Below are 115343 nucleotides of genomic sequence, written 5' to 3'. Positions count from 1 at the left end.
GCCTGGATGATGGGGTAGCGGATCCCAAGCAATTCGGTGATTCGCGTCTTGATGCTCATCTGTTGATTCCTCTGCAAAAGCGGTTACTCCGCGGTGATGCCTGCTGCCTTGATCACCGGCCCCCATCGCCCCTGCTCGGACTTGATCAGCGCGCGGTAGGCGTCGGGGGTGCTGGACTGTGCGATACCGCCCTGCTCGGCAAACTTCTCGATGAGGTCGGGGGTACGCAATGCGGCGGTGACGGCATCGACGATCTTGCGGGACACATCGTCGGGCAGGCCACGTGGCGCGACGATGCCGTACGCCCCTGCGGCAAGCACCTTCGGCAAGCCGGCTTCGGCCGCCGTGGGCACATCGGGAAGCGCCGCGAGCCGCTTGGTGTCCGTCACCATCAGCGCGCGAAGCTTGCCGCCCTTGATCAGGTGCGCGACCGCCGGGACTTCGGCGATGAACATGTCCACCTGTCCGCCCATCAGGTCCTGCACGGCGGGCGCGCCGCCCTTGTATGGCACGTGGCGCAGGCGGATGCCCGCTTCGCGCTGGAATAGCGCGCCAACCACGTGCGTGCTGCTACCCACGCCCGCAGACGCAACGGTGAACTTCTCCGGCTCGCGCTTGGCCGCTGCCTGCAGATCCGCGACCGATTTGAAGGGAGAGCTGGCATTGACCACCAGCAGGTTCGGGGTGGAGACCATCGTGCTCAGGTAGGCCACGTCCTTGAGCGGGTCGAATGGCATCTTGGGAGAAATGAACGGTGCGTAGACCATCGCGCCCGTACCGGCCATGCCCAGCGTATAGCCGTCTGCCGTGGCACGCGTCACGCCCGAGATACCCACGAGCCCCCCGGCGCCGGGCCGGTTCTCCACGACGATCGTCTGCCCGATCCGCGTGGTCATGGACTTGGCGAGCGTGCGCGCCATCACGTCAGCCGGCCCGCCGGCCGCGAACGGCACCACCAGAACGATCGGCCGGTCCGGATAGGCCGCCTGCGCAGGGCTGACCGTCAACAGGGCAGCCGTCCACAGCGAGTACATCAGGCGCAACATCATGTCTCCTTTATTAGAACTGCCTGGATATTTGTGGACATAGTATTTTATATCGTTGCGTTTGTCCACTATATGGTTGTACGCATCTCGCTCTATACTTCATCCGTCGTTTCACTCCGCACTGAACTATGGAATACGCTCCTGGCATCAGCCAGCTTGCTGGGCTGCTGGCCGACCCCGGCCGTGCGGCCATGTTGTGGGCGTTGATGGATGGCAGCGCGCGGCCGGCCGGCGAACTGGCGATGATTGCCGGGCTGTCGGCCTCGTCCACCAGCGGCCATCTCGCCCGCATGTCCGAAGGCGGCCTGCTCGCCGTGGAGACGCGTGGGCGCAATCGCTATTACCGGCTGGCCACGCCGGAAATTGGTGTGGCCATCGAGGCGCTTGCGTCGGCGTCGCTGGCCAGCCAGCCGCCGCGCGTGCGTGCCGTGCCGGTCTCCCGCACGGCGCCGCCGGCGCTGCGACAGGCTCGCACCTGTTATGACCATCTGGCTGGGGAACTTGCGGTGGGTCTTTTCGAACGAATGTCCGAAGCGGGCTGGCTGATCGTGTCGGGCAGCGCCGTCGACCTCAGCGCCCCCGGCGCGGAGGCGATGGGGCAGCTTGGCATCGACCTGGGCGCCACCCGCCGCAAGCGCCGGCAGTTCGCCTGCACCTGCCCGGACTGGAGCGAACGCAAGCCCCATCTGGGCGGGGCGCTCGGCGCGGCGCTGCTCGACAGCCTGCTGGCACGCGGATGGATCGAGCGTACGGACACGTCGCGCGCCCTGCGCGTGACGCCTCGCGGCCAGCGCGAAATCGTGAACGTGGCAGCCTGACGGATATGAATACCGAAGCCAGAGGAGGAGCAGATGGCAATTGAACTGGACGACGACGCGCAAGACGCCATCAGCCGGCTATTCGCGCTGATTAACCTCGGCGACAGCGCCCAGACCAGCCGGCAGTTTTCGCTGTTCGAGGAAGCGCTGGAAGACGCCGAGGAAGACGAGATCGATGCCGCCGGCCTGCTGTGGCAGGTCAAGGACATCATCGATTGGGAATCCGGCTTTTATGTCGACTGGAAAGACGCCGAGTCCTTTATCGGCTGCCTGAACCAGCTTTGCGAGCGGATCGACCTCGAGGTGGACTGGGGCACCGAGGACACCGAGGACGAAGACTTCCTGGAGGGCACGAGCGTGCCCGAGCTGATGGAGATCGTCGCCACGCAGCTACGCATGGCCGGCTACACGCTCTGGAACTGGGATACCGGCGGCGACGCCTACGGCGGCTGGATCACGCGCAGCGAAGACGACGAAGAGATACTCGAGATCGCCGACACGCTCGGCTTCGACATCCGTCCCGGCGACCAGCCCTACTGACCGACCGGCTCGCCTGGAAACTCAGTCGAGCCCGATCACCACCGCGCCGCCGTCACCGTCCGGGGTATCGGCGATGTCGGCGCTGTCCGATCCATCCGTGCCCCCCAGCGCCTTGGCGCGCGGTGCCGGGCGCCGGGTCTCCGGCACGCCCAGCGTTTCCTCGAGCACAGTGAGGAAGGCCCGCACGCTCGGCGGCATCAGCTTGCGCGCGGGCATCAGCACGTACACCTTCAGCGGCGACGACGTATAGCCGGGCAGCACGCGCACCAGTTGGCCGTGCACCAGATGCTCGTGCACGAAGCGGGGCGACATGCGCGCCACGCCCAGCCCATCCAGCGCGGCCTTGAGCCGGACTTCAGCGTTATGCGTGGAGATGCGCGGCGAGACGTCCATGGCGAAGGTTTCCACCCCATCGCGCAGGAATTCCCATTGCACATCGTCGAGGTTGCCGAGCGTCGGCCAGCCCTTCAGGTCCTGCGGCGCGCGCGGCAGGCCGTGCTCGCGGATCAGCGCGGGCGCCGCATAGAACGCACGCTCGATCAGCACCACGCGCTTGCTCGCGAACGAGCTGTCGTGGAGGTTGGTGTCGGTCATGACGAAGGCGAGGTCATAGCCGTGGCGAATCAGGTCGGGCTGGTCCCAGCTCATGTCCAGTTCCACATGCAGCGACGGGTGCAGCTTAAGTAACCTGGAGAGCGAGGCGGACAGGTGCTGCGAACCCACCTCGTAAGGCGTGGCGATGCGCAGCGTGCCGCTGACCTCGGCACTCACCGAGGCGGCCTCGGCGCTGATCTCGCGCAACTCGCCAAACAGGGGCGCCACGCGGTCATAGAGCTGCTGGCCGCGCTGGGTCACGCGCACGCGCCGCGTGGTCCGCTCGAACAGGCGCACACCAAGCTGGGTTTCCAGCCGGGCAACCGCCGCGCTGGCCGATGACTTGGGCACTTCCGCCAGTTCGGCGCCCTGCGTGAAGCCGCCCCCTTCCACCACGCGGCAGAAGATTTCCCAGTCTTTCCAGTCGATCGATTTCATGCAGACACCTTCGTCACCCACGCCCTGTGGGCGAGGCGGAATTGTCCCACAGCCCGGACAATCCCGCTGCCGACGTTCACGCCGATAGCCGCCGCGCCGGGCGGCGCGCACGGCATTTGATGCAGGTCATCGTGCGGGAAAACATTGATTGGGAATTGTTCTTGTTACCGCGTACGATTCCGGCATCCGCCCCGGATGGGGCTTCTTGCGGGAGCTGCAATGCTGAAAGTGGCCGTACTTCTCATCGCCGGTGCGTTTTCCACGGGGGCCTTCGCGGGCGCCAAGTGCGACAAGCATCCGAAGTCCGAATGGATGCCCGAGGCCGACGCCAAGGCCAAGATCGCGGCCCAGGGCTACAACATCAAGAAGTTCAAGGTGGACGGCAACTGCTACGAGATCTATGGCACCACCAAGGACGGCAAGAAGGCCGAGATCTACTTCGACACGAAGACGCTCGACATCGTGAAGTCCGAGATCGAGAAGTAAGCATGTCGGTGCCGGCCGGCCAGCTGCGCAATACCACCACGCTCCGCGTCTGGGACGTGGTGGTGCGGCTCACGCACTGGAGCGTGGCGGCCATCGTCTGCTACGACCTCATCGACGATTCCGGCGACCAGATGCACCGCGTGCTGGGCTACGTGGCCGCCGGACTTGTGCTGTTTCGCATTCTCTGGGGCTTCATCKGCAGCGAACACGCGCGCTTCCGCGCCTGGCTGCCGCGCCCCGCCGGCGTGCTGGCCCATGCCCGGGCCATGGCCCGGCGCCGCACGCCGCGCTTCATCAGCCACACCCCGCTCGGCGCGGTGATGATGCTGGCGATGTGGACCCTGATCCTGCTGCTCGCCGTTACCGGCTGGCTCTCCCGCTTCGACGCGTTCTGGGGCGAGGACTGGCCCATCGACATCCATCGCTGGCTCTCCAACACGCTGCTCGGGCTGGTGGTGGTGCACGCGCTGGTGGCCATCGTTACCAGCGTGGCCGGCAAGGAAAACCTGGTCGGGGCGATGATCACCGGCCGCAAGCCGCGCGACCTCGACTAACCTGGGGTTGCCGCGCCGGCGCCGCCCGTGGCATAGTAGCCCCGTCATACCGCATCACCCGCCATACCCGTTTTACCCGCGTTATCGGGAGAGACTGTGCCTGCCGCCCGGCAGGCCGGCGCCGAAGGAGCAACCGCCCCGGAAACTCTCAGGCCAAAGGACCGGTAACGCCATTGCACTCTGAAGAACCCCGGCTCGCGTCAGCCGACGGTACMGAAGGAGCAAGCGATGCGCCCGCGCGCATCGTGAATCTCTCAGGTCAAGGACAGAGGGGGCGTGCGTCGCGCATGGTGCGCCACGTACCCCCCATCCACGACGTCCTGGAAGACCTGACAACATGAAGACAATCGCTGTCATCGGCGGTGGCATCACCGGCGTGACGACCGCTTACGCCCTCGCCAAACGTGGTTTCGCGGTCACACTGCTCGAGCGCCATCGCTACGCCGCCATGGAAACCTCGTTCGCCAATGGCGGCCAGCTCTCCGCGTCGAACGCCGAGGTCTGGACCCACCGCTCCACGCTGGTCAAGGGCATCAAGTGGATGCTCCGCAACGACGCGCCGCTGCTCGTGAACCCCCGCCCCACCTGGCATAAGCTGAGCTGGTTCGCCGAGTTCATCGCCGCCATGCCGCACTACCGGGCCAACACGATCGAGACCGCCCGCCTGGCCATCGCCGCCCGCGCGCACCTGTTCGGCTGGGCCGAGGCGGAAGGCATCGACTTCGACCTCAAGCGGCAGGGCATCCTCCATATCTACCGGGACAAGGCCGGCTTCGACCATGCCGGCGAGGTCTCCACGCTGCTGGCCGAGGGCGGCCTGCCGCGCCGCGCGGTCACACCCGAGGAAATGCGCGCGATCGAGCCGACGCTGGCCGGCCAGTACTACGGCGGCTACTACACCGAGAGCGACGCCACCGGCGACATCCACAAGTTCACCTCCGGCCTGGCCGCGGCGGCCCAGCGGCTGGGCGTGGTCACGCGCTACAGCCAGGACGTGCAGGCGGTCAACTCGGACGGCCGCACGGCCACCATCACCGTCCGCGACGGTAATCAGACAAGTTCGACAACCTTCGACGCCGTAGTGGTCTGCGCCGGCGTGGCCAGCCGGCAGTTCGCCACGCAACTGGGCGACCGCGTGAACATCTACCCGGTGAAGGGCTATTCGATCACGGTGAACTTGCCCGACGCCGCCAGCCAGGCTGCGGCGCCCACGGTCAGCCTGCTCGACGACGAGACCAAGCTCGTGACCAGCCGGCTCGGCGTGGACCGTTTCCGCGTGGCCGGCACGGCCGAGTTCAACGGCATCGACCGCGACATCCGCGCGGACCGCATCCGGCCCCTGATCGACTGGGTCAACACCTGCTTCCCCGGCGTGAGCACGCGCAGCGTGGTGCCGTGGGCAGGGCTGCGGCCGATGATGCCGAACATGATGCCGCGCGTGGGGCGCGGACGGCAGGCCAACGTGTTCTACAACACGGGCCACGGGCATCTGGGGTGGACGTTGTCGGCGGTGACGGCCGAGATGGTGGGCGATGTCATCCGGCTGGCGGCGGTACCGCGTGCTTTCTCCCCTCTCCCGCTTGCGGGAGAGGGGTTGGGGGAGAGGGCCGGCGTGACCGGACGCGATATCGCTGCCTGAACCGCCAGCCCTCTCCCCCGCCCCTCTCCCTGAGGGAGAGGGGCGGCAACCATCGCGCCAACGAAAAAGGCCCCGCTTGCGCGGGGCCTTTTTCTTCAATCTTGGTGCCCAGGAGAGGACTCGAACCTCCACAGTGTTGCCACCGCTAGGACCTGAACCTAGTGCGTCTACCAATTCCGCCACCTGGGCAAGGTGAGCGGCGCATTCTACAGGAGCTTGCGGATTTTGCAAGCCCCGGCGCGTGCCACTATGCCTGCAGGCCCATGTAGATCTTCCCGTCCTGGACGAAGCGATTGCGCCCGGCGCGCTTGGCCTGGTACATCGCGCTGTCCGCGCGGTGCAGCAGCGGCTCCAGCCGTGGCGCGTCCGGCACCGTACAGGCCGCGCCCACGCTAATCGTGACGAAGGGCTGCACTGGCGTGCCGTTGTGCGGGATCTCCAGGTCGCGCACCGCCGCCACCATGCGGCGCGCCACGTTGCGCGTCTCGTCCTGCGAGGCGTCCGGCAGCACCACCGCGAATTCCTCGCCGCCCAGCCGCGCGCAGAACTGCTCGCCCACCAGCACGCTGGTCAGCGCGGTCGCCACCCGGCGCAGGCAATCGTCGCCGCAGGGGTGGCCGTACAGGTCGTTGTATTGCTTGAAAAGGTCCACGTCGAGAATCAGCAGCCCGATCGGCTCGCCCGCCTCGTAGGCCCGGGTCACGGCCAGCAGCGACTCGCGCTGGAAGAAACGCCGGTTGGGGATGCCGGTCAGCGCGTCGATGTCGAGGTCCGCCTCCACGCGCGAGAGCTTCGCCTCGGTCTGGCCGAGCTGGGCCGTCAGCGCCAGTTCGCGCGACTGGTAGCGGCTGATGTCGCGCATGAAGACCAGCGTGCCGATGCGCTTGCCGTCCAGCCGCATCACCGGCTCCGCCGTCACCTCGTAGTGCGCGCCCTGGGGAATGTAGGGGATGGCGCCGACGTCGGCCCCCGCCTCGCGCGGCTGGCGCAGCGCCTCGTCCCATACGGCCGGCATCGGCTGCCCCCGGCGCAGGTCGGGCACCAGCCGCAGGGCGGCCGGGTTGAACTCGACGAGCCGCCCCTTCGCGTCGACGATCACGCAGCCGTCGCCAATCGTGTCGAACACGCGCAGCCGCGCGTAGTGGCCGATGTCGTCCAGATGGGTACGCAGCGCACAGATCCAGACCACCACCGTCATCAGGGAAAACGTGGCCGGGGTCAGGTCGCCGCCGAGCGGGCTGGTCCAGCGCTGCAGGTAGGCCATGTGGGTGAGCAGCGGCAAGGTGAGGCTGCTGGCCACGATGGCCCGGCCCCGCCGGGTCAGCGCCGCATTGGGCACCTCGGCCGTGAGCAGGAAAACCAGGCTTAGCAGCAGCATGAAGTAGGTCCACGCCGCCACCACCACGTAGCCGGGGCCATGGTGGAAGATCGCGCCCGGCGAGACGCCGGCCGGCATCAGGTCGATGCGCGTCCAGATCAGGTGATGCCGCTCGTTGGTCAGCACCATCACCACCGACGCCACGGCGGCCAGCACCGGCAGCCACAGGCGCGACCACGGCACCACGTAGCGCGGCCGGCTCAGGTGGATCATCGCCACCAGCCAGCCGATGGGCACCATCACGATGCCCGCGTACTGGGCCTTGGCCCAGAAGATGCGCCCGTCCAGATCGGTCGAGCTGACTTCGAGCAGCCGGCCGCCGCTCCAGATGGCCACGCCGCCGGCCAGCACGAGGAAAGCCTTGATCGTGGGATCGTCGCGGCGCGGCCAGGTGGCGATAACCATGCCCACGCTGCACACCACGGCTATGGTCAGGCAAAGGACAAGAGGGTACGAGGGCATGAGAACGGCGGGGAACCTGATAATAGCCGCCGCGCCCGACATGGCGGAGGCGCCCCATTATAGGGGCTAGCCGGGGCGCCACCCCATCGCCCTCACTTACTTGGAGCGGCTGCGGTCCCCGCCGCGCGAGTCCATGATGATCATGGTGCGGTCCAGCACGCCGGCGTCATCGAAATAGACGCTGAAGTGCGCCGGCAGGTTGCCGGCCATGTACATCCGATAGCTCCATGCCTCGCGCTTCATCAGGGCGAAGTACTGCACCGGCTCGCGCGGGAGGCCGAAGCGCTCGGCGATGTCGCGCTTGGTCCAGACCCCGGGGCGCGCCTCGTAGATCTCCTTCTCGGTCAGGGTCTGGCGGAAGCCGGCCAGCTTGCCGGCGGCGTCGAAGTCGGCCGCGTAGACCTCGAAGCCGTAGGGCTGCTTGGAATAGATCCAGCGCTGGGTGCCGTCGGCCAGTTGGTAGGTCTCGGTCGGGTTGCCGAATGTCTCGCGTACCGAGCTTTGCGGGCTGCCGAGCATCGACTGGGCGGTCTGCACCGGCTGGAGCGTGGCGCAGCCGCCGAGGACCACGGCGGCCAGGGCGGCAAGGAGGGCGACGCGGACGGCGCGCCCGGAAATCGGGTTGGGCATGGCATGTCTCCAGAGTCCATGCCAAGCATAGCCCAGCCGGCCGAACTCAGCGTTGCGGCTGCGGCCAGCCCGCGCGGACGATCTCCCGGTCGTCGATCGGCCAGTGCAGCGCGGCGGCTACCACCCCGAGCGCCATCGCCCCCATCCACACCAGGTCGTAGGAGCGCGTGGCCTCGAACACCACCCCGCCCAGCCAGACCCCGAGGAACGAGCCAAGCTGATGGCCGAAGAACACGAAGCCGAACAGCGTGGTGATGTAGCGCACGCCGAAGACCTGCGAGACGATGCCGCTGGTCAGCGGCACGGTGCCGAGCCAGAGGAAGCCCATCACCGCCGCAAACCCGTAAAGCGTGGCGGCGCTGAGGGGCAGCAGCACGAACAGCGCCATCGCCGCCGTTCGTACTAAATAGATACCGGCCAGCAGATACTTGCGCGAATGCCGCCCGCCCAGCACGCCGAACCAGTACGTCCCGGCGATATTGGCCAGCGCGATGATCGCCAGCGCCGCCATGCCTTCGGACGGCTGCATGCCCTTGTCCCGCAGGTAGGCCGGCAGGTGATTGGCGATAAAAGCCAACTGAAAGCCACATGCGAGGAAGCCGAGGTTGAGCAGCCAGAAGCCCGAATGGCGGAAGGCCTCGCGCACCGCCCCGAGCAGCGGCGGCTGGGCGCCCCCGGCACCGGCACCGCTGGCGGGGTGCGTCCGATCCTGGAATGGCAGCGCCAGCGGGAGCATGGCGGCGGCGGTCACGGCCAGGATCACCAGCGCGCCGCGCCAGCCGGCCTGGAGGATCATCGCCTGCGCGCCCGGCACCAGCAGGAACTGGCCGATGCCACCCATCGCTCCGGCGAGCCCCAGCGCCCGGCTGCGCTGCGCCGGCGCGATCATCCGGCTCAAGGCGCCGTAGACCACGCCGAAGGTGGTGCCGGACAGCGCCACGCCCACGCACAGCCCCGCCGACCAGACGAAGGCCGCCGGCGTGGCCGCCTGTGCCATCAGGAACAGGCCGACCGCGTACAGCGCCAGCCCGGCCAGCATCACCCGGGCGGAGCCGAAGCGGTCCGCCACCATGCCCGTGAACGGCTGGGCCAGCCCCCAGGTCAGGTTCTGCACGGCCATGGCGAAGGCGAAGGTCTCGCGCGTCCAGCCCCGGTCCGTGATGATCGGCAGCATGAACAGGCCCTGCACGTGGCGCGCACCGAGCGCCAGCCCCATCACCAGCCCGCCGGCCAGCAGCAGGAACCAGGCGGTGCGCCACCAGGGTGGCGAACCGGTCGGCAATGCGCCGGCGGCATGGGAGGCGGGGCGTTGGGTCATGTCGGGAGGATGGGACGATCGGGTTGGGAGATCGCTCTATTTCAGGCGATCGGGGGCGCAGGCTCAAGCGACATTTCCGCCCTCCTGCCATGCGTGGTGGTCATGGCAGCGGGGGCCGAGCCGTGCTTTAATCCCAACACCTTCCCCACCCATCCCGCCATGTCCGTCCCGCTCGCCCGGCTGTTCCCGCTCGATCTGCTCAAGGGCTTCGTGGCCGTGGGCCGGCGCATGAGCATCACCCAGGCAGCGGACGACCTGTGCCTGACGCAGTCCGCCGTCAGCCGGCAGATCCGCGCGCTGGAAGACCACCTCCAGGTTCGGCTGTTCGTGCGCCAGCATCGCGGCGTGGCCTTCACGCCCGAAGGCGAGCGGCTGTTCCGCAGCGCAGATGGCGCGGTGCAGCAACTCCAGGACGTGGCCGGCGAACTGCGCAAGCGCGATGGCCGCCAGCCGGTGACCGTGACGGCCAGCATCGGCGTGGCGGGGCTGTGGCTGCTGCCGCGCCTGGGCAGCCTGCAGCGCGCCCATCCGCAGTTGGACGTGCGGCTCTCCGCCAGCAACCAGATCAGCGACCTGCGCGCGGACGGCATCGACCTCGCCATCCGCTATTGCCGCGAGGCCGACGCCGCGGCGGACGCGATCCGCCTGTTCGACGAGACCATCGCCCCGGTCGCCCATCCCTCGCTCGGCGCGCACCGGCTGACCGCCGTGGAAGACCTCGCCCAGTTGCCCCTGCTGGAATTCGATGACCCGCGCCCGTGGCTGCACTGGCGCAGCTGGCTCGGCGCGCACGGCTACCGGCAGGCCAGCCGGCGCGGCATCCTGCGATTCAACCAATATGACCAGATGATTCACGCGGCGCTGGCCGGCCAGGGCGTGGCGCTCGGGCGGCTGGAACTGATCCAGCCGCTGATCGCGGGCGGGCAACTGGCGGTCGTCGATATGCCCGGCGCCGCGCTGGCCAGCCCCAACGCCTTCTGGCTGATCCACGCCACCGACCACCCACGCGAAGACGTGGCGCGCGTGGCCGCCTGGATTCGCGCCGAGGCGGCCCGGGTGGCGCCCGCCTCAGCGCAGCGGCAGGCTGTGCCAGCGCCACCGGGCCCGTAGCGGCGGGGCAGGCGGGGCGATGACCCGGCACACGGTCACGGCGCCATGGCCCAGCGCGGTCAGGAAATAGGTGGCGTCCTCGGTCACGCGGTGCCGCTGGCCAGCCGTCAGCACGATATCGGGCGAGCGCCGCGGCCGGGCACCTTCCAGCGTCAGCCACAGCGTGCCCCCGGCGCAGGCCAGTTCGGCCCCGGCGCGCAAGGCCATGGGCAGGCAGTCATTCTCGATCATCAGGGTGTAGGTCATCATGGGCTCCGGCAACGCTTTTATCGTCGCCGACCGGCCGGGCCGGTGCCATGAGGGTTGCGGCGCGCTGGCATGACTTTCGCGCCGACTTTTACGCTGACTTTCGCGCACCGGCTGTCAACTTCCGGCTGGAGATGCCGATAGAATGCGGTGTCGGCGCGCATTCCGCGCCGTCTTGCCACCGATTGCCATGGACCCGATTTCGTTCGAATTTGTCACCGTCGAGGAAGCCAGGAAGATTCTCGACGGCGAGGTGCCGACTACCGGCACCGTGGACTGGCGCGACGCCCGCCAGCCGCCGGACCCGGCCACGCAGGCGCTGACGCCCGCCGCGCTGAAGTGGCTCGCGCAACTACCGCGCGAGGTGCGCCCCTTCGAGCTGTTCCACACCTATCCGCGCATCGCCAACCAGCTTGCCGCGCTGGCTGGCCAGCAGGGCTACCCCACCCCGGTCACGCTCTTCCTGGCCGACCTGCTGATCGACAAGCGCGGGGGCCGGCAAGGCTTTCCGGGCGGCATCGCCCCGGAACTGTCGCGGCTGCAGGAGCACCTGCTCCAGTCCGCCGAGCCGCCCGGCGCCGATCCCACCCTAGCCCTATAGCTGATCCTCCACCGGCAGCACGCGCAGGATGCCGATGCCCATGTGCTGCCACACGCTCATGCCGGGCTCGCTGTCCACGGTGGAGAGCTGCCCCTTCTCGCGCGTGGTCCAGGTCATGGACTCCCCGCCGCCCTCGCTCTTGCGCAGTTCCACCTTGTAGGCGATGTCGAGCAGTCCGTCATCCATGCTCTTGACCAGCCGTTCGGCCAGCGCGGGGCTGTCCAGCACCACGCCCATCTCCGTATTGAGCTTGATCGAGCGCGGATCCAGGTTCAGGGAGCCGATGAACAGCAGCCGCCGGTCCACCACATAGGTCTTGGCGTGCAGGCTGGCGCGGCTGGAGGCGAACATCCGGCTCTTGCGCGCMTGGCTGCGCGCCAGTTCGGCGTTGGCGGTGGGCTTCAGTTCATAGAGGTCGATGCCGGCCCGCAGCAGCGCCTTGCGCCGCGGCGCGTAGCCGGCGTGCACGGCGGCCACGTCCGTGGCGGCGAACGAGTTGGTCAGCACGCGGATCTTCACCCCCCGCTTGGCGATGCCGGCCAGCCAGGCCATGTTCTCGTCGTCGGGCACGAAATAGGGCGACACCAGCACCAGCTCGCGCTCCGCCTTTTCCATCATCGCGCGCAACTGCGGAATGGCGTGGGAGGTGGGGTCGTCGGGGTCTTCCTCCACCTTCTCGGCCTTGTCCGAGATGACGCGCGCTCCGCCCCAGTAGCCGGGCAGATGGCCCAGCTCGATGCCGCGCACCAGCCCCGAGTCGAGCAGCTCCTGCACGAACTCGCTGGCGCGCACCTGGTCTCCGCGCGCCTCGATGGCCTTGCGGAAGGCCCGCAACTCGTCCGGCGCCTCCTTGCCCTCGGGCACCAGCGTGGCCACCGGGTAGGCGCTCTCGCTGTTCCAGTATTCGTCGAACACGGCGCTCGCGGCCGGCACGGCGGGGCCGGCCACCATCACGTCCAGATCGCTGAAATCCATGTCCGGCTTGGCCGAGAAATAGGCGTCGCCGATATTGCGCCCGCCGACGATGGTGACGAGGTTATCCACCGTCATCTGCTTGTTGTGCATGCGGCGGTTAAGCCGGCCGAAATCAAACGCCAGTTCGAACCAGCGCGCGCGGCGGCTGGCGAACGGGTTGAAGATGCGCACTTCGATATTGGGATGGGAATCGACCGCCGCCCAGGTCTTGTCCTGCTTMTCGGTGTGGATGTCATCCATCAGGATGCGCACGCGCACGCCCCGGTCGGCCGCGTCGATCAGGTCGCCCATCAGCACGCTGCCGGTTTGGTCGATGTCGAAGATGTAGTACTGGATGTCCAGCGTCTTCTGGGCGGCTCGCGCCAGCGCCATGCGGGCGGCCAGCGCGTCCGGCCCGGCGCCGAGCGGGTAGAAGACCGACTTTCCGGGGTTCTGCGCCAGCCGGGGCGCCAGGGTGCGGGCCAGCAGCGTGCCGCTGGTGTCCTTGGCCGCGTAGCTGGGGGTGCGGCCGGCATTGGCAGGCAGGCTCGCGCAGCCGGCCAGCACGGCCAGGCAGAACGAGGCCAGCAGCAGCGCCACCAGCGAGCGGCCGCGCCGCCAGCCGGTCCAGTCCGGCCCGCCCACCCCGTCCATCCAGAGCCTCAGCATCGGCGCCATGGTCCGCTCTCCTAGAAGATCCCCGTCAGGCCATCTTGCTGCATTGCGGGATCGGCTCTGCGTCCGATCCCTTTTCATCTTCCTTCCACCTTATACCGCCGCCTCCGCCTGCGGGAGGGTGCACGCGCGGTAGTAGCCGCGCACGATCTGCTGGGCCACCGGCAGGCGCGCGCTCACGGGCACCGGGAACCGTACGATGGCGTCCACCCGCTCCGCGTCCACGGGATCGAACAGCACGCGCGGCTCGAACTGCGACAGGTCCACGAAGCGCATGTCGCCGTAGCGGCGCAGCGTGCGGMCGGCCTCTTCCATGAACGGCTCGCACGCCTGGCGCGCCACGGCCAGCAGCTGCGCCTCCACCACGTCCGGGTCCATGCCCACCGCCAGCGGAATGCGCACCATGTCCAGCGTGTACTTGCCGGCCTGCGAATGGTTGCGCACGGCCGTGGTCATCAGCAGGCTGTTCGGCACCTGCACCGTGAAACCCGTGTACTGGCGCGTGGGCGCCACCTCCACCAGCGTGGTCGACATGACATCCATGTCGATGACCTCCCCGCCGAACGGCCCGATCTCGACCAGATCGCCCAGCTGGTAGGGGCGCGTGATCATTCGCATGAACGCGCCCAGGAAACACATCACCAGTTCCTTGCCGACCAGGATCAGGGCCGCCGCGAACGCCGCCAGCGAAATGGCCACGCTCTTCAGCTCCGACACCCAGATGCCGAGCAACAGCAGGAACATCACCGCCGCCACCACGTTGCGCGACGCCACGGTCCAGGCGCGATAGGCGCCCCGGTTGTCCGCCTGCAGCCGCCCCGAGAAGAAGCGGTTGATCAGCTTGACCACCAGCGTGCCGGCCAGGACCACCACCATGCTGGCAACCACGTTGATCAGGAGACTGTCGTTGGCGTTGAAGTGCATGGGGGCGTCCGGGGCACGCGCCGATGGGGTCTGTAACACATTGTTGCAAACCGCGGCGCGGGGGCGGCGCCAGCTAATCCGATGCCGATGCCGCCCACCCGGATTCTATCCACACGCCACTGTGCCGGGCGCGCGATGGCGCCGACAGGGGTCGGCGTCTGGTTTGCGTGTAGGCGTTTTCTTAGGTGCGCCAGCCCAGTCCGAGCGCCTTCTGCAGCGAGACGTAGTCCTTGAGCAGGTTGGCATCGCCCGAAATCCGGTCCTGCTGGCCCACCACGCGGGTGCGCTCCACGTCCAGCCATTCGAGCATGCTGGCGGTGCCCGCCCGGTAGCGCTGCTGCTGGAGCGTGGAGGCGCGCTCGGCGGACGCCTCCACGCGGCGCAGCACCACCACGTTGTCGCGCTGGTGCCCGTAGCGGGAGAGCGCCACGTCGGCATCGCGCAGCGCCTTGAGCACCACGCTTTCGTAGCTGGCCTCGGCCTCGTCCCGGCCGGCCTCGGCGTTATCGACACTCGCCGCCACCCGGCCAAAATCGAGGATGTTCCATTGCAGGCGCGGCAGCGTCAGCCACGTGCCGTTCTCCTTGCGGACGAGGTGGCCGGGGTCCATCGCACTGAAGCCGAGCGAGCCCAGCAGCGATACCTTCGGGAACCAGTCCGCCTTGCGCTCGCCGATCTGCGCCGTACGCGAGGCCAGCCGGCGTTCGGCCACGCGGATGTCCGGCCGGGCCTTGAGCAGCGTGGCGGGATCGCCCACGGCCACGGTCTCGGGCAGCACCGGCAGGTCGCGCGAGGGACCCAGCGCGGTGTCGAGCGTGCCGGGCGGGCGGCCGGTCAGCAGTGCAAGTTGATCGAACGATTCGATCAAACCCGCCTCCACCGGGGCGATGCGGGCGCGGGTGTTTTCCAGCTGCGTCAGCAGCCGTTCCACTTCCAGTTCGGAGGCCACGCCGCGCGCGCGGCGCTGGCGGGTCAGGTCGAGCATGTCGGCTTCCAGCGTCTCCGACGCGCGCAGGTGGGCCACGCTGGCTTGCTGCTCGCGCAGCGTGACGTAGGCCTGCGCCACTTCGGCGGCCAGTTGCACGTGGGCGTCGGCCAGTTCGGCATCGGCGGCCTCGGCCTCGGCGGATGCCGCTTCAATGGCGCGGCGCGTGCCGCCGAACAGGTCGAGTTCCCAACTGGCATCGAACCCGGCGATATAGAGCGACAGCGGCCCCCGGCCGCCGCCACCCCCACCTTCCCCGCCGAACGAGGCGAGGTCCGGCTCGCGCGTGCGCAGCATGGCGGCGCTGGCGTTCACCTTCGGCATCAGGTTGGCGCGATTGCCGGCCAGCCCGGCGCGGGCTTGCCGCACGCGGGCGCGCGAGGCGCGGATGTCCGGGCTGTCACGCAGCGCGGTTTCGATCAGGTTGGCCAGCAGCGGGTCGCCCAGCGCGCGCCACCAGTCGGCCACGTCAGGCTGGCGAGCCTCGGCCAGTTTCGGTGCGTGCGGGAAGGTGCCGGCCGCCACCGCATTGCCGGCCACTTCCGGGGCGGTGCGGTAGTCGGGGCCCACGGTGCAGCCGGCGGCGGCCAGGGCGGCAACAAGGAGAATCAGCGCCGGCCGGGCGGCGCGAAGGGGTGCGTACATATTAGGTACCGCTTTATTTATCGATTTAGTGACCGGCTTCGACCGGGGCTGCGCCCGGACGAGGCGCCTTCAGCAGCAGCGCCAGCGGCACGCAGCACAGCAGCGCCAGCCCGAGGGCATAGAAGGTTTCCGAGAACGTCATCACCGCAGCCTGCCGGGCGATCTCGCCGGACAACTGCGCCACGGCCTGCAGGCTGGCGTGGGCGTAGTCGCCGCCCTGCGCCACGAAGCTGGCGATGCTGGAGGACATATGCTCCTGCCCGATCGAACTATTGGCCGTGACCGATTCGCGGATCACCGCGTCGTGGTAGGCGTTGCGGCGGTCGATCAGCGTGCCGAGCAGCGCCAGCCCGATCGAGCCGCCCAGGTTGCGGGCCATGTTGTAGAGCCCGGCGGCGTCGCCGGCCTCATGGGTGGCCACGGCCGCCATCGACGCCTGATTCAGCGGCATCATCGCCAAAATCTGCCCGAAGCCGCGCAGGATCTGCGACAGCGTGAAGTCATGCCCCACGCTGTCCGTCGTCAGGCTGATGTCGAGCATGCAGCTGCCGAAGAAGCACACCAGCCCGGTGATGACCAGCCAGCGGCTGTCCACCTTGCCGAGCAGGCGCGGCAGCACCGGCATCATCAGGAACGCCGGCAGCCCGGACAGCAGCATGATCCCGCCGGCCTGCTCGGCGTTGTAGCCGGCAATCGTCGCCAGGAACTGCGGCAGCAGGTAGGACACGCCGTACAGCCCCGCCCCGACCACCGAGACGATCAGAATCACGCTCGCGTAATTCTTGTTCAGCAGCAGGCGCAGCCGCACGATGGGCGTCTTGGCCGTGAACTGGGCKACGAACATCATCCCCAGCCCGATGGCCGACAGCGCGGAGAGGTAGACGATAGTCGCCGACTCGAACCACTGCTCGCGCTGGCCCTCCTCAAGCACCACGGTCAGCGAACTGAGGCCGATGGCCAGCCCGATAATGCCGAGCCAGTCCGCCTTGATGAAGGCCGACAGGTCCGCGCGTTCCTGCTTGAGCCCGAAGTACAGCAGCGGCACCAGCACGGCGGTCACCGGCAGGTTCAGGAAGAAGCACCAGCGCCAGTTCACGTTCTCGGCCAGCCAGCCGCCCACCACGGGGCCCAGCAGCGGCCCGAGCAGCACGATCAGGCCGAACATCGACATGCCGATCGGCATCTGGTGGCGCGGCAGCCGGGTGCGGACGATGGTCTGCGCGGTGGGGATCATCGCCCCGCCGGCAAAGCCCTGCCCGATCCGGCCGATGACCATCTCCGGCAGCGAATGGGACAGGCCGCACATCATCGAGAACGCCGTGAACAGCAGCGCGTTCCACATCAGGAAGCGGCGCAGCCCGAACACCCGCGTCAGCCACGCGGTGAGCGGGATGATGACGATCTCGGCCATCAGGTAGCCGGTGGAGACCCACGTGCCCTCGGTGCCGGCCGCGCCGATCTGGCCCTGGATCTGGGGCAGCGCCGAGTTGGTGATGGAGATGTCGAGCGTGGCCAGCAGTGCGCCGAGCGAGCCGGCGGCCACGGCGATCCAGTCGGCGGCGGTGGCGTTGGCGGGCTTGTCGTTCGGTGGCGTGGCGGGGGCAGCCCCGGCGGGGAGCGCCGCTTCAGCCATGGCGGGCCTCGCCGGCGCGGGCTTGCACCGGATGCATGTCGCGCGTATCGACATCCACCACCACGGAGAGGCCCGGCATCAGCACCGCGCGCGCCTCCGGCGTCACATCGACATGAATCCGCACCGGCACGCGCTGGACGATCTTGGTGAAGTTGCCGGTGGCGTTCTGCGCCGGCAGCAGCGCGAACTGCGAGCCGGTGCCGGGCGAGAGGCTGTCCACCACGCCGTGGAGGTCTTCACCGGGCAGCGCATCCACATGCAGCGTCACGCGCTGGCCGGGACGCATGCGCCCGACCTGCGTTTCCTTGAAATTGGCGGTCAGGTAGAGGTCCTGCACCGGCACCACGGTCAGCAGGCGGGTGCCGGGCTGGGCGAACTGGCCCACGCGCACGCCCTTGTCGGCCACGCGGCCGGCGTTGGTGGCGCGAACCACGGTGTCGTCCAGGTCGAGCCGGGCCTGCCGCGCGCTGGCCTGTCCCACCTCCAGTTGCGCCTGCGCCTGCTGGAGCCGCGCCTGCAGCGTCACCACCTGGCTCTGCTCCACGCGCAGCGCGGCCTCGTTGGCAGCCAGCGTGGTACCGGCGCGGGTCTGGGCGTTGCGCAGTTCGGCGGTGCGTTCCTCGGTCTCGGCACCGGACTTCACCAGCGGCGCGTAGCGCTCCACCTGCGAGGCGGCGTAGCGGGCGTTGGCGCGCGCGCCTTCCACCTCGGCGCCGGCCTGGGCGATGCGGGCCTTCTGCTGGGCGAGGTCGGCCTCGGCCCGCGCCACGTCCGCCTGGCGCGAGGCCACGGTGGCCTGCGCCTCATCGAAGGCAGCCTGGTACTGGCGATTGTCCAGCCGCACCAGCGCCTGGCCGGCGATGACCTGCTGGTTGTCGCGCACGAAGACTTCGGCCACGTAGCCGCTCACCTTCGGCGCCACCGTCACGCTGTCCGCCTGGAGGTAGGCATCGTCGGTGCTTTCGATAAAGCGGCCTACCAGCCACCAGCGCACACCGAACACCACGGCGGCCAGCAGCGCGAGCGCGCCCAGGGCGAGCAGCACGGTGCGGCGGCGGGAGACGGCACGCGGCTTGCGCGTGGAAGATCCAGTGGATGCAGGGAGGCCGGCAGCCGGATGGGCGGCGGCAGAAGATTGGGGGGCGGACATGGGGGCGCGGGGCTTCGACAGCACTATTGAGGGCGATCGCGCAATTATTCCACTTGGAATAAATGTGTCAACTGATATATTTCTGCCTGCCCACGGACTGAGGAAAACGCAACATGGCCCGACACAAGCCCGCAACCGAAGGCGGCTACCAGCGCGGCGAGGAAACGCGCGCGCGGATCATCGACGCCGCGCTGCGGCTCTTTGGCGCGCACGGTTTCGACGGGGCCTCCACGCGCGACATCGCCCGCGAGGCCGGGGTCAACGCGCCCGCGCTCCAGTACTACTTCGACAATAAGGAAGGCGTGTACCTGGCGTGCATCGACTACTTCGTGGACCGCGCCTGGGGCCTGCTGGCCGATGTGGTGATCGCCGCCGAGGCCGTCGTGGCCCGTCCGGACGCCACCGACGCCGAGTTGATCGATGCCTACCTGGGCCTGCAACTGCGCTTCACCACCTTCCTGCTTGAATGCCCGGACACCGACCACTGGCGCCAGTTCATGGCGCGCGAGCGCGCCGGGCTCGGGCCGCCGGCCGCGTTCGAGCGCATCGACGCGGGCATCAACCGCCGCATTTTCGCGGTGACGTCGCAGGTGATCGGGCGCCTGACCGGTCAGCCGGCCACGGACGAGGCGACGCGCATCCGCACCATCGCCATCGACAGCCAGGTGGCGGCCTTCAAGGTCATGYGCCGCCACGTGCTCAAGGCGCTGCACTGGGAGTCCTTTGGTGAAGCCGAGACCGCCCGGGTGCAGGAAGTGATCCGCGAGCAGACGCAAACGTTGCTCGAAGCGCTCGTTGCGCAGCGCAATGCAAAGGATCTACGAGGCTAGAGCGTTTACTCTAATCCTCGACGTGGCAGGACGGAACCTTTATKGTTATGTATAAAAATCAATGACTTAGGTCGTCACACCATCCAGCCTGCCGGGGCAAATCGCCCACTTTTCGAAGGAAATACGATGGCGCGGCGCAAAAAGTCCTTGCTTGTCTATCTAGTAGTAGATAATATTCGAGCCATGGACAGCGCTGCATCACCCGGCAAACAGAAACAAGCCCCGCGATGCAGTCCCGGTCCACGCAGTACAAGTAGTCAATCAGTACCGGAAGGCGGTCTTTTTTTTACCCCTGATCCTCTACCTACCAGTAGATAGCAGCAAAGAAAAAGCCCCGCCACAACGCAGCAAAACAACGCAGCACCGACGGCCCCGCGATCCACCTCCAACCGAGATCGCCCGGCCCAAACGAAGACAAGGAGCCACACCATGAACGCCAAGACCATCCTTCCCGCCGCCGCCCTCGCCGCCGCCTTCGTCACTGGCGCTGCGCAAGCCGCTCCCGCCAACAAGACCGGCGAAGTCTACGGTTACAGCTACCGCGTGAACGACGCCCGCAACGCCTTCACCGATGGCGCCCGCGCCAGCGGCGTGAACGAACCGCGTAACCCGTATGTCGATGGTGCCCGCGTTGGCAAGGCTGACCCGTTCACCGACGGTGCCCGCACCGTTGCCGGCCTGGATCGTACCGGTGTCTCGGCCAGCCCGGCCCGCACCGCTGATCCGTACCTGGATGGCGCCCGCCAAGGCAAGTTCGACCCGTTCACCGAAGGCGCCAACGCCTGAGTCCCGCCCGATGACGGCGGATTGGAAGTACGTCAGACAAACGGAGCAGTAGCCTCGGGGCTCCCCGAGGCGGGCTCCGGGTTGTCATTCCTGGAGTCCATCATGACTTTCCGTAACAGTGCAGTACTCGTGGGCGGCTGGGTGGCCGTCGTCGTGGCGAGCGGTTCCGCCGCCGCCGTGGTCGCGCAGACGCTGATCTGAGCGCCAGCGTGATTTGCTCCCCTCTCCCTCTGAGAGAGGGGAAAAAGGCATCAGCCCTGCAAGACGCCGAGAAATGCCGGCAGCGCGTAGGGCTTGCGCAGCGTGACCGCGTTTGGCAAGGCGGCACGCTGCACGGGCGTGAGCACCACGTCGTAGCCGCTCACGAAGATCACCCGCAGCGCCGGTTGCAGCCGGCAGGCATCCATCGCCAGGTCCACGCCCGAGGCGCCGGACAGGCCCACATCGGTCAGCAGCACATCGACCGGCCCTTCGCGCAGCACGGCCATCGCTTCGGCATCGGTGCTCGCTTCCACCACACTTAGTCCGAACGTCCGCATCAGCTCCGCGGTGCTGGCGCGCACCAGCGCGTCGTCCTCGACGAAGAGGATGCGTTGCGGTGCCAGTTGCACCACGGGTGGCATCTCCGGCATCGCCAGTTCCGGCGAACCCAGTGCCTCCGCCGGCGCCGGCCCCAGTTCGGCCCCGCCGCTCACCAGCACGTGGCGCACCTTGCGCGCGAGCGCTTCGCGCGTGTACGGCTTGCTGAGCAGTTCGATGCCCTCGTCGAGCCGCCCGCTGTGGACGATGGCGTTGTCCGTATAGCCCGAGGTGAACAGCACCGCGATGCCGGGCAGCCGCTCGCGCACCTTGCGCGCCATTTCCGTGCTGCGCAGCGGGCCGGGCATGACCACGTCGCTGAACAGCAGGTCCACCGGCACGCCGCTTTCGACGATGGCCAGCGCGCTCAGCGCGTCGCGCGCCTTCAGCACGCGGTAGCCCAGGCTGGCCAGCATCTCCACCACGGTCGCGCGGACGTCCTCGTCATCCTCCACCACCAGCACGGTCTCCGTGCCGCCGCCCGCCGGGCCGGCCTCGACATCGGTCTCGAGGTCTTCCTCCTCGCGCACGCGCGGCAGGTAAAGCCGCACCGTGGTGCCCTGCCCCGACTCGCTGTAGATCTTCACATGCCCGCCGGACTGCCTGACGAAGCCGTACACCATGCTCAGGCCCAGCCCGGTGCCCTGCCCCTCGGGCTTGGTGGTGAAGAACGGCTCGAACACCTGCGCCTGGATCTCGGGCGACATGCCCGTGCCGGTATCGGTCACCGCCACCATCACATACTGGCCGCGCGCCACGTCGGCATTGCGGCGCGCGTAGTCATCGTCAAGCACCGCGTTGCCGGCCTCGATGGTCAGCCGGCCGTGGCCGCTCATCGCGTCCCGCGCGTTGATCGCCAGGTTTAGCAGCGCGTTTTCCACCTGGAACGGGTCCACCAGCGTATTCCACAGGCCGCCCGCCACCACGGTCTCGATCTCGATGCCATCGCCGAGCGCCCGCCGCAGCATGTCGTCCAGCCCGCGGATAAAGCGGCCCAGGTTCACCACCTTCGGCGCCAGCGGCTGGCGCCGGCCGAAGGCCAGCAGTTGGGACGCCAGCTTGGCCCCGCGCGCCACCCCGGCCAGCGCGTTGCGCACGCGTGCCTCGGGGCGCTCGTTGCCGGACACATCGCGCGCCAGCAGTTGCAGGTTGCCGCCAATCACCTGGAGCAGGTTGTTGAAGTCGTGCGCCACGCCGCCGGTCAGCTTGCCGATGGCTTCCATCTTCTGCGCCATGCGCAGCGCCTCGTCGGCATGGCGCAGCGCCTCGGCCGCTTCCTTGTCGCTGGTGACGTCGCGGCCCACGCCGTGGATGCGGCCCGTGGCGGGGTCCACCGTGAGCGTCCACGCCACCCAGCGCAGCCCGCCATCGGCCCGCGCCATGCGGCATTCGTAGCGCACCGCCGTGCCATCGTGGCGCAGCGCGATCATCTGCTCGGTCACGGCCACGAGGTCGTCCGGGTGCACGAAAGCCATGCACGAGCGGCCCAGCAGCGCGCTATCCGCATAGCCGAGCGTGCGCCGCCAGGACGGGCTGAAGCGCTCCAGCACGCCGTCGAAGCTGGCCACCATCAACAGGTCTTCGCTCAGTTCCCAGAGGCGGTCCCGGTCTGCCACGGTCTCCGCTACGCGGCGTTCGAGCGAGTCGTTCAGCTCGCGCAGCGCCTCCTGCGCCCGGGTGCGCATGGCGATTTCCTCGCGCAGGCGGCGTTCGGTGGTGCGGCGCAGGTGCGACAACTGGAGATTGCTGGCCACACGCGCCAGCAACTCGCGCGAGGTGAACGGCTTGGTCAGGTAGTCGTCCGCGCCGGTGGCCAGGCCGCTGACGCGCGCTTCCTCGCCCGCGCGGGCGGAGAGCAGCACCACGGGGGTCTCGCGCAGCGCCGCGTCGGCGCGCACGGCCTGCACCAGGCCGAAGCCGTCCAGGCGCGGCATCATCACGTCCGAGACGATCAGGTCCGGCGCGCGCGTGCGGGCCATGTCCAGCGCCTCCTGGCCATCGGCGGCCACCTCCACCGTGTGGCCGGCCCCGCCCAGGATGCGGCGCATGTATTCGCGCAGGTCGGCGTTGTCATCGACGATCATCACATGTCCGCGCACCGCGCCGGGCACCGCTTCCTGCGGGGGGGTGAGCATGGCGAGCGCCGCAGCCGGCATCACCTCCGCCTCGGGGGTCCAGCGCCGCGCGGCTTCCACGTAGGCCAGCGCCTGCTGGCTGGCGTGGGTCGACAGGTTTGACGCAGCCCCGGGCGCGGCGGGCTGCGGCGCGGCCGCCCGGGCCGTGCGCGGCAGGGTGACCACGAAGCGCGTGCCTTCGCCCACCTCGCTTTCCACGCGGATCACGCCGTCGTGCAGGCGCACCAGTTCCAGTACCAGCGCCAGGCCGATGCCGCTGCCCTCGATCGACCGGCCCACGGCGCCGGACACCCGGTGGAAACGCTCGAACAGCCGGGGCAGTTCATCCCCCGCAATGCCGATGCCGGTGTCGCGGATGCTCAGTTCCACGCCGCCGTCCTCCGCCTCGCGCACCGCCACCGCAATCGCCCCGGTGTAGGTGAACTTGAACGCGTTGGAGAGCAGGTTCAGGACGATGGTCTCCCACATGTCGCGGTCCACCGCCACCGGGAAGCCCAGCGGCGCGCATTCCACCACCAGCTGCAGGCCGGCGCCCTCGATGGCCGAGCGGAACAGCGAGGCCAGTTCGGCCGTGAACGCGGGCAGGTCGGTGGGCTGGGGATGCTTCTGCACCCGGCCGGCCTCGATCCGCGAGAAATCGAGCAGCGCATTGACCAGCTTCAGCAGCCGCAGGCCGTTGCGGTGGGTGATCTCCACCAACTGGCGATCGGCGTCGTCAGGGCCGGCGGTCTCGTCCGCACGGTTCAGCAGTTCCTCGAGCGGCCCGAGCATCAGCGTCAGCGGCGTGCGGAACTCATGGCTGATATTCGAGAAGAAGGTGGTCTTGGCGCGATCGATCTCGGCCAGCGCCTCGGCGCGGCGGCGCTCTTCCTCGTAGGCGTGCGCGTAGCTGATGGCCTGGCCGATCTGGCCCGCCACGAGGTCGAGGAAGGCGCGGTAGCGGTCGCCAAACAGCCGGCACGGGTTCAGGCCCACCACCAGCACGCCGCTGCGCGTGGTCTCGCCCGAAGGCGTGACCGGCACCACGGCCGCGTGGCGCGGCGTGAACTGCCAGGCGCCGCCGGGCAGCGTCGCCCCCCCGAAGCGCGTGGACAGGTCTTCCACCAGCATCACTTCGCCCTGCGCCAGCACCTCGGCAAACGGCCAGGGGCCGCCGCCGGTGCGGATCTCGGCCGGCGCGGCCGGGTGGCCCACCTCGATGCCATGGTGGCCGCACAGCGTGGCCGTGCCGGCGCCGCGCTCGCCCAGATAGAGCAGCGCGAAGGGAATGTCATAGGGATTGGCGCCCAGCGCGCGCAGGCTCAGCGCGCAGGCTTCGTCCCAGGAACGGGCATTGGTGGCCGACGAGGCCAGTTCGCGCAGCAGCTTCAGCTGGCGCTCGGCCACCACGCGCTCGGTGTCGTCGCTGTTGGCGCAGATGATGCCGCCCGTKCCGCCGTGGTCGTCGGGCACAGGGCTGTAGGAGAAGGTGTAGTAGGTCTCCTCCGGGTAGCCGTTGCGCTCCATGATGAGCAGCTTCTGCTCGACGAAGCTGCCCTCGCTGCCCTCCATGGCCGTGGTCAGCATCGGCCCGATCTCGTGCCAGATCTCGCTCCAGACGCGCTCGGTCGGCTCGCCCAGCGACGCCGGATGCTTGCCGCCGATGATCGCCTTGTACGGGTCGTTATAGAAGAAGCGCAGATCGGCGCCCCAGCCCACCCAGATCGGCTGGCGGGACGTCAGCATGATGCGGATGGCCGTCTTCAGGCTTTGCGGCCACGTCTCGGGCGTGCCCAGCGGCGTGCGCGACCAGTCGAAGTCGCGGATCAGTGCGCCCATCTCCCCGCCACCCGCGAGGAAGGCAGGGGCGATGCCCTCGGCATGCAGCGGCGGCACATTGCCCACCGTGTTCTTCATGGAACCTCCGGATTCCGGCATGTATCTTTTTCTTCACTTTCTCGGCATGCGCCGCATGGTGCATTGTCAGCGTGCGGGCGCTTCTATAGTCTGCCGGGAAACACTGCGTCAGAAAACCACCCTTGCCGACTATGGAAGCCACGGCCTCCCCATACCTGATCGCCATCCTGATCACCGCCACGCTGACCATTATCTGCGTGGCCGTGCACTACGAAGCCCTGCGCCTGATCTCGGCCATGCACCCGCGCCACTGGAGCGGCAAGGTCAACATCGGCGTCATGATCCTGCTCATCATCCTGGCCCACGTGCTGGAAGCCGTGCTGTTCAGCACCGGCTACTGGCTCGGGGCGGACGTGTTCGGTATCGGCGAACTCAAGGGCCTGCACGATCATGGGGCAGCGGCCTATGTCTATTTCTCGCTGGAAACCTTCACCACGCAGAGTATCGGCGACGTCATCCCGATGGGCCAGTTGCGGCTGCTGGCGTCGGTGCAGCCGCTGGTGGGGCTGATGCTGATCGGCTGGTCCACCTCCTTTACGTTCCTGGTGATGCGGCGCGACTGGCGTACGGACGAACTGGCTGACCGCGACTAAGATGCGGCCACGGTGACTGGATGGTAGGCAACGGGGGCCGCCGGTGAAATCGGCGTCCTTCCTACACGCTTGTGGGATTCGAGGAAGTTGCGCGGGCGGCGCGCCGGTGAAAAGATGATTTGCCGTCATGCGAACCACAACAATCAACGGGAGGACCCTGACGTGTCCAGACATCCGGAAGCCCACACACCACCGCTGGCCGGGTGGCTCGCCGCGCTGCTGCTCGCGCTGGCCCTGCTGCACGCGCCGGCCGCCCGGGCGCAGACGCCCGCGCCGCTGGCCGAATGGCAGTACTCGGTGGGGGTGCCGCTGGTGGAGATGTTCCAGGGCCAGCCCGAGGGCTGGAAATTCCGGCTCGGCGCGGCMATGACCGTGCGCCCGCGCTACGACGGCGCGCACGACTACTACGTCTTCGGCGGGCCGACCATCGACATCCGCTACGCCGACAAGTTTTTCGCCTCCACCGGCGAAGGGCTGGGCTGGAACATCGTCTCCAATGACCACTGGCGCGCGGGCATCGCCCTGACCTACGACCTGGGCCGCCGCGAGAAGAAGGACCACGACAACCTGGCCGGCATGGGCAATATCGGCATGGCGGCGGAGACCAAGATGTTTGTCGACTACGTGGTGTCGAAGTCGTTCCCGCTGGTGATCCGGGCCAACGCGCGGCGCCAGTTCGGCGGCGCCAACGGCTGGATTGGCGACCTGGGCGCCTATATGCCGCTGCCGGGCAGCTCCGAGAAATTCTTCTGGTTCGCCGGCCCGACCATGACCGTGGCCGATTCGGCCTACATGGGCCGCTGGTTCGGCGTGACGCCCGAGCAGGCGGCACGCTCCGGCCACCCGGAATACCGTGCCAGCGGCGGGATCAAGTCCTATGGCGGCGGCGTCTCGGCCATCTGGTTCATCAACAAGCACTGGTTCGCCACGGCGGACTTCGGGGTATCGGCGCTGGTCGGCGATGCGAAGAACAGCCCGATCGTGCAGCGCACGACCAACCTGACCGGGGATATTTCGGTGGTTTATCAGTTCTGAGCGAGGGGAGGCGCCTGCCCTCTCCCCCGGCCCCTCTCCCGGGGGGAGWGGGGAGGAACACCCTCGGTTTGCTCCCCACTCCCGCCTGCTGGATACGTGGGTTTGCTCCCCTCTCCCGCCTGCGGGAGAGGGGCCGGGGGAGAGGGGCAGCGCGTCAGACGAAGTCAGCCCGCCCGGCGCAGGTAGCCCTCCACCACACTGCGCAGGCCCGGCAGCTTGCCGGTGAAGAAATGCCCGGCGGCCGGCAGGACCACCACCGGCAGTTCCTGCGGCCGGGCCCAGTCGAAGACATTGATCAGCGGCACGCGCTCGTCGCGCTCGCCATGCACCACCAGCGTGTGGGCCGGCACGGGCGGGGTGTCGTAGCGGAGCGTCTCGGACAGCGCGCCAGCCGGCATGCCGGTCAGGATCAGATGCTGGATCGATTCCACGGCCGAATCTCCCGCCTCGGTCAGGCGCGCCACCATCAGCGTCTGCACGAAAGCGCCGAACGAGAACCCGGCCAGCGCCACTGGCAGGCCCGGATATTCGGCCTGCAGATGGCGCAGCACGGCTTCCACATCGGTGGACTCGCCGGGGCCGCCATCGTAGGCCCCTTCGCTCCGCCCCACGCCCCGGTAGTTCGGCCGCATCGTCACGAAACCATGGGCCTGGAGCGTGCGCGCCAGCAGTTGGGGAATCTTGTGCTCGGCGGTGCCGCCCTGCCCCGGGTGGGGGTGCGCGACCACGGCAATGCCAACGGGCGGGCCGGCGGGAGTGTCCAGCAGGGTTTCGATCTGGCCGGCGGGGCCGGCAATGAATAGGGAGGTGGAAGCGGACGTGGTGTAGGCGGAAGACATAAAGCGGGGGCGACGGATGGATGTGCATCCGCAGCATACCCGTTCCCGCCGGGAACGATCAATGGTGCTGACTGGCCTTGACCACCGACGCGATCTCCTGGCGCCGCACGCTGACCACGTCGTCCAGCTCCAGGCCTTCGGCCACGACCAGCATTTCGGCACCGCGCGTGATGGCATGAATMACGCCGTACCACAGCTCCGGTCCGGCCACCGCCGTCAGGCGGACGCTGAACTCGGTTTCCATATCCTGGCTGCAAACCGTCACCAGGTCGCCGACCTCGGGCATGGCGGCCTTCTCCGCCAGCAGGGATTCCCGGGCCGCCACCGTCAGTGGCATCTGCGCAATGCCGCGCGCAAACCTCGCTTGCATGGCTGTCTCTCCTGCGCGTTGTTTTCCCTACAAGAATATATAGGCGTGTCCCGAAAAGGCACGGTAAACCGTCCCGCGCCGGACATAAGCGATGCGGACGCCGCCCCCCGGCGGGTGCCCGGCGCCTTCCCGGCGCCTCTCAGGTGGCGTGTCAGACGGCGCCGGATTGTGCCCTGCGCCATGGCATCCATAATGGAAGGATCATACGATCCAGGAGAACCATCATGCAGACCAACCTCCATGTCGTGCCGCACGGCACCGGTTGGGACGTGATCCATGAGGGCGCCCGCTACGCCGAGTCGCACCATGCCACGCAGGATGAGGCCATCCAGGCCGGCACCGGACTGGCCCGGCGCCAGAAAGTGGAGTTGCTGATCCATGGCGTCGACGGCAAGATCCGCGAACGCGACAGCTACGGCCATGATCCGAGGGAGGTGGCTGGCTAGGCCGGCTGGAAGGTTCCCTGCGTCCCGCAGCACGCGCGGGGCAGCGTCACAGTGAACACCGTGCTACCCGAGGCCGCCGACGAGGCGGCCTCGACGCTTCCGCCGTGCAACGCGGCCAGCTCCCGCGAGATATAGAGCCCCAGGCCCAGCCCCTCGGCGCTGTCTCCGCCGCCCGAGCGGAACGCTTCGAAGACATGCGGCAGGGTCGCCCCATCGATCACGCCGCCATTGGTCACCGTCACCGTCAGGCGCTCGGCGGCCGTGCCGTCCACGGCCACCACCACCGGCACCGCCGGGTCCCCATGATGCAGGGCGTTGCTGACGAGGTTCGACAGCACCTGCGAGATCAGGTCCGGATCGATGGTCGCCAGCGTATCTCCCACGGTTTCCAGTACCACGCGCTCCTTGCCGTGAGACGCCTCGCATTCATCGACGATGGCCGCGCAGATCGCGCGCAGGTCTTCCTGGCGCGGCTCCAGCTTGACGCGCCCGCCGTGCAGCCGCGCCACGTGCAGCAGCTGGTCCACCATGCGTGCCATGCGCTGGCTGCTGCGCGAGATGCGGTCGGTGGCCGGCTTGAGCTTCTCCTCGCCCCCGAACCGCCCCAGGAACGACGCCGACGCGATGATCGCCGACAGCGGCGTACGCAGGTCGTGCGCGAGCACCGCCATCAGCATCTCGTTGGTCTTGAGCAGTTGCTGGGCGGTTTCGAGTTGCTCGGCCAGTTGCTGCTTCTGCTGGGCCAATTGCACGAATACATCGACCTTGGCCGCCAGCACGCGCGCGTCGATCGGCTTGAACAGGAAGTCGACCGCGCCGGTGGCGTAGCCGCGGAACGCCCGCGCGCTGTCCTCCCCGGCCGCCGTCAGGAACAGGATGGGGATATGGCTGGTGCGCTTGCTGCCGCGCATCAGTTCGGCCAGCTCGAAGCCGTCCATCTCGGGCATGTGCACATCGAGGATGGCCAGCCCGAAGTCGTGCTCGAGCAGCAGTTCCAGCGCCTGCGCGCCGGAATTGGCGTGGACGATCTGTACATCGGGCTTGGCCAGCACGGCATCGAGGGCCGTGAGGTTGGCGGCGATGTCGTCGACGGCGAGGATCTTGATCGGAGCTTGCATGGTCAGGGTCATTCAGAAAACTGGGCCAGGCGTTGGCCGATTTGTTCCAGTGTCAGCACGCGGTCTGCCGCGCCACGGTCGATGGCCTCCTGCGGCATGGTTTCCACGGCGGCACTGCCGGGCGACTGCACCCACGCCCGGCCACCCGCCGCGCGGATCATCGCCAGGCCGCGCGCGCCATCGTCGTTGGCGCCCGAGAGCAGCACGCCGAGCACCCGGGCGCGCCACGCCACCGCCGCCGACTCGAACAGCACGTCGATGGAAGGCMGCGAGAAACGCACCGGCGGCTCTACGGAGAGCGCCAGTTCGACATCCTCCGGCGCCTCCGGCACCCGCTCCACGAGCAGGTGGTAGTCCGGCGGCGCCAGGTAGACGTGGCCCGGCCGCACCGGCATCTTGTCCTCGGCCTCGCACACGGGCAGCGCGCAGCGCGCGCCGAACAGCTCGGGCAGCAGGCTGGGCTGGTTCGGATGCTGGTGCATCACGATCAGCAGCGCCGGCCGGAAGCCCGCCGGCACCATCGGCAGCAGCACGGACAACGCCTCGACGCCACCGGCCGACGCGCCGATCACCACGGCGTCGCACCCTTGCGTATCCATCAGCCCTGCCATCGCGCCTCCTTCACAGCTTGCGGTACAGCCGCTCGCGCGGCACCAGTGGCTCGAAATCCCCGGCGTGGGCGCTGAAGTGCAGGCTCTCCTTGCTCCCCAGCCCCAGGAAGCCGCGCCGCGCCAGCGCGTCGTGGAACAGGCCGATGGCGCGGTCCTGCAGCGCGCGGTCGAAGTAGATCAGCACATTGCGGCACGAAATCAGCTGGGCCTCCTGGAACACGCTGTCGGTGGCCAGGCTGTGGTCGGCAAACACCGACTGGCGGATCAGCCCGGCGCTGAACTTGGCCTTCCCATAGGCTGCATGATAGTAGTCCGAGAGCGAGCGCCGCCCGCCCGCCGCCAGGTAGTTGGCGCCGAACGCCCGCAGGCGCCCCGCATCGTACACACCCGCCCGGGCGATGGCCAGCGCGTCGGGGTTGATGTCCGTGGCGTAGAACACCGTGCGCTCGGCCAGCCCCTCCTCCTCGAACAGGATGGCCAGCGACCACAATTCCTCGCCGCTGCTGCACCCGGCCACCCAGACATTGATCGACGGATAGGTCTGGAGCACCGGCACCACATGCTCGCGGATGGCGCGGAAGTAGGACGGGTCCCGGAACATCTCGCTGACCTGCACCGTCAGGTACTGCAGCATGCGCGCGAACAGTGCCGGGTCGCGCAGCATGCGGTCCTGGAGTTGCGACAGCGTCGCAAAGCCCAGGTCGTGCAGCGCCTGCTGCAACCGCCGCCGCACCGAGGCCCGCGCGTAGTGCCGGAAATCGTGCTGGTACTTGCGGAAGATCGCCTCCAGCAGCAGTTCCAGTTCGATCTCGAAATTGGCGTCGGGCAGCGCCGTCTCGCCGTGATCCACCACCGGCACGGGCAGCGGTAACGACAGCGGCGGCAGCGGCGCGGTGTCCGGGGTCTTCAACTTTCGTGGAGCCATACGCGGCACAGGGACAGCAGTTGATCCACATCAATCGGCTTGGCGATGTAGTCGTTCGCCCCGGCGCGCAGGCACGCCTCGCGGTCGGACGGCATCGCCTTGGCGGTCAGCGCGATGATCGGCAGCCGCCCGTACTCGGGCATCTGGCGGATATGGCGCATGGCCGTGATGCCGTCCATCTCCGGCATCATGATGTCCATCAGGACGAGGTCCACGTCCTTGTGGCGCGCCAGCATGTCCAGCGCCTCGCGCCCGCTGCGGGCGATCTCCACGGTGGCCCCGAGCGGCTCGATCACCTTGGACAGCGCGAAGATGTTGCGCGCGTCGTCCTCCACCAGCAGCAGCTTGCGGCCGTCGAAGGCGTCGTCGCGGCTGCGCGCGGCGCGCAGCATGCGCTGCTGCTCGGGTGGCAACTGGGACTCCACGCTGTGCAGGAACAGCGTCACTTCGTCCAGCAGCCGGTCCGGCGAACGCGCGCCCTTGATGATGATCGACTTCGAATAGCGGCGCAGGCGCTGCTCGTCCTCGGCCGATAGCTGCCGCCCGGTGTAGACGATGACCGGCGGCATCTGCGCGGCGCCATCGCTGGCCATGTGGGCGAGCAGGTCGTGGCCGGTGCCGTCCGGCAGCACCATGTCCATCACCACGCAGTCGAACGCGGCGCCGGCCAGCGCCTCGCGCGCGCCGGCCACGGTGCCGGCAGTGACGATCTCGGCCTGGACCGATTGCAGCAACGCGCGGATGCTCTCGCGCAGCGCCGGGTCATCCTCGATCACCAGCACGCGGCGCTGGCCCGGCGCCATGCGCGCCTCCAGCCCCCGCATCACCTCGGCCAGCTTGTTGCGCTCGCTCGGCTTGAAGGTGTAGCCGATGGCGCCGCGATGCAGCGCGGCCTCGGCGTGGTCGCTGACCGAGATCAGGTGCGTGGGGATGTGGCGCGTGGCCGGGTCGTGCTTGAGCCAGTCCAGCAGCGTCAGGCCCGACTGGTCCGGCAGCGCCACGTCGAGCAGGATGCCGCAGGGCTGGTGGTGGCGCGCCAGTTCCAGCCCGTGGCTCGACGTGGTGGCATGGATGCAGTCGAAATCCAGCTCGTGGGCCAGGTCGTAGAGGATGCCGGCGAAGTCGATATCGTCTTCCACGACCAGGATCAGGCGGTTGCCGCGCGTGCGGTGGTCGCGGTCGTCGGCAATCGGCTGCGGATAGCCGGACGGCGATGGGCCCGGCCCGCCTTCGGACGCCTCCGGGGCCGGCACCGGCGCTGCCCGGGCGGCGGGCGAGAGCGGCATGGCCTGCGACGGTGGGGCCTGCACCTGCTCGGGGGCGGCCGGCGGCGTGACCAGCCCGGCCTGCGTGGCGGCATCCGCCACCAGCGTGCGCGGTACGGTCAGCGAGAACACGCTGCCCTGGCCCGGCTCGCTCGCCACGGCAATCACGCCACCCAGCAGCCGCGCCAGCTCGCGCGAGATCGACAAGCCCAGCCCGGTACCGCCGTAGCGGCGGCTGGTGGTGCCGTCGGCCTGCTGGAAGGCCTCGAAAATGACCTGCTGCTTGTCACGCGGAATACCGATGCCGGTGTCGCGCACCTCGAATCGCATCGCATCGTCGCCCTGCGCGACCAGCGCCAGCGTGACCGAGCCCTTCTCCGTGAACTTGAAGGCATTGGATAGCAGATTCTTGAGGATTTGCTGCAGGCGCTGGCTGTCCGTGACGATGGCGTCAGGCAGGCCCGGCATCCGCTCCACGCGGAAGGCCACGCCCTTCTGCTCGCCCACATGGTCGAACATCTGCGAAATCCGGGCGGTGAAGGCGTCCAGTTCCACCGGCTCCGGCTCGATGGTCAGGTGGCCGGCCTCGATCTTGGAGAGGTCGAGGATGTCGTTGATCAGGTTCAGCAGATCGGTATTGGCCGCGTGGATGGTGGCCGCGTAGCGGACCTGCTCGCCGGTCAGCGTGCCGTCCTTGTTCTCCTGCAGCAGCTTCGCCAGGATCAGCGCGCTGTTCAGCGGCGTGCGCAGCTCGTGCGACATATTCGCCAGGAACTCGCTCTTGTACTGGTTCGAGCGCTCCAGCGCCCGGGCGTTGGCGGCCAGTTCGGCCTGGAAGGCGAGCATCTCGCGCTTCTGCGTCTCCAGCCGCTGGGTGTGCTCCTCCAGCTGGACGTTGGTCTGTTCGAGTTCCGCCTGCTGGGTTTCCAGCCGCGCCTGGGAGTCCATCAGCGCACGGCCGCGCTCCTCCAGTTCCTCGTTGGAGACGCGCAGCTCCTCCTGCTGGACCTGCAATTCCTCGCTCTGGCGCTGGGTTTCGCCGAGCAGGTGCTCCAGCCGGCCCCGGTAGCTCGCGGCGCGCAGCGTCATGCCGACTGGCTCACCGATGCGCTCAAGCAGTTCCACCACATCGGCAGTCCCGCGCCGGGACGTGATAAAGCCCAGTTCGATCACCCCGACGACCTCGCCCTCGGCGGTCAGCGGCGCGGCCACGATCTCGGTGGGAGTCGTGCGGCCCAGCGCGGAGGCCACCGGCAGGTAGTCGGGCGGCAGCCCGCCCACGGCGATCACCCGGTTCTCGGTCACGGCCTGGCCGGCCAGCGTCTCGCCGGGGGCGAGGGTGGCCGGCGCGCGGTCAGCATCGGCCAATGCCCAGGTGGCCAGCCGGTGCAGGCGGCCGTCGTCGCACTGATAGACCACGCCTACGCGGGCGTCGAGCGCCGACGCCAGCGCACGCACCAGCGCATCGCCGACATTGCCGGCCGATTGCGCCGAGCGCACCTCCTGGTGAATCTTCACCTGGGCCTGCTGCACCCACATCAGCCGCTGGATGGCGCCCTGGCCCACCAGGTAGCGGTAGATCACCACGGCCAGGAACCAGTTCACCAGGAAGCCGATGGACCGGTTGGTGATGGCGATGATGGGCGCGGCGCCGGGCGGCGAGACCACGTAGCCCACCGCCAGCAGCAGCGAACTGACCGCCGCCACGATCAGCGGCAGGCGCGGGTTGTCCGCGTAGATCGACAGGCAAATCGGGATCAGATAGAACAGCCACGCGGCCAGGCCGAGCGGCGTGAACGCATCCGCCGCGAAGACCACGGCAAGCGAGACGGGCACCAGGATCGTGCCAAACAGGAAGCGTTGCAGGGAAGTCGGTTGCATACCGGCAGGATCGATGGGATGAAAGCGGGCGGGCGCGGCGGCAGGCGTCCCGGCCCCCCGCCAGCATGGATGCCGGCCAGGGCGCCTTATCGTACCTTGCGACGGGCGCCGTGGCTGTCGGTGTCGCGCCGACAATTGCTGCACCGCAGCGCCGCTACAATCGGCCGATCGCCGCCTTGCCGGCACCCCCGGATCCGCCAATGTTCCCGGACGACCCCGCCGCCCACGCCTTGGCCCATGTGKCCGCGCGCAGCCACGGCGCGCCGCTGCACCCAGACTGGCGCGTCACGCTCAATTTCCACCCGGACCGGCTCCACGCCGGCGTGCCGCTGCTCGCGGCCATGGCCGCCGACGGCGTCTATCGCTCCCAGTTCGAGACCGGCACCAGCAACGGCGGGCTGACCGCCCACCCCGGCGGGGACCGCTGGCACTGGGAAAGCCGGATGTTCGGCCAGGCCTACGACGCCGCGCCGCCAGCCGACCGCCCCAAGTACGGCGCGCTCAACCATCGCCATCGGCCCGAAGGGGGCTCGCCGCGCTTCGGCGCCTGCCACCTGCGGCTGGCGGCGGACGTGCTGGCGCGGACCACCTTCTGTTACCCGGACAGCGTGTTCGATCCGGTGCATTTCGGCGTGGCCGGACGGCTGGATCTGGTAGACCGGCTGCGCGCCGCGCCGCCGGACGATCCGCTCGACCACTATATAGAAGCGCATGTACACGGCCCGCTGGTGCTGGCGCGCGACGTGGAGGCGCTCGTGCTCGATCCGTCGTTCCGGGGCACCGAGACCGAGACGCTGGCCCGCGCCCTGCCCTGCGCCGTCGAATGGCACGCGGGATTCTCGGCGAATGCCGATGACTTGCGGGCCGAACGCGACTATCGCGACTATCGCGGCGCCCACATCGCCGAACTGGCCACGACGCTGGCCGGGAGTGAGCCGCTCACCCCGGCCCGGATCGGCGCAGCCGCCCGCGCGGGCCGCCACGATCCCCAGTTGCTGAAGAAGGTCTGGCACTGCCTGGCGCGCTTCGGGAATCGGAATTAGTCACATCACCAGCAGCACCACCCCGCAGATACCCAGCGCCGCCGTCCAGATCCAGTCGAGATTGACCCAGCCGGTCCGCAGGAAGGCCACGCCGACGCGGTCGTAGACCAGCAGCGCCACGGCGCAGATGGCGGCGAGCATCGTTGCCGTGTGCAGGCCCAGCGCCAGCATGGCCGGGCCGAGCGCGTCGGCGGCGTCGAACTGGGTGGCGCCCGGCGTGGCGCAGATCGGCATCAGCGCCGGCACCAGCATCAGCCCGGCCCCGTGCATGCCGGCCATCAGGAACGACCACGCCGCCAGCCCMAGCATGCCAGCCCGCATGCCCACGCGCGGCCGMATGCGGTGCCCGCGCACCATGTGCCAGATCGCCCAACCCAGCAGCACCGCCCCGGCCACCCGCGCGAAGCCGGTGTGCGGCAGCACGCTGCCCAGCCAGAGTGCCACGCCCACGGCCAGCGCCACCGCCGCCGCGTGGCCGAGCGCAATCGGCACCAGCGACCACAGCACCACGCGGCGCTGGCCCCGATGCAGGCCCAGCGCCACGGCGAACAGCCATCCCATGGCCGGGTTCAGGCCGTGGAACAGGCCCAGCGCGGCAATCGTCAGCCAGGGCCACCAGGCAGTCCATGTCGCCGCCCAGGTTGGCGTCCACGTCAGCATGCGCGGCCCCCGCGAAGGCTAGGGAAAGCAGTAGGAATCCGAGGAGCAGTCGCCGCCCTGCAGGCGCACCTGGTGCGGACGATGGCTCTTGGGCCAATCGAGGAAGAAGCGCGGATCGAAGGCGATGCCCCCGTCGGGCGCGGCATCGAGCTTGACCATCCAGCCGTCCAGCCCCTCGGGGTAGAACTGCGGATCGACCGCGCCATAGAGAGAATTGGTGAAATAGACGCGCCGGCCGTCCCGGCTGACCTCCACCATCTGCGGGCCGCCGTTCAGGCTGCGGCCCGGCGCGCCCGGATGCCCGGCCCGCGAGACGATGCCGCCGATCCGCACCTTGCCGGTCAGCTTCGGGGCGAAGGGGTCGGAGACGTCGTACTGGAGCAAATCCCCTGTGCCCCAGCAGGACACGTAGAGGAAACGGTCGTCCATCGACAGGTCGATGTCCGTGACCAGCGGCGGCACCGCGCCAAACCCCTTGAGCATCGGCGGAAGCTGGTCCGGGTCGGCCGGCTCGGCGGGGATGTCGATGATCTTCTTCACCGCCCATTTGTCGCCATCGCGGTACCAGGTCCAGATCGACGAGGACAGGTCCTTCAGGCACAGCACGCAGTTGACGAAGCCGTACGCCTTGGTCGGGTCGTGCGCGGGGCGCAGTTCGAAGACCAGCTGGTAGTCCGGGCCGAAATCGATCTCCTGAAGATGCTTGCGCCCCGTGAAATCCCAGAAATGGAGCTTCCGGCCGTAGCGCGCGCCGAGCAGGATGTCGGCGACCAGGCCGTCCTCGATCATGTCCGGCGTGCCCCACTCGCTTGTCACGAGCGTGTCATAGCCCAGGTGCCACCATCCGTCATAGGCGAAATGCTGGGGACCGCGCTCCACCTCCCATTGGCCGAGCGGGTCGAAGCTCTGGGCGTCCAGCATGGCGATGCCGCCCGGCCCCTTGCCCTCGGCATTGCCCAGCGCCGTCACATAGATGCCGCCCGGGCCGCAATGCACCGTGTGGGGGCGGCTGTAGCCGGTGCGCTCGGCCAGTTCCTCGGGCTCGATCACCCGGCTGATGACGGGCTGGCGCGGGTCCGGGCCGGTATCGAGGATATAGATACGAGAGGAACGCAGGCCCGGCACCACGAGGTAGCGCCGTTCCATATGAGGATGCGGCGCGTTGGGACACAGGCAGGACGAGCAGGCATTCCACCCGAAATGATGCAGTTCGTCGCCGGCATGGGTCATGGTCACCTGCCCGACGATCTGCGCGTACGTGGCCGAGTCGGGGTCCACGTCCACCACGGCGATGCCGTCCGGCTGCTGGCGCCCGGGGTCGAACATCGCCACGTAGGCCAGGGTCTCGGGCGGCGCCTTGGCGGCCAGCCGCGGAGACGGGTAAAAGCTCGGGTCGGGCTTCCAGGTGGCCATGATTCGCCTCCGGTGGACTGCGGGCTTGAACTATAGGACATGGCCGGCCCATGTGACGCCCATGATCCTTGGGTTCAGACGGCCTATCCCAAGGTGTTATGGCGGGTATCGACCCTTTCTCTGCACCATAGGCGTTCTCCTAATTTGCTGAAATCGCGGATCGAAAAGACTGACACCTATCGCCTTTATTGATCAATACGATATGACTTGTCGTAGTCGTTCTGCGATAGTGCTTTCAACACCCCCTGCCCACAAAGGAATTGTCATGAACAAGCTTACGACCGCTTTCGGCGCGCCCGTCGTCGATAACCAGAACATTCAGACCGCTGGTCCGCGCGGACCGGCCCTGTTGCAGGACGTATGGTTCCTGGAAAAGCTGGCCCACTTCGACCGCGAGGTCATCCCCGAGCGCCGCATGCACGCCAAGGGCTCGGGCGCCTATGGCACGTTCACGGTCACGCATGACATCACCCAGTACACGCGCGCCAAGCTGTTCTCCGAAATCGGCAAGAAAACCGAGCTGTTCCTGCGCTTCTCGTCGGTGGCTGGCGAGCGCGGCGCGGCCGATGCCGAGCGGGATATCCGTGGTTTCGCGATGAAGTTCTATACCGAGGAAGGCAACTGGGATCTGGTGGGCAACAACACCCCGGTCTTCTTCCTGCGTGACCCGCTGAAGTTCCCCGACCTGAACCACGCCGTCAAGCGCGACCCGCGCACCGGCCTGCGCAGCGCCGACAACAACTGGGACTTCTGGACCGGCCTGCCCGAGGCGCTGCACCAGGTCACCATCGTCATGAGCGATCGCGGCATCCCCAGTTCGTGGCGCCACATGCATGGCTTCGGCAGCCATACCTACAGCTTCATCAACGCCAACTATGAGCGCCACTGGGTGAAGTTCCACTTCCGGACGGAGCAGGGCATCCAGAACCTGACCGACGCCGAAGCCGCCGAGGTAACTGGCCGCGACCGCGAGCACCACCAGCGCGACCTGTACGAATCCATCGAGCGTGGCGAGTTCCCGCGCTGGAAGCTGTACATCCAGATCATGACGGAAGCCGAGGCGGGCAAGTACCGCGTCAACCCGTTCGACCTGACCAAGATCTGGTCGAAGAAGGACTTCCCGCTGATCGAAGTGGGCGTGATGGAGCTGAACCGCAACCCCGAGAACCATTTCGCCGAGGTGGAGCAGGCCGCGTTCGCGCCGTCGACCATCGTGCCGGGGATCGGCTTCTCGCCGGACAAGATGCTGCAGGGCCGCCTGTTCTCGTATGGCGACACCCAGCGCTACCGCCTGGGCGTGAACCATTCGATGATCCCGGTCAACTCGCCGAAGGCCGCCAAGTTCGTGAACAGCTATCACCGCGACGGCCGCATGCGCATCGACGACAACCAGGGCGGCAAGACCTCCTACGAGCCGAACACGCGCGGCGAGTGGGTGGAGCAGCCGGACTTCCGCGAGCCGCCGCTGACGCTGGAAGGCACCGCCGACCACTGGAACCATCGCGTGGACGACGACTACTTCTCGCAGCCGGGCGACCTGTTCCGACTGATGACGCCGGCCCAGCAGCAGGTGCTGTTCGATAACACGGCCCGCGCCATCAAGGGCGTGTCGCGCCATATCCAGCAGCGCCATATCGAGCACTGCACCAAGGCCGACCCGGCCTACGGCCAGGGCGTGGCGGCTGCGATCGAGCGGATCGAAGGCCAGAAGTAAGCGCTAACCGGGCTACCGGACGATCGGGCACTCCGGGGCTGCGGCCCCGGGCTCCCCGGACACCGCAGGACAGGACAACAGGACAATGCCATGGACCAGACATCGACCCCACCCACCGGCACCATGACGGCGGAAGAGGAATCCCGCATGGTGGCCGCGCTGGGCGAAGTATTCGACCTCGCGCGCCAGGGCGACGCAGCGGCGCTGTCCGCGCTGATCGCGCGCGGCATGCCGGCCAACCTGCGCAACGAAAAGGGCGACAGCCTGCTGATGCTGGCCGCCTACCACGGTCATGTGGACACCGTGCTGGCGCTGCTCCAGGCCGGCGCCTCGCCGGACCTGCGCAATGCGGCCGGGCAGACGCCGCTGGCAGGCGCTGCGTTCAAGGGTTTCAGGGAAGTGATCGAAGCACTACTTGCGCATGGCGCCGATGTGGAAGGAGCCTCGCCGGACGGCCGCACCGCGCTGATGACGGCGGCGATGTTCAATCGCACCGAAATCGTCGATCTGCTGATCGCGCACGGCGCCAACCCGGACGCGCGCGACCACCGCGGCCTCTCCGCCGCCGATGCCGCCGCCGTCATGGGCGCCGGCCGCGCGGCCACCCAGTTGGGCGGGCCGCACCACTAGGTCTTATCGGTCAATCTGGCTCAGCCACGGCCGACGAACGGCATCTTGGTGGCCATCACGGTCATGAACTGCACATTGGCCTCCAGCGGCAGGTTCGCCATGTGCAGGACCGAACTGGCGATGTGCGCCACATCCATCAGCGGTTCCGGGCGAATCTCGCCATTGGCCTGCGGCACGCCGCGCGCCATGCGGTTGGCCATGTCGGTGCCGGCGTTGCCGATGTCGATCTGTCCACAGGCGATGTCCCAGGCGCGGCCATCGAGCGACAGGCTCTTGGTCAGCCCCGTGATGGCATGCTTGGTGGCCGTGTAGGGCACCGTGTTCGGGCGCGGGGCGTGGGCCGAAATCGACCCGTTATTGATGATCCGCCCGCCGCGCGGGTCCTGCGACTTCATCAGCGCGAACGCGCCGCGCGCGCACAGGAAGGCGCCGGTCAGATTGGTATCGACCACGGCCTTCCACTGCTCGACCGACAGTTCATCGATGGAAATGGCCGGGGCGTTGATGCCGGCGTTATTGAACAGCACGTCCAGCCGGCCGAAGCGCTCGCGCACCCGGGCGTAGAGCTGGTCGACCGAGGCCGGGTCGCTCACATCGCACTGCACGGCCAGCGCGGTCTGGCCAGCGGCGGCGGCTTCGGCCGCCAGCGCCTCGAGTGTGGCGGCGGTCCGGCCGGCCAGCACCACCTGGTAGCCGTCGGCCAGCAGCGCCTGCGCCACGGCCTTGCCAATACCCCGGGCCGCGCCCGTGACCAGTGCGACTTTGCTTCCTTGCGTCATGCCTTGTCTCCTGTTTTCGTAGCTGCCGATGATAGTCCGACGCGCCTGAAAATGCCTTGGGAGCCATTCCCGGCGTCGCATTTTCGTGATGATCTAAAGATATAACAACAAAGCATTTGGCCGGCGGGGCGCCTTCCCGTAGCATGCGGCAGTCTTTTCTTGCGGACAKGGCCGATTGCGCCCGGTCCACGCGCAATTTTCTTTCAATCGCCCCCAATCAATGTCTGCCGATCTTGCCCTGTCGCCCGCCGCGACGCAGGCCGCCGCCCAGGCGGCCGCGCCCGCCCGTGCGACCATCCGTTCCGCCGCCGATGTGGCCAAGCTGGTCAACCAGGGCGGCGCCGCCGTCAGCAATGCCCGCATCGTCGTGGCCATCGCGCTGGGCGGCATCTTCCTCGATGCCTATGACCTCGGCGCCCTGGCCTTCGGCCTGAAGGACGTCACCCGCGAATTCAACCTGTCGCCCGCCGGCACCGGCATGGTGGCATCGGCCATCACGTTCGGCGCCATCGTCGGCGCCTTCCTGGGCGGCTATTTCACCGACCGCATCGGCCGCTACCGCGTGTTCATGGCCGACATGGTGTTCTTCGTCGTGGCCGCCATCGCCTGCGCGTTTGCCCCCAACGAATACGTGCTGGCCGGCGCGCGCTTCGTCATGGGACTGGGGGTCGGCATCGACCTCCCTGTCGCCATGGCCTTCCTGGCCGAGTTCTCCAAGCTCCAGGGCAAGGGCAACAAGGCGTCCCGGGTGGCGATGTGGTGCCCGACCTGGTACGCGGCCATCTGCGTGTCCTATCTGTTAGTGCTGCTCTGCTACTCGGTGCTGCCGGAATCGCACGGCAACCTGCTCTGGCGCATCATCCTCGGCTTCGGCGCCGTGCCGGCGCTGGTCATCATCGCCGTGCGCAGCCGCTACATGAGCGAATCGCCGGTGTGGGCCGCCAACCAGGGCGACCTGGAAGGCGCCGCCAAGATCCTGCGCCAGTCCTACGGCATCGACGCCGTAGTGGCCCCGGACGCCGTGGCCGAGCCGCCCAAGCGCCCCGCCTCCTGGCGCAACTACGGGCTGCTGCTCAAGGGCGTGTACGCGCGGCGCACGGTGCTGGCCACGGTGATGTCGATTGCCTCGTCGTTCGCCTATAACGCCGTGGCGTTCGGCCTGCCGGTGATCATCGCCAGCTTCCTGGCGCAGTCGATGCTGACCACGATCCTGGTCTCGCTGGCGCTGAACCTGCTGTTCGCCTTCGTCGGCGGCCTGATCGGCGTGCACCTGGTGCCGAAGACCGGCGCCTGGAAGCTGACCGTGACCGGCTACGCCTTCCAGCTCGCCGCGCTGATCGGCCTGGCGCTGGTCGGCAAGCCCCACGGCGCCCCCGAAGTGGTCGCCGCCATCGCCTTCCTGGCCGTGTTCCTGCTGGGCCAGGGCTTCGGCCCGGGCGCGCACACCATGACCTACGCCTCGCTGAGCTACCCGACGTCGCTGCGCGGCGTGGGCGTCGGCTTCAACCAGACGCTGATGCGCGCCAGCTCCACGGCATCGCTGTTCCTGTTCCCGGTGCTGGCCGCCGCGCTGAGCACCAAGGTGTTCTGGGTCATCGCCCTGGCCCCGCTGGCCGGCCTGGTCGCCCTGCTGGCCATCCGCTGGGAGCCGGCCAACTACGACGTGGACGCCGAAGACTTCTGATTTGCCGATCCGCCCGCCKATGGGGAGCCGGTAGGTTCCCCACAGGTCTGCGCCAAAAAAAACCCCCACGCTTGAGAGAGCGTGGGGTTTTTACATTTTGGACACACACCGTGGGGTGTTGCCGACAGTGGGCATAGTGGCCATTGCCCATATTCTGTATATACGACAAGATGCCAACACAGCATCACTTCAAACCAGATCATTCCCAAGAAATCGCGTAAAACGCGACGCCGCGCCCCCTGACCACACGGCTAACTCGCCCAACAAGCGTATTGCCGTATATACAAATAGGGGGTAGCATTTGAAGATCGTCATCTCACCAGCCATCGCAAAGAAGCTTGTGGCGAAGCACGGCGGCATTCGCGATGTGGAGATCCGGCAAGCCTTTGCAAACCGGGTGGGGCAGATCCTCGTGGATGACCGCGAGGAACACGCCTCGGACCCGCCCACGCACTGGTTCTGCGCGAAGACGGACACTGGCCGCATGCTCAAGATCGTCTACGTCAGAAGGGACGACACTATTTTTCTCAAGACCGCGTATGAACCGGCACTGCCCACCGTGGCGTTCTACCGGCGCATGTGCCTGGCCGGGCGGTCATGAATCAACCTTTGCAACAGGAGTAGCACATGAGCAACGCCAAGAAAATTCCGGGAACCGTCGAAGCGTGGGAGCAGGGTGACCTCGGGGAGGACGAGGCACACGCCGTCGTCGCACCCGACGAATCCGCGGCACTGGACCGGGCGCTTGGCCTGCAGGCAGTGTCGATCCGCCTGCAAAAATCGCTGATCAGCGATTTCAAGTTCCTCGCCGAAGAGCACGGCATGGGCTACCAGCCGCTCATGCGCGAGGCGCTGCGCCGCTTTGCGGAAGCAGAAATGAAGCGCCTCGCGGTCAAGTACGCCAACGAACGGCGGCGTGGCGCGGCCGAGCAGGGGGACAGCAAGCCCAAGCGGCCGAAGGCGGCCTGACCAAGGTTTGGCGCGCTCTACGAACCGGCCTGCGTCTCCAGCCACGACGCCAGCGTCCCGACCACGCCCTTGGCGAACATCGTGAACACCGGCTCGCTGACAAACCCCGTGTGTGGCGTAACAACCACATCCGTACGCCCGCGCAGCGGATGATCGGCGGGCACCGGCTCCACGTCGAAGACATCCAGCGCCGCCATGGCAGGGCGATGGCGGTCCAGCGCGCGCGGCAGGGCTTCCATGTCGATCAGGGCCGAGCGGGAGGTGTTGACCAGCAGCGCGTCGGCCCGCATCAGCGCCAGCCGCTCGGCGTTGATCAGCCGCGTGGTTTCCGCCGTCGGCACCAGATGCAGGCTGACCACGCGCGAGGTGGAGAGCAGCGCCTCCAGGCTCACCGCCGTCACCCCCTCTGCCGCCGCGCGCTCGGGCGTCATGCGCGGGCTCCACGTCACCACTTCCATGCCGAGCGCCTTGCCGACACGCGCCACGCGCTTGCCGATCTCGCCCAGGCCGATCAGGCCCAGCCGCTCGCCGTGCAGCACGCCGGGCAGCGGCAGCGCCTCCGCCGGCCGCCAGCCGCCGAGCCGCATCGTCGCCATCTGCATTTCCAGCTGGCGCGTGGCCGCCAAAATCAGCGCCCACGTCATCTCGCAGGTGGACTCCTTGGACGGCCCCCATTCCGTATTGGCGACGGGGATGCCGCGCGCGCGCAGCGCCTCCACGTCGAGCGTGGTGTTACGCGTGCCGGTGAAGACCACGTAGCGCAGCCGCTCTGCCATCCGCAGCGTGGCGGCATCCAGCGGGGTGCGGTCCCGCACCAGCACCAGCACTTCCACCTCGCGCAGCACGGCGGCCAGCGCCTCCCCGCGCAGCGGGGCGTGGTGGAAGGCCACGTCCGCCTGCGCCTGGATGGCCGACCAGTCCGCCAGCCGGGTCAGGGCGCGCTCGTAGTCGCCCAGTACCGCAATCCGGGGGCGCGCCATGTTACGGACGCGCCAGCGCGGTAATGGTGCCGACGTTGGCGGTCTCGCCCAGCTTCCAGCAGGCATCGATCAGCTTGGMTACCTGCGCCGCGCCGAGCACCGGGTCGGCCAGCGCGTGGAACTTGGCGTCCAGGTTGGCATCGGTCATCGGGCGTTGCAGCGAGCCGATGGCGTGCTCCACGGTCACCGCGATCTCGCGGCCGTTCTTGAGCACGGCCTTGACGATGGAAGCGGCCTCGTCGACGTTCGCGTCGGCCGTCGCCACCACCTTGCGGCGCAGCGCCACCACGTCCTCACGGGTGACGATGTGGTCCGAGAACTCCTCCTCGGCGGCGCGACCGAAGATCAGGCCCGCCGCGCAGCCGTGGTAGACGCTGAACTTGGCGAGCAGGCCATCGGTCGGCTCCTTCTTGCCGGTCAGCTCCAGCACCAGCGGGTGCACGCGCAGTTCGATGCGCTCCACGTCCTCGGCCTTCACGCCCTGCTCGCGCAGCTGCACGCAGGCGTCGATGCTCGGGTGGATCACGATGCCGCAGGCAAACGGCTTGTAGGTATTGAACGAGATCTCGAAGCGGCTGCCCAGCTCGTCGGTAATCTCGTTCCAGTCGGTCTTGGCCGAAATCACCTGCATGAAGCCGCGCGGTGCCTCCAGCGCCTTCGCGCTCGACGTGTAGCCGTGCCGCGCCATCAGCGCCGACATCAGCCCGGCGCGCGCCGCGCCGCCCGGGTGGAACGGCTTGGTCATGGTGCCGAACTGCTCGCGCAGACCCACCGGCTGGGAAGCGGCGATGCCCAGCGCCATCGTCGTACGGTCCTCGTCCAGCCCAAGCAGGCGCGAGCAGGCTGCCGCCGCGCCCAGCATGCCGGTGGAGCCGGTGATGTGCCAGCCACGGTCGTAGTGGTCCGGGTACATGGCGTTGCCCACGCGGCAGGCCACGTCGATGCCCAGCACCACGGCATCGGTCACGGCACGGCCGCTGGCGCCAGTGTGCTCGGCCAGCGCCAGCACGGCGGATGCCACCGGGCCGGCCGGGTGGATGATGGTCTTCAGGTGCGTATCGTCGAAATCGAACGTATGCGAGGTAATGCCATTCACCAGCGCGGCGCTGGCCATGTCCACCTTGTCGCGGCGGCCCAGCACGGTGGCTTGCGGCGCCGGCTGCAGTTCCGCCACGGCGGCCAGCGCGGCCACGGCGGACTCATGCCCGGCGGCGCCCACGGCGCAGCCCAGCCAGTTCATGAAGGTACGATGGGCTTCGTGGTCCACCTCGCGGCTCCAGCCTTGCGACGGATGCGTGGCCACGAATTTTCCGAGGATGCGCGTGACCGGCGGGGCGTTGTGGTCGGCGGCGACATGGGTATTGCGTGCCATGGGATAGGGGTCCTTGTTCAGTGAATCGAAAAATGGGGGCTGGCTTGCAGGCAGCCGAGCCGGTCAGGTATCGAGATGGATGCCGCGGTCCTTGGCGAGCTTGCTCCAGCGGTTCACCTCGTCGGCGATATAGCGGCGGAACTGGTCGGGCGTCATCGGCGTGGGCTGCAGCGCCTCGGAGGACAGCTTGTCAGCCAGGTCCGGGCTCTTGAGCACCGTGTTGAGCGAACTGTTGAGCTTGGCGACGATATCGGCGGGCATGCCGGCCGGGCCGACCACGCCGTACCACTGCTGGGCGTCGAAGCCCTTGAGCCCGGCTTCCTCCAGCGTCGGCACGTCCTTGAGCAGCGGGTGGCGCGCGTGGCCGGTCACGGCCAGCGGCCTCACGCGGCCCGAGCGGATATGCGGCAGCGCGGCGGAAAGCCCCGGGAACATCGCCTGCGTCTGGCCGCCAATCAGGTCGTTGAACGCCGGGGCAATGCCCCGGTACGCCGCGTGGGTCATCTTCACGTTGACCTGCTGGGCGAACAACTCCATCGACAGATGCGTCAGCGACCCCGGCCCGGACGAGCCGTACGCCACCGCGCCGGACTTCTTCGCATAGGCGATGAACTCGGCCAACGTGGACGCCGGCACGCCGGCGCTCACCACCAGCACATTGGGCGTGCCGCCGATCATGCCAATGGCGGTGAAGTCCTTGAGCGGGTCGTAGGGCACCTTGCGGGTGGCGGGATTGGTGCCGTGCGTGGCGACGTAGCCCTGCATCAGGCTGTAGCCGTCCGAGGCGGCCTTGGCGGTCATCTGGCAGGCAATCACCCCGCCGCCGCCGGCCTGGTTCTCGACCACGATGGACTGGCCGAGCACGCGGCCCCAGCGGTCCGCCACGGTGCGGCCGATCAGGTCCGAGCCGCCGCCGGCCGATACCGGCACCACGTAGCGCAGCGGCTTGTTGGGAAACGGGTCTTGCGCCTCGGCAAAGCCGGGCATGGCGAGCAGCATCGCGCCAGCCTTGAGCAGGCTGCGGCGGGTGGCATTCATGTCTCCTCCACTTGCATGACACCGCGGGAAGCGTCCCGGGTGCCTTTTTTTCGGGATGGGGCCGATGGCCGGCTGGGCCGGCGGGGCCCTGGCTTTGGCTGAACGCATCATGGACGCCCGCCGCGCGTCTGTGAATTGCAAATTTCCTCTCGATTGATGCATGGTGTGCATCAATGGGGAGTCGTCATGGTGCACCCTGAGTTGACACGGACCGGCGGCCTGCGAATACTCCACATCGCCAGCCCGCGCCCCGATCATGTCCATGCTCATGGGTGGCAGGGTTAGAGACGTCATTCACCGCTGTCACACATCCAAGCAAGGACGACCATGAAAAGACTCCGCACGCTCCTCTGTGCCGCCGTGGTGGCGGGACTCGCCGGTTGCGCATCGACCCTCTCCGGCACGGGCGCCGACGCGCCCAAGCCCACCGCGCCGGGGCAGATCACCGCCGGCAAGACCGAAGTGCTCTGGCTCGGCCAGGCCGCCATGCGCATCACCACGCCGGGCGGCAAGGTCATCATGATCGACCCCTGGCTGACCGGAAATCCCAAGACGCCGGCCAACTTCAAGCAGCTGGGCGCGCTCGGCAAGATCGACCTGATCCTGGTCACCCACGCCCACGGCGACCACCTCGGCGACGCCGCGGCGCTGTCGCAGCTCAACAACGCGCCGATCTGGAACGGCGGCGGCATGGGCCAGACCCTGGTCGCGCTGGGCATGGTGCCGGCGGCGATGTCGCAGCGCTTCAACAAGAGCGGCACGGTGGCACCGTTCGGGCCGCAGGGGCCGAAAATCACCGCCGTCCACGCCGAGCACTCGTCCGAACTGGTCTGGAAGAACCCGGCCACGAACAAGGATGAAGTGCACTACGGCGGTGAACCGGTCGGGTACATCATCGAGATGGAGAACGGCTTCAAGGTCTGGCACATGGGCGATACCGGCCTGTACGGCGACATGCGCATGATCGGCGAGATGATCAAGCCGGACCTCGTGCTGATTCCGATTGGCGGGCACTTCACGATGGGGCCGAAAGAGGCCGCCGTGGCCGTGCGCGACATGATCAAGCCCAGGTACGCCATCCCGATGCACTACCTGACCACGCCGCAGCTGGCCGGCACGCCGGCTCAGTTCACGGCCGCGCTGGGGGCCACCGGCACGCAGGTGATCGTGCCGGAGCCGGGCCAGAAGGTGGACTTCTGATGAACCGGACGCGACGCCTGATCGGCACCGCCGGCGCCGCAGCCATCGCGCTGGCGCTGTCCGGCTGTGCCACGCCGGGCGGACCGGCAGCCGCCGGCAACCCGGACGCACGCGCCGCCGCCACGGAACTCGGCGGCACTGGCAAGCTACGCGCCGCCATCAACCTCGGCAACCCGATCCTGGCGGGCCGGGCGGCCAACGGCGAGCTTCAGGGCGTGTCCGTCGACCTGGCCCGCGAGGCCGCGCGCCGGCTGAACCTGCCGCTGGAACTGGTGGCGTTCCAGTCGGCAGGCAGCGTGGTGGAGGCGGTGAAGGGGCGGCAGGTCGATCTGGCCTTCGTCGCCATCGACCCGGTGCGCGCGGCGGACATGGAATACACCGCGCCCTACGTGATCATCGAAGGCGCCTACCTCGTGCGCAACGACGCCGCGCTGCAGCGCAACGAGGACGTGGACCGCCCCGGCACGCGCATCGTGGTGGGTCGGGGCAGCGCCTACGACCTGTTCCTCACGCGCGAGATCAAGGCGGCCACGCTGGTGCGCGCGCCGACCTCCCCCGCCGTKACGGACATGTTCCTGGCCGAGCGGCTCGACGTGGCGGCCGGCGTAAAGCAGCAGCTGGAAGCCGACGCACGGCGCGTGGGCGGCGTGCGGCTGCTGCCGGGCCGCTTCATGGTCATCGAGCAGGCCATGGGCGTGCCCAAGGGCCGCACCGCCGCGCGGGCGTGGCTGAGCAGCTATATCGAGGAGATGAAGGCCAGCGGCTTCGTGGCGGCGGCGCTGCAACGGCACCGCATCGAAGGGGCGGGCGTGGCGCCGCCCCGGCAGCCCTGACGCTATCGCCAGTTGCTATCGGCCTTAATCGATTCCCCACATAATTCCCCGACTTCCGCCACCGCCCTTTTCCCTCTCCATGAGCCAGCCCGACCAGCCCGATCACCCCGAACACCCGCTCCAGGCCGCCTTCCTGCGGCACGAACAATCGCTGGCGCCGGCCGGGCGCATGGTCGGCGAGGACGACAGCGCCGTGTACCGCACGCTGCTGGAGTCCACCAAGGCCATTCCGTGGAAGATCGACTGGGCGACCATGGCATTCGCCTATATCGGCCCGCAGATCGAGGCGCTGCTCGGCTGGGCGCCGTCGTCCTGGAAGACCGTCAACGACTGGGCCGACCGCATGCACCCGGACGACCGCGAGGCCGTGGTGAACTTCTGCGTGGCGCAGTCGCAGGCGGGCACCGACCACGAGGCCGACTACCGGGCGCTCACGCGCGACGGCGGCTATGTCTGGCTGCGGGATGTGGTCCACGTGGTGCGCAAGCCCAGCGGCGAGGTGGAGTCGCTGATCGGCTTCATGTTCGACATCAGCGAACGCAAGCGCACCGAGGAACAGCTCGCCCAGTTGCAGAAGGAGCTGGAGCGGCTCTCGTTCACGGACGGGCTGACCGGCGTGGGCAACCGCCGCATGTTCGACACCGTGGTCGAACGCGAATGGGCCGCCCTGCAGGACGCCGGCAAGCCGCTGTCGCTGATCCTGATGGATGTGGATTTCTTCAAGGCCTACAACGACTACTACGGCCACCTGCAGGGCGATGACTGCCTGCGCAAGGTGGCGGCGCTGCTGGCCGATGCGGTGGGCGCCGAGCACTTCGTGGGCCGCTTTGGCGGCGAGGAGTTCGTGGCCGTGCTGCCGGGCACCGACGCGGACACAGCCGTGACGATTGCCGAGCGCTGCCGCACGATGATCGCCGACGCGGCCATCCCCCACCTGCGCTCCCCCTACGAACAGCGCGTAACGGCCAGCTTCGGCGTGGGCACCACGCTGCCGGTGCCGGGCGCGGAGCCCACTGCCTTCATCAACCTCGTGGACGCGCAGTTGTATCACGCGAAGGACAATGGCCGGAACCGCATCGCCGCCGTGGATCGGGCCGGCATGCAGGGCGAAGGCTTCCGGACGCACTCGCGCTGAACCTACCCCCAACGGGTGTTGGCGCACGGCCATCGGCACGCGCCGCACCTGTTGGCTGGCACCCGCCAGCCAGGCGCCCGATAGCGCGGTTTTGCGCCAGCCACGGCACATTCGGGCGAGATTTTCGATTGGCACGGCCCCTGCGTAGGAAGGGAGGAACGCGCGATTGCGTTCCTTGCCCTTCCTACCCTGTCCCAATCGGAGTTCGACCCATGTACTACCGCTTTCTTCCCTTCCTCATCGGCGTCGCCATCGCCACCGCCCTTGCCGCCCAGCTTGCCCAGGCCGCCAGCCCGCGTGCCAGCCTGTTCGCCGGCGACAAATACGGCTACAACTTCCGCGTCGATTCGCGCGATGTCTACAGCGACGGCGCCCGTGGCCGCTTCGACGTCTACACCGACGGCGCCCGCGACGTGACACCGCCCTCGCGCGACCAGGACAGCTCGCGTTTCCTGTCGGGCATGGACCGGCGTGGGGTGTCCGCCGAGCCGTCACGCCAGTTCGACGTCTACACGGATGGCGCGCTGGCTTGACTGCCCCCCGCCTGCGCCAGCGGCTTGCGTAACTTGCGTGATAGTGTGCCGTCCATGACCCATTTCCTGGCGGAACTGGATGGACGCACTGATTACCGCCGCCGCGCGGGCGCTGGCGGCGGGTGACCCGCTCGGCGCGCTGAACCGCGTGGCCCTGCGCGAGGACGCGCCGGCGCTGGCGTTGCGCGGCATCGCCATGGCCCAGCTTGGCGATCTCGCGCGTGCCCGGCTGCTGGTGCGCCGCGCCGCCCGCGCCTTCGGCCAGAAGGAGGCCGTGGCCCGGGCGCGCTGCGTGGTGGCCGAAGCCGAGATCGCGCTGGTTTCCCGCGATCTCGGCTGGCCAGCCAAATCGCTCGGCGCCGCGCAGGCCACGCTGGCGGCGCACGGCGACCTCGCCAATGCCGCCCACGCCCGGCAACTCGAAATCCGCCATCTGCTGCTGATTGGCCGGCTCGATGCCGCCGAGGCCGCGCTCGCCACGCTCGACCCCACCCCCTTCCCACCCGCCTCGCGCGCCGCGCACGAACTGATCGTGGCCGGCATCGCCCTGCGCCGRCTGCGCACCCAGACCGCGCGCGAGGCCCTCGCCCGGGCCAGTCAGGCGGCGCGCCAGGCCGCCATTCCCGGGCTCTCGGCCGAGGTCGAGCAGGCCGTCCGGCTGCTCGACGCCCCCGCCGCGCGGCAGATCACGCCGGACGGCGACTGGCCGCTGCGGCTCGACGAGGTGGAGGCGCTGCTAGCCTCCAAGGCGCTGGTGATCGATGGCTGCCGTCATGTCGTGCAGGCCGACGGCACGGCCATCTCGCTGGCGCGGCGGCCGGTGCTGCTGACGCTGGCGCGGGCGCTCGGCGAAGCCTGGCCGGCCGATGTGCCCCGGGACGCCCTGATCGCCCGGGCCTTCCGTACCCGCCATATCGACGGCTCCCACCGCGCGCGGCTGCGCGTGGAAATCGGCCGGCTGCGCGCGATGCTGGGCGCGCTGGCGCGGGTGGAGGCCACCCCGGACGGCTTCGCGCTGGTGCCACTGGAGTCACCGCCCGCCCGGCAGGTGGTGGTGCTGGCGCGGCCGGTCGAGGAAAAGCACGGTGCCGTGCTGGCCTTGCTGGGMGATGGCGAGTCGTGGTCCAGTTCCGCCCTCGCCCTGGCGCTGGGCGCCAGCCAGCGCACCGCCCAGCGCGCGCTGGACGCGCTGGCCGCCGACGGCAAGGTTGAGGCGTTCGGCCGGGGCCGCGCCCGGCGCTGGCTGAGCACCCCCGTGCCCGGATTCACGACGACCTTGTTACTCCCCACCCCGCTGCCGAATCACTAGGATGAAGGCATGTTTCAACCAACGAGGGAATCCACCCATGAAACGACAGCCCGCTGAAATCCTCCGTGAATACGGCCCCTTCCCCGGCGTCGAGGCCGTCCACGGCGTCACCTACGACGGCAAGCGCGTCTGGTTCGCCTCGGGCGACGCGCTCCACGTGCTCGACCCGGCCACGGGCCAGACGCTGCGCACCCTCGACGTGACCGCCAATGCCGGCACCGCCTTCGACGGCAAGCACCTGTACCAGATCGCCGAGCGCCAGATCCAGAAAATCGACCCGCAGACMGGGGAGGTGGTCGCCACCATCCCCGCCCCGGGCGACGGCAACGACTCGGGCATGGCCTGGGCCGAAGGCACGCTGTGGGTGGGCCAGTGGCAGGCGCGCAAGATCCACCAGATCGACCCGGAGACCGGCAAGGTCCTGCGCACCATCGAGTCCAACCGCTTTGTCACGGGCGTGACATGGGTGGACGGCGAGCTGTGGCATGGCACCTGGGAGAGCGAGGAAAGCGAGCTGCGGCGCGTCGATCCGGCCTCGGGCGAGGTGCTGGAGCGGCTGGATATGCCGGCCGGCGTGGGCGTGTCCGGGCTGGAGTCCGATGGCGCCGACCAGTTCTTCTGCGGCGGCGGCACGAGCGGCAAGCTGCGCGCCGTGCGCCGGCCACGGAAGGGCTGACAAACGGGGCTGAAAGCCCGCGGYGCACAAAGCGCCATTTTCGTTGCGATGTCAATCCCCCCACCGGCGCCCACCCCCGGGCGCCGCGCGCCTGTTGTAGCGGCGCCGACGCCGCGCATTCCTTGCCCCGCGCGGCGTTCAGCCTGATGCCGGCTCGTATTAGAATCGCCGGTGTCGATCCGTTCGGCATGCAACAGAACCAGTGGTCATGTTCCGGGTGCGGGAAGGCCCCGGACTGGTTCCGATCTGCCTGCCAGAACACGCGTTACCCATCGAGACCCACTCAACAGTTATCAGGCCAGCGTCCAAGGGGATTCCGGGCTGAGGAAGACATGACCTCGTTTGCATATGATGTTGCCCTGGCGCCGGAGCCCGCGGAAAGCGGGACTGCCGGCGACCGCCCTGCCGGGCGCGAGGCCTGGGCGCTGCTGGAAGCTTCCGGCGCGCTGGCCATGCGGGTCGATGTCCAGGGTCGCATCCTCCAGGCCACCGAAGCCACGGCTGACCTGCTCGTATACCCCCACGAATACCTGCTGCGCACGTCGGTGCTCGACGTCATCGCCCCGGAATCGCGCGATAGCGTGGCCGCCCTGCTCCAGGCCTGCGCGCGCGACCGCGCCGCCCGCCGCGAGCGCGTGCGCTTTGCCGGCGGCATCGGCGGCGGCTGGCTGGACCTGCGCATCGCGCACCAGCCCGGCGAGGGCAACACCCCGGCGAGCCTGCTGCTGTTCGGCCATGACGTCACGGACTGGGTCGAGAACGAGCGCCAGCTCAACGCCCGCGCCTTCCTGGACCCGCTGACCGGCGTCGGCAACCGGGCCTTCATCCGTCGGCGCATCGAGCAGTACATGGCCGGCGCCGCCAGCGCGCGCGTGCCGTTCGCCGTGGCGCTGATGGACCTGGACGGCTTCAAGAACATCAACGATTCGCTCGGCCACGAGTTCGGCGACGCGCTGCTCAAGGAAGTCGGCGCCCGCCTGCAGGACACCGTGCGCTCCCAGCAGAGCGTGGCGCGCCTGGGTGGCGATGAATTCGTGCTGATGCTCGATGGCCTGGAGTCCGAGGCCGAGGCCATCCGCATTCTCGAGCGCGTGATCCACGTCTGCCGCCAGCCCTTCCTGCTGGGCGGCTGCCATGTGCGGATCACCACCAGCATCGGGCTGGCCTTCTCGTCGGCCGCGTCCGGCAACGTCCAGCCGGAGTCGGAGTCGCACTGGCTGCGCCGCGCCGACCTGGCCATGTACGAGGCCAAGGCGCTGGGCAAGAACCGCTATTGCGTCTACTCGCCCGAGCTGGACCGCCGGCTGGACGAGCAGTTCCGCATCGAGCAGAGCATGTTCGAGGCGGTGCAGAACGGCGAATTCCTGCTCCACTACCAGCCCATCGTTTGGCCCGCCACGGGCGAGGTCTGCGCCGTGGAGGCGCTGATGCGCTGGGACCACGCGGGCGAGTTCATCCGCCCCGACGTCTTCATTCCCGTGGCCGAGAAGAACGGCCTGATCAAGCATCTGGGCGCCTGGGCGCTGCGCTGCGCCTGCGCCCAGTTGGCCGCGTGGGATGCCCAGGGGCTCCAGGTCGGCCATATGTCGGTCAACGTCTCCGCCGTGCAGTTCCTGCACCCGGGGTTCTTCGAAAGCGTGCGCAACGCCATCCAGGACGCCGGCATCAGCGCCGACCGCCTGGTGCTGGAGATCACCGAAAGCGCGCTGATGACCGACCCCAAGGCCGCCGAGGACCTGCTGATGTCCCTGCGCGCGCTGGGCCTGCGCTTTGCCGTGGATGACTTCGGCACCGGCTATTCCAGCCTCTCCTACCTGCGCCGCTTCCCGCTGTCCGCGCTCAAGGTGGACCGCAGCTTCGTCGCGGACATGGTCGATTCCCCGCATGCGCGCACCATCGTCTCGGCGGTGCTGTCGCTGGCGCGCGAGCTGGGTCTGGTCGCCATCGCCGAGGGCGTGGAAACCGACGCGCAGGGCGAGCTGCTGGCCGCCCAGGGCTGCAACCTCGTGCAAGGCTGGCGCTACGCGCGCGCGCTGAGCCCGCTCGACTTCGAGCAGGCCCTCGCGGACGGCCGCCTGATGCTGGGCCGCGACGAAGTGTTCTCGCGGCAGGTGGCTGGATGACCATGCTGCCCAAGGAACAATTCTTCGAGTCGCTGTGGACCCGCATGGCGCAGCAGGGGGACTTCCCGACCCTGCAGTACTGTGTCGACAACATCTTCCAGACGCTCAACGGCGATCTCACCGTGGGCGAGATGGCCACCAGCGTGCTGTCCGACTTCAGCCTGTCGCAGAAGGTGATCCGGCTGGCCAACTCGGCGATGTACCGCTCGTTCGGCGGCGAGGTCACCACGGTGTCCCGCGCCATCCTGGTGCTCGGCGTGGAGGCCATCAGCCACCTGACGCTGGGCATCCAGCTGCTCGACTACTTCCACGGCGTGGCGTCGCAGCGCCCGCAAGCCACCAAGGGGCTCCAGCGCGCGCTGGTGGCGGGCGAGATCACCCGGGCGCTGTCGCATGCGCGCGGCATCAACGAGGGCGAGGAAGCGGTCGTCTGCACGTTGATGCACCACATGAGCCGGCTGCTGGTGGTGTTCTACTTCCCGGACGAGTGGGAGCGCGTGGAGGCGATGTGCGCCACGCACCCGATGACCGAGAACGAGGCCTGCCAGGAGGTGCTGGGCGTCTCGATGGAGGAGATCGCCGAGGCCGCCGCGCGCAAGTGGCGCCTGCCGGGGATCATCGCCCATGCCATGAAGCCGCGCCTGATGTCGCCGGACACGGTGCTGGAAACCCATGCCGACTGGCTGGCCGCCATCGCCCATGTCTCGGCCCAGGCCGCCGCTGCCATGGTGCGCGACGGCACGCAAGAGTCGGTGCAGGACCTGCTCACCGCCCACGCCAAGATGCTGGGCCTGACCACCGGCGACGTGGCGATTGCCGTGCGCCAGGCCGATTCGCTCAATACCTCGATCACCCGCGCCGAGGCCCCGGCCGAGGCGGCGGCGCCCGCCGGCGCCAGCAGCGATCCGGAAGACATGCTGCGGCGGCTGCGCCAGGGGCTGGACGAGGTGCGGCGCGAGGGCGCCGGGCTGTCGGTGTCCCAGCTGGCGCCGATGGTGCTGGAAACCACGATGCGCGCGATGAACTTCTCGCGCTGCTTCCTGATGATGCTGAACCCGGCCACCAAGCGCTTCCACGCGCGGCTGGGCTTTGGCGAGGGMATGCGTGACAAGCTGACGGCCCTGTCCTTCGAGGAAGGCTTCGTGCCCGACGTGTTCCACTTCGCCGGGCTGGCCGACAAGCCGCTGCTGATCGAGGATGCGTTCGACCCGAGCATCGCCCACCGGATTCCGCGCTGGTACCGCGACGCCATGCCGGACGCGAAGTCGATCCTGCTGGCGCCGGTGCGCATGCGCAACCGCTGCATCGCGCTGATCTATGGCGACTGGGGCGCCACGCGCTGCGCCTGGGAACTCGGCGAGCCCGAACTCAATGCCGTGGACGAGTTGATGCGCGAGATCGCCGCCGGCGTGCTGCGCGCCGCGCCGCAGCGCGCGGAGCCCTAACCAGCCTGAATCAGTGCCGCGTGGCCTTGCGCTGGGCCTTGTCGGCGTACATCGCCGCATCGGCCTGCGCCAGCAGCTCATGCACCGTGGCGTGGCGGGACGGATCGAACTCGGTCAGCCCCACGCTGAAACGCAGGCGGTAGCCACGCGCGTTCTGCGCATTCCACGCATCCACGTTTCGATGCAGGCGCGCCAGCGCCTCGCCACAGCCGGCGGCATCGGTATTGGTCAGCAGCGCGGCGAATTCGTCGCCGCCGAGCCGCCCCACCACATCCGAATCCCGGAACGCCATCCGCAGCGCCGCGCCGAACGCGGTCAGCGCGCGGTCGCCCTCGGCATGGCCGAACTGGTCGTTGATCGGCTTGAAGCCGTCCATGTCGAAGAACACCAGCGTGGCCGGCCGGTCCAGCCGGCGGCACAACTCGATGGCATGCTGGCTCAGCACCGTGAAGCCGCGCCGGTTGGAGAGCGCGGTCAGCTCGTCCATGCTGGCCAGGTGCACGGCGGCCAGCTCCTGCTCGGCCATGCGGGCCAGGTCGTGCAGCAGCGCGCGGTCGTCGTCGTCGAAGGTGCGCGGCTGGCGGTCGATCAGGCAGAGCGTGCCGAGCTTGGTGCCGTTGTGCGCCACCAACGGGCAGCCGGCGTAGAAGCGGATATGCGGCTCGCCGGTGACCAGCGGGTTGTCGTGGAAGCGCGGGTCCAGGCGGGCGTCGGGAATCAGCAGGATGCCGTCGCCGGCAATCGCGTGGCCGCAGAACGAGGTGTTGCGCGGCGCCTCGGTCTGGTCCAGGCCCTCGCAGGCCTTGAACCACTGACGGTTGGCATCGACCAGGCTGACGACCGCGATCGGCACGTCAAACAGCCGTTTGGCGAGCCGGGTCAGGCGGTCGAACCGTTCCTCGGCCGGGGTGTCGAGGATGTTGAGCGATCTCAGCGTGGCGAGACGCAGGGTTTCATCGGGCGGAATCGGGGGCGGCTGCATGGGCGGTTCCTGAGCGCGCGCCGGGCGGGTCCCGGCGGCTAGGGATCGTGCCTGTGTTAACGGCCAAATCGTACGCCGCCTGCAGGCTTGCCGCCCACGTGCACACCGATTGTTTCAATTTTTTGCGAGGTCGAGAGCACCTTCTATTCGCCCCGGCTGGCCCGGACCATCAACACGCGCACACTGTCCGCCCGCGTCTCGGCACCAGCCACCGCCTCCGGCAGCACCATGCCGGCGAGCCGCGTCAGCACGTTGCCGGGCGGCATCTCCACCGCCAGCCGCACACCGCAGGCGCGCGCCAGCAGCATGGTCTCGTGCCAGCGCACCGGCAGCGCCATGTTCGCGGCGAGATCCGCCGCGATGCGCGCCGGGTCGCGTAGCTCGCGCGCGGCGCTGGCGCTGAACAGCCGCAGCGTGGGCCGGCGCAGCGTGACCGGCGCGAACGCCTGTGCGAGGCTCGCGGCGGCATCGTCCAGCAGCGGGCAGTGGGACGGCACGGCGATGGCCACCCGCTTGGCGCCATGCGCACCGGCCTCCTGCGCCAGCGCCGCCACGCGGGCCATCGCCACGTCCGCCCCGGCGATGACCAACTGCGTGGGCGCGTTGAAATTGGCGACGTAGACCGGCAGGCCGGTCGCCCGGACGCGCGCCACGATGGCCTCCAGCGCCGGGGCTTCGAGCCCGAGGATGGCGGTCATGCCGAAGCCCTGCGGGTAGGCGTCCGCCATCAGCCGGCCCCGCAGCGCCACCAGCCGCACCGCGTCGTCATAGGCCAGCGCGCCGGCCACCACGGCCGCCGCGTAGGCGCCGATCGACAGCCCGGCCACGGCCTCGGGCCGGGCGCCGTCCGCCATCAGCGCGCGCGCCGTGGCCACGCCCGCCGCCAGCAGGCAGAGCTGGACCGATACGGTGGATTCCAGGCTGTCGGCGGTGTCGAGCGCCATCACGTCATGGCCCAGCGCGTCGCTGGTCTGGGCGAGCGTCTCGTGCACGGCGCGATGGTCGGGCAGGCTGTGGAGCATGCCGGGGCGCTGTGCGCCTTGTCCGGGGAAGGTCAGCAGCGTGCTCATGCCGCCTGCCACGGGTCCGTGCAGCGCACCGGGCCGGTGGCGGTCTTCAGCAGCACGCGGCCGCCGGTGCGCAGGCGCTCCAGCAGGGCAAAGCCGCCGTGAGGCGTGGCGATCTGGATATCGAGCCGCGTCTCCTTGCAATCGTCGATCAGCGCCGCCAGCCATTGTTCGTCGGCCTGACCCAGCGGCGCGGCGGCGTCAATCAGCAGGTCCACATCGCTGCCGGGATGGAGCACATCGAGCCCGGACGCGAGCGTGAACCCGGCCGCGCCGGTCACGCCCCAGTGCAGGCCGCGCGCATCGAGCAGCGGGGCGATCTGCGCCAGCGTGCGCAGCGCCGGGAGCGCCAGTCGGCGCGGGTGATCCTGCCAGCGCGCCGCCCCGGCGATGGCGAACGGCGACATCACCCGATCGCACTGGGACGCATCGATCCACGTGGCGTGGCGCTCCTCGCGCCGCCGGCCGCGCAGCCCCACCGGGATGCAGCTATCGCGCAGCAGATCGCGCCGCACCACTACGGGCGCCACCGCCAGCCACGTGGCATCGACCCACGCCGGCAGCGGCTGGCTGGCCGCGAACGCCGGGGCGTCGCGCAGCCAGATCAGGTCGTGCGGCTGGAGTGGGCGGGGGAGCGGAGCGTCCGGCACGGTGTCATCCCTGCCACTGCCGGGCGAGCACTTCGCGCACGCGCGCCGATGCCTGCCGATTCTCGCCGCCCAGCCGGCTGCGCAGGTCGCGCTCGGGGTCGGMGTCGATATCGGCCAGCGCAGCTTCCAGCGTCGTGCGCACCGTGGCGACGTCACCGGCTTCGGGCGCCTCGGCCCGGGCGACCGGCACGCGCCGCCACAGCAGGCCCAGCGTGGCGTAGTTGTCGATGTCGTAGGCCATCGGCGGTACGGTGGCCGCGAAGGCTTCGAGGTCCTCCACGCTGCGCATGGTGATGCGCGCCGCCGCTTCCTTGCCCATCGCATGCACCTGCACGCCGGGGTCCGCCAGCGCGACGATGCGGTTGGCCTGATAGCCGTGCGCGAGGAAGGCGCCCGACATGGCCTTGCCCACCAGCAGCGCGATCACCGGATGCCCCTGCAGGCGCGCGGTGGCGTAGGCATCCGCCGCGCTGGCCAGCGACTGGTGGATGCCGAACGCTTCCTCGCGCCGGCCGTAGGCCTGGCTCGGGGTATCCACCACGGCGACGATGGCGCGCTTGACCGGCGCGTCGCGGTCCGCCTGCACGGCGTCATGGACGGCGCGCGCGAGCGTCCAGCCCTCGCGCAGCCCCACCTCGCCATGGCGGGCGCGCGGGAACGGGCTGGCGGCATCGGGCACCACCGCGATCCAGCGCACGGGCCGGCCCGCCAGTTCGCCATCGGCCACCTGGATCGAGGCCGGATAGTCGGTCAGGCGCGATGCGCCCTGGCTCAAGGCGGCGAGCCAAATGGCGCCCCGGGAGTTCGATTCAGTCGATTCGGTCGTCATGACGGTCCTCCAAACACGGCGCGCACGGTGGCCGCATCGGCCTGCCGCGCGGGGTCATAGTCGGCCAGCCGCTGCAGATAGGACGCATACGCGGCACTGCGCGGCGGGGTGGGTGGCTGATTGGGCGGCTCGGCGACGAGGGCCGCCACGGTGGCGCGGATCGCCGCGCTGTCATCGTCGACATAGCGGTCCGCCAGCCCGGTAGCGATGCGCTGCTCGCCGCCGGTCAGGCTCCAGATCAGCGGCCGGTCGCGCGAGTCGTACTCGGCAATGCCGGCCTCCTGCTCGATCACGGCCGGCCCGTTCAGGCCCAGCCGCGCCTCACGCGTGACCACCAGCGTGCTGCACAGTCCGGCCGCAATCGACATCCCGCCGAAACACCCCACCTGCCCCGCAATCACGCCGATCACCGGCTGGTAGCGGCGCAGATCGACGATGCCCGCGTGGATCTCGGCGATGGCGGCGAGGCCGAGGTTGGCCTCCTGCAGCCGCACGCCGCCGGTCTCGAACAGGATCACCGCGCGCGTCGGGGTGCCCTGTCGGTTGTCCTGCGCGGCCAGTTCCAGCGCGCCGGCAATCTTGGMGCCGCCCACTTCGCCCAGGCTGCCGCCCTGAAAGGCGCCTTCGATGGCCAGCACGACGGTGGGATGCCCGTCGATGGTGCCCTTGGCGACGATCACGCCGTCATCGGCCTGCGGCACCACGCCCTGACGCGCGAGCCAGGTCGAAGTCAGGCCGTCGAACGGCCCCGCCAGTTCGCGGAAGGTGCCGGGGTCCAGCAGCGCATGGGCGCGCGCGCGGGCGCCCAGTTCGACAAAACTCTCGCGCGACAGCAGTGCGGGCTGGCTCATGGCTGCCCCTTGCTGTCATCCAATGCCTCGAACGCCTCGGCCAGCCGCATGCCGACCACGCCCGGCGTGGCGCCGAAGTCGTGGATGCGGATGCGCATGGCGGCGCGCGGCTCGGCGCTGAAGACGCGCGTGAGTTGGGCGTCCCAGACGCGGCCGTAGCCGTCCACCGAGGTGGTCACCTGGATCGAGGTCTTGCCGGCGTCGCCGGGTTCGATCATCACTTCAAGGTCGCCGGAACCGACCACGCCCACCAGCACGCGCTGGCTGGCCGGTGCGCCGGCGGGATATTCGAACTGGAGTTGTTCCATCATCGGTCTCCGTGGGGGAGCGCCGGCCCGGTGGGCAGGCGATCCAGAAATAACGTGGCGGCGAGCAGGTCGGCGGCGCCGCCGGGGGAGGCGTTGCGCGCCAGCATGCCGGCTTCGAGCCGATGCAGCAGCCGCCGGCCCGGCAGCGTGCCGATGCCGCCCGCTGCAAGCACGGCGGCGGCGCCGGCCTGCATCGTGGCCAGCCCTTCGCGGCCGGCGCGGGCCAGCACGCAGGTATCGTCGAGCCCGGCCATGATCGCCAGCAGCGCATTAACGCGCGCGGTGGGCTCCGCATCGCCGCGCGCGCGGCTGGCGCGCAGCGTCGGCAAACCCCGTTGCACGACATGCGGGAAGCCGGCCTCGGCCTGCCCGCGCGCGCCACCTACCTGATACGCCTGCCGCGCCAGTTCGCCCTTGTTGCCGGTGTGCGCGGGGCGATGCCGGTCTGGCAGCCGGGCGATGGCCCCGGCCGCGTCGGCCACGGCGTGGGCATCCGCACCCTCCGGCAGCAGCCCGGCGGCGCCGGCCAGCAGGCCCAGGCACCAGATCGCGCCGCGATGGGTGTTGACGCCGCCGGTGGCGCGCAGCATCGTCGCCTCCGCCGCGCGGCCCAGCGCGCCGAGTTGTTCGCGCAGGGGTCCATCGACGCCGGAGGATTCCCGCCCCGCCTCCGCCATCGCGGCGAAGCCGCCGCGCAGGCTGCGCGCGGACGCCACCATCAGCGCCAGCGTCAGGTCGCGGTGGGCGCCGCTGCCGCGCGCATCCACCAGCCCGGGCTTGGGCGACAACATCGCCTCGTCGATCAACACCGCTTCGGCCAGTGCGCCGATGGCGCCGGCGCGGTCTTCGGTGAGCGCTACCGCATGGATTGGGACGGCCATCACCAGCTCCGGAAACGTGCCGGCGGCTCGTACAGCCCGCCCGACCACTCGACCAGATCGGCCATGCTCTTGGCCGCCAGCAGCGAGCGCGTGGCATCGGCGCGATGCACGCCGAGGTCTTCCGGCAGTGCGATCAACCCGTCGCTGCGCATCTGGCGCGTGGTGGCCGGATCGTGGCGCATGCCAATCGGCGTGACGCCGGCCACCGCCGCGATCATCCGGCGGCGCTGCTCGATCGACGTCGCCTTATATAAATAGGCGATGCCTTCCTCGGTCAGCACGTGCGTGACGTCATCGCCATAAATCATCACCGGCGCCAGCGGCATGCCGGCATCCTTGGCCACCTGCACAGCGTCCATGGACTCCACGAAGGTCGGCTTGCCGCCCGCCTGGAAGGTCTCGACCATCTGCACCACCAGCTTGCGGCCCCGCGCGAGCGGGTCGTCAGTCTCGATCAGGTCGAGCCAGGCCGGGGTGGCGTGGCGACGTCCGCCCGGCTGGTGGCCCATGTTCGGCGCGCCACCGAAGCCCGAAAGCCGGCCGCGCGTGACCGTCGACGAATGCCCGTCGCCATCGATCTGGAGCGTGGAGCCGATAAACAGGTCCACCGCATACTGGCCGGCGAGCTGGCAGAAGGCCCGGTTGGAGCGCATCGCGCCGTCCGCGCCGGTGAAGAAGACGTCCGGCCGGGCCGACACGTAGTTCTCCATGCCCAGTTCGCTGCCGAAGCTGTGCACGCTCTCGACCCAGCCCGATTCGATCGCCGGGATCAGCGTGGGGTGCGGATTCAGCGTCCAGTGCTTGCAGATCTTGCCCTTGAGCCCGAGCGATTCGCCGTAGGTCGGCAGGATCAGTTCGATGGCGGCCGTGTTGAAGCCGATGCCGTGGTTCAGCGACTGCACCTTGTGCCGCTCGTAGATGCCACGGATGGCCATCATCGCCATCAGCACGTGCACCGGCTTGATCAGGCGCGGGTCGCGCGTGAACAGCGGCTCGCAGAAGAACGGCTTGTCGGCCTGCACCACGTAGTCGATCCACGAGCCGGGGATGTCCACGCGCGGCAGGTCGGCCGGGTCGTCCACGATCTCGTTGACCTGGGCGATCACCAGACCGTCGCGGAACGCGGCGGCTTCCACCAGCGCGGGCGTGTCCTCGGTGCTGGCGCCGGTGTAGAGGTTGCCGGCGCGGTCGGCCTTGTAGCCGGCAATCAGCACGATCTGTGGTGTCAGATCCACATACAGCCGGGCGTACAGCTCGATATAGGTGTGGATGGCGCCGACTTCGAGCAGCCCATCCTCAAGGAACTGCGAGATCCGCACGCTCTGCGTGCCGGCATAGGCGAAGTCGAGCTTGCGCGCGATGCCGCGCTCGAACAGGTCCAGATGTTCGACGCGGCTGACGCTCGGAATGATCATGTGCAGGTCGTGCACGGTGGCCGGGTCTACCTCGGCCAGCGCACGGGACAGGAAGTCCGCCTGCTTCTGGTTGTTGCCCTCGAGCACCACGCGGTCGCCCGGGGCGGTCACGGCTTCGAGGAAGGGGACGATGTTGTCGGTGGCAACCACCTTGCCATCGGCCAGCCGGGCGCCAAGGCCCTGGCGGCGGCGCTTCTCAACGCGGCGGGTGTCCCATTGGCGGGGAGTGGGGGAATCTGGCATCGCGGCTCCGGACATGCGGCATGACTGTCGATGTGGGCCACGATACGCCGGGGGCCATGGTCAAACAATGACACCCGGCGGCGGATCGTTACGGTGAGAGAAATGACGGGACCGCCACTTCCCTCTGTCCGGGCTCGGCTAGTTGCTGTTAGGCGGATCCGGGGCGAAGCGGTTGAACACATAGTCGCGGTTCTTGACGACCGTGTGGCAGGCGAAGCAGGCCTGTTGCTTGGTGGCGTCCGAGGGCTTGCCGTCATCGAACTGCACGTAGCCCCAGCCGCCGGTGGCGGCGTACTTGGTCGAATCCCGCACCATGAACTGGAGGCCGTTCTTCGGGTGCCCGGCCACGTGGGACTGGGCCTTGCCGAAGGCTTCCGCGCTCTCCGCCAGCGCGTCGTAGCTCCAGGCGAGCCGGGCGATGATGGCGCCGTCGGGCAGCGGGTACTTGCCGCTGCGCAGGGCCACGACCGCCGCCTCGTTGCCGAGGATGGCGCGCAGGTCGTCGGTGGCGCCTTCCTCGCGGGCCACCGAGATCAGCGTCCACGCGCGGTAGCCGGGCGGGATCTTGTCCGGCACGGCTACCTTGCTGAGGTCCTGATTGGCTATCTTGGCGACCGGCTTGGCCGCCTGCATGCTGTCTTTCCCGGCGGCTTCCTTCGCCGTCTCCGCCAGCCCAACGCCCGCGCCAGCCAACGCCGTCACGGCCAGCGCCATCCCTACGATTTTTTTCATGGTTTGTCCTCCGGTGTGCAGGCGCCATCGTCACGCCAATCCGCCGCGCGGCATTGAACAGGCGGTCGGATTTGTCCGGAATGAACGTTGCGCAGCGTCGCGCCGTTTGCGCCACATCAAGCACCGAACTTTCTTAATGGCCGCGCAAGAAGTTTTACTTCCGCCGACTGGGCGTTGCGGCGATCATGACCGCGTCCTTGAATCCGGCCAGGAAGAGGTAGGCGATGCGCGCCCATGGCACCCTGAATTCCGCGCGATGTGTGGTGATGTTGGTGATGTTGGCGATGATGGGGATGGTGGGCCTCGCCCCGGCGCCKGCCCACGCCCAGACCGGCCCCACGTTCGGCATCGTGGGCGCCAACGTCCAGAAGCAGGCGAATGCGGTGCTGACGCTGATGTCGTTCGCCGTGGTGCCTGACCTCGCCTCCAGTTCGCTCTCCATCAGCAACACCAGCACCGACAACCCCGCCCTGACGCTCTGGCAGCTCGGCGGCGGTTTCACCTTGAGCCAGTMGTTCCCGCTCTACCTGGAGGGGTCGATTGCCTACAACCGCTACGACCCGACCTTCGTGGCCTCCAACGGCCAGGAGACCCGCAAGCTGCCGACCAAGTGGAATACCTTCGCGGGCACGGTCGGCGTCGGMTGGGATTTCCCGCTCATCGACAGCAAGGAACTGGTGTTCCGGCCGATCTTCAATGCCTCGATCGGCCGCGTGGCCAGCGACCTCTCCGTCGCCAAGTTCGCGGTGGAACATGTGACCGACCAGGAGATCGCCTTCCTGGACAACGGCGCCATGAACGCCTACGGGCTGGGCGGGTCGGTGATGCTGGACTGGGAAAGCCACCGCAACGAGCGCGATGTCGATGTGGAGCTGCGCTACACCAACATCTACCTGCGCAGCTTTGGCACCACGGGGGGCATGAACGCCTCCGCCGCCGCCCAGACCGCCAGCCTCTACGCCCGCTGGCGCGCGCCCACCGGCCTGCGTGCGCTGGACCGGCCGGTGCGCTATGTGCTCGAACTGTCCCACTCGCACTACTTCGGCAATCAGGCCGGCGCGCTGGGCTTCAGCCAGCTGACCACGGTCGGCACCGGGCTGGAACTCGACACCAGCGCACATGAAGTATTCGTCACCCGCATCCGGGGCGTGTTCCGCTACGTCTTCGGCAACAACGTGCACGGCCTGTCGTTCGGGCTGGCGGCCAGCTTCTAGGGCCCGGCTCAGCGCACGGCGGAGCCCTCGGCGGTCCGCGCCACTTCGAGCCGGTTGCCGCCGAGCGATTTGGCGCGATACAGCGCCTGGTCGGCGGCGGCCAGCGCGTCGGCCAGCGGCGGCACCTCGGTCTCGAAGTGGGCCAGCCCGATGCTKACCGTGGCCGGAATGCCGAGACCGAGGCCGTGGATCTGGTGCGGGATGGTGTCGGCGAAGCGCGTGGCCACGGCCTCGCCGAGCGCCCGGGCGCGGCGCGCGTCGTCGCCGGTCAGCAGGGCGGCGAACTCCTCGCCGCCGATGCGCCCGAGCAGCGCGTGCGGCCCCAGCACACGCCGGGCGATTTCCGCGAACGACTTCAGCACCTGGTCGCCAGTCTGGTGACCGTACACGTCGTTGACGGCCTTGAAGCGGTCGAGGTCGAACGCCAGCACGGCCACCGGCCGGCTCCCTTCGCCACCGAAGAGGCGGGCGCCCTGCTCGAAGAACCAGCGGCGGTTGCCCAGCCGGGTCAGGTAGTCGGTCTGGGCTTCCTGCAGGAGCTGGCCGTGGGCCTCGTCACGGATCAGCTTGAGCAGCGCCATCGGCAGGAGGACCGAGTACAGCACCCCTTCGTAGACCGTGAGCTTGCTGGCGGCGGCCTGCATCGCCGGCCCGTAGGCAGAAACCAGCCACGGCAGGATCAGGGCCCGCGCGAAATAGACCACGGCATGGATGCCCGCCACGACCACGATGATGTGGCGCGAACGGAGCGCCTTCATCGCCTCGCAACGCAGCATCTCGCGCGCTGTCATGGCGCTGATCAGCGCGATCGGCAGGGCGCTGACGTAGTTCCACATGAGGTCCAGCCGCTGCGCGCCCCAGCCGGCCCACACCAGCGCGTCCACGATCAGTATCCCCACCGACGCCGCGCGATACTGCCGCCCGCTCAGCGAGGCGATGCCGCCGAGGACCAGCAGGTACCCGGTAAGGATGACGAGATTGCTGACGGCGGAGCCCATCGCCCCGGGCACGCTGCGCCGGACCAGCACCAGCGCGCAGCCGATGGCGAGCGTCGTGAAACCGGCCGCGAGAATCCGCAGCGTGCGGCTGCGGCGGGGATTGGTCCGATGCTCCCAGAACGTCATGCCGGCACTGGCCAGAAGCGTCCCGATGGCGAGGAGATAAAGGGTGAGGAGGTCGACGTACATCCAGAATGTAAAGACATTGCACCGACGCCTCGCGCCGGCTGCCGAATTTTACGTGGAAACCCGCCCGCGGGATGGTGCTTGATACGCCGGTGATTGGTGTCTATTCGGTGCCTGTTCGGTGCCTGTGCGGTGCCTACTCGCGGATCAGGTCGATGAGCGCGCGCAGGCCGGCCGGCACGTGGCGGCGGCCCGGGTAGTACAGGCACAGGCCATCGAGCGGCGGCGTCCAGCCTTCCAGCACGCGCACCAGCGTGCCGGCCTGCAGGTCGGCGGCCACGTTCCACTCGCTCAGGTAGGCCAGCCCCAGCCCGGCGCGGGCGGCCTGCTGCGTCAGGCCGGGCTCGTCGAGGGTCAGCGCGCCTTTGACGTCGACGCGCACCGCCTCGCCATGCCGCGCGAATTCCCACTGGTAGATCGCCCCGCTCGGCATGCGCGTGCGGATGCAGGCGTGCGCGTGCAGGTCGGCGGGCGTGCGCGGCGGCTTGTGCCGGGCGAAGTAGTCCGGGCTGCCGACCACGGCGAAGCGCTGGGTATCGCCGAAGGGCACGGCGATCATGTCCTGCGGCAGGGTTTCGGCGAGGCGGATGCCGGCATCGAAGCCGTCGGCGACGATGTCGATCAGCCGCCCTTCCGTGACGATATCGAGCGTCATGGCCGGATAGCGCTGCAGGAAGGCGATGAACAGCGGCATCACCTGCCGCGCGGCGCCCGCCGAGGTGTTGATGCGCAACTGGCCCGACACGGTGTCGCGCAGGCTCCCCGCCTGCTCGATCGCGCCCCGGATCGTGGACAGCGCCGGCGCGATGCTGTCCACGAACTGCGCGCCGGCCGCCGTCAGCGACACGCTGCGGGTGGTGCGATGGAACAGCCGCACGCCGATGCGCAACTCCAGCGCCGCCACCGCGTGGCTGAGCGCGGACGTGGAGACGCCCAGCTCCGCCGCTGCCGCCCGAAAGCTGCGATGCCGCGCCACCGCCAGCACCGCCTCCAGTTCACCGAGGCCAGAGGATTTCATTATCCTGATTTCTTCATCATCACATCCCGCATTGTATGGCTAGTCAACACAATGGCGCAGAGCTATCTTGTGCTTCAGCCCGCGTTTTTCGCGCTTTGCTTAAGATGCTTTTCCGCTACCCCGGAGACCCACCATGCAGATCATCGACAAGATTTATATCGACGGTGCCTTCGTCACCCCGCACGGCGACGAGATGTTCGACCTGTTCAACCCGGCCACCGAACAGGTGATCGGCCAGGTGCGCCTGGCCGACGCGCAGGACGCCCGGGACGCCATCGCCGCCGCCAAACGGGCGTTCCCGGCCTTCTCCCGCACCAGCCAGCGCGCGCGCGTGGACCTGCTGAAGCGCATGCACGCCGCCGTGCTGGCGAAGGAAGACGAACTGTACGAGGCGATCACCGAGGAGTACGGCGCGCCGGTGTCCCGGGGCCGCTGGATGGCCCGGCATGCGAGCAACGTGCTGATCGACGCGGCCAATGTGCTCGAGCAGTACACGTTCACGCGCCGCGTGGGCGGCGCCGAGGTGGTGATGCAGCCGATGGGCGTGGCCGGGCTGATCACGCCGTGGAACAGCGACGCGGGCTTTATCTGCGGCAAGCTGGCTGCCGCCGTGGCCGCCGGCTGCACCGCCGTCATCAAGCCGAGCGAGATGAGCGCGATGCAGACCCGCATCGTCACCGAGGCGCTGCACGCGGCGGACGTGCCGCCCGGCGTGTTCAATATCGTCACAGGGCGCGGCGATGTGGTCGGCGCCGAGATCAGCACGCATCCCGATGTGACCAAGGTGTCGTTCACGGGCTCCACGGCGGTCGGCAAGACCATCCTGCGTGTGGCGGCGGACACGCTGAAGCGGGTGACGCTGGAGTTGGGTGGCAAGTCGCCCGTGGTCGTGCTCGACGATGCGAACTTCGACGAAGCCGTGCCGATGGCCATGGACGCCGGCTTTATGAACAGCGGGCAGGCGTGCATCGCCGGCACGCGGATTCTGGTGCCGGAACACCGGCTTGCCGAGTTCGAGGCGCACGTGCGCGACATCGTGGCGGCCACGCAAGCCGGCGATCCGCGCGATCCGCAGACGACGGTCGGGCCGATGGTCAGCCAGAAGCAGTGGGAGCGCGTGCAGCGCTATATCCGCATCGGCATTGACGAAGGCGCGCGGCTGGTTGCGGGCGGCGAAGGCCGGCCGGAGGGGCTGGACGCAGGCTGGTTCGTGCGCCCGACCGTCTTCAGCGATGTGACCAACGACATGACGATTGCGCGCGAGGAGATCTTCGGACCGGTACTGTCGATCATTACCTACCGGGACGAGGAGGAGGCCATCGCCATCGCCAACGACACCAGCTACGGCTTGCAGGCCTACGTGCTGTCGGCGGATGTCCAGCGGGCGCACGCGGTGGCGTCGCGCATCGAGGCCGGGCGGGTCCTCGTCAACACGCTCGCCCACGACCCGGCGGCGCCGTTCGGCGGCCTGAAGCAGTCGGGCATTGGGCGCGAGTACGGCGTCTATGGGCTGGAAGCGTTCCTGGAGACCAAGGCGGTGCTGAACGTGCCGGTGTAGTCAGGGGCGCTGTCATGGCGGGCGGGCTCAGCCCGCCCAGGCATGGCGCACCAGCAGCGCCGACAGAACGAACATGGTGATACCGACCAGCCCGTCGAGCACGCGCCAGGCCTTCGGCCGGGCGAACCACGGGGCGAGAAAGCGCGCGCCAAACCCGAGCAGCCCGAACCAGCACAGGCTGGCGGAACTGGCGCCCGCCACGAACCAGCCACGTAGCGCGGCCGGCTGCTGGGCGCCGATGCTGCCCACCAGCAGCACGGTGTCCAGATAGACGTGTGGATTGAGCAGCGTGAAGGCCGCCGCCTGCGCCAATATCGCGCCTCGGCTAAGACTCTTCGCACCCTTCTCCCCCTCCGACGCCTGCAGCCGGTGCGCCTGCCCCGCGCGCCGCAGCGCCCGCCAGCCATAGACGGCCAGAAAGATCGCGCCGGCCAGCGCCAGTAAGCGCGCAAGGCCCGGGCGCTCGCCCAGCGCCTGGGCCATGCCCATGACGCCGGCGGCAATCAGCAAGGCATCCGCCACCGCGCAGAGCAGGACCACGCTGCCCACATGCTCCCGGCGCAGGCCCTGACGCAGCACGAACGCGTTCTGCGCGCCGATGGCGACGATCAGGCCGAAGCTCAGGGCCAGGCCCTGCAGGGCGACGGATAAAGGGAGCGAAGGAGTGGGCAGTGCGGAAATCATGCGCGCAGCTTGCCTGCTCTGGAAAATGTAGACAAACTATCTTTTCTTCATTCGATGTAGTTTCGCTAATCTCATGCTCGATTACGCCGCCCTGTCCGCCTTGGCCGCCGTGGTGCGCGAAGGCAGCTTCGAGCGTGCGGCCCGCGCGCTGCACGTGACCCCATCGGCCATTTCCCAACGCATTCGCCTGCTGGAGGAGCGCGTGGGCTGCGCGCTGGTGATCCGCGACCAGCCCTGCCGGGCCACGGAAACCGGGCGCCGCCTGTGCCAGCACGTGGACCGCGTGCGGATGCTCGAACATGAATTGCAGGGGACGTTGCCATCACTTGCGGCGGAGGGGCTGGCGCGGGTGGCGCTGCCCGTCGCGATCAATGCCGACAGTCTGGCGACGTGGGCCGCGCCGGCGATTGCGACGTTTGCCGCGCAACATCCCGTCCTGATGGAGGTGGCGGTGGACGATCAGGACCACACCACCGAATGGCTGCGCAGCGGCGCCGTGCTGGCTGCCGTGACCGCCGCCGCCCGCCCTGCCGCTGGCTGCGAAAGCCGTCCGCTGGGCGCCATGCGCTATCTGGCGGCTGCCAGCCCGGCCTTCGTGCAACGCCATTTCGCCGCCGGCGTGGGCGCCGGCAGTCTGKCGGCGGCGCCGAGCCTGGTGTTCAACAACAAGGATGCGTTGCAGGCGACCTGGGTGCGGCGCCTGTGCCATCGGCATGTGGAACTGCCCCGGCACACGCTGCCGTCGTCGCAGGCGTTTGTCACGGCGGCCGTGGCCGGCATGGGCTGGGGCCTGCATCCGCAGAGCCTGATCGCCGGGCATCTCGCAGACGGCACGCTGGTCGAACTGGTGCCGGACACCCCGCTGGACGTGCCCCTGCACTGGCACTACGCCCGCGCGGCATCGGCCTTGATCGACGGCCTGAGCCGGGAAGTGATGGCCGCCGCCCGGACCGGTCTGTTACCGCCCTGACCGGCCCGGCGGCGGCTTTCCGCTGTTACGGCGTGGTCACGCCATCGTCGGCGAACTCGACCCGATTCCGGCCGCGCTCCTTGCTGCGGTACAGGGCCGTGTCGGCGCGGGCGATCATGCCGTGGATGGTGTCGCCCGGCTGCACGCAGGCCACGCCCAGGCTCGCGGTCATCCGGCCCGTCACCGCGAAGTCCTGCTCGGCCAGCGCATTACGCAGCCGGTGGGCGAAGTACACGGCGTCCTGCAGGGCAGTATCGGCGCAGATCAGCAGGAATTCTTCGCCGCCCCAGCGCCCGAGGGTGTCCGTCGGCCGCTTGACCGCCATGATCAGGTCGGCGATCTCGACCAGCACGCGGTCACCCACCTGATGGCCGTAGGTGTCGTTGACCGACTTGAAGCGGTCCACGTCGATCAGCAGGATCGAGAACGGCTTGCCTTCGACACGGCTGCGCGCCAGCGCGCCGGCCAGTGCATCGTCGAGATGCCGCCGGTTGAACACCCCGGTGAGCTGGTCGGTCTTGGAGAGCGCCTCAAGCAGGCGGTTTTTCTCCATCAATTCCAGTTCCGCCTCCGTGCGCAGGGCAATGATCAGCCGGAGCCGGCGCAGGACCGAGTTGAAGCCGTCGATCACGCTATCGAACTCGGTGCGACCCAGCCGGGCAAGTTCGTCGAGATGGTCGCCATGGCTGGAGGACAGTTCGAACAGCGCCTCCCGCAGATGCTCGAGCGGCCGGAACACCATCCGCAGGCCGAAGGTCAGCAGGATGACCAGCGCTACGTCGATCACGGCGACCTCGGTGATCCCCTGGATCATGGCCGCGCGCTGGGTCTTCTGCATGGTGTCGCGCGTGAAGCGGACCACGGCCGTGCCGATGGCCTGGCTGCGCCGCTCGGCGTCGATGTCATCCGGGGGATAGAGCGTGACTTCCGCCAGCACGTCATGCCCGCTGGCCGCGCAGAATGGCCCGGCCGGGGCGGCGGTGGCCGTGCGCTGCACCGCCGCGTACACCTCCTCCCGGTCCGGGGAGAAGACGCAGGCCTCGGTGACCTCGGGATGGATCAGCGTGGATTCCAGCTGCGTGCGCAGGGTCCCCACGTTCAGCGCCCAGGTGGGCGCGGCCAGGCTCTGCTTGAGGCCGTCCAACACCTCGCCACGGGTCCGCTCGAAGCGCTGCTCCAGGTCCTGGTGCAGCAGCCATTGCCGATGCATGGCGAACGCGCCCAGCGTTGTCGTGGTGGCAACGATGAACAGCACGATCATCCTGTTCCGGATCGAACGAACCGGTGGCAGCAGTGGCATGGAATGCGCAATCCTGAGGGGTCGCGGCGCGGGCTATTGGTCCGCCGCCTGGTCGAACAATTGCCGGAACCTGGCGAGTTCCGGGTGCGATTCCTCGTACTTCTTGCTGAATCCGACGTGCACGGTCTCGGTCTTGATGGTCATCGCCCGCCGGGACTTGTAGCGCATGCGCTCCGGAATGCCCTGTGCTTCCAGCGTGACCAGCGCCTCGTTGATGACCACGGTGGGATTCACCACGCAGTCGATCTCCTGCACCAGCATCTTCTTGACCAGGTCGTGGAACTCATGCCCCTCCACGAGCTGGATCTTGCCCTCCCGCGCCAGCTGGAAAAAGCGCGGGCCGGGGGCGAGGTAGCCGCGCTGGTTGCCGAACTTCAGCCCCGCGAAGTCGTCCGGATAGCGATGGAAGGTGCGGCCCTMGATCGAATCGCGGTTGCAGTGCACCGCCACTTCCTCGCTATAGAACGGCTTGGAGTGATTCAGGAACGGCCGCTCCCTGGGCCGGTAATAGACGCCGAGCACGCCGGCGCTGTTGCCGTTCCGGGCCTCCTCCACCACCCGCGCCCAGGGGGCAAAGCGGACCTGCACCTTGAATTCGGGAATCCGCTTCAGGACGCGATTGATGTTGTCGATATAGGCGCCCTTGGGAATCCCGTTTTCCTCGTAGGACTGGGGTCGCTGGCCGGCCTCCGAGTACAGGACGATGGTGGTCTGCGCCTGGGTGGGCGCTGCAGGCGGCGCGGCGCGGGCCTGGGCGGCGGCCTGCGCGTGCCAGATCCCCAGCACCAATGGCGCCATTACGGCGATTCGTCGCGCAGACAGCATGATTTCCATGGGCACCAAGGGATTGACACGCCAGTACAACGGCATTCTCCCGTATTTATTGACGGCGGTKCGGCCCCCTCACAAGGGGTATTGCCTCCCGGAAACCCTAGGCTTTCATTAGCATCCGGCACACGGCGGCCAGGCCGAGCAGGTTCGGATCGCGCTCCCGGCGGCGCAGGAAACTCAGGCCGATGGACTGCTTCATGTCGTATTCGGCGGTCAGGGGGACAAAGGCGACGTTCTTCGCGAACACGTCCCGCACGCGCCCGGGCAGCAGGGAATAACCGATKCCGCCGCCCACGAGGTTCATCAGCGAGAAGATGTCCCCGACCTTCATCACCACGTTGGGCGTGAAATCTGCGATGCGGAACGCCTCCATGAAGCCGCTCGATGTCACAAAGCCCTCGCCCAGCGACACGAACGGCTCGTCCCGGCAGACCCGCAGGTCGATCTCGGGCAGCGTGGCGTAGTGGGAATCGGCCGGGGCGGCGAAGAAGATGTCGTCCTCGAACATCGGAATCGACTCGATTTCGGCGTCGGGCTCGGGCAGGGCCATCAGCGTGGCGTCGATGGAGCCCTGGCGCAGCTTCTGGAGCAGGTCGGCGTTGGAGCCGAGCACGAGTTCGGTCTGCAGCTCCGGGCGGCGCATCTTGATGCCGATGACCACCTGCGGCACGGTCTTGATGGTCAGCGAATAGAGCGAGCCGATCTTGAGCTGGTCGGCGGAGTAGCCGGCGGCCTCGCGCGTGACGCGGATGCCGTCGGACATCGTCTTGAGGACATCTCGCGCCACATCGGCCAGCACGTGCGCGGCCTCGGTCGGCAACAGGTTGCGGCCCTCGTGGCGGAACAGCGCGCAGCGCATGCCGTCCTCGAGCGAATGGAGCGCCCGGTGCACGCTTACCGGGCTGATATCGAGCGCCTCCGCGGCCTTGGCCAGGTTGCCGGTCTCCATGAAGGCCAGCAGGGCCTCGAGCTTGCGGAACGTGATCTCTTCACTGATGCGCAGGGGCATGGCGGCGGGGGCGACGGGAGGGTCAGGGGGTCGATGACGCCACCATGATACGCCGCCCGCCTCGCGCTATTCGAGCGCCGTGCCCTTGGCCTGCGGCGCGTCCGCGGCATCGGCCGGGACTTCTGCTGCCGGCTCAGCCTGCCCTTCTGCCGGTCCCTCGGCGGCCTGCGCCGGCGGCTCGACCTCATCCTTCGGCACGTAGGACGGATCGCGCGCCCAGCGGTTCAGGTCCTTGGCCAGCGCCACCGCGCTGCGGTTCAGGATCKAGCAGGTGCCCTTGAACCCGCCCCAGAATCCGCCGATGGACCAGCGGTTCAGCTTGACGTGGCGCGCCACCTTGCCGCCTTCGATCAGCTCGGCATTCACCGTGATGGCCTTCGGGMCGGTCCAGGCCCCGCCGCCCACGCCCAGGACGTGCGTGATCTGGAGCCGCATCACCTGGGCCTCGCCGGCCTCCGCGCCGGCGGCCAGCTTGCCGTCACCGCCCTTGTTGCGGCGGCGCAGGACGTCCGACACACGCGTGGCCAGCATCGACTCGATCTGGCATTCCTCGCGGACCTTGTCGACCACGCCGGCGCCGGGCGCATAGGTAACGGGGGTTTCCAGCAGGACTTGAGTGTTGGCGGCCAGGGCAGGCGCGCACAGCAGCGCGCCCAGGGACACTGCGCACAGGGACTTGGAAGACATGGAACGAGACTGAGGATGGATCGCGAGCCGAAGGGTATCAGCGCGCCGGCCGCCACGCCTCAGTGGTTAGTGGGGTGTCGGCGTGGCGCAACGGGTGGCGATGGGGCAGGTCGTGCCCCATCGGTGCTACACCTCGTCGTGCGTGCCCAGCGCCTTGTTGATCCGCAGCGCCACGAGCGTGCCGACGGCACCGGACAGCAGGTACAGGCTCACTGCCGCCAGCCCGAACAGGGACGACAGGCCCAGCGCCACCAGCGGCGCGAAGGCCGCGCCGAACAGCCAGCCGAAGTCCGTGGTCAGTGCGGCGCCCGTGTAGCGGTAGCGGCGGTCGAAATTCGACGTCACCACGCCCGCCGCCTGCCCGTAGGACAGCCCCAGCAGCGCAAACCCGACCAGGATGAACACGTCCTGCCCGGTCTGCCCGCCGTCGAGCAGCCATGGGGCGAACAGGCTGAAGATGCCGATCAGCACCGCCATCACCGCCAGCGTGGTGCGGCGGCCGATACGGTCCGCGATCCAGCCCGACAGCAGCGTGCCGATGAAGGCGATGAAGCCGCCCACGATCTGGATCGCCAGCATGTCCGTCACGCCCTGCGCCTTGTGCAGGAGCACCCAGGACAGCGGGAACACCGTCACCAGGTGGAACAGCGCGTAGCTCGCCAACGCCGCGAAGGCGCCGAGGAAGATGTTGAAGCCTTGCGCGTTCACCATCTGCAACGTGCTGATCGGCTCCAGCTCGCCTTCGTCGAGCAGTTGCGTGTACTCGTGCGTCACCACCAGCCGCAGCCGCGCGAACAGCGCCACCACGTTGATGGCGAAGGCCACGAAGAACGGATAGCGCCAGCCCCAGTCGATGAATTCGGCCGGTGTCAGGCTCGCGTAGAGGAACAGGAACAGCGCGCCGGCGATGATGAAGCCCGTGGGCGCGCCCAGTTGCCCCACCATCGCGTACCAGCCCCGCTTGTGCGGGGGCGAGTTGATGGCCAGCAGCGACGGCAGGCCATCCCACGAGCCGCCGAAGGCAATGCCCTGCAGGAAGCGGAAAAACGCGAGCAGGTAGATGGCGGCGCTGCCGAGCGTGGCATAGGACGGCAGGAAGGCGATGCCCACCGTTGCCGTGCCGAGCAGGAACAGCGAGGCCGTCAGCTTGACGCCGCGCCCCCATCGGCGCTGAATGCGCATGAACAGCGCCGTGCCGAACGGCCGCCCGATGAACGCGAAGGAAAAGATCGTGAAGCTGTAGAGCAGCCCGGCCAGCTCACTGGCGAAGGGGAAGTAGACCGATGGGAAGACCAGCACCGAGGCGATGCCGTAGACAAAGAAGTCGAAGTACTCCGACGCGCGGCCGATCACGACGCCGGTGGCGATTTCGGCGGGCGCCACCTGATGGTGACCTTCCGCCGGAGGTGCAGTCGGCGACGCGCGGTGCTGATGGGTCAGGCTGGCCATCCTTGAGATCTCCTTCGCGAGCGAGAGGCATGTCAAACTGCACTCAAAGTCATCCACTGACAAGAATAGCGCCTAAACTGCCATAGGAAATCGAAAAGATGATTGCGTCGAGCGGCGCTCGACGTTCCTCAAACGCCACTTCCGCAACCATGCGACCCTTCGATTCTGCGGCTCGGCCGCTCAAAGTGACGGGAAGACTGCTTTTGCGTGTTGGTGCGTTCGGCCTGCTGGCCGCGCTCGCCGGTTGCAACGCAGTGCTTTTTTCGCCATCTGGCGAGTTGGCCGTGCGCCAGCGCGACCTCATCATCATCGCCACCCTGCTGATGCTGCTGATCATCGTTCCGGTGATCATCCTGACGCTGCTGTTCGCCTGGCGGTACCGGGAGAACGCCAACAATCCCCACTACAACCCTGACTGGGACCACTCCACCGTGCTGGAGCTGGCCATCTGGGCCGCGCCGCTGCTGATCATCATCGCGCTGGGCGCCGTGACCTGGGTGAGTACCCACCAGCTCGATCCCTACCGCCCCCTCACCTTCATCGACGGCAAACGCGCCGTCACGCCTGACACCAAGCCGCTGGTCGTGGAAGTGGTGGCGATGGACTGGAAATGGCTGTTCCTCTACCCCGAGCAGGGCATCGCCACGGTCAACGAGATGGCCGCGCCGGTGGACCGGCCCATCGCGTTCAAGATCACGGCCACCTCGGTGATGAACACGTTCTTCGTGCCCTCGCTGGCGGGCATGGTCTATGCGATGCCCGGCATGGAGACCAAGCTGCACGCCGTCATCAACAAGGCCGGCGTCTATGATGGACTCTCGGGCAACTACAGCGGCGAAGGGTTCTCGCACATGCGCTTCAAGTTCCACGGGCTGTCAGACGGCGATTTCGACAAATGGGTGCAGCAGGTGAAATCGGGCGGCACCGCGCTCTCCAAAGATGCCTACGCGAAGCTGGCCGAGCCGAGCGAGCGCGTGCCGGTGCAGCGCTATGCCAGCGTCGAGCCCGATTTGTACAAGCAGATCCTGAACCGCTGCGTGCTAGGGGGAACCTGCATGGCGGACACGATGGCGCTGGACCGCAGCCGCGGCAAGTTCGACCCGTCCACCTATGTCTGCACGGCCGGCAATACGGCTGGCGGCGCGGCGGGCGAGGCGTCCATGTTCGCCTCGGAACCCGCGCTGAACGACGGCAGGCGCTTGCTGCGGTAGACGAAGCGCCGCCGGACTCGTAATCTTTCGCCAATACTMAGCGGCCTGCTGGCCCAGGTGACACAACATGCCCGAGCGTTCCGATCTCGCTTCGCCGATCTTTGGCCGCCTCTCCTGGGAGGCCATTCCGCTCCATGAACCGATCCTGCTGGCGACGTTCGCCGTGGTGGCGCTCGGGGGCCTCGCCCTCGTCGGCGCGCTGACCTACTACCGGGTCTGGGGCTACCTGTGGCGCGAGTGGTTCACCAGCATCGACCACAAGAAGATCGGCATCATGTACGTGATCCTGGGCATCGTGATGCTGCTGCGCGGCTTTGCCGACGCGATCATGATGCGCATCCAGCAGGCCGTCGCATTCGGCGACAACCTCGGCTACCTGCCCCCGCACCACTACGACCAGATCTTCACCGCGCACGGCGTGATCATGATCTTCTTCGTGGCGATGCCACTGGTCACCGGGCTGATGAACTTCGTCGTGCCGMTGCAGATCGGCGCGCGCGACGTGGCGTTCCCGTTCCTGAACAACTTCAGCTTCTGGATGACCGTGGGCGGCGCGATACTGGTGATGATGTCGCTGTTCGTGGGCGAGTTCGCGCGCACCGGCTGGTTGGCCTATCCACCGCTGTCCGGCATCCTGCACAGTCCGGACGTGGGCGTGGACTACTACATATGGTCCCTGGAGGTGGCCGGGGTCGGCACATTGTTATCGGGGATCAACCTGCTCGTCACCATCGTCAAGATGCGCGCGCCGGGCATGACGCTGATGCGCATGCCGATCTTCACCTGGACCTCGCTGTGCACCAACGTGCTGATCATCGCCGCGTTCCCCGTGCTGACCGCCGCCATCACCATGCTGGCGCTGGACCGCTACGTCGGCACGAACTTCTTCACGGCGGACCAGGGCGGCAGCGCCATGATGTACGTGAACCTGATCTGGATCTGGGGCCACCCCGAGGTCTACATCCTGGTCCTGCCCGTGTTCGGCGTGTATTCCGAGGTGGTAGCCACCTTCGCGCGCAAGCGGCTGTTCGGCTATGCGTCGATGGTGTACGCCACGGTGGTGATCACGGTGCTCTCCTACCTGGTGTGGCTGCACCACTTCTTCACGATGGGATCGGGCGCCAGCGTCAATTCGTTCTTCGGGATCACGACGATGATCATCTCGATCCCAACCGGCGCCAAGATCTTCAACTGGCTGTTCACGATGTACCACGGGCGCATCAAGTTCGAGGTGCCGATGCTGTGGACCGTCGGCTTCATGGTCACCTTCGTGATCGGCGGCATGACCGGCGTGCTGCTGGCGGTGCCGCCCGCTGACTTCCTGCTCCACAACAGCCTGTTCCTGATTGCCCACTTCCACAACGTGATCATCGGCGGCGTGCTGTTCGGGCTGATGGCCGGCATCACCTACTGGTTCCCGAAGGCCTTCGGCTACAAGCTCGACCCGTTCTGGGGCAAGTGCTCGTTCTGGTTCTGGCTGGTCGGGTTCTACGTGGCGTTCATGCCGCTGTACTGGCTGGGCTTCCTCGGCGTGACGCGCCGCATGAACCATTTCGACGATCCGTCGCTGCAGCCGTGGTTCCAGATCGCCGCGCTGGGTGCGCTGCTGATCGCGCTCGGCATCGGCTGCTTCATCATCCAGCTGGTGGTCAGCTTCATGCGCCGCGAGCAGCTGCGCGACACCACGGGCGACCCGTGGAACGGCCGCACGCTCGAATGGTCCACTTCGTCGCCGCCGCCGCAGTACAACTTCGCGTTCACGCCGATGGTCCACGACGCCGACGCCTGGTGGCAGATGAAGCAACTGGGCTACCAGCGCCCCGACCAGGGCTTCATCCCCATTCACATGCCGAAGAACACCGCCGCCGGGATCGTGCTGGCGGGCCTGAGCACCCTGTGCGGCTTCGCCCTGATCTGGCACATCTGGTGGCTCGTGGTGGTGTCCTTCGCGGCGACGATCATCTCCGCMATCGTCCATACCTTCAACTACAAGCGCGATTACTACATTCCGGCCGATGACGTGGTCCGGACCGAAGCGACGCGCACCCAACTGCTCGCGACCCATGGTTGAATCGACGATGCCCCTCTCGCACGGCGGCCCGGGCACCCACCCGGCCGCGCCGCTCGACCACAACTACCAGTTCTACGTCAAGGAAGAGGTCCACGCGGAGAACGGCACGCTGCTCGGGTTCTGGCTCTACCTGATGAGCGACTGCCTGGTCTTCGCGTGCCTGTTCGCCTGCTACGGCGTGCTCGGGCGGGAATACGCGGGCGGCCCCACCGGGGCGGAGCTGTTCGAGCTGCCGCTGGTGGCCCTGAACACCACCTTCCTGCTGCTGTCGTCGATCACCTACGGCTTCGCCATGCTGCAGATGCAGGTGCGGCGCAAGGCCGGCACGCTGATCTGGCTGGCCATCACGGGCGTATTCGGCCTGGCCTTCCTGTTCGTGGAGCTGTACGAGTTCGCGCACCTGATCCACGAAGGCGCGGGGCCGCAGCGCAGCGCTTTCCTGACGTCGTTCTTCGCACTGGTCGGCACGCACGGGCTGCACGTGACGTTCGGCATCATCTGGCTGGTCGTGCTGATGTTCCAGGTCAGCCGGCACGGGCTGATCACCGCCAACAAGCGTCGGCTGATGTGCCTGTCGATGTTCTGGCACTTTCTGGACGTCGTGTGGATCGGCGTCTTTACCTTCGTCTACCTGATGGGAACGCTGCAATGAGCGTGCACGACAACACCCTCGGCGACCACGCGGACGCGCATGGTCATGGTCACGAAGAAGAGATCGGGCCGCACGCCACGCTGGGCGGCTACCTGACCGGCTTCGTGCTGTCGGTCTTCCTGACCGCGATTCCGTTCTGGCTGGTGATGGGCGATGTGTTCGACAAGACTTCGACCACGGCCGTGGTGATCCTGCTGCTCGGCGCAGTGCAGATCGTCGTCCACATGATTTTCTTCCTGCACATGAACGCGCACTCGGAAGGCGGCTGGAACATGCTGTCCCTGATCTTCACGCTGGTGCTCGTGGTCATCACGCTCACCGGCTCGCTCTGGGTGATGTTCCACCTGAACAGCAACATGATGCCGTCGATGCAGCATTCGGAGAAGCTGCCGGGCCCGGGCGGCATCACGCCGCCCAAGGCCCCTTGATACTTCTGATACTCCTGCTGCCGCTCAGGTGTCCACTTAGGCGGCCAGGCGGAAGGTAGACACGGCTTCCTTCAGGCGCTGGGCCTGCTCTTCGAGCGAGCCCGCCGCCGCAGCGGCCTGCTCCACCAGCGCCGCGTTCTGCTGCGTCACGGTGTCCATCTGCGTGACCGCGAGGTTCACCTGCTCGATACCGGCGCTCTGCTCGGCCGAGGCCGCGCTGATTTCCCCCATGATGTCCGTCACGCGCTTCACGGCGCTGACGATCTGCTCCATGGTCTCGCCGGCGCGCGCCACCAGTTGCGAGCCGCGCTCCACACGATCCGCCGAATCCCCGATCAGCGACTTGATTTCCTTGGCCGCCGTGGCCGAACGCTGCGCCAGGCTGCGCACCTCGCCCGCCACCACCGCGAAGCCGCGGCCCTGCTCGCCGGCACGGGCCGCTTCCACGGCCGCGTTCAGCGCCAGGATGTTGGTCTGGAAGGCGATGCCCTCGATGACCGAGATGATGTCCACCACCTTGCGCGAGGACACGTTGATCTCGTCCATCGTGTGGACCACCTGCCCCACCACGTCGCCACCCTGCGTCGCCACTTCCGACGCATTCACGGCCAGCGCGCTGGCCTGCTTGGCGCTGTCGGCGTTCTGGCGGACGATGCTGGTCAGCTCCTCCATGCTGGAGGCCGTTTCCTGCAGCGACGACGCCTGCTCTTCGGTACGCTGCGAGAGGTCCGTGTTGCCGGCCGCGATCTGGCTCGTGCCCGTGGCAATCGCCTCGGTGCCGTAGCGCACTTCGGTGACGATGCCGAGGATGTTGTCGTTCATCTCGCGCAGCGCTTCGAGCAGCTGGCCGGTCTCGTCGTGGCTATCCACCTCGATCTGGCTGGTCAGGTCGCCCGCCGCCACGGTGCGCGCAAAGCCCACCGCACGGTGCAGCGGGCGCGTGATGCCGATGGTCAGCCACCACGCAAACGCCACGCCAATACCCAGCGCCACCACGCCCAGCGTGATCAGGCCGTTACGCGCGCTGCGGTAGATGCCGTTGATTTCCTCGGCCGTGCTGTCGATGGCCGCGCGCTGGATGTCCAGCAACTTCTGAATCTCACCCAGGTAGGCATCGCCGGCCGGCACGAATTCGGTCTCGAGGACCTTGTTCGCCTCGTCGGTCTGCCCGTCCTTCTTGAGCTTGGTGATCTTGTCGCGCGAGTCGTTGTACGGGTTGCGCACAACAAGAATGCGCTGGAACGCCGCCTTCTCGGCCTCGGACGTCATGACCGGGTCGAGCTTCTCGCGCAGCTTGGCGATCGCCTCGACCGAATACTTGGTCTCGGCCGCGAAGAAGGTGCCGAGCGAGGGGTCGGCGCTACGCGCCACGGCGGTCGTGCGGCGCACGCTCGCGTACATCAGCCGGTACCAGTCACTGACCAGCCGTTCCTTGGCCAGCGGCTGCTGCATCATTTCGTGCGTGCGGCCGGCCACTTCCTGGAGGCGCAGCACGCCCACCACGGTCATGAGGGTGGATAGCATCAAGACCACGCCAAAGCCAATGCCAAGGCGAACACCAATACCAAGATTCTTCATTTCTTCTACCTGATTGCACACTGGTGGGTGACCGTGCGCGCCCGCATGGCGCCCGGCCGCTCTCTCTCCGGTGCCCCGTCGCGCGAATGAACGCACGACCGGACATTGGATGGCTTAACGGCATCGGGTAGCAGAAGCTTGAGAAATTTCTCAGGGAAAACGCGCATTGCGGACGTTGCCCGCCCGTGGGCAGAGGACATCCCACATCGCGGAACGCAGCGCGGTCCTGTCGGGTTCTAGCGCGGCTGGGCCGCGACCGAGGTCCGGCTGAAGGCGTACGGCACCAGCGCCAGCGCTACCAGTACGGCCGCCGTGAGAAAAATCGCGCCGTAGGTATCGCCTTCCGCCCATTGGCGCGTGTGGCCGACATTGGCGATCAGCCCGAAGCCCCAAGAGGTCAGCGCGGAACCAAGGAAGACAAAGGTATTGAGCACGCCCAGCCCGCGCCCGCGCGACGGCGCCGGAATCAGCGCGCGGCCCTGGGCCATGACCAGCGGATGCAACATGCCGATGGTCGACACCAGCGCCATCAGGCCCACGCCGGACACGATCCCGCTGTCCGGCCAGGCCCACAGCAGCAGCCCGCCCACCATCGACAGGGCGCCCCAGCCGAAGATGGTCGCCTTCAGGGACGTGCCGCGCACCAGCACCGGCAGCAGGAAGGCGGTCAGGAAGCCCGCCAGGCTCAACAGCGTCAGCGCCACGCCGCGCGTGCCCGCGTTGAGATGGTAGACATCGGCCAGATACGGCCCGCTCCAGGCATTCCGGAACGCCGTRCCGGCGGCCATCGCCACGCACATCGGAATCAGCAGCCACAGCGAGCCCATGCCGAGCAGCCGCGCGCTATCGGTCAGCATCGCGCCCATCGGCACATTGCGTGCCTCGGCGTGGCCTTCGTCGCGCACCACGCGCCAGACGCCGTAGCAGACGGCCGCCATGCAAATGGCCGAGAGCCCCATCGCCGGCCGCCAGCCCACATGCTGCGAGGCCCAGCCCAGCGGGGCCGTGGCGCACAACGCGCCAACCATCCCCAGCGCGTTGGATCGGCTGACCACGCGCATGTACTGTTTTTCCGAGAGTTGCTCGGACGCGTAGTGGAGCAACCCCATGAAGACCGGCGCGCAGGCCAGACCGAGGCCCATCTGGGCGAGCATGGCGACCGTGGCGTTGGGCGCCGCCGCGAACGCGACGCCGGACAACGCGCCCACGCCGAGCAGCCACGCCGTGGGGCGGCCCACGCCGAAACGGTCGAACGCCAGCCCGACCGGAATCTGCGCCACCGCGAAAGCCAGGAAAAAGCACGACGACAGGGCCCCGTAGCCCGCGGGCGACAGTTGGAAGTCGTGCTGGAGTTCAGGCGCGATCACCGCGAGGCAGCTGCGATAGAACTGGCTCAGGATGAAGGCGAACGTGAGAAACGTGATGCCGCGCCGGGTCGTGGCGTCGGGGGTCGTGCTGGGGCTTTCCTCGGGGAAAGTCGAAATATGAGGGCGATGCAACGCGATGACTCGTGGCTGTCGGGGGGCAGCCGGCCATTTTACGCGCGCGGTTCGCTCGGTATTCGCAGGAATGCAATAAATCGTGCGAACTACGGCACGCCATTCCGCCTGGCGAAACCTGGAGAGCAGCCTAAGGCCTCGGCGCCCTGGACATCAGCGGGCCGAGCGGCCGCCGTAGAACGTTCCCGTGCGCGGATTGGAGATATGGTACGCCTGGCTGATCGCCCAGCGTTGCGCGGCCAGAAAGGCTTCCGGCTCACGTTGTGTCCAGGCGCTGACCATCAGCGGCGAGGCGTCTTCCTCGGTGTTAGGGTAGACGGCCGCCCGGTGCACCGCCGCCCTGTCGGGCGATCCGGGAATCGTCGTGGTTCGAATCGTGACTTGCATCAACGCAGTTCCTAGAGCCCAGATGCCGAAAATTATGCGCGGATCGGCGTGACATTGCCATGACCACGTGATGACAGCCACGCGCACATGTATGGTGCACGCCCCATTGGTGGGGACTGCCGCGCCGGCGCTGGCTTTGCGGGTGGTGTGGCGCCGTGTTGACGTGGTGCGCGCGCCACGCCGACGCCATCCTGGTGTGGCCCGGGCGGCTACAATGCGCCTGCGCCGCATCCGGGCCCGTTCGGCCCGCTCATCCCGCCTCCACCGCTTTATGCCGTTTTATGCCAATTCCTGACCGGGTTTTCCTGCTCGGCCCGCTGCTGAAGGGGGTGTCCCGCTCGTTCTACCTGACGCTGCGCATCCTGCCCGCCGGCATGCGCGACCCCGTGGGGCTCGCCTACCTGCTGGCCCGCGCGGCGGACACCATCGCCGATACCGCGCTGATTCCCCCGCCGCAGCGGCTGGACCTGCTGCTGGGGCTGCGCGCCCGCGTGAACGGTGCCGATGACGGGGGCGAACTGGTCCGCCGGCTGGCCGCCGAGGTCGCCAGCCAGCAAAGCCTGTCGGACGAAAAGGTGCTGCTGGAGTCGATCGGCCCGGCGCTGGACGTGCTCGACCAGTTGCCCGAGGCCGACCGCACCGCCGTGCGCGGCATCGTGACCACGCTGACCGAAGGCATGGAATTCGACCTGCGCACCTTCCCGGACGAAGGCTCCACGCAGGTCGCGGCACTGGCCACCATGGCCGATCTCGACCGGTATACCTATCTGGTGGCCGGCTGCGTGGGCGAGTTCTGGACCACGATGACCGACCGGCATCAGCCGGGCACGCTGCAGGCGCCGGCCGAACTGATGCTGCGCCGGGGCGTGCGCTTCGGCAAGGCGCTGCAGATGGTCAACGTGCTGCGCGACTGCGGCAAGGACCTGCGCATCGGGCGCTGCTACCTGCCGACTGAGTTGCTGGACCGGCACGGGCTGTCGTCGGCGGATCTGCTGGACCCGGCCAACAGCCGCCGTGCCCGGCCGATGCTGGCGGAGGGCGTGCGCGTAGCGCTCGACCATTTCCGCGAAGCCATCGCCTACACGCTGGCTATCCCGCGCACGGCCGTGCGGCTGCGGCTGGCCTGCATCTGGCCGATCCTGATCGGGCTGGAAACGCTGCTGTTGCTGGTGGACAACGACGCCTGGCTCGATCCGGCGCGCGTCTCCAAAGTCCCGCGCGGCAAGGTCTACCAGGTGCTGGCGGGCAGTCTTCCGTGCGTGATGATCGATACTGCGCTGCGGGGCTGGATGGAAGGGCTGGTCTCGCGCATCGAGGCTCGTCTGGCCTGAGGGTCGACGTCCCGCCAAAAAACAAACGGCCCGCACTCGGCGGGCCGTTTTCATCTGACGTGCAAGCCGTTACTTCGCGGCTTCGGCCGGCGCCTTCTTGGGCGCCTTGGTGGACTTCTTCGTGGTGCTCTTGGTGTCGGTCAGCGCCGACCCCGTGCTCTTGGCACCCTGGGTGTACGGATCGAACTTGTCGCCAGCGCGCGCGGTATCAGGTACGTAGCCATCCTTGTTGGTGGCACGAGCCGGATCCGGCACATAGCCGTCCTTGTTCGTGGTGCGCATATTGTAGTCGTAGCGATCGGCGGGATTCGCCGGACCTGCCGCGAGCACGACGCCCGGAACCAACGTTGCAATGGCCAATACCATGGTGATCGACTTCATCGATGCCTCCTGACGGAATGTGGAAGATCGCGCGTCCAGGACGCACGTGCCAAGGTTAAGCCTATCCCGATGGGCGCCAAAGCGCCATGGCATTCGCACGTGAATTGTTGTAAAGCACTGGCGCGGCGCAGCAAGGGCGCGAGCGCCCTCACGGCCACCGCCGCCCGCTTTTTGACCGCTTTTTGCCCCCTTATTGGGCAGTCCAGCCGCCGTCCGCCGCCCAGGCGGCGCCACGCACTTCGTCGCCCAGCGGCGAGCACAGCATCGTCACGATCCCGCCCAACTGGCGCGGCGTGACGAACTGCCCGGACGGCTGCTTGTCCGCCAGCAGCCGGGCCTGCGCCGCCTCGGCCGAGATGCCATCCCGCGCCGCGATGTCCGCGATCTGCTGCGCCACCAGCGGCGTCAGCACGAAGCCCGGGCAGATCGCATTGCACGTGACGCCGGTACCGGCCGTCTCGAGCGCGGTGACCTTGGTCAGGCCCACCAGCCCGTGCTTGGCCGCCACGTAGGCCGACTTGCCCGCCGAGCCCACCAGCCCGTGCACGGACGCGATATTGACGATGCGACCCCAGTTCCGTGCACGCATGCCGGGCAGCGCGTGGCGGATCGTATGGAAGCTGGAGGTCAGGTTGATGGCGAGGATGTCGTCCCACTTCTCCGCCGGGAACGCCTCCACTGGTGCCACGTGCTGGATGCCAGCGTTGTTCACCAGCACATCCACGCCGCCAAAGCGCGCCTCCGCCGCGGCCACCATCGCCGCGATCTCGTCGGGCTTGCGCATGTCGGCCGGATGGTGGATGGCCTGCACGCCGGTTGCCGCGAGGCTAGCCAGCGCGGCGTCCACATCGCCGAAACCGTTCAGGACGATATTGGCGCCAGCCTCGGCCAGCGCCTGTGCAATGCCCAGCCCGATGCCGCTCGTCGAGCCGGTCACCAGGGCGGTCTTGCCTTGCAAATGGGTCAGATTGTTCATGATCGCGCCTCGCTCAGACCAGGCCGGTCATGTAGTACACCGCGATGACGAAGAACACCGCCAGCGTCTTGATCACGGTGATGGCGAAGATATCGCGGTACGACTCGCGGTGCGTGAGGCCCGTAACCGCCAGCAGCGTGATCACGGCGCCGTTGTGCGGCAGCGTGTCCATGCCGCCGCTGGCCATCGACACCACGCGGTGCAGCACTTCCAGCGGAATCTGGGCGGCCTGCGCACCATGGATGAAGGCGTCGGACATTGCAGCCAGCGCGATGCTCATGCCGCCCGAGGCCGAGCCGGTGATACCGGCCAGTGTGCTGACCGAGATGGCCGCGTTGACCAGCGGGTTGGGAATGCTGCGCAGCGCATCGCTAACCACGAGGAAACCCGGCAGCGCGGCGATCACACCGCCGAAGCCGTACTCCGATGCCGTGTTMATCGATGCCAGCAGCGCGCCCCCGACGGCGCCCTTGGTGCCTTCGGCAAAACGCTCCCGCACGGCGCCGAACGCGGTGACGAGCACCACCACGATGCCCAGCAGCAGCGCGCCCTCGACCGCCCAGATGGCCGTGACGCTCGCCACCTTGGTCTCGATCGGCTTGGCCAGGCCCGGCAGCGACACGCTGTTGGCCGGCCCATACCAGAGCGGGATCATCCGCGTCAGCCAGAAATTCGACACACCCACCACGAGCAGCGGCAGGATGGCCAGCAGCGGCGGCGGCAGCTTGCCGCCTTCCACGCGCTGCGGCTCGTTGAGCAGGTTGGTGCCGTAGCCCTCCCCCCGCGCAGCAGCCGAACGGCGGCGCCACTCGAGGTAGCTCAGGCCCACCGCGATGATGAACAGCGAGCCGATCACGCCGAGGATCGGGGCGGCCCACGCCGTGGTGTTGAAGAAGTTCGACGGGATGATGTTCTGGATCTGCGGCGTGCCCGGCAGCGAATCCATCGTGAACGAGAACGCGCCCAGCGCGATCGCCCCCGGCATCAGCCGCTTGGGGATGTTGCTCTGGCGATAGAGTTCGGCCGCGAACGGGTAGACGGCGAAGACCACCACGAACAGCGACACGCCGCCATAGGTCAGCAACGCGCAGACCGCCACGATCACTGCATTGGCCCGCGAGCGCCCGATATAGCGGATGGCCGCGGCGACGATGGACTCGGAAAAGCCGGACAGTTCGATCACCTTGCCGAACACCGCGCCGAGCAGGAACACCGGGAAATAGAGCTTCACGAACCCGACCATCTTCTCCATGAAGATGCCCGTGAACACCGGCGCCACGGCGGACGGATCGGTCAACAGTACGGCGCCAAGCGCCGCCAGGGGTGCAAACAGGATGACGCTGTAGCCGCGATAGGCGGCAAACATCAGGAACGCCAGGGCGGCGATCACCACGACAAAAGACATGAGGTCTCCAGAATTTGTTCTTGAACCGACGCTGCTGAGCGGCCATGGAAGAGCCGTCGCGCGCGGATTGCCCCTGGCTTGTCAGGCATCGGGGGCGGCTTGAGTTCGCAGGATGTGTGCCATACGCCATACGAGGCGAATGCATCACTTATTGACGTTTTTGTCTCGATTCATGGATTCAAACCTGCTATCGACGCATGCAAATCTCGCTTGTGAGACACTCGCCGTCTCCCCATCGAGACAACGAGATCGGCAGCATGCAGAAAATAGCGGAGCCGGGCGGTGCCCTGCTGCTGGACTACGACTACGTGGCGCGTCGCGCCATGGCCTCGCTGTTCCGCACGTTCGAGAATTTCAGCGAAGGCACGTTCGTCGTGGACGACCACGCGCGCGTGGTCTGGATCAACAAGCGCTACGCGGCGCGCTTCGGGTTTTCGAACCCGCAGGAGGCCATCGGCCGCGACTGCGAGCAGGTGATTCCCAACAGCCTGATGCGCGAGGTGGTGACCACCGGCAAGCCGATCCTGCTCGACATCCTGGAGACGGACAGCGACACGATGATCGTCACGCGCCTGCCGATCAAGGACGACGATGGGCGCACGATCGGCGCGGTGGGCTTCGCGCTGTTCGACGAACTGAAGTCGCTGACGCCGCTGTTCGCGCACTACTCGCGCGTACAGGCCGAGCTGGCCGCAGCGCGCCGCTCGCTCGACCAGGCCCGCCGCGCGAAGTACACCTTCGCCAGCTTTATCGGCACCAGCCCGGCGGCGCAGGAGGTCAAGCGCCAGGCCCGGCGCGCGGCGCGCGTGGAGTCGCCGGTGCTGCTGCTTGGCGAGACGGGCACTGGCAAGGAGTTGCTCGCGCATGGTATCCACGCCGGCTCTACGCGCGCCGAGCAGCCTCTTGTCACCGTGAACGTGGCGGCCATTCCCGAGACGCTGCTGGAGGTCGAGTTCTTCGGCGCGGCGCCGGGCGCCTACACGGGCGTGGACCGCAAGGGCCGCATCGGCAAGTTCGAACTGGCGGACGGCGGCACGCTGCTGCTCGACGAGGTGGGGGACATGCCGCTGATGCTCCAGAGCAAGCTGCTCCGGGCGTTGCAGGACAAGGAATTCGAGCCGCTCGGCTCCAACCGCATCGTGCGCGCCGATGTGCGGATCATCGCGGCCACGTCGGCCGACCTGCCGGCGCTGGTCGCGGCGGGCAAGTTCCGCGCCGATCTCTACTACCGRCTCAACGTCCTGACGATCGAACTGCCGCCACTGCGCGAGCGGCGGGCCGACCTGCTGTTGCTGGCCAACGCGATCATCGAGGAACTGTGCATCAAGGCCGATCGCAACCCGCCCGGGCTGCGCCAGGACGCGTTGCAACTGCTTGGGGAATATGACTGGCCCGGCAACGTGCGCGAGTTGCACAACGTGCTGGAGCGTGTCGTGATGCTGTGCGACGAGGATTCGATCGACGCGACCACTCTCGCCCCGCTGCTGGACCGCCGCTTGCCGGCGACCCTGCCGTCAAGCGTACCAGCGAGCCTGGAAGCCCCCGTCGCGCCGGCGAAGGTGACGACGGTTGTGCCGACGGCACCCGAACCCCCGCCGCAAACCTACGCGGCGGCGATGGCCGGCTTCGAGGCCGCCTTCCTGCAACAGGCGCTGGACGCCTGCGGCGGCCGGGTGGCCGACGCCGCCACGCGGATCGGCATCAGCCGCGCCGCGTTCTACAAGAAGCTCGCGGCGCTGAAGCCGGCTTCGGTGACCTGATCAGGCGACCTGATCAGCCGCCGATGCCGAGCAGTTCCACTTCGAAGTTCAGCGTGGCGTTCGGCGGGATCGTACCCGGCACGCCGCGTGCACCGTAGGCGCTGGCCGACGGGCAGGTCAGCTTGGCCTTGCCGCCCACTTGCATCTTCTGCACGCCCTCGGTCCAGCACGGAATCACGCGATTCAGCGGGAACGAGATCGGCTGGCCGCGCTTGTACGAACTATCGAACTCCGTGCCATCGGTCAGCGTGCCACGGTAGTGCACCTTGACGGTATCGGAAGCCTTGGGCGAGGCGCCCGTGCCCTTGGTCACGTGCTGGATCACCACGCCGGACGGCAGCGTCTCGGAAGCCGGTGCGGCGGCCTGGGCAACGCCTGCGCCAGCGAGCGTGACGGCGGCAAGAATCAGGGAAAGAGTCTTCATGGGAATCTGTCGTGTCAGTGTGTTTGGAAATTGGCGCCGGCAGCGCGCGCGAGGCCAGCCGGCAGTGTACCCGAGGCATCATCCGACCACGAACAGCCCGACGATGAAGTACGCGAGCGAGAGCGACAGCGCCAGCGCAACCAGCACCACGGCAATTCCTCGCCATGGCATCGTGCGGCGGCGCCGCTCCGGGTTGGCGACCGAAGCTGGCATCGTCTCCTCCGCCTCTGCCGGTACGAGCGCCGGCCGGACGCGCGGCGCGGTGTCTGGCAATGGTGCGCCGTGCTCGTCCCGCAGCCCCCGGGCGACCAGCGCCGCGATCACCGCCAGTGCGTGTGTGCCCATGTCCGGCGCTTCACGCAAGCGCAGGATCCACGTCCGGCATTGCTGCCCGGTATCGGCGCTGCCGTAGTACTCGCGCAGCAGGCTGTCCTGCAGCCATACGCCCCGGCAACTGCCCGACGCGCCGCCCTGCACACGACTGCCCGCCTGATCCAGCGCGGTGCAGAAGCAGTAGTGCACCGCCTGCACGGCGTCGACCGGCAGGTTCACCGCGTTGCCCGCCCGCCGCAGGTGGACGAGCTGTTTGCGGGACTCGCGCTTGAGCCATTCCATCCGCGCCATCGACTTCAGCTCCGGCGACAGTTCATCGAGGATGCGAAACAGCGGCTGGGCGAGATGGAGCAGGAGATTGCCTCCCCAATAGTGGGTCATCCCCAGTCCTTCTCTGCGCCGGAGGCGATCATGGCGTGCCGCCGCGCGGTATCCGCCACGGTCCAGTAGTCGTCCGCCATGGCCGGCCCTTGCGCGTGCGGCGATGGCGCCGGCTTCGCCGTGGGTGCCCGGTACGCATAGGGGTTGACGCCATCGCCGCCGCGACGGTCCGGGCTCAGGTAGCGGCCGATGTCGGGGTCATAGACACGCCGGCCGTGCCAATGCAGCCCGGTTTCGTCATCGGCGAACTGGCCCGCGAGCCGCAGCGGCTGCCCGCCGGCGACTGCCGGGCCATCTTGGGCCAGCAGCCGGCCCAGCGCCGTGTAGCGGCCAGACCAGACCTCCGCGCCCGCCTCGTCGGTCAACGCCACGGCGGTGCCGGCGACGTCGGTCTGGTAATGCAGGAACCGCATGGCCCCGGGCTGGCCGGCAGCATCGAGCGGCTGGTCGATGCAGGTCAAGGGCACGTCGCCGCCAGAGCCTTGCCCCGCCGGCACATAGAGATAGGTCCGTACGCGGTCTGCCTCGAGTATCTGCCGCAAGGTGTCGTCGTGCCAGACGAAGCGCGTGATGCGCGGCGGCGTGGCTGGCAACGCGCGGCCCGGCGCCTGCCGGACCGTCACAGTCCGCTCGATGCAACGGCCCAGCGCGTCGTACTGGTAGCGCACGAGCCGGTCGCGCACGCGCACGGCAATCAGGTGGCCTTCGCCGTCCCATTCCAGTGCCATCGCGTCGCGATTGCCTGACTTCGCTATGACCTGCCCCCACGCGTCGTACTCATACCGCCAGCCCGCAAATTCGGTCAGCCGGTGATTGTCACGCCGCACCGGACCCACCAGGCTCCGCGATGGGTCTATCTGCGTGCCCGCGCCGTCCCAGCTGAAGCGTTCAATGCCGAGATCGTCGGTCACGCGCCGCAGCAGATTGCCGCTGCGGTCATAGTCGAGGTGGGTGGTGCCATATCGGTGATCGACGGTCTGTACTACCTTGCCGCCAGCGCCGTAACTGACCGCGCGCCAGAGCCGAAGATCTTCCGGCACGATCTCGCGCTCGGCGGTCTCGCTGTGCAGCACCGCGCGCCACCACAGCGGCGCGCCGATGGCGTCGTAGCCCGTATAGGTCAGCAGGTCGCCCTGCATGCGAACCACTTCGCGCTGCATGGGGTCGAAAGCAAACTCCGCGACGTGCTGGCCGTCGATCCCGATCAACGTCACCATCCCCGTGTCGTCGCGCGTGATCTGCACGGTCTGCTGTTGGGGCAGCAGCACCCCAATCAGGCGACCGGCGTCATCGTAGCCAAAGCGGAGCTTGCTGTGCGGGCCTTCCTCGGACAAGGGCTTGCCCATCTCGTCATGCGTGTAGCGGACGGCTGTCTCGACGATCCCCAGCGCCTCGCCCTCAGCGGTGGGCGTGCGCGACACGGCCTGGAGATGACCATCGGCGGCATAGTCGAACCGATACCGACTGTGCGTGGTGTCGCGCCCCACGAGACGGCCAAGGGGATCGTACGAGTACACCTCGCGCCGCACCTGCCCGCCGGCACTCGCTGTCAGCGTGGCGAGCGCGCCGCTGTCCGTGTAGGTGAAGTCCTGCGTTACGCCGTTCTCGTCGGTCGACCGGCTCGGACGGCCCACAGCATCCCATTCGAACGTCTGGACCGCCCCATTGCCGCTCGTGGTGCGCACGCGCCGGCCGTGCGCGTCGTAGGCATGCGCGATTGCGTGCCCCTCTTCGTTGATCTCGCGCAGGACACGACCGCGCCCATCTCGCTCCCACGCCCGGCCCTGGCCGTCGGCGCCGACATACTGGGTGCGCTGACCGAGCGCATTCCAGTCATGACGCTCATCGCTGCCATCGGCGCGCGTCAGCTGGAGCGGCCAACCGTGGCCGTTGCATTCGAAGCGTGTGATGCCGCCCGCCGCGTCGCACAGCGCGGTGACTCGGTTGTCCGCGCCATAGGTCAGGTCGAAGGTACGGCCCTCCGCATCGGTCTGCCGGATCACCCGACCGGCGGCGTCCCGCTCGAATTGAACCGTTGCACCGTCGGCGCCGGTGCGACGGATGATCCAGCCGTGCGCGTCGTACACCGTGGCCACTTTGCCTTCCGGCGTATTGTGCTGCGTCGGCTGGAGGCTGTCATCGCGAATCCACGACCAGTTCTGGCCGGCGGAATCTTTCACCATCAGCGGCTCGAGCGTGCTGAAGGTGTAGTGGGTCTGGCGCCATCGGCCGGCGGAATCGGTCTCCTTGACCACGCGCGAGAGGTTGTCCAGTGTGAGCACGATCCGACGCTCACCCGGCAGTTCCAGCGCGACTGGCCAGTGCGAGCGGCTGTACTGGAACGCATACTGCCGGCGATCGAAGTCACGGAAGCCGACCACGCAACCGCGCGCGTCGTAGCGCCAGCGCGCCGTGTGCCCGAACACATCGGTGACGTCGCAGGTGCGCGATGCAGTGTCGTATGTGAACTGTTCGCGTGCCCCGGCATCGGTGCTGCGCTCGACCACACGCGCGCGGTCTCCATCGGCCTCCCATACGTAGCGTGTCACGCCGCCGAGAGCGCCGGCTTGCTCGACCATGCGCCCKCCGCGGTAGCCGTAACGCCGGGTCGTGGCACCCGTGCGGTCCTCGACCCGCGCGAGCCGTTCGTCATCATCGTAGTGATAGTGCACGAGCATGCCGGCAGGCCCTGTCCCTACACGCTCGATGGCGGACAGGCGCCGGCTGTCGCCGGCATAGTGCATCTGCAAGACGTCACCGCACGTGCTGCCAAGCCGGTCCAAGCGTCCCGAGGCATCCCGGATGCAGCCGATGCGTTCGCCGGCATAGTCCTCGATGTACTTCAGCCGCGCGATGCCTTGCGCGTCGAACTTCTCGAAGACGCGATAGCACGGCGTGAAATCGGCCACGACCATCGTGCCGTCCGACAGGCACGCCAGGTGCAGGCGTTCGGACAGCACTGTCACGCGCGTGCCGGGCTGCGGATCGGGTACGTCGATCGTGCGCCCGTGCTCATCGGCGTAGATCAGTCGATCGCCCTGCCGGTGCAGCGTCACCTCCCAACGCACGCGCCAGCCGACGCCCAGCGCCCCTTCCGCGGCCAGTGCGCTGGAATAGAAGCGCGACCAGCGCAGCGGCAGGCGCGCCGGCAGCGTGAAATCCGTCTCGTGCGCCGGGAGGCAGATCTTGTCGCCAGACAGGACATCGATCTCGCCCCACAGCAGGCCAGACAGCGCGCGACAAACACCGTACCGCGCCGCCATCTCCGCTTCGTGACCATGGAATCGCCCGGCAAAAGGACGCGTTGCCACGGCATCGAGTTCCTTCGCCCGGAGCAGGTCGAGCAGGCTGCCCAGTTCACTGATGGCCGACATGTCCGCCCTCAACCCCCGACGAATACGTTAGGGGAGCCATTCGCGACTGGCGCGCCGCAGCCGGACACGCCGCCGACCATGGAGGCCGGCATGTTATTGATGAATACCGTGGACGAGCCTTTCGCCAATGATCCGCCTCCGTGCAGCGAGCACGAACAACTGCTCCCGCACGCGATAGCGGCGGGCACCCCGTTGATAAAGACATTGCCGGATCCCGACGTGATCGACCCTCCGTGGCCGATCGCGTCACCCAATCGCGCAGCTGGCGTTCCCATATGTGCTTCCTTTCAGAATCGAGTGATGGCCCGGTGACGGATGTCACCGGGGCGAGCAGGTTCTCGCCTTCCGCCGTTATGGCTCTGGCGTCGTTGGCGTCGGCGTCGGAATCGGCGGCGTCGGCGTCGGTGGGGGCGGGGTGGGCGTCGGCGACGGTGGCGTCGGTCCGGTTGGCCCAGTCGGTCCGGTTGGCCCTGTCGATCCGGTTGGTCCAGTCGCGCCAGTTGGCCCAGTCGACCCGGTTGGCCCTGTCGACCCGGTTGGCCCTGTCGACCCGGTTGGCCCTGTCGACCCCGTTGGCCCTGTCGACCCCGTTGGCCCTGTTGGCCCTGTTGGCCCTGTTGGCCCTGTTGGCCCTGTTGGCCCTGTTGGCCCGGTTGGCCCGGTTGGCCCGGTTGGCCCGGTTGGCCCGGTTGGCCCTGTTGGCCCTGTTGGCCCTGTTGCCCCGGTTACGCCGGTTGCCCCAGTTACGCCGGTTGCGCCAGTTCCCCCCGTTGCTCCAGTCGCCCCCGTTGCGCCACTCGGCCCCGGCGGTCCCGGTATCTGCTTGGCATTGGCGCGGGAGCCGAGGCCGAGCATGGGCACCACAATCGGTACCGACGGTGCGGCCAGGCCGATCGCGAAGAAGCCACCGCCACCGCCTCCGCCGCCGCTCTTCTTCTTGCCGTCGCCCGGGTTCAAGTCCAGTTGCGTGCCCTGGATGACAATCTTGTTGCCCACGAGCTTGATCGTTCCGTCGCTGGCCATCGACAGCGACGATTCCCCGCAGGTCAGCGACAAGGCCGAACCGGCACTGACGGCCATCGCCTTGCCGATGCTCACCAGATAGGCGCCGCCCACCGAATAGGTCGATGCCAAGGCCACGTTGACCGCCGATATGCCACCGATGCTCATGGAATAGGCAGCGCCGACGGTATGGACCGATCCGCCCGCCACGTTGGTGGCATACAGTGCGCCAACGCCAAGGTTGAAGTTGGCACCCACGCCCATCGCCAGGTCCATACCGACGGTTTTCGTCTCGTTCCGCTTCGTCAGGCTGACCATGTCGCGCTCGGCCTGCTGGTAGAACTCCTCCATGCCGGCCTTGTCCTCGAACCGGACGCCGTTGTAGTTGTCCGGCCCGCCACCTGGCGTCTGGCTTTTGAAGCCGCTCTTGGTGGCGCTGGCGGGCAGGTCCCAGGGCGGCTGCGTCGCATTGTTATAGAGACTGCCAGTGACCAGCGGCCGATCCGGGTCGCCATTCATGAAGTTGATAATCACCTCATGGCCGACGCGCGGGATATAGATGCTGCCGAACTTGGCGCCGGCCCAGGCCTGCACCACGCGCACCCAGCATGAGTCCGACTCGTCGTTGCGCGCGTAGCGGTCCCAAAGGAAACGCACCTTGATGCGGCCGAATTCGTCAGTCCAGACCGTGGAGCCCGGCGGGCCGACCACGATGGCCGATTGCGGACCGTGGGTATTGGGCTTGGCCGTCGTGCGGGGCATGCGGAACACCTCGCTGGTGGGCTGCACCTCAAGCTCGTTCCGGCATTGGTACTGATAACCGGCTCCCGATTCGTCGGCAACCTCCGTCAGCATCAGTGTCGATTCCACCACGAGATACTCGCGGTTCGCCCCACGGTGCGCATGACGGGCGAGCACGAAGGTCTCGCCACAAGCCACGCCACGGACGTTCCCATGGCCGAACGCGCGCACACCTTCCGCGCGGGCCTCTTCCATGCGGACACGACTGATCATGTCGCCATGACGCGCGTCAGTAAAGTCACTCGGCCATTCGAACACGTCCCGGTCGGCCCATGTCGTGCGGCGAGGCTGCTGATTGGCTTGCAGCAGCCTCGCCCGCGAACGTGTGAAGTCGTAGTCGTCCACTTCCACGCGGCCGGTACGCAGCGCCTCATGCACGGAGAACGCCGCGATGTGTTCGATGTCGATCTTGTCGTCGTTCGGGTGGTATTCGATCTGGTGATAAGACTCGCTGCGCACGCGGCGGTGCGCACCGATGTGGTCGCACAGCACGAGCCGGTGTTTGCCGTCCGAATGCTCGAAGAACCAGTAGATGCCCCATTCCTCCATCAGCCGCTGGATGAAGTTGAAGTCCGTCTCGCCATACTGGACCTGGAACTTGCGCGGGTCGTTGCGCTCGGATTCGCTCGTCAGCGCGTACTTGCCCACGTCGAGCCGCTTCTCCACCGGGTAGGGATAGTCAGCCAGAACGTCGTCGATGATCTCGAGTACGGTCTTGTCCTGGTAGATCTTGAAGTCGTTGGTCAGCGTGGCCAGCCACAGCCAGGGCCGCAACACCACGCGATAAACGTTGTACCGCCCCTCCTGGTGCAGGTAGCCGGCAGAGACCACAAGCCCGCTGATCTCGCGCGTGCCGCGCCCCACCTGCTCGCTGGGCGCCTTCCCGCTTCCGTCGATCTGGATCGAGAGCGTCATCTCCTTGCCGACCAACGCCTTCAGGTCAAGGTTCGCGCTCGCCGCCAGCGGCAGCTGGTAGTCGTCCGGCGTGCGCAACTGCACCTCGTACTCAAACAATCGGCCAAGCCGCTCCGTGCCATGGACCTGCAGGAACTCAAGGGCCGGCAAGCCGGCCACCTTGGGCATGGCGGCGCTGCGGATCGCCACGGTACGATTCTGCGAGGCAACGCCGTTCAAGAATTCAGTAGCCATTTCTTCCCTATTGCAATCACCAGTCTGTTTCCATCGTCGTCGGCACGGCCGGCGCTACGCGCCTTTCGGGCAGGCGAAACCCCTGAGAAGCTGGCCGGACAACGCATTCGCGTGCCCGCCCGTCACGAGTTCCAGTGCGGCATGGCGATCGTCGAATGTAAAATCCACGACCATGCGGCTGGCCGAGGCCGTGCCAACTGGCCGCCCTCGGTCGATCAGCCGGAACAGCGCCCACGGACCCGATGTCACGATCGTCGACGTGTCGGGCCGGATCTTCGGGCTGGCCGACATGCCGGCCACCGCCCCGCCGCGTGGGCCCGGCCATCCGAGCTGGAATGTCACGACCGGGCCATGTGCATAGCGAATCTGCTGGCCGTCGATGTCGAGCGAGAGTTCCAGAATCTCGGGGTCGAGATTGGCCACCCGGGCGTCGACCTTCCACGCCATGCGCTTCCCGCCCGATTCGCGGAAGAACGTCTCGCGGATGGCCGCAGCCCGTTCGAACGGCTCCAGGCTCGGCCCGTGGACGGGCGGCATGCCCGGGCTGAGCGCCTTGTAGCGCCAGGGCCGCGAACTGGTATCCACGTTCGGCGCGAGCGTCCGGGTGAAGAAAGCATCCAGCAGGCCATCGGCCGCGAAGATGTGGTGGAAGTCTTCAATGTCCACATCCTGGCTCGCCCCTGCCACGAACGGATACTTGCCCGCGATCGCCCGGCGGCACGCCGCACCGACCGATGATTMGAGTTGGGATGCCAGCAGCGTGCCAACGCCCGCGTTGACCTTCTGCGTCACCTGGACCGATATGCCGGCCAGCACGGCGCGGAATGGCGCGGGGAGCTTCTCGGCTTCCAGTTGCAGCATCGTGCCGATGTCGACCGCCGGCGGCATACTGTTCGCCGCAAGCGCGGCGCCCGCCACGGAAAGCCGGGTGTACTGCTCACCCAGCAGCGCCATGATGCCGCCCAGCTGGAGCGCATTGCCCCCGGAACCGGCCGCCGCCACCGGCGCGCTGGCGGGTGTCGTGCCGGCACCTGAATCGGCGTGCCCGGTCACCACTTCGCGCAGCGCTGCAAAACGGTTGTCGACCAGATCGCGCTCCACGCGGCGCAGCCGGTTCGTGCCGCCAAGCGCGGATGCAGCACTGGCAGCCCGTGTCACCGTATGGAGCCGCGCGGACATGCCAGAGGCCGTGACGACCTTCTGCGCGGTATTGACGCCATCATCCTCGTCATCCGCGACCGACAGCGATGTCTCGCGTATTGCCGTACGGGCCAGTCGTGCCAGCGGGGAATCCGCTGAAGACAGAATGCGCAGGATCTGAAGATCGAGCACAGTTGAACCACCCTGCTCCGCCGCGTCCGGCATCGCGGGCCGCACGCTTTCCAGGAAACGCTGCCAGTAGTTGGCGTAGTCGATCAGGTATTGACGGCGGATGTCCTCCGCCAGCGGCGAACTGGCCATCAGCGTGGCGACGTCCTGGCCGTAGCCAGCCTTCGCCTGCAACTCCGTACGCCCCATGATCCAGGCATCCGCAGGCTGAGCCTTGACAAGGAAGTGCGCCAGCCGCCGCGCGAATACCTTGTGGTAACCATCGTATGTGTAGAGGCCGGGCACGCCCTGCTCGAGCAGCGCGCTGTCCGCGAGCGTCAGCACCGAACCGGCCTGCAACCCCGCAGCGCGCGCCAGGGTGATCGGCTCGGGCGCCTCCTTGGCCATCTCCGCCATGGCTCGTTCATAGAGCCGTCGCGGCGCCGGGTTGCTGCTCAGGTAGCGACGCGCGCGGTCCACGAGCAACGCGTTTTGTGGCGTGCTCGGCGACAGGTCGTCGCCATCGAACAGCGCCTGAAGGTGCTGGCGCATCCGATGGGGCTCGCCGAACGCCGCGCTGCTGTCCGACTGCTCCCAGTCCTTGAGCACCCACGCCTTGAACACTGCGGCGTCGAAGTGCTTCCTGTCGTACAGCATCAGGTAGGCCGTCAGGGCGCTATAGACGCCATCGGGGTCACCAGCCTCCATTCGCGCATCGAGCGAATCCTCCAGACGCCGTACGACATGCGGCAGCAGCATCTGGCGCAACAGGATGGCGTAGGTGCTCCCCGAGGCATCCATGACGGGGGGTGCGGCGTAGAGCCCGTACCGATAGTCGAAGCCAGGATTGGCGAGATCGAGCTGCCCGAGGTGCGGCAAATCTGCCGACGCATTCAGCATGCCGGGCAAGGCCGTCGGCTCGCGCCGCTTGCGATAGCCCTTGACCCGTTCGTCAAGCGCGGTCACCTTCGCCTCGATGGCTGTCAGATAAGCGTGATTGTTCTCAAAACTCGTGGTGAGCGCATAGACCAGCCAGCCACACACCACGACTGACGCCAGATAGCTCGCTGCGCGCATCGCCCGGAAGCGGAGTTCCCAGCGCTGGTTCGGCCGAACCAGGTGTGCTTCCGGCACGATCACCTGCTGGAACAGGTTGTGCAGGAAGTAGCTACGATAGCCGGACATCTCGGCGCCCGCGGCACGCGAGGCCTCCGCCTCCGCTCCGGTTTCACTKGGCACCGAGCGGACCCCGCCGCCGCGCAGCCGCTGGAGCAGCGTGGTCTTGTCGGCGGCAATCGTTACGTCCGACTGCATTGCGCTCGAGAAGTACACGCCGCGCAGGGCACTGTCGATCTGCGTGCTGTCGTAGCGTGAGTCCATGAATACGAGCGACACCACATCGAGCACCACACCGGCCAGGCAGCCGAATTCCGCCGGCAGCGCGTAGAGACGCTTGCGACGTTCGGTCTCGTACTCCTMGATCAGCCGATTGTTGACGCCCGCCTCCAGGCGGTCGACAAGCACCCCGACTTCCTCGACGCACCGTTCGCGCAGATCATTGACACGACGTGCCGCACCGTCTTCYGGAGCGGAGACCGCGATGCCCCATACCTGGGCACGCCCTTCCGCCGTCAGTGACTGGAAGTACTCGCTGAAGCCTGGCAGCACATCGACCTTGGTCACGAGCACATACACCGGGAAGCGAATCCCGAGTTCCTTGCGTAGCTCGGTCAGCCGGGTGCGCAGCGTGGCCGCGAGAGCGATCCGCTCATCGGCCGACTTACCCAACAACTCCGAGGCGCTGAGTGCCAGCACCACGCCATTGACGGGCGCGCGCGGCCGGTGCTTGCGCAGCAGGCCCAGGAAGCCCATCCACTCCGTCTTGTTGCGCTCGGGGTCCTCCGTCTCGCCGGCGCGATGATCGGCATAGCGGCCGGCCGTATCAATCAGGACCGCCTCATTGGTAAACCACCAGTCGCAATAGGTCGTCCCCTCCGGCGCCTTCAGCGAGACGGCATTCATCTGGTCCGCCTCCGGGAACTCGAGCCCGGAATTCAGGGCGGCAATGGTCTTGCCCGCCTCCGGCGTGCCCAGCATCATGAACCACGGCAGGTCGTAGAGCTGGCGGTCACTTTCGAAGTACCGCTTCAGGCCAAGCCCGTGCCCGTGAATACGCCGGATATGCTGGACAGCCTTGCCGACAATGGCGCCAAGCACGTGCAGTTCCTCGCGCGGCCGCGCGGCCGCGTCATCGGACGAGCCGAAGATGCGCTTGACTAGGGCCTCGTTGTTGCGCAATGCGCCCCACAGACGCCAAGCGCCGTAAACCCCATAGGCAATGACGATCAGCACGATGCAGATCGTGCGCGTGCCGTAGGAGGCCAGTGGACGAACCTCGCCGAATGCGAGGAGCGGGCCGAGATGCCACAGCAGCACGCACAGGGCGGCCACGGCGAGCGGGCTATACGGCCAGCTACGCAGCCAGCATACGTACAGCGCGACCAGCATTACGATGGCCGTCACCCGTAATGACAGATCGCCAAGAGGATGATGGGCACCGAAGGCGAGCCAGGGGCCGAGGAACCAGACGGCGAGCCCCAGCGCCACGATGGCGAGGAATGCCAGCATCGCCTTCGAGAACAGGGGAGAGAAGAAGGTCTTCAAGTTATGCATGCTGCTTCCGCGCTACTGCGTCACCATGACTTCCACGCGCCGGTTGCGGGAACGTCCTTCCGCCGTGCCATTGCTGGCCACGGGTTGCGCATCGCCACGGCCATGCACCGCGATACGATTCGCGGGCGTACCGCCCGACTCCAGAATCTTCGCGACAAAGGCCGCGCGCTTCTCGGACAACTGCTCGTTGCTCGCAAAGTCCCGCGAACGGATCGGCAGGCTGTCGGTATGGCCGGTGACGACGACCTGGCCGCCCACGCGGGCCACCTCTTTCGCCACCTTCTCGAGGGTCGGGTACATGTCTGCACGAACTTCGTTCTTGCCGGAGGCAAACATCGAATCGCCCTTGAAGATGACCAGGCTGCGTCGCTCGTCCTCATCCACGCTCACGAGGCCGCGCGTGACCTCGTCCTTGAGCAGGATCGAGAGGCGGAGCCGCGCCGGAGCCTGCACTGATCCACGCGGAATGCTATGGATGCGCGCATTTAGCGCGCTGCCGGCCGTGAGCAACTGATATTTGTACCAGGCGAACAAGCCGAACACGATCACCGCGGCCACTGCGGCCAGGCTCCATGGCGGCACGCCGCGCAATGCGCGCAGGCGCCCCGCCTCGGCGGGCTTCCAGCGTGGGGAGAGTTCGACCGGCACTGCGTCGCGGGCGCCGGCGACCAGCGCAGCAAGGCGATGCCGCACCTGCTCCAGATGACGCCGGCCATCCTCGATCACGCTATACCGGCCCTCGAAACCCAGGCCAAGGATGCGGTACAGGATCTCCAGCACGTCAATGTAGGTTTGCGGATCAGCAGCCATCCGGCCGATCAGCAGGAATACCTTCTCACCACCGTCGTTCTCGCCTTCGAACGCAATCAGCAGGCTGTTACGCGCCCAGGCACCGCCGCCGCCCCATCGTGTACGGTTTGCGGCTTCGTCGAGCGCCGTGCACAGGCAGTAGCGCACCGCCGCCATATGCGTCCAGTGGAGGTTGGCACGCTCACAGAGGGTCTGGAAATGGTCCACTTCGCGCGCGAGCAGCAGGCGCAGCGCGCGGATCTCTTCCTGCGATGCCATCGTCGCTGGCATGTCGGCCAGCAACCGCAGTAACGGGCTCGCCGCTTCCATGAGCGGATTCCTGGCTAGCTGCACCGTCTCGAGCCGCCGTTCGGCGTCCACCGGCGGATCGAACGCGAACAGCACTTCGGCCTCCACCGGCGACGTACCATCGCGCGGCACCGCCACTTTTGCGCCCGATGCCGTCTGCACGTCAGTCACGCCACCCTCCGTGAGAAATGCGAAGTCGTCCGACGATTCAAGATTTCCGGCGCTCACTTATKACGCACTCCCCACAGTTCCAGCTTCAGCTCKGGGAAACTGCCGGCGATATGCATCGCCAGGGCACCCTGCTGAGCGATCTGGTCCCAGAACACGCCGGTCCGGGACAGCTCGAAGTAGACGTAATTCGCATTGAACGGAATCTGGCGCGGCGGCACGGGAAGCGCCAGCATCTGGAGCCCCGGCAGGTGCGAACGGATCAGTTCCGGCAGGCGCTGAGGCTGGCTGATCTTGGCCTGTGCGGCGAACTGTTGTTGCAGGACGTCTGGCGACATCTGCGCACCCACGGCAAGCACAAGCGTCTCGAAACTGGCCAACTCAGCGGGCAGCATTGTCGCAAGGCGAATGCCATGCGGCTGCTCCACGAGCGGAATCGGTTGCGCGCCACGTATCAGCACCTGGTTCAGCAGGTGATGGACCTCGGTTACTAGCGGATACAGGCTCTCAAAGAGTCGCGCATGGTCGTAGCCCGGCGCAAGCTCGGGCCGCCGCGTCTGCGGACGCACAAAGGTCGCGAGGTCGCCGGACAGCAAGAGCAGCGCGCGGTAGAGCTCGACGGGCGAGGTCTCGCCGATCTGCCCGATGTGTTCGAGCAACGGCTCATGGCGGTTGAGCACCTGCAACAGCAGATAGTCGGCGACTTCGGCTACGGCACCCGTGCGCCCATGGCTGCCTGACAGCCGGTTCGCCAACGCATCGGCGCGTAGCTTCGCCAGGCCATGCAGCTGCGTCACCCATTCCCGCAACAAGGCGTTGGCGCCAAAGTGCACAACGGGCGGGATATGGTCGCGCTCATGGAGAACGACAGAACCGTCGGGCTGCAAGCTCTGGATGCGCGCTACGGCGATGCCGATCCAGGACTGGCTCAGTTCCTTCTCAGGCAACAGCCGCAGCCGCAGGTTAGCCATCTGGACCGGCTTCGGACCTTGGCCGATCGCATTTGCATCGCGTAGCGCTTCGTCAAAGGCAAGATACCGCGCCAGCGACCCCGCCTGCTCCTCGAAGATCGTCTCCTCGGTGTTGGCAAGGCGTAGCGGCACGGCGAGGTAGATCAACTGGCCGAGATGCTCGGGAGTGATCGTCAGCGGCGGTGGCGGTGGCGCCTCCGTTGGCGTGTCGAACGGTGTGCCATCGGGAAAGATTCCCGATCCGCGTTTGATCGCCAGCTTGCCGAAGGACAATGCACTCTGATCGATCTCATACTGGCTGAATCCCCATGAGAACGGACTAAGCGTTGTCACACACCGCTGTGCGACATACTCGAGATAGCGCTCTTGCTGCTGAAACAGCTGAGGGCGCAGGAATAGTCCTTCACTCCAGACGATCTTATTGTGATAGCTCATGGCAATCAGTTGACCTCAGTAATCGAAACAGCTTGATCGCGTGCCTCGATCTTCAGGGCGACAGTCCTGTCGGGCACCACCGCGCGGTACCAGGCTGCATCGGGTGCCTCGGGCAGGCGCCACGTGGCGCGCCATACGGACTTGCCTAGTTCGCGGTAACCAACCAGCACGCCGATMGCTGTTGTGCCCGGATTGGATTTGCGTTCGATACGCTCGTCGGTGCCGGGCCGCATGATGAACTCGTCGACAGCAAGCAGGTCGGCGGCAAGCACCTTCTTGTCTTCGTTCTGAAGCGTAAAGAAGTCGGCGCTATCGAACGCCGCAGCGGACTTCAGTTCGTAGACGCGCACCATCACCGGCGCAGCGCGGCCTTGTTCATCGCTATTCAGGTTCCCGCTCGTCTCGATCAGGAGCTTCAACTGCAACGGCTCTTTCCGCGTCGGTGCAGTGCTGCATCCTTGCAAGACCAGGCATACCATCAGCAACAACCACCCGATCGCCATCCACCGAGTGGCGCGGGTGCCGGCCAATCCGGTGGGAGTCAGATCAAAGCGCATGGACATGTTCGATTCGGTTTGGCTGCACGCAGTGCAATCCGGCCGCCGAATCGCAACCGGATTGCACGACAACCAGGAGGGTCAGGCCGTGTTCTTCTTGACGTCGAACGTTGCGGTGATCACGCCGCCGCTGCCGCCCTGCGCGTTCTGCACCACGTATTCCTGCTTCAGGCGGGAGAACGACAGACGCACGATCTCGCGCGGACGAGCTTCGTCGGAGCTAAGGCCAGAAGGGCTCACCTGCGTCACCAGCAGGTCGTTCATCGTGAACTTGATGTACTCGAGCGGGCTGCCGCCGGCCTTGCGCACCACCAGACGAGCCTCGTCGATATGCTTGCCCAGCAGGCAGTACTGCACGAGATTCGGGCTGGCACGGTCGATATAGTGCTCGAACTGCAGGTCATCGACAGTGGCCTTGCCAGCGCCGCCGCCAGAGCCGGCGTGCATGTTCGATTGCTGGCTGACGCTCCACGACCAGCTCAACACCTCGATCTCGCTCTTGTGGACGCTATCCTCGGACTCGCCATCGATGCCGTTGATCTTCAGGAAGATGTCTTGTGCCATAGTGAGAATTTCCTTGTTCAGTAGATATGACTTACCCATGGCGGGCTTGTTTGACGAGCCCCCGCCCTGACTCGGAGTAGCGTTCGCAGGCGCGACGTACGCCGCGCCACGATGCTCAGGCGGCAGCCTTCACCAGCGGCAGTTTCGCGACGAGTCGCAGCGATACCGTCAGGCCCTCAAGCTGGAAATGCGGACGCAGGAAGAACTTGGCCTGGTAGTAACCGGGATTGCCCTCGACATCCTCGACCACCACCTCCGCAGCGGCCAGCGGACGGCGCGCCTTGGTTTCCTGGCTCGAATTTGTCGGGTCGGCGTCAACGTAGTTCATGATCCATTCGTTGAGCCATTGCTCCATTTCCTCGCGCTCCTTGAACGAGCCGACCTTGTCGCGCACGATGCACTTGAGGTAATGGGCAAAGCGCGAGCAAGCGAACAGGTAGGGCAGGCGCGCCGACAGGTTGGCGTTGGCCGTGGCGTCCGGGTCGTAGTACTCGGCAGGCTTCTGCAGCGACTGCGCGCCGATGAACGCCGCGTAATCGGTATTCTTGCGGTGAATCAGCGGCATGAAGCCGTTCTTCGACAACTCGGCTTCGCGGCGATCCGAAATAGCGATCTCGGTCGGGCACTTCATGTCCACGCCGCCATCGTCGGTCGGGAAGGTATGGCAGGGCAGGTTCTCGACCACGCCACCGCTTTCCACGCCGCGAATCAGGGTGCACCAACCGTAGCGCTTGAACGAGCGGTTGATATTCACTGCCATCGCGTAGGCGGCGTTCGACCACGCGTACTTCTGGTGATCGGAACCGTCGGTTTCTTCCTCGAAATTGAATTCATCTACCGGATTGGTGCGCACACCGTACGGCAGACGGGACAGGAAGCGCGGCATGGCCAGGCCGATGTAGCGCGAATCCTCCGAGGACCGCAGCGAATTCCACGGTGCATATTCGAGGTTTTGCGTGAAGATCTTGGTCAGGTCGCGCGGGTTGGCGAGTTCCTGCCACGAATCCATTTGGAGCACTGACGGCGAGGCACCGCTGATGAACGGCGCATGCGCGGCCGCAGCCACCTTTGCCATCGAGCCGAGCAGGTCGACGTCGGCTGGCGTGTGGTCGAAGTAGTAGTCGGCCACCAGGCAGCCGTAAGGCTCGCCGCCGAGCTGCCCGTACTCTTCCTCGTAAATCTGCTTGAACAGGGAGCTCTGATCCCACGCCACGCCCTTGAACCGCTTCATCGTGCGGCGCAGCTCTTCCTTCGAGATATCCATGAAGCGGATGCGGAGCTTCTCGTCGGTCTCGGTATTGGTAACCAGGTGGTGGAGCCCGCGCCAGGCGCTTTCCAGCTTCTGGAAGTCCTCGTGGTGCAGGATGAGGTTGATCTGCTCGGACAGCTTGCGGTCAATCTCGCCGATGATGGCCTCGATGCTCTTGTAAGCATCGTCAGACATCGTCACGGCATTGGCCAGCGCCTGCTCCGCAAGGGTCTTGACCGCGTTCTCGACGGCCTCGCGCGCCTGCTCGGTCTTCGGCTTGAATTCCTTCGTCAGCAGCGCATTGAAGTCGGATTGCCGGTCGAGCGTCTGCGCCGTCGCGGCCTTGTATTGCGTGTCACGTGTTGCCATGTCTTGTACTCGGTTGCGGTTGCGGTCCTTACTGCGCCTGGGCCTTGTCGTCGGCCTCGTTCGCCGCTTCGGGGCGCGGTGCCTTGGCCAGCGCGTTCAGCAGCGCGGGATCCTTGAGCACCTGTGCAACCAGGCCCTCGGCGCCGGACTTGCCGTCCATGTAGGTCTGGAGGTTGGCAAGCTGCGTGCGAGCCTCGAGCAGCTTGGCCAGGACATCGACCTTGCGGGCGATGGCAGCAGGCGAGAAGTCATCGATGCTCTCGAAGGTCATGTCCACCATCAACTGGCCCTGATCCGACAGCGTGTTCGCCACCGGGAAGGCTACACGCGGCTTCATCGCCTTCATGCGCTCGTCGAAGTTGTMGACATCGATGTTGAAGAACTTGCGGTCCGCCACTGGCGGCAGTGGATCCACCTGCGTGCCGGACAAATCGGCAAGCACGCCCATCACGAATGGCAACTCGATCTTCTTTTCCGAGCCGTAGATCTCGACGTCGTACTCGATCTGCACGCGCGGCGCGCGGTTCCTCGCAATGAACTTCTGTGAACTGTTGGATGCTGACATGGAATACTCCGTCGAATGCGTGATGATGTGGGACTTGCCGTGAGAACCGCGGCCCCCTTTCCGGCCACAGGGCCTGCGAGAAGCATGTTAGGTCTCGGGGCAGGCGCGGGATATAGGAAACGTTCGAAAGTTCCKAGTCTTGTCAGAAGTTTCTGAGCTAGCGTCAGCGCACCTCAATGAAGTACCAGGTGCCGGCCGTCACCGACCCCGGAGTTGTGGCTCCCGTCGCGTAGTACCGCGCAATGAATGAGAGCGACATCAACCCTGTCGAGGACATCGGAAACATCGGAGTCGTGGAGTCATCGCCTACCGCGATCGGCGTCCCGTCCGCCTTGAGCAGTTGCACCTGGACGTTCTGCGCGGTGCCACTGGATATCAGTCGCCCATCGATCTTCCTAAAGGTGACGAACGAGACTGCCACGGGCTCTTGGCCGCCCTCGCATACCAGGTTGATCGTGAACGCGGTGTCGCCCGCTGTGTCTCCGGCTTTTTTTAAAGCAGCGGTGGGGATGCTTGGCAGCGTGACGCTTTGCCGCACTGCCCCTGTGTGGCGGCAGGTTTGCGTAACGTACTTCCCCGTGAAATTCAACGCGACCGATGGTTTTGTGCCATCCGCGAAGGCAGGGAAACACAGCACGGTCAGGCTCGCAGCCAACGACGTCCGCAGCTTCCGTGGTGAGCACCTCAGCGTCTGCTGTGTGACGGGCAACTTCGCGTGCATCTTCATTCTCGGGGATCTCCACTCACATCGATTCCGCTTCAGCTCGCCGCTGCCACGCAGCGCAGTGTCAGGCGCGTGGCCGAGTCACCGCCCCCGCCCGCACCCGCGCCAGCAGGCATCTCGTACGGGAGGTCGCATGACTCGTTCGTCAATTCGCCCCACCGCGCACGCAGTGCGCCCCTGCCCGCCAGACCGCGCAGGAACGCCAAACCACCCTGACCCACGATCCCCATCGACTTTCCGTCGGCGGCGAACAAGGCGGTGCCCAGCGGCAGGGCCTTGCCGGCCGCGTCATGCATGGCCACCAGCGCCGCTTTGCCTGTGACGGTTGGCATCTTCACGAGCACAAGGGCGTTGAGGCGCGGTACGACCTCGTCACTGGAAGTCTCCAGTTCCACGTCATCCGGCAGGTCAGTCGGGTCGATCGCCACCCGGTTCACGCGGTAGGGCGTCAAGGACGGCAGCAAGGCATAGCCATTGCCGTCTATGCGCGCGCCTTGACCGTTGACAATCCGCCCGCCTTCCGCGCCCTTGGCTTCGACCAGTGCGGCAGCCTGGCCAAGCGGCGGCCCCAATGTGACGCCGCCAGCGTGCGCGACCATGCTGCCGTCCGCGTTCAGGCCGAACTGGCGGCCCTGGTTCCCGATGGAGGCGTTCGCGGCGTATGTGCCATAGCGCGAGCGATAGGTGGCGTTGCCACCGAGCAGATTCGTTTTGTCGCCAGCGCTCGATGTCCGTTGGGCGTTGATGCCGTACGAAATGGGCGCTTCCCCTGCAGTGGACCCATTGAGGCTGGTCTGGAAGGCGCTGTCGCCGTTGGTGTCCACTGTCAAATTCGTCGACACGGAATCGAACGGACCGCGATCCACCGCGGAGTTGCGGCCGAGGGAGATCGTCAGGTTCACGCCGAACAGGGTATGTCTGGCGCGGTTTTGGTCGAACGACTGCTGCGCGTAGATCGTGTATCCAACCCGGCCGCGTCCGCCGCTGAACCCAGCCTGATACTGGGTATCTCGTCCGCGACGGCCATCCCAGTAGTCCTGCGTGCTGCCTGAGAGATACACGGAGCCCATCGTGCCGAGCGGCTGATTGATGCTGAGCTGCAAGCGGTTGCGCGTGCGATAGCTCATCAGGTTGCCGGCGGGATTCCGCACGTTCCGCGCGTAGATGGCGTCGCGCAGGCTGTAGAAGCCATTTGTCGAATATCGATAGGCACCTAGCAAGACATTCGTATCAATGCCGGGAATGCGTTTGCTGTAGCTGACGCGCCAGCTGCTGCCCGTATGCGAACTGCTCGGTAGTTCCGTACGCGCCATCGTCACATCCGCTGAGACTGCCCCGATCGGCGTGTTGACGGCGAGGCCGAGCAAGCCTGAGTTGTAACCCTCGGAGCCCAGGACACCCGTATAGCCGGTCAGCATATTGTTCAGGCCGCGCTGGATGGTTGCTTGCACCACCCATGGCTCATCCTGAACGAGCTGGTCGCGGTACTGGCCTGCGGACACGTTGAACTTCGTGAAACCGGGGCGCAGCAGGTTAGGGACGGCGGCAAAGGGCACCAGAAAGGTCTGGCGCCGCCCATCCGCTTCTTCCACCGTAACGCGCAGATCTCCGCCGTAGCCGATCGCCGGTAGGTCGGCGAGTTCGAACGGCCCTGGCGGGACGCTCGTCTCGTAGAGAATGTCGTTGTTCTGGCGGACGATCACGCGCGCATTGCTTTCCGCCACGCCACGTACGATGGGCGCGTAGGCACGCATCGAGTCGGGCAGCATCCGGTCTTCACTGGATACCTGAACCCCCCGCACACTGAACGAATCGAAAACTTCACCGGTCGTGAAGCTGTCGCCGAGCGTCAGGCGGCTGCGCCAGGACGTAATGTCTCGCTCGACGTAGGTCGCCAGGTTATTCCAGCGCATGCCGCCCTGGCTGCTGTTCCAGTCAAGCGTGGAGCGCTGGCGAAAGCGCCATTGGCCCAGATTCAAGCCCAGTTGCAGGCCAAGATACGCACTGCTCATGTCGGCGCCAGATTGATTGGCGCTGTATGTACTGAAGTTGTACTGGAGAAGCCCCGCCTTGATGCCGGCGTCCCACAGGGCGGGGCTCACGTACCCGTATGGCGTCTGCACCATGCTCGCCTGGGGCACGGTGATACCGAGTTGCAGTTCCGCGATGTCGAGTTCGACCTGTGCGTCAGGCACAAGGTCCGTCAGTCGTATGCATTGGTCCACTTCGCTGAAGGCAGCGTCTTCTGCTGCGTGACGGGATTGGGCGCCGGCGTCGTCCGCGCTAGATCGAAGCGCCTTGTCAACATCGACGCCAAGACCGCGCAGCGCCGCGATGGTGAAGCAAGGCTCCGCCACGTCACTGTCTGCCACGGCGACAAACTGAACTTCGCGCTGCCCCTGCGAATTTCCATTGAGCGACAGATCCACGTCGTATACGCCGGGCGGCACGGGGTTGCCATTCGTGAAGCGGGAAATGCTCACGACCTGGCCGTTCAGGAACGCTGGATTGAACTGCACCGAGGCGAGCTTGGGCCGATGACGCCGCTTGCTTCGCTCCCGCGGTCCCGTCTTGAGCGTTTCAATTTCCTCGATCGGTACGCCACCTGGCTTCGATTGCACTGCTTCTGCATCCAGCCCGTAGCACACAAATGCGCCAAGGACCATCATCGTCCGTGCCAACGGACGCACAGCCAAACGATGCCTGGTGCTCATAGAAACATTTCGCCTTGCTTTGATGTGATCACGCCTACTCAGCGGCAGCATCAGCGGCTGACGGCGACTACGAGAAGCGCCCTGGGTTGCCTGCTGGCGTTACTGGACCGCGGCGACGTCTTCGACCGTCGCGCCGAAGTCGTTGATTAGGGAATAGGTGATTGCCGTACCGCTTGGTGGGGAGACATTGCGGTCCCCGACTTGGGAAAGCTCGACACTGCCAAATGGAGGGACCATCTGGGGCTGGTAGCTGATGTCGGCGGTGCCGGCTTTGGCCGACACGCTGTCGAGTGACACGTGGTAGCCGGTTGGATTCCCAACCCGCAGCACCTGCTTGCCTTCGGCATTGCGCGCGGCCGTCCAGGTCAACCCAGCACGCCCGGCGGATGGGTCGTCGCGCAACGCGGCAGGTCGATAGAAGAGCTTGATGCGCGTGCCAAACGCAAGCTGGAGCATGTTCCTGCTATCGGCATCCACCGGCTTGGGCGGAATTTCGAGGATGTTGAGCCAGTAGACCGTCTCACGGTCCGCGGGCATCGCCTTGCCCGTGAACTTCACCCGCAGCGTCTGGCCCTTGCCGCCTTCTGCACGGAATACCGGCGGCGTGATGATGAACGGTACGTCGAGCTTCTCAACTGGAACGGACGTATCGCCATCGTCGATCCATGCCTGCACCAGTACCGGCGTGTCCTCGACATTGTTGAGCCGCACGGAGACTTGGCGACTCTTTTCCGGGTAGATCACCCGGGTACCGGTAATGACAATCGCGGCTTGGGCCGGTATCGACACCAGTCCCACTGTGGCCGCAATCAGGAAGGAGAGCCATCGCCAGACATGCATCATTGATCTCCACGCGCTTGAGCGGCTGCCCCGCGAGCGGGCCAGCCAATCTGCCGCATGCCTTAGTTGTAAGCCAGGGTAAAGTTCGCAGTGGTCGAAACCATGCCCGCAGACGTTGCACCGGTCGCGTAGTAGCGGCCGCCGTAGTGCAGCGTTGCGGTACCGACGGCGTCTGCGGCCGTCCGCGCGACCTGAATGGGCTTGCCGCTGTCGCCCAGACGCAGCACCGCGCCGTCGTGATCGAGCAACTGCACTTCAACGTTGCCTGCGGGCGTGGCGGTGGCGAGATTGCGGGCGTTCCCGGTTTCAGGATTGAGGTTCGTGATCTCCCAGTGCGCAGATACGCTGTTCACCCCGACCGGGCAGTTCTCGACATTGATGCTGAACGGCCTCGAGCCGGCGGTATGACCCTTTGTTGTCAAGCTGGCAATCGAGATGGCTGGCAACGTCACGGTCTTGTTGCGATCACCGGCAGTGATCGAGCAGGTCTGCCCCGTCAGCCGGCCAGCGAAATTCACCTGACCCTGCGCGACAACGGCCTGCGCGACAGCGCTCGATGCGGCGCCCATCGCGAGCAATGCTGCGACGGCAACCTGGAGTACTTGCTTATTCATGAAACGTCCTTCCAATTGAGATGCGGATTCAGTCCTTCCGCTGTTGCTGCAAAACGGCGTTGACCAACCTCGGATCCCGCCTCACTTCACGACGAACGCATCGTACAAGCCGGCATTTCCGGCGCATATATGACTCGTACGAAAGTTCCTGTCAGTTCTGCGACATGACTTCCGCTTGCCGCGCGTGCAGGCAGAGCGCCGCCGCAGGAGCCAGCTCGGCATCGCCAATATCGACCTCGATATGCGTCAGCACGGATCGCGACGCGACCGATTCCAGCCAGAGCGCCGACAATCTCGGCAGGATGTGCTGGTCGATGAAACCGATCAGCGCACGCGCGCCCGTCTCCTGCACAAGGCAACGCCCGATCACGTAGTCGACCACCGCCTGGCTGTAGAGCACCGCGATGTCGTGATGGTCCTGCATGCGCTGCACGACGCGGTCGAGGTGCAGGCGGACGATGTTCGACAGCGACGCATGCGCCAGCGGGCGATACGGCACCACGGTCACGCGGCCCAGGAAGGCGGCCGGGAAGGCGCTCAGCAGCGCCGGCATCAGCGCGTCGCGCAGCGCATCGGGTTCGGGCACGTCAGAGGCATCGGCATGAAGATGCGAGATCAGTTCGGCGCCGACATTGCTTGTCAGCAGGATCGCCGTGTTCTTGAAGTCGATGTAGCGGCCATCGCCATCCTCCATGTATCCCTTGTCKAAAACCTGGAAGAACATTTCGTGGACGTCGCGATGCGCCTTCTCCACTTCATCAAGCAGGACCACCGCGTAAGGCCGCCGCCGCACCGCCTCGGTCAGCACGCCACCCTCGCCATAGCCGACATATCCAGGCGGCGCACCCTTGAGCCCGGAGACGGTGTGCGCCTCCTGGTACTCGCTCATATTGATCGTGATCAGGTTTTGCTCGCCGCCGTAGAGCGCTTCCGCCAGCGCCAGCGCCGTTTCGGTCTTGCCGACGCCGGACGGGCCCACCAGCAGGAACACGCCGAGCGGCTTGCCGGGGTCGGTCAGCCCGGCGCGTGCGGTCTGCACCCGTTCGCTGATCCGATGCAATGCGCTCTCCTGCCCCATCACCCGATTGGCGAGTGTGGCCGGGAGGGCCTGTACGGCGGCGACCTGGTTAGTCACCATGCGTCCGGCGGGGATGCCGGTCCAGTCGGAGACGACCTCGGCGACAATCGCCTCGTTGACCTCGGCAAACACGAGTGGCGCCTCGCCCTGGAGTGCTGCCATGGTTGCTTCGCGTTCGCGCAGCACCTCCATCGAAGGCAGCGGCTCCCACTCGCCATCGGTGCCTGCCTCCGCTTCCGCGCCGCGTTCGATCCGTTCGCGCGCGGACAGCAACGCCTGCGCGGCCTCCCGCTGTGCATCCCACCTTGCAGTAATGGCGGCTTCCTCGGTTTCCAATCCGCCAATGCGAGTCCGTACGTCGTCCAGATTCCCGTCGACTTCGAGCCCGATGCGCGCTTCGCTCTCCAGCAGGTCAAGTTCGGCGCGCGCAGCCAGCAACTGCTGCTGCACGTCCTGCAACTCCCGTGGTCGCGTTTGTTGGGAAAGACCAACCCGCGCACACGCCGTGTCGAGCAGGCTGATGGCCTTGTCGGGCAGTTGGCGGGACGGAATGTAGCGGTGCGACAACGCCACCGCGGCGCGGATCGCGGCATCGAGTACCACCACGCCGTGGTGCCGCGAGAACGTCTTCACCAGCCCGCGCACCATGTCGATGGCCGCCGGCTCCTGCGGCTCGTGGACCTGCAGCACCTGGAAACGCCGCGTCAGCGCTGGGTCTTTCTCGATATGGCGCTTGTACTCGGCCCACGTCGTCGCCCCAATCGTCCGGATCGTGCCGCGCGCGAGTGCCGGCTTGAGCAAGTTCGCGGCATCGCCAGTGCCAGCCTGCCCGCCCGCGCCGATCAGCGTGTGGATCTCGTCCACAAACAGGATCACGGTCCCGGCACTCGTCTCCGCCGCGGCCAGTACGCCTTTGAGGCGTGCCTCGAACTCGCCCTTCATGCTCGCGCCAGCCAGCAGTGCGCCCACATCCAGGCTCAGGACCCGCGCGTCGGCCAGCTTCGACGGCACATCAGCCCTAACGATGGCCAGCGCCAGCCCCTCCACGACAGCGGTCTTGCCGACACCGGCCTCGCCCGTCAACAGCGGATTGTTCTGCCGGCGGCGGACCAACACGTCGATCATCGTGCGGATCTCCAGTTCCCGCCCGATCACCGGATCCACCTCCCCGGCGCGCGCGCGGGCAGTCAGGTCCACGCAGTACTGCTCCAGGGGGGAGCCGGCCACCGAGGCGTCTCCGATGGCGCCGGACGCGACGCCAGGCATCGCCGCCGGGAAGTCGGAGCTTTCGTAGGCCGAGTCCCCTTCCTCTGGCGAGTCGATGATCCAGGCCGGCAGCATGGCATTCAGATCGGTCACACCGATCTTCGCGAACTCGGGGGAAATCGACAGCAGTACGCGCCGCAACTCCGGCGACTTCAGTAGCGCCGCCATGAGCCAGGCGCCGCGCACGCGCAGGTCACGGAACTCGAGTGTCGCAACCACCCACGCGCGCTCGATGGCGATGTCGATATGGTTCGAGAAATCGCTGATCGAGCTGGCGCCGGAAGGCAAGCCGGCGAGTGTTCGGACCAGATCCGCGTCGAGCTTCTCGCGGTCCACGCCGCCATGGCGGCAGATGCGGTGCATGTCACTGTCCGGCAGCGCGAGGATCTGGTGCAGCCAATGCGCCAGTTCGACGTAAGGGTTGCCGCGGAGCTTGCAAAACGTTGTGGCCGACTCGATGCCGCGAAACATCGTTTCGCCGAGCTTGCCGAACAGGGTCTTTCTGGATGGGGTCATGGTCTAACGGCAGATGCCGGGAAGGGAATGGGTCCGCCGATGGGCGGTGTTCAGGTCGAGGCGGGGGCGCCGTAGGGCGGCACGTCGCGCGCCAGCTCGTGCACGGTGACGTCGTCTGCATTGACGAATCTGGCGATGTAGCGGACCGGGGTGCCGTCGGCGCCGGACTGGAAGAGGAGTCGCCGGGACAGCCAGCCGTTGTGCTCGGCGAGGAGCTGCGGTAATCCCGTGGCGGGCTGGAGGTCGTCGTGGAGCGTTCCGCCATCCGCCGCGAGCACCGTGAACGCGATGTGCTTCAAGCCAGACAGGCTGTCGAGGTCGCCGAGATAGAGTTCGACGGCCACGTCATGGGAGCAGCGCAGGAGTGCGAGGTCAGTTTCAGGATGTGCCGCACCGGGCGAGGGAGGATCGCCACGCAACGCTTCCGGCGTGGCGGCGCGCCGATCGAAGCTGACGCCCACATAGGCCTCGTACTCAGCCAGTGTTCGTACTTGTCCGAATCCATACGGACCGAAATCGGTGCCCTCAGCGCTCGCGCCGTCCACGCCGAGCAGGGCGCGATTGCGCGCCTGTGAGAGTCTGTCACGCTCGAACCACGCAGTCTTCACCAGCCCAAGCGCCTGGTTCTCGGGCGTGTGGTCATCCCACATCTTGGCGCGATAGTCGCGCGTGTACTCATGCCAGGCGAGCACACGATGCGGGTGATACAGGTCATACCCATGGGTGAAGGCCCGCGCGGCAATCGAGATCTCCTCGCCGTGAAAAAAGTACTCGGGATCATGCTGGACAGTCGTCGAGAAATTCCCGTCGGCAAAGGCAAAGTGCGCGCTATAGAAGCGAGCCTTGAGCGGTTTGGTCTGCGCCTGCCAGTCCGGCATCCGGCGCGACGCCACAAGCAGCGCCCCGGCCGCGACGAAGCGGTCGAAAATGAGGGAGGTGGGATGCTGGCCGCGGCGCG

101 protein-coding genes, 1 tRNA gene and 1 riboswitch (2 of these 103 only partly in view) are annotated in these 115343 nt (G+C 67.5%); of the genes, 35 read left to right on the top strand and 67 right to left on the bottom strand.

Annotation, left to right across the window (positions count from 1 at the left end; translation table 11 throughout):
* On the bottom strand, positions 1 to 59 hold the start of the coding sequence (locus AC1EJR_RS01755; RefSeq protein WP_477146845.1) for an NAD(P)H-dependent flavin oxidoreductase. 898 nt of this gene lie to the left of the window's left edge; the window shows 59 of its 957 coding nt (coding positions 1–59); its start codon is at positions 57 to 59; its stop codon lies beyond the left edge, outside the window.
* A 24-nt stretch (positions 60 to 83) separates the two neighbouring features.
* The gene (locus AC1EJR_RS01750) at positions 84 to 1049 is read right to left on the bottom strand and encodes a Bug family tripartite tricarboxylate transporter substrate binding protein (protein WP_477113587.1); all 966 of its coding nucleotides are present in this window, start codon (positions 1047 to 1049) and stop codon (positions 84 to 86) included.
* Between the two features lie 125 nt (positions 1050 to 1174).
* Between AC1EJR_RS01750 and AC1EJR_RS01745 the strand changes: the two genes are divergently transcribed.
* Entirely contained in the window at positions 1175 to 1864 is a 690-nt protein-coding gene (locus AC1EJR_RS01745; RefSeq protein WP_092293635.1) for an ArsR/SmtB family transcription factor, read from the top strand.
* A gap of 33 nt (positions 1865 to 1897) precedes the next feature.
* Complete coding sequence (locus tag AC1EJR_RS01740; protein WP_092293637.1) at positions 1898 to 2404, top strand: DUF6630 family protein; 507 nt, start codon at positions 1898 to 1900, stop codon at positions 2402 to 2404.
* Positions 2405 to 2425: 21 nt separating this feature from the next.
* Here AC1EJR_RS01740 and AC1EJR_RS01735 read toward each other — a convergent pair whose 3' ends face one another.
* Positions 2426 to 3436 (bottom strand): LysR family transcriptional regulator, encoded by a 1011-nt coding sequence (locus AC1EJR_RS01735; RefSeq protein ID WP_092293639.1) that lies wholly within the window; start codon positions 3434 to 3436, stop codon positions 2426 to 2428.
* Positions 3437 to 3655: 219 nt separating this feature from the next.
* Here AC1EJR_RS01735 and AC1EJR_RS01730 point away from each other — a divergent pair, with 219 nt between their 5' ends.
* The 3 genes from AC1EJR_RS01730 to AC1EJR_RS01720 all read left to right on the top strand — a co-directional run bounded on the left by AC1EJR_RS01730 (position 3656) and on the right by AC1EJR_RS01720 (position 6115).
* Entirely contained in the window at positions 3656 to 3922 is a 267-nt protein-coding gene (locus AC1EJR_RS01730) for a PepSY domain-containing protein (protein ID WP_092293641.1), read from the top strand.
* A 2-nt stretch (positions 3923 to 3924) separates the two neighbouring features.
* Positions 3925 to 4476 carry a cytochrome b/b6 domain-containing protein gene (locus tag AC1EJR_RS01725; protein ID WP_477146844.1) on the top strand — a complete coding sequence of 184 codons (552 nt, stop codon included), beginning with the start codon at positions 3925 to 3927 and terminating at the stop codon, positions 4474 to 4476.
* A 75-nt stretch (positions 4477 to 4551) separates the two neighbouring features.
* Positions 4552 to 4650: riboswitch (glycine riboswitch) on the top strand.
* A gap of 163 nt (positions 4651 to 4813) precedes the next feature.
* Positions 4814 to 6115: a D-amino acid dehydrogenase gene (locus AC1EJR_RS01720; RefSeq protein WP_477113586.1), complete on the top strand. Its 1302-nt coding sequence runs from the start codon at positions 4814 to 4816 to the stop codon at positions 6113 to 6115.
* A gap of 102 nt (positions 6116 to 6217) precedes the next feature.
* Here AC1EJR_RS01720 and AC1EJR_RS01715 read toward each other — a convergent pair.
* From AC1EJR_RS01715 to AC1EJR_RS01700, 4 genes are all read right to left on the bottom strand, one after another.
* Positions 6218 to 6304 (bottom strand) — tRNA-Leu (locus tag AC1EJR_RS01715).
* Between the two features lie 58 nt (positions 6305 to 6362).
* Positions 6363 to 7955 (bottom strand): histidine kinase N-terminal 7TM domain-containing protein, encoded by a 1593-nt coding sequence (locus AC1EJR_RS01710; protein ID WP_477113585.1) that lies wholly within the window; start codon positions 7953 to 7955, stop codon positions 6363 to 6365.
* Between the two features lie 96 nt (positions 7956 to 8051).
* Complete coding sequence (locus AC1EJR_RS01705; protein ID WP_092293648.1) at positions 8052 to 8585, bottom strand: hypothetical protein; 534 nt, start codon at positions 8583 to 8585, stop codon at positions 8052 to 8054.
* Between the two features lie 46 nt (positions 8586 to 8631).
* Positions 8632 to 9903 (bottom strand): MFS transporter, encoded by a 1272-nt coding sequence (locus AC1EJR_RS01700; RefSeq protein WP_477113584.1) that lies wholly within the window; start codon positions 9901 to 9903, stop codon positions 8632 to 8634.
* A 159-nt stretch (positions 9904 to 10062) separates the two neighbouring features.
* Here AC1EJR_RS01700 and AC1EJR_RS01695 point away from each other — a divergent pair, with 159 nt between their 5' ends.
* Positions 10063 to 11013: a LysR substrate-binding domain-containing protein gene (locus AC1EJR_RS01695; RefSeq protein ID WP_092294343.1), complete on the top strand. Its 951-nt coding sequence runs from the start codon at positions 10063 to 10065 to the stop codon at positions 11011 to 11013.
* Here the strand turns inward: AC1EJR_RS01695 and AC1EJR_RS01690 are convergent.
* The gene (locus tag AC1EJR_RS01690; RefSeq protein ID WP_255370774.1) at positions 10972 to 11262 is read right to left on the bottom strand and encodes a DUF2917 domain-containing protein; all 291 of its coding nucleotides are present in this window, start codon (positions 11260 to 11262) and stop codon (positions 10972 to 10974) included. The two genes, AC1EJR_RS01695 and AC1EJR_RS01690, sit on opposite strands and share 42 nt — an antisense overlap.
* A gap of 187 nt (positions 11263 to 11449) precedes the next feature.
* Between AC1EJR_RS01690 and AC1EJR_RS01685 the strand changes: the two genes are divergently transcribed.
* Positions 11450 to 11860, top strand: coding sequence for a hypothetical protein (locus AC1EJR_RS01685; protein WP_092293654.1), 411 nt, complete (start codon positions 11450 to 11452; stop codon positions 11858 to 11860).
* Here the strand turns inward: AC1EJR_RS01685 and AC1EJR_RS01680 are convergent.
* The 5 genes from AC1EJR_RS01680 to AC1EJR_RS01660 all read right to left on the bottom strand — a co-directional run bounded on the left by AC1EJR_RS01680 (position 11855) and on the right by AC1EJR_RS01660 (position 18826).
* Positions 11855 to 13483, bottom strand: a complete 1629-nt coding sequence (locus AC1EJR_RS01680) for a phospholipase D family protein (RefSeq protein WP_477146861.1) — start codon at positions 13481 to 13483, stop codon at positions 11855 to 11857. The genes AC1EJR_RS01685 and AC1EJR_RS01680 overlap by 6 nt on opposite strands.
* Positions 13484 to 13582: 99 nt before the next feature.
* A complete protein-coding gene (locus tag AC1EJR_RS01675) occupies positions 13583 to 14413 on the bottom strand; it encodes a mechanosensitive ion channel domain-containing protein (protein ID WP_477146843.1) in 831 nt (276 codons plus the stop codon).
* Between the two features lie 181 nt (positions 14414 to 14594).
* A complete protein-coding gene (locus AC1EJR_RS01670) occupies positions 14595 to 16043 on the bottom strand; it encodes an efflux transporter outer membrane subunit (protein WP_477113583.1) in 1449 nt (482 codons plus the stop codon).
* A gap of 25 nt (positions 16044 to 16068) precedes the next feature.
* Positions 16069 to 17676, bottom strand: coding sequence for an MDR family MFS transporter (locus AC1EJR_RS01665; protein ID WP_454758058.1), 1608 nt, complete (start codon positions 17674 to 17676; stop codon positions 16069 to 16071).
* Entirely contained in the window at positions 17669 to 18826 is a 1158-nt protein-coding gene (locus AC1EJR_RS01660) for an HlyD family secretion protein (protein ID WP_092293662.1), read from the bottom strand. Before AC1EJR_RS01660 ends, AC1EJR_RS01665 begins: the two co-directional genes overlap by 8 nt.
* Positions 18827 to 18939: 113 nt before the next feature.
* Between AC1EJR_RS01660 and AC1EJR_RS01655 the strand changes: the two genes are divergently transcribed.
* Both AC1EJR_RS01655 and AC1EJR_RS01650 read left to right on the top strand, forming a co-directional pair.
* Positions 18940 to 19656, top strand: coding sequence for a DUF1956 domain-containing protein (locus AC1EJR_RS01655; RefSeq protein ID WP_477146842.1), 717 nt, complete (start codon positions 18940 to 18942; stop codon positions 19654 to 19656).
* Between the two features lie 429 nt (positions 19657 to 20085).
* Positions 20086 to 20442, top strand: a complete 357-nt coding sequence (locus tag AC1EJR_RS01650; protein WP_477113582.1) for a copper resistance protein CopQ — start codon at positions 20086 to 20088, stop codon at positions 20440 to 20442.
* A 251-nt stretch (positions 20443 to 20693) separates the two neighbouring features.
* Here the strand turns inward: AC1EJR_RS01650 and AC1EJR_RS01645 are convergent, their stop codons facing one another.
* On the bottom strand, positions 20694 to 25052 hold the full coding sequence (locus AC1EJR_RS01645; RefSeq protein WP_441591308.1) for a response regulator: 4359 nt from the start codon (positions 25050 to 25052) through the stop codon (positions 20694 to 20696).
* Positions 25053 to 25183: 131 nt separating this feature from the next.
* Between AC1EJR_RS01645 and AC1EJR_RS01640 the strand changes: the two genes are divergently transcribed.
* Both AC1EJR_RS01640 and AC1EJR_RS01635 read left to right on the top strand, forming a co-directional pair.
* On the top strand, positions 25184 to 25645 hold the full coding sequence (locus AC1EJR_RS01640) for an ion channel (RefSeq protein WP_092293668.1): 462 nt from the start codon (positions 25184 to 25186) through the stop codon (positions 25643 to 25645).
* Positions 25646 to 25759: 114 nt separating this feature from the next.
* Complete coding sequence (locus tag AC1EJR_RS01635; RefSeq protein ID WP_092293670.1) at positions 25760 to 26680, top strand: MipA/OmpV family protein; 921 nt, start codon at positions 25760 to 25762, stop codon at positions 26678 to 26680.
* A gap of 164 nt (positions 26681 to 26844) precedes the next feature.
* Here AC1EJR_RS01635 and AC1EJR_RS01630 read toward each other — a convergent pair whose 3' ends face one another.
* Together AC1EJR_RS01630 and AC1EJR_RS01625 are read right to left on the bottom strand one after the other, a co-directional pair.
* On the bottom strand, positions 26845 to 27519 hold the full coding sequence (locus tag AC1EJR_RS01630) for an alpha/beta hydrolase (RefSeq protein ID WP_441591307.1): 675 nt from the start codon (positions 27517 to 27519) through the stop codon (positions 26845 to 26847).
* A gap of 58 nt (positions 27520 to 27577) precedes the next feature.
* On the bottom strand, positions 27578 to 27889 hold the full coding sequence (locus tag AC1EJR_RS01625) for a hypothetical protein (protein ID WP_092293674.1): 312 nt from the start codon (positions 27887 to 27889) through the stop codon (positions 27578 to 27580).
* A 224-nt stretch (positions 27890 to 28113) separates the two neighbouring features.
* Here AC1EJR_RS01625 and AC1EJR_RS01620 point away from each other — a divergent pair, with 224 nt between their 5' ends.
* Positions 28114 to 28335 (top strand): DUF2188 domain-containing protein, encoded by a 222-nt coding sequence (locus AC1EJR_RS01620; protein WP_441591306.1) that lies wholly within the window; start codon positions 28114 to 28116, stop codon positions 28333 to 28335.
* Here the strand turns inward: AC1EJR_RS01620 and AC1EJR_RS01615 are convergent.
* From AC1EJR_RS01615 to AC1EJR_RS01600, 4 genes are read right to left on the bottom strand one after another with little or no spacing between them, the layout of a single operon-like run.
* A complete protein-coding gene (locus AC1EJR_RS01615) occupies positions 28332 to 29453 on the bottom strand; it encodes a hybrid sensor histidine kinase/response regulator (RefSeq protein WP_092294351.1) in 1122 nt (373 codons plus the stop codon). The genes AC1EJR_RS01620 and AC1EJR_RS01615 overlap by 4 nt on opposite strands.
* An 8-nt stretch (positions 29454 to 29461) precedes the next feature.
* Entirely contained in the window at positions 29462 to 30064 is a 603-nt protein-coding gene (locus tag AC1EJR_RS01610) for a chemotaxis protein CheB (protein WP_477146841.1), read from the bottom strand.
* Between the two features lie 10 nt (positions 30065 to 30074).
* Complete coding sequence (locus AC1EJR_RS01605) at positions 30075 to 30974, bottom strand: CheR family methyltransferase (RefSeq protein WP_255370778.1); 900 nt, start codon at positions 30972 to 30974, stop codon at positions 30075 to 30077.
* The gene (locus AC1EJR_RS01600) at positions 30971 to 34135 is read right to left on the bottom strand and encodes a response regulator (RefSeq protein WP_092293680.1); all 3165 of its coding nucleotides are present in this window, start codon (positions 34133 to 34135) and stop codon (positions 30971 to 30973) included. Before AC1EJR_RS01600 ends, AC1EJR_RS01605 begins: the two co-directional genes overlap by 4 nt.
* A 200-nt stretch (positions 34136 to 34335) precedes the next feature.
* On the opposite strand from AC1EJR_RS01600, the gene AC1EJR_RS01595 reads away from it, so the two are divergent.
* Entirely contained in the window at positions 34336 to 35178 is an 843-nt protein-coding gene (locus AC1EJR_RS01595; RefSeq protein ID WP_477146840.1) for a DUF3626 domain-containing protein, read from the top strand.
* Here the strand turns inward: AC1EJR_RS01595 and AC1EJR_RS01590 are convergent, their stop codons facing one another.
* Positions 35179 to 35838, bottom strand: a complete 660-nt coding sequence (locus tag AC1EJR_RS01590) for a hypothetical protein (protein WP_477146839.1) — start codon at positions 35836 to 35838, stop codon at positions 35179 to 35181.
* Positions 35839 to 35856: 18 nt separating this feature from the next.
* Positions 35857 to 37251 (bottom strand): selenium-binding family protein, encoded by a 1395-nt coding sequence (locus tag AC1EJR_RS01585; protein ID WP_441644566.1) that lies wholly within the window; start codon positions 37249 to 37251, stop codon positions 35857 to 35859.
* 265 nt (positions 37252 to 37516) lie between these two features.
* Here AC1EJR_RS01585 and AC1EJR_RS01580 point away from each other — a divergent pair, with 265 nt between their 5' ends.
* Positions 37517 to 38965 (top strand): catalase, encoded by a 1449-nt coding sequence (locus AC1EJR_RS01580; RefSeq protein ID WP_092293688.1) that lies wholly within the window; start codon positions 37517 to 37519, stop codon positions 38963 to 38965.
* A 90-nt stretch (positions 38966 to 39055) separates the two neighbouring features.
* Positions 39056 to 39595, top strand: coding sequence for an ankyrin repeat domain-containing protein (locus AC1EJR_RS01575; protein ID WP_369823408.1), 540 nt, complete (start codon positions 39056 to 39058; stop codon positions 39593 to 39595).
* A 20-nt stretch (positions 39596 to 39615) separates the two neighbouring features.
* On the opposite strand, the gene AC1EJR_RS01570 is transcribed toward AC1EJR_RS01575, so the two are convergent.
* Positions 39616 to 40374 carry an SDR family oxidoreductase gene (locus AC1EJR_RS01570; protein ID WP_092293690.1) on the bottom strand — a complete coding sequence of 253 codons (759 nt, stop codon included), beginning with the start codon at positions 40372 to 40374 and terminating at the stop codon, positions 39616 to 39618.
* A 220-nt stretch (positions 40375 to 40594) separates the two neighbouring features.
* On the opposite strand from AC1EJR_RS01570, the gene AC1EJR_RS01565 reads away from it, so the two are divergent.
* The 3 genes from AC1EJR_RS01565 (at position 40595) to AC1EJR_RS01555 (ending at position 43027) form a co-directional block, all read left to right on the top strand.
* Positions 40595 to 42058, top strand: coding sequence for an MFS transporter (locus tag AC1EJR_RS01565; RefSeq protein WP_477113581.1), 1464 nt, complete (start codon positions 40595 to 40597; stop codon positions 42056 to 42058).
* Positions 42059 to 42359: 301 nt separating this feature from the next.
* Positions 42360 to 42659, top strand: a complete 300-nt coding sequence (locus AC1EJR_RS01560) for a BrnT family toxin (RefSeq protein WP_092293694.1) — start codon at positions 42360 to 42362, stop codon at positions 42657 to 42659.
* 26 nt (positions 42660 to 42685) lie between these two features.
* On the top strand, positions 42686 to 43027 hold the full coding sequence (locus AC1EJR_RS01555; protein ID WP_092293696.1) for a hypothetical protein: 342 nt from the start codon (positions 42686 to 42688) through the stop codon (positions 43025 to 43027).
* Between the two features lie 17 nt (positions 43028 to 43044).
* Here the strand turns inward: AC1EJR_RS01555 and AC1EJR_RS01550 are convergent, their stop codons facing one another.
* From AC1EJR_RS01550 to AC1EJR_RS01540, 3 genes are all read right to left on the bottom strand, one after another.
* Positions 43045 to 44007, bottom strand: coding sequence for a D-2-hydroxyacid dehydrogenase family protein (locus tag AC1EJR_RS01550; protein WP_477113580.1), 963 nt, complete (start codon positions 44005 to 44007; stop codon positions 43045 to 43047).
* 1 nt (position 44008) lies between these two features.
* Positions 44009 to 45379, bottom strand: a complete 1371-nt coding sequence (locus AC1EJR_RS01545) for an MmgE/PrpD family protein (RefSeq protein WP_477146838.1) — start codon at positions 45377 to 45379, stop codon at positions 44009 to 44011.
* A gap of 63 nt (positions 45380 to 45442) precedes the next feature.
* Positions 45443 to 46417, bottom strand: coding sequence for a Bug family tripartite tricarboxylate transporter substrate binding protein (locus AC1EJR_RS01540; protein ID WP_454758068.1), 975 nt, complete (start codon positions 46415 to 46417; stop codon positions 45443 to 45445).
* 327 nt (positions 46418 to 46744) lie between these two features.
* On the opposite strand from AC1EJR_RS01540, the gene AC1EJR_RS01535 reads away from it, so the two are divergent.
* The 8 genes from AC1EJR_RS01535 (at position 46745) to AC1EJR_RS01500 (ending at position 55671) form a co-directional block, all read left to right on the top strand.
* The gene (locus AC1EJR_RS01535; RefSeq protein ID WP_092293704.1) at positions 46745 to 47617 is read left to right on the top strand and encodes a metal-dependent hydrolase; all 873 of its coding nucleotides are present in this window, start codon (positions 46745 to 46747) and stop codon (positions 47615 to 47617) included.
* Positions 47617 to 48450 (top strand): ABC transporter substrate-binding protein, encoded by an 834-nt coding sequence (locus AC1EJR_RS01530; protein WP_092293706.1) that lies wholly within the window; start codon positions 47617 to 47619, stop codon positions 48448 to 48450. Before AC1EJR_RS01535 ends, AC1EJR_RS01530 begins: the two co-directional genes overlap by 1 nt.
* A 79-nt stretch (positions 48451 to 48529) precedes the next feature.
* Positions 48530 to 49585, top strand: coding sequence for a GGDEF domain-containing protein (locus tag AC1EJR_RS01525; RefSeq protein ID WP_092293707.1), 1056 nt, complete (start codon positions 48530 to 48532; stop codon positions 49583 to 49585).
* A gap of 212 nt (positions 49586 to 49797) precedes the next feature.
* Entirely contained in the window at positions 49798 to 50118 is a 321-nt protein-coding gene (locus AC1EJR_RS01520) for a hypothetical protein (protein WP_477113579.1), read from the top strand.
* Positions 50119 to 50197: 79 nt separating this feature from the next.
* Positions 50198 to 51427 carry a helix-turn-helix domain-containing protein gene (locus AC1EJR_RS01515; protein WP_477113578.1) on the top strand — a complete coding sequence of 410 codons (1230 nt, stop codon included), beginning with the start codon at positions 50198 to 50200 and terminating at the stop codon, positions 51425 to 51427.
* 37 nt (positions 51428 to 51464) lie between these two features.
* Complete coding sequence (locus AC1EJR_RS01510) at positions 51465 to 52103, top strand: Vgb family protein (protein WP_092293713.1); 639 nt, start codon at positions 51465 to 51467, stop codon at positions 52101 to 52103.
* Positions 52104 to 52435: 332 nt separating this feature from the next.
* Complete coding sequence (locus AC1EJR_RS01505) at positions 52436 to 54226, top strand: putative bifunctional diguanylate cyclase/phosphodiesterase (protein ID WP_092293715.1); 1791 nt, start codon at positions 52436 to 52438, stop codon at positions 54224 to 54226.
* The gene (locus AC1EJR_RS01500; protein WP_255370779.1) at positions 54223 to 55671 is read left to right on the top strand and encodes an HDOD domain-containing protein; all 1449 of its coding nucleotides are present in this window, start codon (positions 54223 to 54225) and stop codon (positions 55669 to 55671) included. The genes AC1EJR_RS01505 and AC1EJR_RS01500 overlap by 4 nt, the downstream gene beginning before the upstream one ends.
* Positions 55672 to 55681: 10 nt before the next feature.
* Here the strand turns inward: AC1EJR_RS01500 and AC1EJR_RS01495 are convergent, their stop codons facing one another.
* The 9 genes from AC1EJR_RS01495 to AC1EJR_RS01455 all read right to left on the bottom strand — a co-directional run bounded on the left by AC1EJR_RS01495 (position 55682) and on the right by AC1EJR_RS01455 (position 63629).
* On the bottom strand, positions 55682 to 56653 hold the full coding sequence (locus tag AC1EJR_RS01495) for a GGDEF domain-containing protein (RefSeq protein WP_477113577.1): 972 nt from the start codon (positions 56651 to 56653) through the stop codon (positions 55682 to 55684).
* Positions 56654 to 56796: 143 nt separating this feature from the next.
* Positions 56797 to 57723: a malonate decarboxylase subunit epsilon gene (mdcH, locus tag AC1EJR_RS01490; protein WP_477113576.1), complete on the bottom strand. Its 927-nt coding sequence runs from the start codon at positions 57721 to 57723 to the stop codon at positions 56797 to 56799.
* Positions 57720 to 58370 (bottom strand): malonate decarboxylase holo-ACP synthase, encoded by a 651-nt coding sequence (locus tag AC1EJR_RS01485; RefSeq protein WP_477113575.1) that lies wholly within the window; start codon positions 58368 to 58370, stop codon positions 57720 to 57722. The genes mdcH and AC1EJR_RS01485 overlap by 4 nt, the downstream gene beginning before the upstream one ends.
* 4 nt (positions 58371 to 58374) lie before the next feature.
* Positions 58375 to 59199, bottom strand: coding sequence for a biotin-independent malonate decarboxylase subunit gamma (gene mdcE, locus AC1EJR_RS01480; RefSeq protein ID WP_477146837.1), 825 nt, complete (start codon positions 59197 to 59199; stop codon positions 58375 to 58377).
* The gene (locus AC1EJR_RS01475; RefSeq protein ID WP_477146836.1) at positions 59196 to 60050 is read right to left on the bottom strand and encodes a biotin-independent malonate decarboxylase subunit beta; all 855 of its coding nucleotides are present in this window, start codon (positions 60048 to 60050) and stop codon (positions 59196 to 59198) included. The genes mdcE and AC1EJR_RS01475 overlap by 4 nt, the downstream gene beginning before the upstream one ends.
* Positions 60047 to 60358, bottom strand: coding sequence for a malonate decarboxylase subunit delta (locus AC1EJR_RS01470; protein WP_092293727.1), 312 nt, complete (start codon positions 60356 to 60358; stop codon positions 60047 to 60049). The genes AC1EJR_RS01475 and AC1EJR_RS01470 overlap by 4 nt, the downstream gene beginning before the upstream one ends.
* A complete protein-coding gene (locus AC1EJR_RS01465) occupies positions 60358 to 61239 on the bottom strand; it encodes a triphosphoribosyl-dephospho-CoA synthase (protein ID WP_477113573.1) in 882 nt (293 codons plus the stop codon). The genes AC1EJR_RS01470 and AC1EJR_RS01465 overlap by 1 nt, the downstream gene beginning before the upstream one ends.
* Positions 61239 to 62897: a malonate decarboxylase subunit alpha gene (gene mdcA, locus AC1EJR_RS01460; protein ID WP_092293731.1), complete on the bottom strand. Its 1659-nt coding sequence runs from the start codon at positions 62895 to 62897 to the stop codon at positions 61239 to 61241. Before mdcA ends, AC1EJR_RS01465 begins: the two co-directional genes overlap by 1 nt.
* A gap of 138 nt (positions 62898 to 63035) precedes the next feature.
* Positions 63036 to 63629 (bottom strand): cytochrome P460 family protein, encoded by a 594-nt coding sequence (locus AC1EJR_RS01455; protein ID WP_218158026.1) that lies wholly within the window; start codon positions 63627 to 63629, stop codon positions 63036 to 63038.
* A 266-nt stretch (positions 63630 to 63895) separates the two neighbouring features.
* On the opposite strand from AC1EJR_RS01455, the gene AC1EJR_RS01450 reads away from it, so the two are divergent.
* On the top strand, positions 63896 to 64843 hold the full coding sequence (locus AC1EJR_RS01450) for a hypothetical protein (RefSeq protein WP_477146835.1): 948 nt from the start codon (positions 63896 to 63898) through the stop codon (positions 64841 to 64843).
* 8 nt (positions 64844 to 64851) lie between these two features.
* Here AC1EJR_RS01450 and AC1EJR_RS01445 read toward each other — a convergent pair whose 3' ends face one another.
* Together AC1EJR_RS01445 and AC1EJR_RS01440 are read right to left on the bottom strand one after the other, a co-directional pair.
* Entirely contained in the window at positions 64852 to 66030 is a 1179-nt protein-coding gene (locus AC1EJR_RS01445; RefSeq protein ID WP_441591293.1) for a GGDEF domain-containing protein, read from the bottom strand.
* A gap of 133 nt (positions 66031 to 66163) precedes the next feature.
* Positions 66164 to 67045 (bottom strand): LysR family transcriptional regulator, encoded by an 882-nt coding sequence (locus AC1EJR_RS01440; RefSeq protein ID WP_477105148.1) that lies wholly within the window; start codon positions 67043 to 67045, stop codon positions 66164 to 66166.
* Between the two features lie 133 nt (positions 67046 to 67178).
* On the opposite strand from AC1EJR_RS01440, the gene AC1EJR_RS01435 reads away from it, so the two are divergent.
* Positions 67179 to 68603, top strand: coding sequence for an aldehyde dehydrogenase family protein (locus tag AC1EJR_RS01435; protein WP_092293738.1), 1425 nt, complete (start codon positions 67179 to 67181; stop codon positions 68601 to 68603).
* A gap of 27 nt (positions 68604 to 68630) precedes the next feature.
* On the opposite strand, the gene AC1EJR_RS01430 is transcribed toward AC1EJR_RS01435, so the two are convergent.
* Positions 68631 to 69287, bottom strand: a complete 657-nt coding sequence (locus AC1EJR_RS01430; RefSeq protein ID WP_441591292.1) for a LysE/ArgO family amino acid transporter — start codon at positions 69285 to 69287, stop codon at positions 68631 to 68633.
* Between the two features lie 73 nt (positions 69288 to 69360).
* Between AC1EJR_RS01430 and AC1EJR_RS01425 the strand changes: the two genes are divergently transcribed.
* The gene (locus AC1EJR_RS01425; protein WP_477146834.1) at positions 69361 to 70257 is read left to right on the top strand and encodes a LysR family transcriptional regulator ArgP; all 897 of its coding nucleotides are present in this window, start codon (positions 69361 to 69363) and stop codon (positions 70255 to 70257) included.
* A gap of 25 nt (positions 70258 to 70282) precedes the next feature.
* Here AC1EJR_RS01425 and AC1EJR_RS01420 read toward each other — a convergent pair whose 3' ends face one another.
* The 5 genes from AC1EJR_RS01420 to AC1EJR_RS01400 form a co-directional block, all read right to left on the bottom strand.
* Positions 70283 to 71557, bottom strand: coding sequence for a GGDEF domain-containing protein (locus tag AC1EJR_RS01420; protein WP_092293744.1), 1275 nt, complete (start codon positions 71555 to 71557; stop codon positions 70283 to 70285).
* 33 nt (positions 71558 to 71590) lie between these two features.
* Entirely contained in the window at positions 71591 to 72355 is a 765-nt protein-coding gene (locus AC1EJR_RS01415) for a substrate-binding periplasmic protein (RefSeq protein WP_477146833.1), read from the bottom strand.
* Positions 72356 to 72488: 133 nt separating this feature from the next.
* A complete protein-coding gene (locus AC1EJR_RS01410; RefSeq protein ID WP_092293748.1) occupies positions 72489 to 73397 on the bottom strand; it encodes a LysR family transcriptional regulator in 909 nt (302 codons plus the stop codon).
* A gap of 66 nt (positions 73398 to 73463) precedes the next feature.
* Positions 73464 to 74084 carry a hypothetical protein gene (locus AC1EJR_RS01405; RefSeq protein ID WP_477146832.1) on the bottom strand — a complete coding sequence of 207 codons (621 nt, stop codon included), beginning with the start codon at positions 74082 to 74084 and terminating at the stop codon, positions 73464 to 73466.
* Positions 74085 to 74210: 126 nt separating this feature from the next.
* Positions 74211 to 75533 (bottom strand): MFS transporter, encoded by a 1323-nt coding sequence (locus AC1EJR_RS01400; RefSeq protein WP_092293752.1) that lies wholly within the window; start codon positions 75531 to 75533, stop codon positions 74211 to 74213.
* Positions 75534 to 75682: 149 nt separating this feature from the next.
* Between AC1EJR_RS01400 and cyoA the strand changes: the two genes are divergently transcribed.
* The 4 genes from cyoA to cyoD all read left to right on the top strand — a co-directional run bounded on the left by cyoA (position 75683) and on the right by cyoD (position 79895).
* Positions 75683 to 76744, top strand: coding sequence for a ubiquinol oxidase subunit II (gene cyoA, locus AC1EJR_RS01395; protein WP_441591291.1), 1062 nt, complete (start codon positions 75683 to 75685; stop codon positions 76742 to 76744).
* Between the two features lie 67 nt (positions 76745 to 76811).
* The gene (cyoB, locus tag AC1EJR_RS01390) at positions 76812 to 78815 is read left to right on the top strand and encodes a cytochrome o ubiquinol oxidase subunit I (RefSeq protein ID WP_477146831.1); all 2004 of its coding nucleotides are present in this window, start codon (positions 76812 to 76814) and stop codon (positions 78813 to 78815) included.
* Positions 78808 to 79467, top strand: a complete 660-nt coding sequence (gene cyoC, locus AC1EJR_RS01385) for a cytochrome o ubiquinol oxidase subunit III (RefSeq protein WP_092293758.1) — start codon at positions 78808 to 78810, stop codon at positions 79465 to 79467. The genes cyoB and cyoC overlap by 8 nt, the downstream gene beginning before the upstream one ends.
* Positions 79464 to 79895, top strand: coding sequence for a cytochrome o ubiquinol oxidase subunit IV (gene cyoD, locus AC1EJR_RS01380; protein ID WP_092293760.1), 432 nt, complete (start codon positions 79464 to 79466; stop codon positions 79893 to 79895). The genes cyoC and cyoD overlap by 4 nt, the downstream gene beginning before the upstream one ends.
* Before the next feature lie 36 nt (positions 79896 to 79931).
* Here the strand turns inward: cyoD and AC1EJR_RS01375 are convergent, their stop codons facing one another.
* The 3 genes from AC1EJR_RS01375 to AC1EJR_RS01365 all read right to left on the bottom strand — a co-directional run bounded on the left by AC1EJR_RS01375 (position 79932) and on the right by AC1EJR_RS01365 (position 83359).
* On the bottom strand, positions 79932 to 81473 hold the full coding sequence (locus AC1EJR_RS01375) for a methyl-accepting chemotaxis protein (protein ID WP_092293761.1): 1542 nt from the start codon (positions 81471 to 81473) through the stop codon (positions 79932 to 79934).
* Between the two features lie 236 nt (positions 81474 to 81709).
* On the bottom strand, positions 81710 to 82972 hold the full coding sequence (locus AC1EJR_RS01370; protein WP_092293763.1) for an MFS transporter: 1263 nt from the start codon (positions 82970 to 82972) through the stop codon (positions 81710 to 81712).
* 153 nt (positions 82973 to 83125) lie between these two features.
* Entirely contained in the window at positions 83126 to 83359 is a 234-nt protein-coding gene (locus AC1EJR_RS01365; RefSeq protein WP_092293765.1) for a CDP-diacylglycerol pyrophosphatase, read from the bottom strand.
* Positions 83360 to 83640: 281 nt separating this feature from the next.
* On the opposite strand from AC1EJR_RS01365, the gene AC1EJR_RS01360 reads away from it, so the two are divergent.
* The gene (locus tag AC1EJR_RS01360; RefSeq protein ID WP_477113161.1) at positions 83641 to 84690 is read left to right on the top strand and encodes a phytoene/squalene synthase family protein; all 1050 of its coding nucleotides are present in this window, start codon (positions 83641 to 83643) and stop codon (positions 84688 to 84690) included.
* Positions 84691 to 84759: 69 nt separating this feature from the next.
* On the opposite strand, the gene AC1EJR_RS01355 is transcribed toward AC1EJR_RS01360, so the two are convergent.
* The 3 genes from AC1EJR_RS01355 to AC1EJR_RS01345 form a co-directional block, all read right to left on the bottom strand.
* Complete coding sequence (locus AC1EJR_RS01355) at positions 84760 to 85071, bottom strand: hypothetical protein (RefSeq protein ID WP_092293769.1); 312 nt, start codon at positions 85069 to 85071, stop codon at positions 84760 to 84762.
* A gap of 190 nt (positions 85072 to 85261) precedes the next feature.
* Positions 85262 to 86038 (bottom strand): 3-hydroxybutyrate dehydrogenase, encoded by a 777-nt coding sequence (locus AC1EJR_RS01350; protein ID WP_177219906.1) that lies wholly within the window; start codon positions 86036 to 86038, stop codon positions 85262 to 85264.
* Between the two features lie 22 nt (positions 86039 to 86060).
* Complete coding sequence (locus AC1EJR_RS01345) at positions 86061 to 87452, bottom strand: GntP family permease (RefSeq protein ID WP_477146830.1); 1392 nt, start codon at positions 87450 to 87452, stop codon at positions 86061 to 86063.
* 257 nt (positions 87453 to 87709) lie between these two features.
* Here AC1EJR_RS01345 and AC1EJR_RS01340 point away from each other — a divergent pair, with 257 nt between their 5' ends.
* Positions 87710 to 89212: a sigma-54 interaction domain-containing protein gene (locus tag AC1EJR_RS01340; protein WP_092293775.1), complete on the top strand. Its 1503-nt coding sequence runs from the start codon at positions 87710 to 87712 to the stop codon at positions 89210 to 89212.
* A 13-nt stretch (positions 89213 to 89225) separates the two neighbouring features.
* On the opposite strand, the gene AC1EJR_RS01335 is transcribed toward AC1EJR_RS01340, so the two are convergent.
* The 18 genes from AC1EJR_RS01335 to AC1EJR_RS01250 all read right to left on the bottom strand — a co-directional run.
* Positions 89226 to 89636: an FKBP-type peptidyl-prolyl cis-trans isomerase gene (locus AC1EJR_RS01335; RefSeq protein WP_092293777.1), complete on the bottom strand. Its 411-nt coding sequence runs from the start codon at positions 89634 to 89636 to the stop codon at positions 89226 to 89228.
* Between the two features lie 78 nt (positions 89637 to 89714).
* Positions 89715 to 90350, bottom strand: coding sequence for a DotU family type IV/VI secretion system protein (locus tag AC1EJR_RS01330; protein ID WP_477105152.1), 636 nt, complete (start codon positions 90348 to 90350; stop codon positions 89715 to 89717).
* The gene (locus AC1EJR_RS01325) at positions 90347 to 93724 is read right to left on the bottom strand and encodes a DUF6531 domain-containing protein (protein WP_477110496.1); all 3378 of its coding nucleotides are present in this window, start codon (positions 93722 to 93724) and stop codon (positions 90347 to 90349) included. The genes AC1EJR_RS01330 and AC1EJR_RS01325 overlap by 4 nt, the downstream gene beginning before the upstream one ends.
* Before the next feature lie 8 nt (positions 93725 to 93732).
* Positions 93733 to 93999 carry a PAAR domain-containing protein gene (locus AC1EJR_RS01320; protein WP_092293783.1) on the bottom strand — a complete coding sequence of 89 codons (267 nt, stop codon included), beginning with the start codon at positions 93997 to 93999 and terminating at the stop codon, positions 93733 to 93735.
* Between the two features lie 76 nt (positions 94000 to 94075).
* On the bottom strand, positions 94076 to 96676 hold the full coding sequence (locus AC1EJR_RS01315; protein WP_477113160.1) for a type VI secretion system Vgr family protein: 2601 nt from the start codon (positions 96674 to 96676) through the stop codon (positions 94076 to 94078).
* A 54-nt stretch (positions 96677 to 96730) separates the two neighbouring features.
* Positions 96731 to 100657, bottom strand: a complete 3927-nt coding sequence (gene tssM, locus AC1EJR_RS01310; protein ID WP_477146829.1) for a type VI secretion system membrane subunit TssM — start codon at positions 100655 to 100657, stop codon at positions 96731 to 96733.
* 12 nt (positions 100658 to 100669) lie between these two features.
* Positions 100670 to 101983, bottom strand: coding sequence for a type VI secretion system protein TssL, long form (gene tssL, locus AC1EJR_RS01305; RefSeq protein WP_369823411.1), 1314 nt, complete (start codon positions 101981 to 101983; stop codon positions 100670 to 100672).
* Entirely contained in the window at positions 101980 to 103329 is a 1350-nt protein-coding gene (gene tssK / locus AC1EJR_RS01300) for a type VI secretion system baseplate subunit TssK (protein ID WP_477146828.1), read from the bottom strand. The genes tssL and tssK overlap by 4 nt, the downstream gene beginning before the upstream one ends.
* 5 nt (positions 103330 to 103334) lie before the next feature.
* Positions 103335 to 103892: a type VI secretion system lipoprotein TssJ gene (tssJ, locus tag AC1EJR_RS01295; protein ID WP_477113158.1), complete on the bottom strand. Its 558-nt coding sequence runs from the start codon at positions 103890 to 103892 to the stop codon at positions 103335 to 103337.
* Positions 103893 to 103967: 75 nt separating this feature from the next.
* A complete protein-coding gene (locus tag AC1EJR_RS01290; protein ID WP_092293790.1) occupies positions 103968 to 104450 on the bottom strand; it encodes an Hcp family type VI secretion system effector in 483 nt (160 codons plus the stop codon).
* Between the two features lie 115 nt (positions 104451 to 104565).
* Positions 104566 to 106068, bottom strand: a complete 1503-nt coding sequence (gene tssC, locus AC1EJR_RS01285) for a type VI secretion system contractile sheath large subunit (RefSeq protein ID WP_092293792.1) — start codon at positions 106066 to 106068, stop codon at positions 104566 to 104568.
* Positions 106069 to 106096: 28 nt separating this feature from the next.
* Positions 106097 to 106633, bottom strand: coding sequence for a type VI secretion system contractile sheath small subunit (gene tssB / locus AC1EJR_RS01280; RefSeq protein ID WP_477146827.1), 537 nt, complete (start codon positions 106631 to 106633; stop codon positions 106097 to 106099).
* A 163-nt stretch (positions 106634 to 106796) separates the two neighbouring features.
* Entirely contained in the window at positions 106797 to 107360 is a 564-nt protein-coding gene (locus AC1EJR_RS01275; RefSeq protein WP_092293796.1) for a fimbrial protein, read from the bottom strand.
* 32 nt (positions 107361 to 107392) lie between these two features.
* A complete protein-coding gene (locus AC1EJR_RS01270; RefSeq protein ID WP_477105158.1) occupies positions 107393 to 110071 on the bottom strand; it encodes a fimbria/pilus outer membrane usher protein in 2679 nt (892 codons plus the stop codon).
* 99 nt (positions 110072 to 110170) lie between these two features.
* A complete protein-coding gene (locus tag AC1EJR_RS01265) occupies positions 110171 to 110914 on the bottom strand; it encodes a fimbria/pilus periplasmic chaperone (protein WP_477105159.1) in 744 nt (247 codons plus the stop codon).
* Positions 110915 to 110973: 59 nt separating this feature from the next.
* Positions 110974 to 111525, bottom strand: a complete 552-nt coding sequence (locus tag AC1EJR_RS01260) for a fimbrial protein (protein WP_092293800.1) — start codon at positions 111523 to 111525, stop codon at positions 110974 to 110976.
* 151 nt (positions 111526 to 111676) lie between these two features.
* The gene (gene tssH / locus AC1EJR_RS01255) at positions 111677 to 114385 is read right to left on the bottom strand and encodes a type VI secretion system ATPase TssH (RefSeq protein WP_477146826.1); all 2709 of its coding nucleotides are present in this window, start codon (positions 114383 to 114385) and stop codon (positions 111677 to 111679) included.
* A gap of 50 nt (positions 114386 to 114435) precedes the next feature.
* A protein-coding gene (locus AC1EJR_RS01250; protein ID WP_092293804.1) for a GlcNAc-transferase family protein crosses the window boundary here: on the bottom strand, positions 114436 to 115343 show its 3' portion. The gene runs 469 nt beyond the window's last position; the window shows 908 of its 1377 coding nt (coding positions 470–1377); its start codon lies beyond the right edge, outside the window; it ends in the stop codon at positions 114436 to 114438.

This window comes from Cupriavidus sp. 05T42 (assembly GCF_056396345.1).
Note: the sequence above shows the minus strand (reverse complement) of the source record. Positions and strands in the feature narration are given on the sequence as shown.

Excerpts from the sequence above, each read along its gene's own strand:
- AC1EJR_RS01750 (WP_477113587.1), bottom strand. The coding sequence starts at position 1,049 with ATGATGTTGCGCCTGATGTACTCGCTGTGGACGGCTGCCCTGTTGACG.
- AC1EJR_RS01745 (WP_092293635.1), top strand. The coding sequence starts at position 1,175 with ATGGAATACGCTCCTGGCATCAGCCAGCTTGCTGGGCTGCTGGCCGAC.
- AC1EJR_RS01740 (WP_092293637.1), top strand. The coding sequence starts at position 1,898 with ATGGCAATTGAACTGGACGACGACGCGCAAGACGCCATCAGCCGGCTA.
- AC1EJR_RS01735 (WP_092293639.1), bottom strand. The coding sequence starts at position 3,436 with ATGAAATCGATCGACTGGAAAGACTGGGAAATCTTCTGCCGCGTGGTG.
- AC1EJR_RS01730 (WP_092293641.1), top strand. The coding sequence starts at position 3,656 with ATGCTGAAAGTGGCCGTACTTCTCATCGCCGGTGCGTTTTCCACGGGG.
- AC1EJR_RS01720 (WP_477113586.1), top strand. The coding sequence starts at position 4,814 with ATGAAGACAATCGCTGTCATCGGCGGTGGCATCACCGGCGTGACGACC.
- AC1EJR_RS01710 (WP_477113585.1), bottom strand. The coding sequence starts at position 7,955 with ATGCCCTCGTACCCTCTTGTCCTTTGCCTGACCATAGCCGTGGTGTGC.
- AC1EJR_RS01705 (WP_092293648.1), bottom strand. The coding sequence starts at position 8,585 with ATGCCCAACCCGATTTCCGGGCGCGCCGTCCGCGTCGCCCTCCTTGCC.
- AC1EJR_RS01700 (WP_477113584.1), bottom strand. The coding sequence starts at position 9,903 with ATGACCCAACGCCCCGCCTCCCATGCCGCCGGCGCATTGCCGACCGGT.
- AC1EJR_RS01695 (WP_092294343.1), top strand. The coding sequence starts at position 10,063 with ATGTCCGTCCCGCTCGCCCGGCTGTTCCCGCTCGATCTGCTCAAGGGC.
- AC1EJR_RS01690 (WP_255370774.1), bottom strand. The coding sequence starts at position 11,262 with ATGATGACCTACACCCTGATGATCGAGAATGACTGCCTGCCCATGGCC.
- AC1EJR_RS01685 (WP_092293654.1), top strand. The coding sequence starts at position 11,450 with ATGGACCCGATTTCGTTCGAATTTGTCACCGTCGAGGAAGCCAGGAAG.
- AC1EJR_RS01670 (WP_477113583.1), bottom strand. The coding sequence starts at position 16,043 with ATGTACGCACCCCTTCGCGCCGCCCGGCCGGCGCTGATTCTCCTTGTT.
- AC1EJR_RS01660 (WP_092293662.1), bottom strand. The coding sequence starts at position 18,826 with ATGTCCGCCCCCCAATCTTCTGCCGCCGCCCATCCGGCTGCCGGCCTC.
- AC1EJR_RS01650 (WP_477113582.1), top strand. The coding sequence starts at position 20,086 with ATGAACGCCAAGACCATCCTTCCCGCCGCCGCCCTCGCCGCCGCCTTC.
- AC1EJR_RS01640 (WP_092293668.1), top strand. The coding sequence starts at position 25,184 with ATGGAAGCCACGGCCTCCCCATACCTGATCGCCATCCTGATCACCGCC.
- AC1EJR_RS01630 (WP_441591307.1), bottom strand. The coding sequence starts at position 27,519 with ATGTCTTCCGCCTACACCACGTCCGCTTCCACCTCCCTATTCATTGCC.
- AC1EJR_RS01620 (WP_441591306.1), top strand. The coding sequence starts at position 28,114 with ATGCAGACCAACCTCCATGTCGTGCCGCACGGCACCGGTTGGGACGTG.
- AC1EJR_RS01615 (WP_092294351.1), bottom strand. The coding sequence starts at position 29,453 with ATGCAAGCTCCGATCAAGATCCTCGCCGTCGACGACATCGCCGCCAAC.
- AC1EJR_RS01600 (WP_092293680.1), bottom strand. The coding sequence starts at position 34,135 with ATGCAACCGACTTCCCTGCAACGCTTCCTGTTTGGCACGATCCTGGTG.
- AC1EJR_RS01585 (WP_441644566.1), bottom strand. The coding sequence starts at position 37,251 with ATGGCCACCTGGAAGCCCGACCCGAGCTTTTACCCGTCTCCGCGGCTG.
- AC1EJR_RS01580 (WP_092293688.1), top strand. The coding sequence starts at position 37,517 with ATGAACAAGCTTACGACCGCTTTCGGCGCGCCCGTCGTCGATAACCAG.
- AC1EJR_RS01575 (WP_369823408.1), top strand. The coding sequence starts at position 39,056 with ATGGACCAGACATCGACCCCACCCACCGGCACCATGACGGCGGAAGAG.
- AC1EJR_RS01570 (WP_092293690.1), bottom strand. The coding sequence starts at position 40,374 with ATGACGCAAGGAAGCAAAGTCGCACTGGTCACGGGCGCGGCCCGGGGT.
- AC1EJR_RS01565 (WP_477113581.1), top strand. The coding sequence starts at position 40,595 with ATGTCTGCCGATCTTGCCCTGTCGCCCGCCGCGACGCAGGCCGCCGCC.
- AC1EJR_RS01555 (WP_092293696.1), top strand. The coding sequence starts at position 42,686 with ATGAGCAACGCCAAGAAAATTCCGGGAACCGTCGAAGCGTGGGAGCAG.
- AC1EJR_RS01550 (WP_477113580.1), bottom strand. The coding sequence starts at position 44,007 with ATGGCGCGCCCCCGGATTGCGGTACTGGGCGACTACGAGCGCGCCCTG.
- AC1EJR_RS01540 (WP_454758068.1), bottom strand. The coding sequence starts at position 46,417 with ATGAATGCCACCCGCCGCAGCCTGCTCAAGGCTGGCGCGATGCTGCTC.
- AC1EJR_RS01535 (WP_092293704.1), top strand. The coding sequence starts at position 46,745 with ATGAAAAGACTCCGCACGCTCCTCTGTGCCGCCGTGGTGGCGGGACTC.
- AC1EJR_RS01525 (WP_092293707.1), top strand. The coding sequence starts at position 48,530 with ATGAGCCAGCCCGACCAGCCCGATCACCCCGAACACCCGCTCCAGGCC.
- AC1EJR_RS01520 (WP_477113579.1), top strand. The coding sequence starts at position 49,798 with ATGTACTACCGCTTTCTTCCCTTCCTCATCGGCGTCGCCATCGCCACC.
- AC1EJR_RS01505 (WP_092293715.1), top strand. The coding sequence starts at position 52,436 with ATGACCTCGTTTGCATATGATGTTGCCCTGGCGCCGGAGCCCGCGGAA.
- AC1EJR_RS01495 (WP_477113577.1), bottom strand. The coding sequence starts at position 56,653 with ATGCAGCCGCCCCCGATTCCGCCCGATGAAACCCTGCGTCTCGCCACG.
- mdcH (WP_477113576.1), bottom strand. The coding sequence starts at position 57,723 with ATGAGCACGCTGCTGACCTTCCCCGGACAAGGCGCACAGCGCCCCGGC.
- AC1EJR_RS01470 (WP_092293727.1), bottom strand. The coding sequence starts at position 60,358 with ATGGAACAACTCCAGTTCGAATATCCCGCCGGCGCACCGGCCAGCCAG.
- AC1EJR_RS01465 (WP_477113573.1), bottom strand. The coding sequence starts at position 61,239 with ATGGCCGTCCCAATCCATGCGGTAGCGCTCACCGAAGACCGCGCCGGC.
- mdcA (WP_092293731.1), bottom strand. The coding sequence starts at position 62,897 with ATGCCAGATTCCCCCACTCCCCGCCAATGGGACACCCGCCGCGTTGAG.
- AC1EJR_RS01455 (WP_218158026.1), bottom strand. The coding sequence starts at position 63,629 with ATGAAAAAAATCGTAGGGATGGCGCTGGCCGTGACGGCGTTGGCTGGC.
- AC1EJR_RS01440 (WP_477105148.1), bottom strand. The coding sequence starts at position 67,045 with ATGAAATCCTCTGGCCTCGGTGAACTGGAGGCGGTGCTGGCGGTGGCG.
- AC1EJR_RS01435 (WP_092293738.1), top strand. The coding sequence starts at position 67,179 with ATGCAGATCATCGACAAGATTTATATCGACGGTGCCTTCGTCACCCCG.
- AC1EJR_RS01430 (WP_441591292.1), bottom strand. The coding sequence starts at position 69,287 with ATGATTTCCGCACTGCCCACTCCTTCGCTCCCTTTATCCGTCGCCCTG.
- AC1EJR_RS01420 (WP_092293744.1), bottom strand. The coding sequence starts at position 71,557 with ATGCCACTGCTGCCACCGGTTCGTTCGATCCGGAACAGGATGATCGTG.
- AC1EJR_RS01400 (WP_092293752.1), bottom strand. The coding sequence starts at position 75,533 with ATGGCCAGCCTGACCCATCAGCACCGCGCGTCGCCGACTGCACCTCCG.
- cyoA (WP_441591291.1), top strand. The coding sequence starts at position 75,683 with ATGCGACCCTTCGATTCTGCGGCTCGGCCGCTCAAAGTGACGGGAAGA.
- cyoC (WP_092293758.1), top strand. The coding sequence starts at position 78,808 with ATGGTTGAATCGACGATGCCCCTCTCGCACGGCGGCCCGGGCACCCAC.
- cyoD (WP_092293760.1), top strand. The coding sequence starts at position 79,464 with ATGAGCGTGCACGACAACACCCTCGGCGACCACGCGGACGCGCATGGT.
- AC1EJR_RS01375 (WP_092293761.1), bottom strand. The coding sequence starts at position 81,473 with ATGAAGAATCTTGGTATTGGTGTTCGCCTTGGCATTGGCTTTGGCGTG.
- AC1EJR_RS01365 (WP_092293765.1), bottom strand. The coding sequence starts at position 83,359 with ATGCAAGTCACGATTCGAACCACGACGATTCCCGGATCGCCCGACAGG.
- AC1EJR_RS01360 (WP_477113161.1), top strand. The coding sequence starts at position 83,641 with ATGCCAATTCCTGACCGGGTTTTCCTGCTCGGCCCGCTGCTGAAGGGG.
- AC1EJR_RS01355 (WP_092293769.1), bottom strand. The coding sequence starts at position 85,071 with ATGAAGTCGATCACCATGGTATTGGCCATTGCAACGTTGGTTCCGGGC.
- AC1EJR_RS01335 (WP_092293777.1), bottom strand. The coding sequence starts at position 89,636 with ATGAAGACTCTTTCCCTGATTCTTGCCGCCGTCACGCTCGCTGGCGCA.
- AC1EJR_RS01330 (WP_477105152.1), bottom strand. The coding sequence starts at position 90,350 with ATGACCCACTATTGGGGAGGCAATCTCCTGCTCCATCTCGCCCAGCCG.
- AC1EJR_RS01320 (WP_092293783.1), bottom strand. The coding sequence starts at position 93,999 with ATGGGAACGCCAGCTGCGCGATTGGGTGACGCGATCGGCCACGGAGGG.
- AC1EJR_RS01315 (WP_477113160.1), bottom strand. The coding sequence starts at position 96,676 with ATGGCTACTGAATTCTTGAACGGCGTTGCCTCGCAGAATCGTACCGTG.
- AC1EJR_RS01290 (WP_092293790.1), bottom strand. The coding sequence starts at position 104,450 with ATGGCACAAGACATCTTCCTGAAGATCAACGGCATCGATGGCGAGTCC.
- tssC (WP_092293792.1), bottom strand. The coding sequence starts at position 106,068 with ATGGCAACACGTGACACGCAATACAAGGCCGCGACGGCGCAGACGCTC.
- AC1EJR_RS01275 (WP_092293796.1), bottom strand. The coding sequence starts at position 107,360 with ATGAAGATGCACGCGAAGTTGCCCGTCACACAGCAGACGCTGAGGTGC.
- AC1EJR_RS01270 (WP_477105158.1), bottom strand. The coding sequence starts at position 110,071 with ATGAGCACCAGGCATCGTTTGGCTGTGCGTCCGTTGGCACGGACGATG.
- AC1EJR_RS01265 (WP_477105159.1), bottom strand. The coding sequence starts at position 110,914 with ATGATGCATGTCTGGCGATGGCTCTCCTTCCTGATTGCGGCCACAGTG.
- AC1EJR_RS01260 (WP_092293800.1), bottom strand. The coding sequence starts at position 111,525 with ATGAATAAGCAAGTACTCCAGGTTGCCGTCGCAGCATTGCTCGCGATG.